Raw genomic sequence first — 113,318 nt, forward strand, 5'->3', positions numbered from 1 at the left:
AATCTGGTCAAGGCCGGGCATGCGGTGAACGGTTTCGACCTCGTTCCGGAAAACCTCACCGTCGCCAAGGAACATGGCGTGACGATTATGGCGAATGCCTTGGCCGCGGTGAAGGATGCCGACGTGGTGATCACCATGCTGCCTGCAGGCAAGCATGTCCTCTCCGTCTACGAAGACATCGCGCCCAAGGCCAAGCAAGGCGCACTCTTTATCGATTCCTCGACCATCGACGTCGAGTCAGCCCGCAAAGCCCACGCCGTCGCCAGGAAGCACGGGCTGTCGTCGATCGATGCACCGGTCTCGGGCGGCACCGGGGGTGCCGCAGCCGGCACGCTGACCTTCATGGCGGGAGGCTCCGATGATGCCTTCGCTGCCGCCGAGCCGATCCTGAAGCCGATGGCCGGCCGCATCGTCCATTGCGGCGGCGACGGCGCCGGCCAGGCAGCAAAGATCTGCAACAACATGATCCTCGGCATTTCGATGATCGGTGTCGCCGAAGCCTTCGTTCTGGCCGAAAAGCTCGGCCTGTCGCATCAGGCGCTGTTCGACGTCGCCTCGACCTCCTCCGGCCAGTGCTGGTCCTTGACCACCTACTGCCCGGTGCCCGGCCCGGTGCCGACTTCGCCCGCAAACAAGGACTACAACCCAGGATTTGCAGCCGCCTTGATGCTGAAAGACCTGAAATTGTCCCAGGAAGCCGCCCAAGGTGCGGGTGCTGTAACGCCGCTTGGTGCCGAAGCGGCTCAGCTTTATGCCTTGTTCAACGCCCAGGGACATGGCGGCGTCGATTTCTCCGGCATAATTAATTTTCTCAGGGGTAACCCGGCGTAACCCACGGATTTGGCGGATTTTTCCGGTTTCCTTCGGTGGAAAAAATGAAAATTTAGATTTGCTTAAGCTCTCGATAACTCCGCGGTAACGATGTCCCTATAAAACGGACTGTGAGGCGGACATCTCATCCGTCCGGCGCTCCGGATCAGGTCTCGCGTACCGGAGCCCGTAAGTTTCGACAAGTGCCATAAGTTTCGCAAAGTGTTTGCGTAGCGAAGCGCCATGCGTATCTGGCAAAACCGCGTTCCCGATGGAGCGCGGTTTTTGCGTTTTACCCTGCAGCACGGTTGAGACATCGATGAACCGGAAACTGTACTCCGGGATACCTCACATGCGCCCGCGGGCGCCTTCCGGATCATAGGGCGAGTCGGCGATCACCTTTGCCGCGCGGCGCTCGCCGAGGATCGAAACCTCGAGCTCGGTACCGGGCGACACAAGTTCCAGGGGCAGCAGCGCAAGTGCGATGTCGTGACCAAAAGTGTAGGAGTAGCCCGCCGAGGTGATGTGGCCGACGAGCTCGCCTTCGCGGTAAACGCCCTCGAAGGCGAATGCGCTCGCACCGTCCGTGTCGATCGACAGTGTGGCGATCCGGCGTGTAACCTGCTGCTGTTTCGCGACCAGTGCCGCCCGGCCGATGAAGTCCCTCTTGTCGAGGCTGATGAAGCGCTCGAGGCCGCTTTCCAAGGCGGACAATTCGGGGTTCATATCGCGGTACATGGCCCGGTAGGATTTATCGAGACGAAGCGATTCCAGCGCTTGAAGTCCGACCAGCCTCAGCCCGTGTGCCTCTCCCGATGCCAGAAGCGCATCCAGCAAATGCCGCTGGTAGCAGAGTGGATGATAGAGCTCCCATCCCAGTTCACCCGAATAGTTGACACGCAGCAGCCGTACGTCGCTGGCCATGCCGACGGTGCCGGACTGTACGCTGAACCATGGGAAGGCCTCGTTGGAGAGGTCGATCTCCGTCAGCGGCTGCAGTATGTCGCGCGCCTTCGGCCCAACCACCGTGAAGCTGCCGCGATCCTCCGTGACGTTGCGCAGATGCACGCTGCCGTCCTTCGGCAACAGCCGGCCGAGATCGTCAAGGTTCCAGCGTTCGGCGCGCGGCGTCGATATGAGATAGAACAGGTCGCTCTGCAGCCGCGCCACCACATACTCGGCCTGCACGCCGCCGGTCGGCGTCAGGTGATGGGCAAGAGCGACACGACCGGGACGCGGCAGTCTGTTGGCCAGGATTCCGTCGAGCCAGCCCTCGGCGCCCGGCCCGCCGACCTCGAACTTGGTCATTGGTGTCATCTCGACCAGACCGGCGGCCTGGCGGACAGCCTGGACCTCTGCGGCGACGTGGTTCCCCTTGGGGGTCCAGCGCCAGCTGTAGACATTGCGCGCCTCGACACCCGCGGGCGCAAACCAGCTCGGCATCTCCCAGCCGTTCAACACGTCCCATACCGCGCCAAGCTGACTTAGGCGGTCATAGGACGGGGCCGTTTTCTGCGGTCGCGCCGCCGGCATGTCCTGGCCCGGATAGTGCTGTACGGCGTGGGTGCCCCAGGCTTCCCGGACCTTGGCCCGGGTCCAGTTCTTGTTGGCATAGCGGCCGAACCTGCGGGGATCCAGCTCCGCCGTGTCGATGCTGTTGCCACCCTCCACGATCCGTTCGGAGAGGTAGTAGCCAATCGCACCACCCCAAAGGATGCCCCCCGGCACCCCTTCGGCGAGCCAGACATTCTCCAGGCCCCACGCCTGCCCCATCAGCGGCAGTTCATCGGCCGTCATCTGGAAAGGTCCTCGCACATTGCGTTTGATGCCGGCGCGCCCGAGCGCGGGAACCAGTTCGGTGGCGCGCTCCCAGTTCCAGGAAACGGCATCGAAATCTTCATCGAGCAGATCGGCGCCGAACCATTCCGGGACGCCGTTTTCGGCGAACAGCTTGAGCTGCTCGGTGCGCTCATAGGGACCGAACATCAGCCCGTCTCCCTCTTCGCGCAGATAGCCCTCGTAACCCTCGTCCCTGAGGATCGGCATCTCCGGAAGACCAAGCCGTTTGCGTTCCACGATTTCGGGAACCGCCTCGGTGATCCAATACTGGTGCAGGATCGGAATCGCGGGAATGTCCAGGCCCAGCATGGCGCCTGTCTGGCGTGCGTAATTGCCTGTTGCAAGGATGACGTGTTCACAGACGATCTCGCCGCGTGAGGTCTTGACCCTCCACTCGCCGCTCGGCATCCGCTCGAAACCCACGACCTCGGTATCAAGATGGATCTTCGCGCCGAGGTCGCGTGCACCCTTGGCCATGGCCTGGGTGACATCGGCGGGTGCAATGTGGCCGTCATCGGGATGGTAGAGGGCACCCAGCATGGTGTTGTTGTCGAGCAGCGGCCAGATCTCTCGCGCCTCCGCGGGCGATACGATCCGGGCCCGCACTCCCTGGACCTCGGCAACGTCCATGTAGCTTCTGTACTCGTCCAGCCTGTCGCGCGTGTTGGCAATGCGCAGTTGCCCGCATTTGTGCCAGCCGACGTTCTGGCCCGTCTCCGCCTCCAGGCCTTCATAGATCGCGATCGATCTGGCGATCATGCGGCCGACATTGCGGCTGCGCGCGTAAGAGGGGATGAGCCCCGCGGCATGCCATGTCGAGCCGGCCGTAAGCTGTGTTCGCTCCAGCAATGCCACATCGGTCCAGCCGCGCTTTGCCAGGCCGTAGAGAATGCCGGCACCCACACAGCCGCCACCGACCACGACCGCACGAAAGGAACTCACCATATGCGCGTGCCCTTGTCTGAAATTGCCACCGGTCCACATGAACGCATGCGCATACTGTCAGACAGCATCCGGCTTTTCAGCATATTTCCTTGTCTGGAACGCTGCAGTGGTCACCCGACTGTTGGGCCACGAAGCCGGCCGAACTGTCAGCTGTCGCGCCCGTATTCAGGCCGCTTTTTTGCGTTTTGCCTAACTATATTCCGATTGCAGCATTCGGGATCGGGACATGATCTTCGTTGATCAGCACGATCGGTGCGTCGGTTCCCTCGACCCTGACGACCAGCAGGCGCAGGCTCCATGTGCCGGCTGTCCGGACAGCGGTCGAATAGGCCGTGCCCTTGCCCCTGGCGCCCTGGACCGGAATGCCGAACTGGGCCTCACCAGCCCCATTCGCATTGACGTTGAGATGGCCGCCGACCCAGAAACTGTCGGTCAAATCATCACCCAACGCCGCCTTGACGCGGTCGTCGGCGCGAAGCCTGTCCATCGTCATGAGATAGGCATCGCTGCCTTTCAGGACGTAGGGAATGCTGCCGACCATCGTCGCGCAGCCGCCAATCCCGACCACCCAGACGGCAAGGCCGGCGATTGCCCAGTTGCGCTGCGTCTTGCGAAACTGCTCCGGGTCGCGCCAGGCGCGGTTCTGCCAGGCCCAGCGGCTGCCGCGTGCGCCCAGCACGATGATCATGATGATGTTGACGACAGGGATCAGCGCCAGCAACGCAATGAAGGTGCTGTTGCCGATGCCCCAGATCCAGTTGAGGAAGAAGGCGCCCCAGTTCCAGCGGTCGAGTTCGGCTGGAATTTCAGCCGGCTGGTTGAGCGGTTGTCCGGCCATCATGTCCCCAATCGGTAACGTACGGACTGATTCTAGCGCATGCGCTCCTCGATGCGCAAAATCAAAGTTTTGCAACCCCGGTCAGGTCTTGTTGGACAGCCGGCGAAAATTCGCTTTCACGGCACGGCTTGCCGGCTTCAGCGCGGCGCTGATCGAGCGCTCCGCCGCAACCCCGTTGAACAGCGACGGCGTGCGGCCGGAAAAGACTTCCGGCCAGAACCGCGATGCCGATTGCAGGAAAGACATTTGTGCCGCAAACGCGCCTTCGGCCATAGCGGCGGTCTTCTCGTTGACCGCACGCGCCGTCTCCGTACTCCATGGCTGGCGGCTCCCGCCATCCATGGCCATCAACGGCAGCCGCATCATCGCCACCAGCGGCGCCAGCATCAGGTCGCCGCTGATGCTGGCCGCTTCTCGCGTCCGTCGGCTCTTGCCGGTTTTTCTCATGGAAACAAACCCCTTGTGGCGGCCGAATCAGCCGCTGCCCCACACACTACGCGCTTGTGATGGAATTCGTTCCCTCGCCGCTTCGGCATGGTCTCAAGGCTGGGCGCGCCCGCCGAAGAGCGCCCAGCCGAGGGGTCGAGTTCTACCGCTTGCGAAGATCGGCTTGCGCCAGATCCAGCGCCTTCGAGATGCGGTCGCAGGCCATATCGATCGTGTCGCGGGTCCAGATCAGCGGCGGCGACAGGATCATCGTGTCGCCGGTGGCGCGCAGCATCATGCCATTCGTGATGGCGTGATCCCGCACGGTTACCGCCGCACTTCCAGCCGGCAGGAACCGCTCCTTGGTCGCCTTGTCCTTGACGATCTCGATCGCGCCCATCAGTCCGATCGAACGGACCTCGCCGACCAGATCATGTCCGGCAATGCGCTCCTGCAACGCCTTGGCGAAGTAAGGGCCGGTGTCGTTCCGGACGCGGTCGACCAGCCCTTCGCGCTCGATGATCTCGAGGTTCTTCAGCGCCACGGCGCAGGCCACCGGGTGCCCGGAATAGGTGTAGCCATGGTTGAACTCGCCGCCCTTCTCGACCAGCGTCGAGGCGATGCGGTCGCCAACCAGCAATGCCGACAGCGGCTGATAGCCCGAGGTCAGCGCCTTGGCCGTGGTGATCGTGTCTGGCTCGATGCCGAGTGTCTGTGCGGCAAACCATTCGCCGGTGCGTCCATAACCGGTGATGACTTCGTCCAGCATCAGCAGGACATCGTATTTACGGCAGATGCGCTGCACTTCCGGCCAATAGCTCGCCGGCGGTATCTTCACGCCGCCGGCTCCCATGATCGGCTCGCCGATAAACGCGGCAACCTTGTCGGCGCCGGCTTCGAGGATCGCCTCCTCGACAGCCCCGGCCGCGCGCAGACCGAAATCATGATCGCTCTCGCCAGGCAGCGCTAGCTCATAGGCATAGGGCATCATCACATGGACGATGTTGGGCACCGCACCGTTGAGCTGCTTGTGCATACCATCCATGCCGCCGAGCGAGGTGCCGGCAACGGTCGAGCCGTGATAGGCCATCTTGCGCGAGATGATGCGGTTCTTCTCCGGCTTGCCCTCCAGCACCCAATAGTGGCGCACGAGGCGCAGCGCGGTGTCGTTGGCTTCCGACCCGGAAGAGCCGTAGAATACCTGGTTGACGTGCTTCGGCGCGATCTCCGCCAGCTTCTTGGACAGCAGCACTGGCGTCGGCGTCGAGCATTTGAAGAAGGAGTTGTAGTAAGGCAGTTCCTTCATCTGGGCATAGGCGGCCTCGGCCAGCTCGTCACGGCCATAGCCGATGTTGACGCACCACAGCCCGGCCATGCCGTCGAGGATTTCAGCCCCCTCGGAATCGTAGATGAAAGGGCCGTTGGCATGGGTGATGATGCGCGACCCGGCCCCGCGCATTTCCTTGTGGTCGGTGAACGGATGCAGATGATGCGCGGCGTCGATCTGCTGAAGCTGCTTCAGCGAATAATTCTGATAGGTCATGTCTGATCTTCCCTCTGGATTCTATCCGGCCAAGCCGGGGCGAATGCTTCAGAGGAAGAGAGGTGGCGAATAGCCGATGCGGGCGCACAGCCGCAAAAGCTCGGCGCGCAGCGTGCGCGGTGACGGCGTCACCGCGACCCGCAATGCGCGAGCCTCAAATGCGTCAATCAACATCCTGACGAGAGCCATGGAAGCCACCTTAGAGCAAAGGCTGCTCGAGGAGAACCACCCTTTGCTTGGCCCATAACTGAATGACTCTAGGCCTTGGCTGTCAGCGCCCTTTGCAGGAAGACATATTTCATCGCCGTCTGCGCCGCCTGCGGCCGGCGGTCGCCACGCCCGCCATGGCCGCCCTCGGTCTCCTCGAAGAACAGCGTCCTGGCATGGCCGGCTTCCTGCAGGCGGGCGGCCATCTTGCGCGCATGGCCGGGATGGACCCGATCGTCAGCGGTCGATGTGGTCAGCAGCACAGGCGGATAGGCGGCAGCGGCGTCGACATGCTGGTAGGGCGAGTAGGCTGAAAGCCACTTCGCGTCTTCGGGTTTCGACGGATCGCCATATTCGGCCATCCACGAGGCGCCAGGCGGCAATTCGGCGTAACGCAGCATGTCGAGCAGCGGCACCTCGATGATGACGGCGCCGAAAAGCTCGGGATGCTGCGTCAAGGAAACGCCGGTCAGCAAGCCGCCATTCGAACCACCCTGGATGCCGAGCGAGCTTGCTGTCGCGATGCCGCGCTTGACGACGTCCTGCGCGACCGCTGCGAAATCGTCGAATCCGTTCTGGCGATTGCCCTTGAGCGCCGCCTGATGCCAGGCTGGGCCGAACTCGCCGCCGCCGCGGATGCATGCCTGCACATAGGCATTGCCTTTCTCCAGCCACAGCTTACCACGCACGCCGGCATAGCCGGGCAGCAGCGGCACTTCGAAGCCGCCATAGCCGTAAAGCAGCGTCGGCACCGGACCTTTCTGGTCGCGCCGCCTGACGACGAAATAGGGGATCATCGTGCCGTCCTTGGAGCGCGCCTCGAACTGTTCCGAGATCAGCGGCGAGGCATCGAAACGCGCCGGCTGCGACTTCACGGTGGCGAGCGTCTCGCCATTGTCGTCGGACCAGATGATCGAACTCGGGGTCAGGAAATCGGTGAAGGAGAAGGACACACTCGAGCCGAACTGCTCGGCATGACTGATGCCGACATTGCCATTTTCGGGCAGCGCCACCGGTTTCAGCGACCAGTTGCCATCCATGCGCTCGCAGACGACGACTTTGCCGCGCACATTGTCCATCAGGCTGACGAACAGCCGGTCCCGCGTGCGGGCAATGCCGGCTATGGAAACGCGATAGGCCGGCTCGAACAAGGTTTCGACAGGCCCGATCGCGCCGGTCTCGACCCAGCGCGCCAGGTCCAGCGAATAAAGACCGTCGGGCTTGCAAACCGTGTCGTCGGGCGCCGTCCATGCACTGCGCACGCCGAACACGAGCTGATCCCTGAATATTGCCGTATCGGTCATGTCGTCCGGTAGCGGCAGCTGTTTGTTTTCGCCGGAAGGCAGCCGAAGGAAGATGTGCGAAGCGAAGAAATTCAGCGTTCGAGCCAGGACCAGATAGCGTCTGTCACCGTCGTGCTCGACAGCGGCACCAACGGCGAGATCCTCTTTCTGCGCCTCGAAGATCGGCGTCGCGTCTTCCAGCTTGGTATCGCGCTTCCACAGCTTTATGACTCGCGGATAGCCGGACTCGGTCTTGTCGGCCTCGTCGAAAGCGGCCGAAACAATCACGGTGTCCTTATCCAGCCAGCTGAAACCCGACTTGGAAGCGGGTGCACGAAACCCTACCTCGACAAACGACTTGGTCGCGATGTCGAATTCGCGCATCTCGCTGGCGTCGCCGCCATCCGGCGACATCGAGACAAGGCAAAGGTTGAAGTCGGGATAGAGCCGGCTGGCGCCGCCAAAAACCCATTTTATCCCTTCCTCCGCCGCAAGCTGGTCGAAGTCGATGATCGTTTCCCAGTCGGGCTTCTCGGTCTTGTAGGAAGCGACGGTCGTGCGGCGCCAGAGGCCGAGCACATTGGTCTTGTCCTGCCAGAAATTGTAGACATGGCCGGCTTTTGCCGCGCCGACAGCGATGTTGTCCTCGGCCGTCATCAGGTCGAGCGCGGTCTGGAACGACGCCTGATAGGACGGATCGCCCTGCAATTCACCAACCGTGATCTCGTTCTGGCGATGTACCCAGTCCAATGACTGCTTGGCCGTCCTGTCCTCCAGCCAGAGAAAGGGATCGTCGGTCGTGGGGGCGGAATTCGGCGTCTGGGTGGCAGGCTTGGTCATGAGGTCTCCGATAAACGCGTTGCTTTGAAAAAGCCAACGCCGACAGGCCGTCGATATTCACCATGTTCAGCGCACAATTGAGGCTTTCCGCCGACCAGCGAGGCTCGCAATGGCCAGCGCCAGGCACAGCAGCCCAAGCGTGATCGGCAGTCCGCCGGCGCCCATAACATCCATGGCGCCCCCCGCCAGCGGCGGCACGGCGATGCCGCCGACGCCCCACATGAAGGAAAAGGCCGCATTGCCGGCGACCAGTGCGGAGCCGGTGAAGCGTTCGCCGAGCTCGATGATCGACATCGTGTAGATGCCGTAGGAAACCGCGCCCCAGACAAAGATCATTGGCCAGATCAGCGGCGACTCGATGAGAAGCGGAAGCAGGACGCAGCCGAGCACCGTGATCGCGACGCAGGCAAGCCGCACCAGGCGCGCGGAAAGCCTTTCCGCCAAAAGGCCGAGCGGCACCTGCATGGCGATGTTGCCGGCGATCATCACCGACAGCAGCGCCGACATGCGGGTTTCGGTGATGCCGTGATGGGTGCCATAGACCGGCAGCAACGCCAACGCACCCTGTTCGAAGCCGGCGGCGACTATGACGGCGAACAAAAGCAGCCACGCCAGCGGCACGAAACCCAGGACGGAAACCTGGTGCCCGGCCTCGTCGACCTTGGGCAAACGCGGCAGCACCGAGGCCAGGCAAATGCCACACAGCACGAAGGCGAAAATGCCGACGAGGAAGGGCGGCCAGCCCTCAGTGCCGACTGCAAGCAGGCACAGTGGCCCGGTCGCGAAACCGGCCGAGATGATCGTCGAATAGACACCCATGACGCGGCCGCGTCGGGCCGGCGGTGCCAGCGCGATCACCCAGATCTCGCTCAGCACATAGAGCGGATTGGTCACGACGCCGATCAGGAAGCGCAGGGGAAACCACAAATAGACATTTTGCGTCCAGCCGATCAGCGCCAGCACGACAGCCGAAAGGGCCGCACAGGTGATGCGGTGCGCCCTGCCCCGAATCGGCGGGCCAGCGCCGGGATCAACGGCGATGACAGAATGAAGCCAATCGGCGTCATGGCCGCCGACAAGCCGATCATCGCTGGCGAAACGCCCTGGCGCTGCAGGATGAAACTCAGCAGCGGATAGGACAACCCTTGCGCGATGGCGAACACCGAGACGGTCGCGATCACACCGGTGATCGCCGCCCATTGCATCGTCTCGTCCTTGTTCGATTCAACCAAATTCATGTACGCACCGCTGTCGGGCTGCAGGATTAGCGATTGAGTTGCGCAGAGGTAAGCCCCTGGCGGGCGAAAACTGCTTGCTCCAGACAGTGCCTGTCAGGAGGCTGGGCCTGTCAGGAGGCTGGGCCTGTCAGGAGGTTGGGCTTATCAGGAAGCTCGGCGCATGGATGAGCGGTACAGCGCGAACATCACCAGCACCGCGTCGAGAGCGGCAATAACCACCGGCAGCCCAAGTGGGCCGATGCCTTGCATGAGCAGGCCCGCACCGGGTGGGCCGACGATGCCACCAACGCCCCACATCAGCGCAAAGGCAGCGTTGCCGGCGACCAGCACAGAGCCCTTGAACCGGCTGCCGAGTTCGACCAATGCCATGGTGTAGACGCCGTAACCGACCGCGCCCATCACCAGCAGCACCACCCAGATCAACGGCGTTGTGATCAGCAGAGACAGCAAAAGCGCGCAAACGGTTGTTGCCAGTGCGCAGACGATGATCATGGCGCGGCCGCCAAAACGCTCCGCCAGAAGGCCGAGTGGTATCTGCAGCAGGATGTTGCCGAGGGAAAGCGCCATCACCAGCGAGGCCAGAACGGCTTCCGCCAGGCCATAGCTGGCGCCGAAGACCGGGACCAGCGCATAGGTGCTCTGCTGGACCGCCGCCGAGACAAGCACGGCAAGCAGCAGCGCCGGCGCCATTTTGGCAAACCCGACAAGGCCGCTGGCAGGCTGGCCGTCATCCTCGAAGCCGGTGAGCTTTGACGAGACGGCGTGCAGGATCACCGCGCAGAGCGCGAAACCGGCGACGCCGACCATGAAAGGCGCCCAGCCCGACGTACCGAGCAGGGTCAGCGCGAATGGTCCGGCGGCATAACCGGCGCCCATCAGCGTGTTGAACACGCCCATCACCCGGCCGCGCCGCGACGGCGGTGCCAGCGACAGCGCCCACACCTCGCCAAGGATATAAAGCGGATTGATGACCACGCCGATGATGAAGCGGATGACGAACCACGCCACCCAGTCCTGTAGATAGCCGATGCCCAGGAAGCAGAGCGCGCCGATCAGTGAGCAGCCGACCGCCAGGTTGCGCCCGCCGACCAGCCGCACCGCCGTCGGCACGAAGGAAGCCGACAGGATCAGCCCGAGCGGCATCATCGCCGCCGACAGGCCGATCAGCGCCGGCGACATGCCTTGCTTCTGCATCAGCAATGTGAACAGCGGCGAGCTCAGCCCTTGCGCGGCGCCAAACATGGCAAGTGCCGCGGTGACGCCGGCAAGCGCTGCCCATTGCGTTCCTGCTTCGCCTTGGCTCGAGCCGGTCGCGACCATGCTGCCATCCAGATGAACTGCTGGCCATCAGGCCGGCAAGCCAAGTAGCTATCGGTTCGATCCCCGGAAGGGAAGGGCCGGCCACCGAAATCCGCTTGCTCCAACGCGGCAACCTGATCAAGCCGATGTCGCGGCCGGGCACCTGCCGTTCCGGCATGTCGCTTCCCTCGCCCTAGTGGTCGTCGCCTCCGCAATGGCCGGACAGCCGCCGGTCCATTATGCCGCCCGCTATCGCATCCCACGAGGACCATCATGACCGCCGCCCTACAACCCTCAGAACCGGCATTGGCCACCGACCGCGCCCGTCGCGGCGGCCGCGCTGGAAAGCGCGCCGGCGGCTCGGCCGCGTTCGAGCAGCCGGCTTTTCGCCAGTTGAAGAACCCGCTGGCGCCAACCAGGCTGGTGTCCGACGACGAGCTGGAATCGATTCACCTCGCTTCCCTGCGCGTGCTGCGGGAAATCGGCGTCGACGTGCTGCATGACGAGGCCCGCAGCATCATGAAGGCGCATGGCGCCGACGTGCGTGACGGCTCAGAGCGGGTGCGCTTCGACAGCGACATGATCCTCGACCTGGTGTCGCACTGCCCGTCGGAATTCACCATCCATGCCCGCAATCCTGCGCACAATGTGCGCTTCGGCGGCAACAATGTGATCATCTCGATGATGGCATCGGCGCCCAATTGCTCCGACATCGATCGCGGCCGCCGGCCCGGCAACCAGCAGGACTACCGCAACTTCCTCAAGCTCGCGCAGATGCACAACATTCTGAACTGCACGGGCGGCTACCCGGTCGAGCCGACCGATATCCATCCATCCGTCCGCCATCTCGAATGCATCCGCGATCTCAGCGTGCTCACCGACAAGGTGTTCCACATCTATTCGCTCGGCAAGGAGCGCAATGTCGACGGCATCGAGATCGCCAGGATCGCGCGCGGCATCAGCCACGAGCAGATGCTCGAAGAGCCGTCCGTCTTCACCATCATCAACACCAATTCGCCGCTGAAACTCGATGTGCCGATGATGGAAGGCATCATCCAGATGTCGAGCAAGGGCCAGGTCGTCGTCGTGACGCCGTTCACCCTGTCGGGTGCGATGGCGCCTGTCACCATCGCCGGCGCACTGGTGCAGCAGAACGCGGAGGCGCTTGCCGGCATCGCCTTCGCCCAGATGGTGCGCAAGGGCGCCCCCGTCGGATATGGCGGCTTCACCTCCAATGTCGACATGAAGTCCGGTTCACCGGCGTTCGGCACGCCGGAATACATGAAGGCGCAGCTCGTCGGCGGCCAGCTTGCCCGCCGCTACAACATCCCCTACCGCACCTCCAACACCTGCGCCGCCAACACGGTCGACGCGCAGGCGGCTTATGAAAGCGTATTCTCGCTGTGGGGCGCCATCCAGGGCGGCGGCAATCTGATGATGCATGCCGCGGGCTGGCTCGAGGGCGGTCTGCGCTGCTCCTACGAGAAGACCATCCTGGACATCGACCTGCTGCAGATGGTGGCCGAATTCCTGACCCCGCTCGACCTTTCCGAAGAGGCACTCGGCTTCGACGCCATCCAGTCGGTCGGCCCGGGCGGCCATTTTTTCGGCACCCAGCACACGCAGGACCGCTACAAGACCGCCTTCTACTCGCCGATCCTCTCCGACTGGCGCAATTACGAGACCTGGGCGGAAGCCGGCTCGCCGACGGCGCTCGAAAAGGCCAACAAGGTCTGGAAGGAGCGGCTGGCGTCCTATGAGGAGCCCTACATGGACCCGGCCGTCCGCGAGGAACTCAACGCCTTCGTCGCCAAGCGCCGGTCCGAAGGCGGCGCGCCGACCGATTTTTGATCGGCAGTATTGTTGATGAACGGTCGACCCCCACTCCGTCGAGCTGCGCTCGACACCTTGTATCTACACGAGAGAGATTTCGTGGGATTAGAGCGATTGAGCCAAGGTCCGGGTGGCCGCCCGGACCTTGGCTTGGCGAAGTCGCCCGTACCACCTGAGGTTACAGCCGCGGGAGAGCTTGGGATCTTCGCCTTCATCACGCACGACCGAACAGTCGCTTGGTTCCAACCGTACGCACAAGGCAGGTTACCGTGAACAGGATTATTTGTGGAGTTGATGTTTCGAAAGATTGGCTGGACGCGCATGTCTGGCCTGGCGGAGCGGCAGCGCGCTTCGCCAACGACGCGGCGGGGATCGCAGCTCTTTGGCTGTTCTGCCGCAGCCATGACGCAGCCCTTGCGGTGATGGAGGCATCGGGCGGCTATGAACGGCTGGGATTCATGCTCTTGTGGGCGCACGGCATGCCGTGCGGCGTGGTCAATGCCAAGAGCGTGCGCCGTTTCGCCGAGGCGATGGGCTATCTTGAGAAGACCGACAGGATCGACGCCGCTGTCATCGCCCACTACGGCGCAGTCAAGAACACTGTGCCGACGCCACCGCCAAGCGCCGCCCAGCAGCGGCTTGCCGCGTTGGTTGGCCGGCTTTGCCAGATTGTCGGCGATGCGACCATCAACAAGCAGCGTAGAAGTGCCGCACGCGACGCCGAGGTATGCGCCAGCATCGAGGCGATGCTGGCCTTCCTCAAGCGCGAGCAACGGCGCCTGGAAGGCGAGATTGCCTCGATGATCGATGACGATCCGCTGTGGGCCAGGCTGGAGCAGGCCTTTCGTTCGCTGAAGGGCGTGGCCGGACGCACCGTCGCCCGCCTGATGGCCGAACTGCCCGAGATCGGCCTCATCTCCAACAAGGCCATCGCCAAGCTGGCAGGCCTCGCTCCCTTCGCCAACGATAGCGGCAAGCGCACCGGCAACAGGCATGTGCGCGGCGGACGCGCCGGGCCGCGTGGCATCCTCTTCATCGTCGCAGCCATCGTGGCCAAATTCGATCCCAATCTCAAAGCTTTCGCTCAACGGTTGCAACAGGCGGGAAAGCCAAAAATGCTCATCCGCATCGCACTCGCCAGAAAACTCCTCGTCATCCTCAATGCAAAAGCACGCGATGCGCGCAACGAGTTCGCGAGTGCAACTTGACACCCCAGATAGTCGCTCTCCCCCGATCGACGGGGGAGAGGAAAGGCGCGAGCTTATGCACGCTGGCACCCTTCCTCTCCCTCCGGAGGGGGGAGAGGTGGCGTCGCGAAGCGGCGACGGAGTGGGGGAAGGCGCTCATGAAACCCGTAGCCGTCGCAAAACGGGCACTACCCAGCGAGCCAGAAAACTCAGGCAAGGTGACAACCAGGCCGAAGCGCTGCTTTGGCTTGAGTTAAAGGCCCGCAAACTTGGCGGCTACAAGTTCACGCGACAGTTCTCTATCAGACCATACTACGCGGACTTCGCTTGCCGCGAAAAATGGCTCGTCGTCGAGATTGACGGACACCAACACGCCGGCAGCTCATATGACCGCCGCCGCGACGATTTCATGCGTGCCCAGGGCTATTCGATCCTGCGTGTTTGGAGCCATGAAGCCCTGAAGCATCGTACTTCGGTTTGTGAAACCATCCTTGCCGCGCTCGATGGCAGGCTGGCCGAGAACCTCACGGCACCCGACCTCCACTTTGTCTTCACGCCCCACTCCCCCGATTCAATCTCTCCAAAAGCGGACCTATCTTGATGAAATCTCACCTAAAAGCGGTTGTCATCGGCGGCGGCGTCGTCGGCTGCTCGGTTCTCTACCACCTGGCCAAGGCCGGCTGGACCGACATCATGCTGATCGAGCGCTCTGAACTCACATCCGGCTCGTCCTGGCACGCAGCGGGCGGCTTCCACACGCTGAACGGCGACCCCAACGTCGCCAAGCTGCAGGCCTATACGGTGCAGCTCTACAAGGAGATCGAGGAGATATCCGGCCAGTCCTGCTCGCTGCATTTGACCGGCGGCGTGATGATGGCCGATACGCCCGAGCGCATGGACTTCCTGCGCCTTGCCCACGCCAAGGGCCGCTATCTCGGCATGGACACAGAGCTGATCACCCCTTCCGAAGCCAAGGCGATGTTCCCGCTGATGGACGAGACCAATTTCGTCGGCGCCATGTGGGATCCGGTCGAAGGCCATCTCGACCCGTCCGGCACCACCATCGCCTATTCAAAGGCGGCGAAAAAACTCGGCGCCGAGATCGTGCTGCGCAACCGCGTCGTGGAATTGACGCAGGAGGTCGACGGCACCTGGAATGTCGTCACCGAACAGGGCACGGTGAAGGCCGAGCATGTCGTCAATTGCGGCGGCCTGTGGGCGCGCGAGATCGGCCGCATGGTCGGCGTCGAGCTGCCGGTTCTTGCCATGGAGCACATGTATCTGCTCACCGAGCCGATGCCGGAGGTCGAGGAGTTCAACAAATCGACCGGCCGCGAAATGATCGGCGTGCTCGACTTCAAGGGCGAGATCTACACCCGCCAGGAGCGCAACGGCATCCTGCTCGGCACCTACGAGAAGGCCTGCAAGCCGTGGTCGCCGGTCAACACGCCATGGGATTTCGGCCACGAATTGCTGCCGCCGGACCTCGACCGCATCGCGCCGTCGCTGGAAATCGGCTTCAAGCATTTCCCCGGCATCGAGAAGGCCGGCATCAAGCAGATCATCAACGGCCCCTTCACCTTCGCGCTGGACGGCAACCCGCTGGTCGGCCCGGTGCAGGGCCTGACCAATTTCTGGTGCGCCTGCGCCGTGATGGCCGGCTTCAGCCAAGGCGGCGGCGTCGGTCTGGCGCTGTCGAACTGGATGGTGCATGGCGATCCTGGCTTCGATGTCTGGGGCATGGATGTTACACGCTTCGGTGAATGGGCCGGCCTGCGCTACACCAACGCCAAGGTGCGGGAAAACTATTCGCGCCGCTTCTCCATCCGCTTCCCCAATGAGGAACTGCCGGCGGCACGTCCGGCGCAGACGACGCCGCTCTACGACACGATGCTGGCCAACAACGCCGTCATGGGCGACAGCTGGGGTCTCGAAACCCCGCTCTGGTTCGCACCTGAAGGCAAGGAACCCAGGGATATCGTCTCCTTCCATCGCTCCAACGATTTTGGGCCGATCGGCGAGGAAGTGCGCGCCACGCGTGAGCGCGTCGGCGTCACCGAGATCGCCAATTTTGCCAAATACGAAGTCTCGGGACCCGCGGCCGAGGATTTCCTCAACCGGCTGATGACCAACCGCATGCCGAAGACCCGCCGCATCGTGCTGACGCCGATGCTCAACGAGTTCGGCAAGCTGATCGGCGACTTCACCATCGCCAAGGCGGCAGAAGACCGCTTCATGATCTGGGGCTCTTCGGCGGCGCAGAAATACCACATGCGCTGGTTCGAGAAGCACCTGCCGAAGGACGGAACGGTGCGCATCCACCGCTTCGACCAGACGCTGGTCGGCCTGTCGATCGCCGGGCCGAAATCACGGGACCTGCTGCAGAAACTGGTCGATGTCGACGTCTCGACAAAAGCCTTCCGTTTCATGGATTTCCGCGAGATGGCTGTTGGCGGGGCGCCCTGCATGGTCAACCGCATCACCTACACCGGCGACCTCGGCTATGAAATCTGGATGGCGCCGGCCTACGAACGCCTGGTTTACAAAGCAATCAAGGACGCCGGCGAGGAATTCGGCCTTGTCGATTTCGGCATGCGCGCTCTGCTCTCCATGCGCCTCGAAAAGAACTTTCCGACCTGGTTCCGCGAGTTGCGGCCGATCTATGGACCGTTCGAAGGCGCGATGGACCGCTTCATCAAGCTCGAGAAGAATGACTTCATCGGCCGCGAGGCCGCCGCCAAGGAACAGGCCGAGGGGCCAAAGCTGCGCCGCGTCTCCTTCATCGTCGATGCCGCCGACGCCGATGTCATGGGCGACGAGCCGATCTGGGCCAAGGTCAGCAAGGACTACGGCACGGTGGAAAAGCCGCATGGCTATGGCGCGCCGCGCTTCGACAAGGGCGGCAAGGAAATACGTGGCTCCAAGGCTGCCGAAGGCGCATCCGCCGTGCGCGGCATCGTCGACGGCGACTGGCGCGTGGTCGGCTGGGTCACGTCGGGCGGCTATGCGCATTATGTGCAGAAGTCGATGGCGCAGGGCTATATCCCCGCCGCGCTTGCCGAGGACGAAAGTGCCGGGCTGTTCGAGATCGAGATCCTCGGTCACCGGCGCCCGGCCCGCATCAATGTCGAAGCGCCCTTCGATCCGAGCGGCGGGAAGATGCGGACCTGAGGTTCGACGATGGACAGCGCGGGGCCGAAGGGCAGCTTTGGCCGCCACCGCAAGATCATGCCGTTCGAGCCGGGCTCGATCGAAGCTTTGCGCGACGCCTCCCGCCAGAAGGCGGGTTCGCTCAACCAGCATGTGCTGGGCTATGGCCCGCAGGCCGAGGCTGAGTGGGCGGCGGCAGGCATTGCCGCGCCCGACCTGGCGGCGATGCGAAAATACCGGCTGGAGCGTATCCGCGCCGAGCTGAAGCGGCGCGGCTATGCCGGCGCCCTGCTCTACGACCCCGTCAACATCCGCTACGCCACCGACAGCACCAACATGCAGCTTTGGGTGGCGCACAATCCGACGCGGCATTGCTTTGTCGCCACTGAAGGCCCGGTGGTGCTGTTCGATTATTTTTCCTGCGAGCACCTGTCCGACCATTCCGGCGTCGTCAACGAGGTGCGGCCGGCGGTGTCGTGGATGTATCTCTATGGCGGTGAGCTGACCGAGCAAAAGGTCCGCCGTTGGGCCGCCGGAATAGCCGATTTGGTCAGGGAACATGGTAGCGGCAACAGCCGCATCGCCGTCGACCACATCAATCCCGAAGGCGTCGAGGAGCTGGCTCGCCTCGGCATTTCCATCGGCAATGGCGAAGCAGTGATGGAGAACGCGCGGCTGATCAAATCGCCGGACGAAATCCTCGCCATGCGCCGGGCGATTGTCGCTTGCGAAGCGGCGATGGGCGAGATGGAACAGGCGCTGAAGCCGGGCATTTCCGAGAACGAGCTATGGGCGGAATTGCATCGTGGCAACATCGCGCGCGGCGGCGAGTGGATCGAGACGCGACTGCTGACGTCAGGCCCGCGCACCAATCCGTGGTTCCAGGAATGCTCTTCGCGAAAGATCGAGGCTGGCGATCTCGTCGCCTTCGACACCGACCTGATCGGCCCCTACGGCTTCTGCGCCGACCTGTCGCGCACCTGGCTGTGCGGTGATGCAAACCCGTCGAATAAACAGCGCGCCCTGTTCCGCATCGCCGCCGACCAGATCGAACACAACACGGCTCTGATGCAGCCAGGCATCTCGTTTCGCGACCTCGTCGAAGCCTCGGCGGTGCCGCCGGGTGACTGCTTCCCGACGCGCTACGGCGTGCTCTATCACGGCGTCGGTCTGGCCGATGAATACCCGACCTTGCCGCATGCCAGCGACTGGACATCGGACACGCCGGACGGCGTGCTGGAACCTGGCATGGTGCTGTGCGTGGAAAGCTATATCGGCCGGCTTGGCGGGCGCGAAGGCGTCAAGCTCGAAGAGCAGATCCTGATCACCGAGACCGGCAACGAACAGCTCTCAACCTACCCGCTGGATACGAGGCTGCTCGGATAGTCCGGCAAGCGCTTCTCGCATTGCCCTGACTGTCTTTTCCGGTGTTGCCCTCGCCGTGATGAACGGCAGGCCTTTGCGCCGTCCGATCCAGCCGACGATCGCGACTTTCCGCGCTGCTGGCTCGAAGCGCTGCGCCAGCGCCCAGCTTTCGCAGTCGATCGCTGCAACATCGGCCCTGCCCTCGGCAATGGCGACGATTGAAGCGCGGTGACCGCCGCTCTCGCTACGCGACGAAAAGATGTCCAAGCCTTCGTCGGCCGCTCGCAGGTCGCGCGTCAGCGCAATGATGCCCGACATGGAATCGAGGCTGTTGAAGGTGAAGCGCTTGCCGCGGATCAGATCGAGCGGGATGAGAGCGCTGCCATCCGCAGGCGATCGAACTTCCGGTCCCTCGCCTATCCGCATCACCAGAGCGCTCGAATAGAGCTCGCCCTGCCCGCCTTCATAGGCGTCATAGCTCGGCTGGCCGACCACCTGCACATGCCTGGACAGGCCAAGTTCCATCGGCCCCCAGCAGGTCTGCGCGAACAGCAGCAAAGGATGCAGCCACAATCTATGGAAATCGAGTTCATCCGGCGGCAATGTCGCGGGATCGGGTGCGATCAATGCACCGGCAGCATCGCGAATTCCGCCCGGCACCGGCGGCAGGTCGCCATTGCGCCGCACGATGGCTTCCGGCGCGTCGATCCCCTTTTGCCGAAACGCATCGCGCAGCAGCACCCATTGCGCGTCGACCTCATCGCGCACTTCGGGCCAATCATACATCGGCAACGCCGCAACCAATTCACTCATGCCGATATCAAATCATCATGTCTGGAAAAAGGATCGCGAAAACGCGGCGTCCAATCAGAATTGGCCGACACGGATTCCGGGTAGGCCGGAATTATTCCTTGGGCGGCTCGGCGGGAACCGGCGCACTGCCGAGCCCGCTGATGCTGCGCGCCCTGATGCGCGGCTTGAAGGCCCTGCCCGGCTCAGGCGCACGCCGCAGCACCGGGTGCACGATCGGCTCTTTCGCCTTGAACGCATAGGCTTTGACCAGCGCGAAATAATTCGGATAGGCATAGCCATTGTTCATCCGCAGCCATTCCTCACGGCGGTCGCGAAACAGCTTGGGCAGCTTGTACCAGGCCACGGTCGGGGTCTTGTGATGGACGAAATGCAGATTGTTGTTGAGGAACAGGAACGACAGCGGCGAGCGCTCGACGATCACCGTACGGCCTTCCGGATGTTCCGACCATTGATGCTCGGCGAACGTACGGATCGAGATCAGCGACTGGCCGAGCCAGACCGGCACCAGAATGTAAAGCCACAGCGGGATGCCGAAGCCGAACTGAACGATCGGCAGCACGACGGCCAGGCCGATCGCATGCAGCAGCCAGGCCTTGCGGATCGGCTTGTCGCCGGCGATCACCTGCTTGGCATCGTCGATGAAGAAGCCGACGCAGGACAGCCACGGGCCGAGCACGAAGCGGCCTGCCATGGTGTTGTTGATCTTGAGCAGGAATTTCATCGTCGGCGGCAGCTCGTCATGCTGCCAGAGCGCCTGATAATAGCTTTCCGGGTCATCGAGCGGGTCGGTCAGCCGCTCGTCGGCGTGGTGACGCAGATGAATGGTCTTGAAGCGGCGGAACGGCCAGACCAGACCGATCGGCAGAAACACGAATGCTTCGTTGATCCGCGCGTTGCGCGTCGGATGCCCGTGCAGCACTTCGTGCATGATCGACGACTGCAATGCGGCGGTGAAGGCGAGGACGGCGAGCGCCAGGACGGGATAGGAAGGCCAGAGCAGGAAACCGGTGGCGAGCCATGTCGCGTAGCAGAAGAAGGCGAGTACCACGGTTGGCCACTCAATGGCCCGTACGCTGTGTCGCCTGATGCTCTTGCTCGTCATGCTATCGACCACTGCCCCTCAGTCGCCGGAATCCCAATTGATTCCTGACAGCATTGTGTCAGGAGAAATGATTCCACTCAACGAGACAAAGTGCACAAACTGTTGCGATTGCGCATTTTTTACCGCACATGTTATACATTGTAAACAGACTTAGGGATTCATTTACGCCTAACGCCACCCTCGGAGCGGTTCCGGCGCAAATTTTTCCTCAATCCAGGTGGAGCACGGACATGGACAAGCGCGACCTGTCGACGATCTTCCGCGAGCGACTGAAAATGCTCTTGACACGCTCCGACCTGAACCAGTCGGCCTTTGCAACCGCGGTCGGCATCGACCGCTCGGCGCTGTCGCAACTGCTGTCGGGCGCCTCGACGCGCCTGCCCCGCGCCGAAACACTGCTTAACATCGCCGCCGAGTTCAAGGTGTCGCTCGATTGGCTCCTCGGCCTCAGCCAGGACGAAGGTCTCACCGGCGAAATCCGCGAAAGCCTGGAGATCGAAGAGGCACCGGATGGTTTCGACCGCACGCTGTTGGCCAAATGGCATGCCGAGGCGGCAGGCACCAAGATCCGCTACGTGCCTGCCGGCATTCCCGATCTTCTGCGCACCGAAGCGCTGGTCGACTACGAAGCCGGCATCGCCAACAAGAGCCGCCTGGCGCAGGCCGGCGAAACGCAATACCGCATCGACTACAACAGGCGGCCTGAGACCGACATGGAAGTCTGCATGCCGCGCCACACGCTGGAGATATTTGCCCGCGGGCTGGGTGTCTGGGACCGTTTCCCCGAAGCCGACCGGCGCGCCCAGCTGCTGCACATGGCGACGCTGCTCGACGACCTCTACCCGACCTTCCGGCTGTTTCTCTATGACGGGCGGATGCGCTATTCGATCCCCTACACCATCTTCGGACCCTATCGCGCCGCCATCTATGTCGGCGACATGTATCTGGTGCTCAACGCCACTCAGCCGATCCAGACGCTGATCCAGCACTTCGACAATCTGATCCGGGCCGCCGACATCAATGCGCACGAGGCGTCCGGCTTCGCGCACAGACTGGCCGGCATGTCATTCTCAACAGGCACTGCCTGATCTTCGGCAACAATGATCCTTTGGACGGAAACCGGCCCCCGCATTGGTGGCCGCGCTGCCGCCATTCCATTGACTACACATAAAGACTTCTTTATATCCTTATTCGACTTCGAAACATGAAAGCCAATCCGATGACGACCACCAACCCGATCGATGCTCTGCTGGCCGAAAAGGGCGTGCTGCTGGCCGATGGCGCCACCGGCACAAACCTGTTCGCCATGGGGCTGGAAGCCGGCGAGGCGCCCGAGCTGCTCAACGAGACGGCGCCCGACACCATCACCAGCCTGCATCAGAATTTCGTCGATGCCGGGGCCGACATCATCCTCACCAACTCGTTCGGCGGCACCCGCCACCGGCTGAAGCTGCATCATGCGCAGGACCGTGTGCATGCGCTGAACAAGCGCGCCGCCGAGATCGCCCGTGCTGTCGCCGACAAGGCCGGCCGCAAGGTGATCGTCGCCGGTTCGGTCGGCCCGACCGGCGAATTGCTGGTGCCGCTCGGCGCCATGACCTATGACGAGGCGGTCGACGCCTTCGCCGAGCAGATCGAGGGTCTCAAGGAAGGCGGCGCCGAAGTCGCCTGGATCGAGACGATGTCTGCTCCCGACGAGATCCGCGCCGCCGCCGAGGCTGCCATCCGCGTCGGCCTGCCCTACACCTATACCGGTTCCTTCGACACCGCCGGCCGCACCATGATGGGCCTGCTACCCAGGGATATCCACGGCGTCACCGACGGGCTGTCGCAGGCGCCGCTTGGCGTTGGCGCCAATTGCGGCGTCGGCGCGTCTGACATCCTGGCCTCGCTGCTCGACATGACCGAGGCGAAGCCGGAGGCAACGGTGATCGTCAAGGGCAATTGCGGCATTCCCGAATTCCGCGGCACCGAAATCCATTATTCCGGCACACCCGAACTGATGGCCGACTATGTCAGGCTCGCCGTCGATGGCGGCGCCAAAATTATCGGCGGCTGCTGCGGCACCTCGTTCCAGCACCTTGCCGCCATGCGCAAGGCGCTCGACGCGCACACCAAGGCGGATCGTCCGACGGTTGCCGCGATCGTCGAGCGCATCGGCCCGATGCGCAACAAGGTGGCGACGGAAAATACCGCCGAGACCAGCGAAGCCCGCCGCGAGCGCCGCCGCAGCCGGGCCTGAGCTTATCGGTTTCGATTATTCGCTGTTGTCGGCGTAGCTCGACTGCGCCGACTTGAAGTCGACCACATTGTCGCTGTGCATCGTCATCAGCGCGCCGGATGAAACCGGATCGGTTATCTGCTCCAGCATGATGCGGAAGCGGTCATTGGTCAGCGCCGACATGGCGGTGTGGCGCGCCTGCGCGACATCGTCACTGATACGCCTGGATTCCGATGATGGGGCCGATGAAACCGCCGAAGCATCTCGTGCCGGCGGTGTCGAGTTGGCGATAGTCCTGATCTGCAATTTCGGCTCCCTCAAGCCCGGTACACCTGTCCTGCGTAACAAGGAGGGGTTGCGATCCGCTACCGGAAATGCCGCGCAATTTAACGACCTGGAGATTCTCCGAAAAAAGGCCGGCAAGGGAATGAACCCCTCGCCGGCATGCCTCACCCGCCCGCGGTCGGTTTCCCCTGTCAGAACGATCCCATCTGAAAGAAACCGGCCGTCATCACCACTACCGATTACCGCCCAGCGCCGAGGCAAGGCGCACAAGCGAGAGGAACTCGGACCTGTACCCAAACGGGTCGGCTCCTCGAGCGGCAGTGGCGATCTCCATGATCTTGTCGTAACCGAACTTCGCGGTCGCATCCTCGTCGCGCAGCTTCTGGCCGAAGGCGGCGACCGCGACGGAGAAGCGCTGGTCGGTGCTGGCCTGGTCGAAAGACGAGATCTCGTTGGCCGAGGTCACCGGCGTGGTGATCAGCTTCGAGACGTCTTCATTCGGCAGCTTGTAGCGGATCTTGACGAAGGCATATTCGTCCGCATTGGCAACGCCGCCATTGTCCACCGACGCCTGGCCATAACGCAGCGCGTCGATCTGTTCGCCGCCGCTGCCCTTTGGCGTGATTTCATAGATCGCGGTGACGGAATGGCCCGAGCCGATATCGCCGGCATCGACGCGGTCATTGTTGAAATCCTCGCGGTTCAAGGCGCGGGTCTCGTAGCCGATCAGGCGATATTCCGAGACCTTGTTCGGATTGAACTCGACCTGGATCTTGACGTCCTTGGCGATGGTGAACAGCGTCGACGATGCATCTTCGACCAGCACCTTCTCGGCTTCGGCCAGCGTGTCGATATAGGCGGCGGTGCCGTTGCCGTTCTGGGCGATGGTCTGCATCATCTGGTCGTTCAGATTGCCGCGGCCGAAGCCGAACACCGACAGGAAGACACCGGTCTTGCGCTCTTTTTCGATCAGCCGCTTCAGATCGTCGTCGTCGCTCTGGCCGACATTGAAGTCGCCGTCGGTGGCGAGCATCACCCGGTTGACGCCGTCCTTCACGAAGGATTTCTGCGCCAGCCTGTAGGCTTCCTTGATGCCGGCCTCGCCGGCCGTGCTGCCGCCGGGCGTCAGATTGTCGATGGCACTGAGGATCTTGTCCTTTTGGGACGCGTTGGTCGGCTCCAGGACCGTGCCGGCGTCACCCGCATAGGTTACGATCGAGATGGTGTCGTCGGCCTTCAGCTTGCTGACCAGCAGCCGAAAAGCCGATTTGAGCAGCGGCAGCTTGTCCGGCTCGTCCATCGAGCCCGAGACATCGATCAGGAAGACCAGATTGGCCTTCGGCTGCTCGGTCGGCTTGACGTCAAAACCCTTGATGGCGACATGCATCAGCCTGGTATGCGTGTTCCACGGCGTCGGCATGACGCTGACGGTCGAGTTGAATGGTGTCGAGGCCGACTCCGGACCCTTCCAGTCATAGGGGAAGTAGTTGATCATCTCCTCGACGCGAACAGTATCGACCTGCGGCAGGGTGCCCTGCTTCAGCGAGCTGCGCACGAAGGAATAGGAGGCTGTGTCGACGTCGATCGAGAAGGTCGAGACCGGATCCTCGAGTGCCGCATGCACCGGATTGGTCTTGAAATCCTCGATGCGGTCGCGGTTTTCCGGTTGCGGCTGCATCTGGTCGGCCGGCAAGGTCGACGGCTGCTGCGGCGCCGTCAGCTTGGACTCGGCCGGCATGCGGGCCCGCGACGTACTGGGCGCACTTACGGCGCCATCCAATGCGAATTCGCCTGTCGGAGCCGGTGGCGCGGGCTCGGCCAGCACACCGCGCTCCAGCGCATTCTGTTGTGCCGCGCCGCCGGCAACGGTCGATTCGGATTTCTGCGGCGAGGCCGGCGCCACAAGCGCATCGGTCGCGTCGCGGCTTTCCACATCGGCGTCGGCTTTCTTGTCCTTCTCCAGCCCGGTCGGAGCCGGCTTCGGCTGAGCGGTCGTCGGCCTCACCGTCGCCGGCTTGTCGGCCAGCGTCTCGGTGATTTTCTCGTCGCCGCCGAATTTCGGCGGCTGTTCCCTCAGCATATGGAAGGTGGCGTATCCGGCGATCGGCAGGGCGACGAGCCCGGCAAGAACCGGCGTGGCAATGAGTTTCTTTTGCATGATCTCGCTCCAGAGCTTTTGTGCTCGCTCTGTGAGACGAAGCCCGCCAACCGATCCTTGGGTAACGGCAGAAATATTTTCCTGATCGTATGCGCGCAGGGCGGCTTCGAAAGCACGTGCCTTGGCATCCTTGGCGGGCGCCGGCGCCGCTATATCGCGCAGTCTGTTGAGTTCGTCGTCGTCAACCATGGTCACACTTCCCCGGCCGCGCGCATCAGCGTCTTCAGCCGTTTCTTCGCTTCATGGATGTGCCAGGAAACCGTCGTCTCCGAGATTGTCATCGCCTCGGCCGCGGCCGCATGGCTCAACCCTTCGCCATAGACCAGCAGCACCGCGTCGCGCTGCTTGTCCGGCAATCGCCGGACGGCCGCCCACAGCGCTTCGGCAGGGTCTTCCGGTTCGACCGACGCCTCGCCCGAGATCAGTGCATGGACGCCATAGGCCTCGGTCTTGACGGTCTCGCGGGCGGACTTTCGCATCACGTCGCGCGCGGCGTTCATCGTCACGGAATAGAGCCATGTGGTGAAGGCGCCGCCGCCGCGATAGTCGCGGATCGCTTTGCCCAGCCTGACGCAGACTTCCTGGGCGATGTCTTCGGCATCGGCCTTCCTGCCGCACCAGCGATAGGCGGCGCGATAGACGAAGTCATAGTGCCTTTCCAGCAATGTGCTGAAGGCCCTCCTGTCTCCGCCCTTCGCCCGCCCGATCAGTTCGGCGTCGGAGGCTTCGCTCTCATCCAGCATCATCGCCATCATTTGCCTGTTGGACGAAGGCTAATGGCTAATCCTTGGGGCAATGGAAAGATTTTTTTGGAAACCGCCGGATCGGGACCGCCAACACCCCCGCTTGACATATCCATATCTCGACAGTTATACGTAAATCAATAGCCACAGGGTTATCGATCCCGGATGACGAACGCTCACGATGTCCTCTTCAGAACGCTCTCCGATCCGACGCGTCGCGCGATCTTCGAGCGCCTGTGCCGGCAAGGCGAGCAGACGGTCGGCGCCCTGACGGCTCAGTCGGGGGTCTCTCAACCTGCGGTGTCGAAGCATCTCGGCGTGCTCAAGCAGGCCGGGCTGGTGCGCGATCGCCATCAAGGACGGCAGACACATTATAGCGCCCAACTGGCAGCACTTTCCCCACTGACCGACTGGACGAACCAGATGAACGCGTTCTGGCAGAGCCGGTTCGACGATCTCGAAAATTTGCTCAAAAGAATGGACCAATGACCAACATTGCGATCGAAACGCGCTCTGTCATCGTCGAACGTGAGATCCCCTATCCGCCGGAGAAAATCTGGCGCGCGCTGACCCAACCGCATCTGATCGAGGAATGGCTGATGAAGAACGACTTCAAGCCAGTCGTGGACCACCGTTTCAAGCTGCGGAAGGAACCGCAACCTGACGTGAGCATCGTTGTGGACTGTCAGGTAACAGCCGTCGAGTTGAACAAGACACTGTCCTACACGTGGCAGGCCTATGGCCTTGAGAGTGTCGTCACCTGGACCCTCGTGCCGACCAGCACAGGCACCCGGTTGCGTATGGAACAGTCCGGCTTCCGGCCGGATCAGGAGCAGGCGTATCGGGGCGCGACGAGCGGGTGGCGGCAGTACTTTGCAAATCTGAGTCAGGTCCTGGCGCGGATAGATTGAAACTCGCAGGTGCGGATCGGTGGTCCGCACCGGTTGTTTTGACAGGAGGAACTATTGGACTGGAACAAGTGGGTTCGGCAAATGCATCGCTGGCTGTCGATCATCTTTGCGCTGACCGTCATCGCCAACTTCGCCACCATGGCATTCAGGCAGCCTCCCGCCTGGGTGGTCTACTCGCCGCTCCTGCCGCTCCTCCTGCTGCTGCTCAGCGGCCTGTACATGTTCGTGCTGCCCTATGCCGCCAAGGGACGCGGCGTGCAGCGTGCCGGCGGATAGGGAGTGGGGCAGAGTGGCCAGGACGCAGGGACAATCGACCGAGGCCAAGGCTGCGCCAGTGCTGCTCTCCGGCGGCAACCCGCAAATCGCCAAGGGCGACGGCGACGCCCCGGTGCAGGCCTATATCGCTGCGATGCCGGACTGGAAGCGCGGCCTGGGCGAGCGCCTCGACGCGCTCATCGTGGGCAACGTGCCTGACGTCCGCAAGGCCGTGCGATGGAACTCACCCTTCTACGGCATCGAAGGCCAGGGCTGGTTCGCGAGTTTCCATGTATTCACCCACTATGTGAAGATGACCTTTTTCAGTGGCATCTCATTGCAACCGATCCCACCAGGCGGCACGGCCAAGAGCAAGGATGTGCGCTGGATCGACATCCGCGAAGACCGGTTCGAGGAGGCGCAAATGGCGGAATGGATCAAGCAGGCCGCCGCCCTGCCCGGCTGGACCCCGTAGCGGCCACAGACGCAAGAATACGACAGAGGAGAAAGAGCGATGAAGATCAAGCTGACCAGCGTGTATGTGGACAACCAGGAAAACGCATTGCGCTTCTACGCCGACGTGCTGGGCTTCACCAAGAAGGCCGATTTCAGCAACGGGCCCTATCGCTGGCTGACAGTGACCTCGGCTGAAGAGCCTGATGGAACCGAACTGCAGCTCGCGCTCAACGACAACCCGGCCGCCAAAGCCTATCAGGAAGCCATCTTCCAGCAGGGTCAGCCTGCGGTCATGTTTTTCACCGACGACGTCAAGGGCGACTACGAGCGCATCAAGGCGAAGGGTGGCGCGTTCACCATGCCGCCGACCGAGGTGACCGGTTCAACCATCGCCCAGCTGAACGACAGCTGCGGCAACCTCGTTCAGATTACCCAACTGGCGCGCTGGTGACAGGCAGCGGTTGAACACGTCGACGCACAGGAGACACCAAATGACCCCCTCGCAACAGATCGACCAGCTGATCGCCGGTCTCTCGGACTGGCGCGGCGAGACGCTCGCCGACATCCGCAAGACCATCCTTGCAGCCGACCCGGACATCATCGAGGAGTGGAAGTGGATGGGCAGCCCGGTATGGTGCCTCGACGGCAACATCGTGGTCGGCAACGCCCACAAGGACAAGGTGAAGCTGACCTTTTCCCATGGCGCCAGCCTGCCGGATCCCGACAGGCTGTTCAACAATGGTTTTGGCGGCAAGGTGTGGCGGGCTATCGATGTGTTCAAGGGCGACACGCTCAATGAGAGCGCTTTGAAAGAGCTCGTCCGTGCCGCCATCGATTACAACAAGGCCAAAAAGAAGAAAAAGGCGCCGGCAGCTACTGGGGCGGAGCCACGGAAGTAAGTCTATGCTGCCTGGCCTGCCACCCAGCCCGACGACCATGCCCACTGGAAATTATAGCCGCCCAGCCAACCCGTGACATCGACGACTTCGCCGATGAAAAACAGGCCCGGCACGGATTTCGCCTGCATCGTCTTCTGGTCCAGCCCGTTGGTGTCGACCCCGCCCAGTGTCACTTCGGCGGTGCGGTAGCCCTCAGAACCGGCAGGCTTGATGCGCCATTCATTGACTGCGGCAGCTATGGTTTTGATCTGGGCGTCCGCAAGATCGGCGAGGTTGCCGTCGATGCCGGTTCGTTCGGCGATCGACTGCGCCAGCCGCTTCGGCAGGTGATTTGCCAGCACGGTCTGCACCGCCTGCCGCCCATTACCGCGCTTGGCACTACGAATGAGGTCCGCCACATCAACTCCCGGCAGCATGGCGATGCGGATTTCGTCGCCCTCGCGCCAATAGGACGAGATCTGCAGGATGGATGGTCCGCTGACGCCGCGATGCGTGAACAGCATCGCTTCGGAGAACTGCGTCTTGCCGCAGGCGACTTCCGCGTCGACGGCGTTGCCGGCCAGCGGCGCGAGCCGTTCGAGCGTGTTTGCGTCGAAGGTCAGCGGCACCAGCGCCGGCCGCGTTTCGACGATGGCAAGCCCAAACCGTTCGGCAAGCTCGTAGCCGAAACCGGTCGCCCCCATCTTGGGGATCGACTTGCCGCCGCAGGCCACGACCAGAGACTGGCAGCTAATCGTGCCCGTGGAGAGAGTGAGCACAAACCCCTCCACGGTTTTGCGGACATCCTCAACGCTGGTCGACAGCACCAGTTCGGCGCCCTTGTCCTGCATTTCCGAGACCAGCATGTCGATGATCTGGCGTGCGGAGCCGTCGCAGAACAACTGCCCAAGCGTCTTTTCGTGATAGGCGATGCGGTGGCGTTCGACGAGGGCGATGAAATCGCGTTGCGTATAGCGGCTGAGCGCCGAAATGCAGAAATGCGGATTGCCCGACAGAAAATTCTTCGGGCTGGCATGGATGTTGGTGAAATTGCACCGGCCCCCGCCGGAGATGCGGATCTTCTCGCCAGGCGCCGCCGCATGATCGAGGATCAGTACAGAACGGCCGCGCTTGGCCGCCTCCACGGCGCACATCATTCCGGCGGCACCCGCGCCGATGATCACGACATCATAGGATTGCATCAGGCTGTTCGTTCCCGCTCGGCCCACTCATCCGGTGCAGCGCATTTGTGCTGCCTGATACCGCGAACGGGGCGGACAGCCAACAGGCAAGAACAGCCAAGCAAAGGCTCAGATCAGCGTCTCTGCGAATAACGTCGTCAAGCGCTTCCAGTGGCGTTCCGCGCCCGCGGCATTGAAAACGCTATGATCGGGCACGCACCAGCCATGCGCCATGCCGGCATAGTTCTCGATGACATGATCTACTTCCGCAACCCTGAGCGCCTCGGCCAGCCGCGCCGACTGTTCCGGCGGGAAACTCCTGTCGACGCCGGATGTGCCGACATAGACGCGCGCCTTGATCGAGGCTGCCTTGCGATGCGGGCTGTCGGCGGCGTCGCTGGCGAGATTGCCGCCATGGAAGCTTGCGGCCGCTTTTATCCGTTCGGGATAGGTTGCAGCCGCATTCAATGATCGACCGCCGCCCATGCAATAGCCGATGGTGCCGATCGGCCCGGTAATGCCCTCGGCAGCAAGCGCATCGAGGAACGCACCGCTGTCGCGGATGGTCATCTCCTGCGTCGTGCCGGTGACCAGCGCCATCAGCGGGATTTTGGTCTTTTCCTCGGCGAAGGCGGTCTTGGCGTCGAACGGCCCGTAAGGTGCATTGCGGTAGAACAGGTCGGGCACCAGCACCGCATAGCCTTCATTCGCCAGCCGCTCGGCCATACTGTCGAGCGCCGGCCGCGGACCAAAGGCGTCCTGATAGAGAATGACGCCGGCCTTGGCAGGAGATGCGTTTGCCGAGTGGAAAAGCCCGGCATTGGCAACACCATCCCTGGTCTTGATCTGAAGGTCGTGTTTCGTCATCGCTCGCTCCGTTCGACAGATGCGCGATACATATCCGCGCAAGCCTATACGGCAAGGCGCTCCCTGAGCATGGCAGTCAAAATTTCGTGCGGGATTGCGTGACGCTATTGCTAGCCTTCTCGCACCGTCCGCGCACCGACATGCAGCGCGCGGCCGGCACCGAGCCCCATAATGGCTACGCCAAGCCCGAGCGCGACGAACAGGAACGCCGTTCCCGAAAAACTGCCGGTCCAGTCGCGGATCAGGCCCACCAGCAGCGGGCCGAATGCCGCCAGCACATAGCCGACGCCTTGCGCCATGCCTGAAAGATGCGCGGCGACATGCGAATCCGGCGAACGCAGCACGATTAGGCTCATGGCAGCCGCGATCAGGCCGCCCTGCCCGATGCCTTGCAGGATCGCCCAGAACAGCACGGTCGAGGTCGGTGCGAACAGAATGCCGAGCAGCGCGATCACCGCCGTGGCGACGAGCGCCACATTGATGCCGCGCTGGTCTTTCAGCCGCATCGCGAAGGACGGCACGGCGAGGCAGGTGATGACCTGCGCCATGACAGACACCGAAACCATGGCGCCGGCGGTGGCCGCATCGAAGCCACGCTCGCGCAGGATCGGCGCCAGCCAACCGAAGATGCAATAGGCAAGTGCCGACTGCAGGCCCATGAACAGCGTCACCTGCCAAGCCAGGCGATCGCGCCAGAGACCAACGACGCGAAAGCCGCGATGACTGACCTGCCGACGGCTGCCCAGCGCCTGCGGAATCCAGATCAAAAGCACGACCAGTGTAGGCACCGCCCAGGCAGCAAGTGCCCCGGACCATGAACCGGTGACAAAATGCTCGATCGGCAGTGTGAAACCGGCGGCGGCCGCCGAGCCGGCACAGAGCGCCATGGTGTAGAGCCCGGTCATGACGGCGGCCTTGTCGGCGAAATCTCGCTTCACCAGGCCCGGCAGCAGCACATTGCCGATGGCAATGGCGCCGCCGGCAAGGAAGGTGGCGACAAACAGCAGGGGAACCGTACCGAACCAGCGCAGGCCGGTTCCCAGCACCAGCAAGGTGAGCGCCCCGAGCAAAGTGCGCTCGGCTCCATAGCGCTGGGCAAATCTTGGCGCGAAGGGCGCGAACAGACCCAGACACAGAACGGGCAGCGTCGTCAGCAGGCTGGCGCCCGTCGTCGAGAGTCCGGTTGCCTGCATCACCTCGGGCAGCAGTACCGACAGGCTGGAAAACAGCGGCCGCAGGCTGAAGGCGATCAGCACAAGGCTCGCGCCAAGCACGATGCGCGCCGCACGGCTGCGCAGTTCAGGCGGCTGCGGCACGGGCAGGCTGTCGGCCTCGGCATCGATGAGTTCCAGACCCTCGATGGCGGCGGATTGCGCCGTCGGGTCAGGCTGACGAAAACTCTGGTTCATTGCGAAAGCAGTCTTTCAAGTTGGGCAAGCACCGGCGCCATGAAGGCGCGAACGGCGGCAACGGCGCGCTCGGGATTGCTCGCGGCAATGGCGTCGACGATTGCCGCATGCGCCTGGTGGTCCGGTTCGGGCAGATCGCCGTCGATGGTGGCATGGATGGTCTCGGTGATGGCGGCGGTGAAGAAGTCGTAGAGCTCCATCATCGCTTTGTTGCCGGACGCCGCGACAACCGATTTGTGGAAAGCGAGATCGCGCCGGATGAAGGCATCGCTTCCGCCGCCCGCGACGGTGCCGCGTTCGGCAAGCAGTTGCCGCATCGTCTCAAGATCGGCTGGCGTGTGGCGCATGGCGGCGAGCCGTGCCGCCTCCAGGTCGAGCGCCGCCCGCGCCTCCCACTGATCGCGCAGGCCGGTGCGCTTGACCCGGTCGAGCGCGGCAGAGGCATCGACGGTAGAGCGCACATATGTGCCCGAGCCCTGGCGCGTATCCAGCAATCCTTGCGAGACCAGCACCCGCACCGCCTCGCGCACCGTGCCGCGGCTGACCGACAGAAGGTCGGTCAGGGCTGCCTCATTGGGAATGCGCTCGCCGACGCCCCAGCGGCCGCTGACGATCTCCGCACGCAGGCTGCTGGTGGCGCTGTCGGTGAGATTGGTTCTGGTGGCGGGTTGCATAGGCCTATTCATAAGTCATCAGATGACTTGATGAATAGGCCTGCTTCTAGCTGCGGTCAAGATGCTCATCGAAGCCAACGAGCACCATGCAATGGGAACGGATCAGCTGGTGGCTCGTGCGAAGCTCGCCATGTGAAAGGCCTGGACCTCCGGCGGATAGCGATACCCCGTGCCATAGGGGCACGCATTGCGATCGAGGCAACCGCCGCTGCGGCAGGGTTCGCCATTCGCTCCCCCCACATGCGCCAGGCAGGATTGATAAGCGAATCCTTGCACGGAATAGGCGTCGACCGGGCAGGATTTCAGGCAGGGTTTCTCGGCGCAGCTATCGCAAAGGTGGGGCGCTGCCTCGGCAACTTGAACTGGAATTTCGTCGTCAAACAGCAGCGCACCGCGGTAGGCATGCCATAGCCCGTAGCGCGGATGCATGAGGATGCCGAGCGGCGACGGTTTCAGCCCCTCCGCCCGCATCGCCCATTGCTGGAACGGCAGATAGGGCTTGTCCGACGGAGAAATCGCCCGTGCGCCAAAATCCTGCGCCACGGCGCCGATCACTTCGCGCGACCATGTGTCGAGCGGATTGGCGATTGCCTGTGGCTGTTGCTCCCACCAACGCAGGAAATGCGGCCAGGATGCCGCGCCCGCCTGCCCCACCAGCAGGACGGCCGCTGCCGGCGCACCCGATGATCCCGTTGGCGGCGCATCGCTTGGCGTAAAATTGAAGCCGCCGCGAAGAACAAGGCCGTTGGCGAGAAGCGCCGCAGCAATGCGGTCAACGCTGCCGGCGGGCGTAATCATCCCTTCTTGTCCGGATCGGAGAACGCGCTCCGCCAGACTTCCTTGTGGATGATGTTGGCGACTTTAGCCCCGCCTGACTCGGGCTCCTTTCAAGTGAAGGCGTCGGGCATCGACCCCTTCTTCTTGGCGATGAAGTCCTTCAACGCTTCGTCGATGCTCGGATCGAGATGCGGCGCCTCATAGCTTTCCAGCCAGCGGCGGGCGAGTTCGTTGGCGCGCTGCGGCGCGGTCTTCTCGCCTTCGGCCAGCCACTGCTCGTAGGAATTGTTGTCGGCGATGTTGGAGCGGTAGAAGGCGGTCTGGAAATTGGCCTGGGTGTGGTCGCAGCCGAGATAGTGGCTGCCCGGCCCGACCTGGCGGATGGCGTCCATCGCCTGGCCGTTTTCCGACAGGTCGACGCCTTCGGAGAATTTCTGCGTCATGCCGAGCTGGTCGATGTCCATCATGAACTTTTCGTAGCAGGAGGCCAGCCCGCCCTCGAGCCAGCCGGCCGAGTGCAGCACGAAATTGGTGCCGGCCAGGATGGTCGAGTTCAGCGTGTTGGCGCTTTCATAAGCCGCTTGTGCATCCGGAACCTTGGACGCGCAGAGCGAGCCGCCGGTGCGGAACGGCAGGCCGAGACGGCGCGCCAGTTGTGCGGCGCCATAAGACACCAGCGACGGCTCCGGCGTGCCGAAGGTCGGCGCCCCCGACTGCATCGAAATCGACGAGGCGAAGGTACCGAACAGCACCGGCGCGCCGGGACGGATGAGCTGCGTGAACGACGCGCCGGCCAGCACTTCGGCCAGAACCTGCGTCAGCGTGCCGGCAACCGTCACCGGGCTCATCGCGCCGGCGAGGATGAACGGCGTGACGATGCAGGCCTGGTTGTGGCGCGCATAGACCTTCAGCGCGCCGAGCATGGTCTCGTCGAACACCATCGGCGAGTTGGCGTTGATCAGGCTGGTCAGCACCGTGTTGTTCTCGACGAAATCGTCGCCGAACACGATCTTGGCCATGGCGACGGTGTCCTCGGCGCGTTCCGGCGCGGTCACCGAGCCCATGAACGGCTTATCGGAATATTTGATGTGGCTGTAGATCATGTCGAGGTGGCGCTTGTTGACCGGCACATCGACCGGCTCGCATACCGTGCCGCCCGAATGGTGGATCGACGGCGCCATATAGGCGAGCTTAACGAAATTCTGGAAATCCTCGATCGTCGCGTAGCGCCTGACGCCGTCGAGGTCACGCACGAAGGGCGGGCCATAGACCGGCGCGAACACGGTGGCATTGCCACCGATCTGCACCGAACGCTCGGAATTGCGGGCGTGCTGGGTGTAGACGGACGGTGCGGTCTTGAGCAGCGAACGGCACAGCCCCTTCGGGAAATGCACGCGCTCGCCCTTGACGTCGGCGCCGGCCTCTTTCCACAGTTGCAGCGCTTCTGCATCGTCGCGAAAGATGATGCCGATCTCCTCGAGAACCGTGTCGGTGTTCTTCTCGATCAGCGCCAGGCCTTCCTCGTCCAGCACCTCGTAAACGTTGATCTTGCGCTTGATGTAGGTGAGCTGCGTGCCCGGGCCTCCGCCCGAACGCGCGGCCCGCCGGGCAGCAGCCCCGCCGCTGGCGCCGCGCCCACGTCGCGCGTTTGACGCTTCCTGATCGACTGCCGCGTGTTCGCTCATGGTGTTCTTCCCTGAATCTGTTCTTGTCTGGAATCCATAGCGGCTGCTCTCGCCGCTTCTTGCCAGATCGTAGCCATGCACCCTATTCGAAACGGCCCGCCAGCGCCAACGCCTGTCGCAAAATCGACAAGAATTCCAAGAGAGTTACGGTCGCTTTCCTTTTGCGGGAAGTCGCAAATCAGCTATGGATACATGCCCTCAGCGGGTTAGGTATGAACGCGAAGATATGTGCCTTGCGACATGGTCGCGATGCCGGCAGGAGCTCGATACAAATGTCCGACGACGAGATCATCCTTTCCGAACTTTCCGACGACGAGTTGGTGCAGCAGATGCACGACGATCTCTATGACGGGCTGAAGGAAGAGATCGAAGAAGGCACCAACATCCTGCTCGAGCGCGGCTGGGCGCCTTACAAGGTGCTGACCGAGGCGCTGGTCGAAGGCATGCGCATCGTCGGCGAGGATTTTCGCGACGGCATCCTGTTCGTGCCGGAAGTGCTGCTTTCCGCCAATGCGATGAAGGCGGGCATGTTCATCCTGCGCCCGCTGCTCGCCGCCACCGGCGCGCCCAAGCAAGGCAAGATGGTCATCGGCACCGTCAAGGGCGACATCCACGATATCGGCAAGAACCTTGTCGGCATGATGATGGAGGGCGCTGGCTTCGACGTCATCGATCTCGGCATCAACAATGCGGTCGAGAAATATCTCGATGCGATCGAACAGCACCAGCCCGACATCATCGGCATGTCGGCCCTGCTGACCACGACCATGCCCTATATGAAGGTCGTCATCGATACGATGAAGGAAAAAGGCATCCGCGACGATTATGTCGTGCTGGTCGGCGGCGCACCGCTGAACGAGGAATTCGGCAAGGCCGTCGGCGCCGATGCCTATTGCCGCGACGCGGCGGTGGCGGTCGAGACCGCCAAGGACTTCATGAAGCGCAAGCACAATGTGCGCGCTTCGGCCTGATTGGCCAATTCGGCCTGGACGACAGGAGAAGCCGCGCCCTTGCAGCGCGGCTTTTTTGTTACCAGATGATGAGGTGGCCGCGTGCGGATCAGGGCTTGGTGACGGTGTCCTCGACCGCCTTGGCCGTCGATTTGACATCCCTGCCGACGCCACGGACGGTGTTCGCGCAGGCCGCAAGGGCCAAGGCGCAGGCCAGGATGGCAATCGGCGTGATGCGCAGCAGTTTCATGGACGGTGTCTCCCTCAACAGATAAATTAGCGCCACAACAACGAAGGCCGCTCGACTGGTTCCATGGCCAAGACGCAAAAAACGAAACCGAATCAAGACGACAGGCTGCTCGTCATCGCCTGCGGGATGATTGCGCGCGAAGTTCTGGCCGTCAAGGAACAGCTCGGGCTGGATCACCTCGACCTGACCTGCCTGCCGGCGGAATTCCATTTCTACCCGGACCGCATCGCACCGGCCATGGACAAGGCGATCGAAAAAGCCAAGACGCAAGGCTACAGCAACATCTTCGTCGGCTATGCCGATTGCGGCACCGGCGGCCTGCTCGACCGCATCTGCGAGAAGCATGGCGTCGAGCGCATGGCCGGCCCGCATTGCTTCGCCTTCTACCAGAGCATGGAGGCCTATGCGAAAGTCGCAGACGACGACATGATGTCGTTCTACATGACCGACTTCCTCTGCCGGCAGTTCGACGCTTTCTTCATGAAACCGCTCGGCCTCGACAAGCACCCGGAGTTGATCAAGGACTATTTCGGCAATTACGAGAAGCTGATCTACCTCGCCCAGACCAACGATCCGGAACTCGACAAGATCGCCGAAAAAGCCGCCAGAATGCTCGGTCTCGTCTATGAACGCCGCGCCACCGGTTATGGCGACCTGACGGCCGGAATGGCGCAGGCGGCTGCACGCGCCTGAAGCAATTCTTGCCCCGCGATGACCCGAGCCTGGATGACAGGCCGCCGTGGACGGGTAAGGTGTGCGCCACAAGCAAACAGACTGCCAGCCATGGAAACGCACTGATGACCCCTCGCCTCTTGACAGCTGCACTCGGCCTCCTCTGTTTGGCCCTGCCCGCCCATGCCGACGGCGAGATACAGAAACTCATCACCCCGGCCGACAAGACGCGGCTCGACAAATATGGCGAGACCCGCAAGGCAGCCCTTGCCGAGGCGAAGACAGGCAACCCGGCCGAGGTCAAGCAACTCGATGCCCTGTTGGCAAAGCCGCTGGTGGCCTTTTCCGACAAGGACCTGACCGGCAACTGGCAGTGCCGCACCATCAAGGCCGGCGGACCTTTGCCGCTCGTCATCTATGGCTGGTTCAAGTGCAAGGTGACCGATGACGGTTCCGGCTGGCGGCTGGAGAAGATCAGCGGCTCGCAGCGCACCAGGGGCCGTTTCTTCGACGATGGCGAGAAACGCGCGATCTATCTCGGCTCCTTCTATGTCAACAGCGATCCGGCAAAGCCCTATGGCAGCGGTCCGCAAACCGACCAGGTCGGCTACGCCTTCCGCAACAGCGCCAAGGAATGGCGCATCGAATTTCCGGCTCCCTACTATGAATCGAAGCTCGATATCATCGAATTCAAGCGCTGACCGTGTATCGAAGAGCTGATCACCAAGGATTAACCCGGACACCCTAGCATCCCGTCTATTGTCGAGAACGGTTGCTTGGAGGGGGCAAGATCCATGGCAGCATCAGAATCCAATACGCCTCCGATCGTGGTCGTCACCGGCGGCGGCCAGCATGTCTGGGCTATGATCAATGCGATCGCCGACCGCGTAGGTCCTGTCAGCGTCGTCCTCGAAACGCCTGAATCCAAAAAGCAATTGCTGCGTGGCCGGGCCCGCCGCCAAGGCTGGATCTCCGCCATCGGCCAGCTTGGCACGATGGTACTGAGTAGGTTGGGCAAGCGATTCCTGGCCGGCCATAGCGCGCGACTGATTGCCGAGGAGAAGCTGGAGGTTGAGCCGCGACCAGGCCAGGAGATCATCCCGGTAGCCTCGGCCAATGGGCTTGAGTGCCTGCAGGCGATCCAGAAGATCCGGCCAGGCGTTGTGCTGCTCAACGGTTGCCGACTAATCTCGGCTGAGATGCTGAGCAAAATGCCCTGCCCGGTGCTCAACTACCATGCGGGCATCACGCCGAAATATCGCGGCATGAATGGCGGCTATTGGGCTCTGGTATCAGGCGATGCGGAGAATTTCGGCACGACTGTCCACCTCGTCGACGCTGGCGTCGACACTGGTGGCGTGCTGAAGCAGGCGCGCGGCAGATCGAAAAAAGGCGACACCATCTCAAGTCACGCGCTACGCCAGACGGCGTTCTCGCGCGACATCTGCGTCGAGGCTGTCAGCGATGCACTGGCTGGAAAACTCACGACGATCGATCCCGGCCTGCCTTCGAAACTCTGGTATCATCCGACGATCTGGTTCTACGTCTGGACGGGCCTCAGAACTGGCATCTGGTAGCGCGTTTTTCGTCCTGGACGGCATACTGCGCGCCAGCGTTTCCGACGCGCTGGACCGGGCGCCGGCACACGCCGCAAACGAATAAACCCACCTTTCATTTTACGACATCGATATGCGTCGCTTTTGAATGCGCGCGCGTCGTCCCATAACAAGCGGCACCACTGCGCTTGCGGCAATGCTCGATAGTTCGAGGAGTGAGAATTCATGGCCGATCTGATCGTCGTCTACTGGCGCGACATCCCTGCCCAGGTGATTGTCAAGAAGGGCCGGCAGAACGCCAAGCGCGAACTGCCGCTGCGCTTTACCGAGGCGATCGACATGTGCGCCATGCGCACCGGCGCCGGCGGTACAGACGACTATCTGGCCGAATGGCGCAAAGCCGATCCCATTCCGGTCGGCGACGACCTCGAAGCCGAAGTCGAGAAGGCATTCAACGACATCGACACGAGATATGACCGCGAGCGGCTGGTCGCTCTGGTCAAGGCGGGCGGCAAAGAAAATGTCTGAAACCATTCCTGCCAAGGAGAGGCCGGCTGTTACCCAGGCCACTCTGGTCAAGAAGGCAGCGCCGAAATCCGACTACAAGCCGGCCGACGTGTCGCCGCAGCGGCGCGTGCAGCGTTCCTTCGCGGTCAGATTATGGTCGGTGCGGCACTCGCGATTACTCGAATGGTTCTACGCCAAATTCGCCGACATGTTCCTGCTCCTCCATCCTTTATGGAAAGGCATAGGCTATGGCCGTGTCGAAGGGCCGATCAAATTTGTCGAGAAGCGCGTCAAGGGCTTCATGTTCGACTGCCGCATGTGCGGCCAGTGCATCTTGTCCTCGACAGGCATGTCTTGCCCGATGAACTGCCCCAAGCAATTGCGCAACGGCCCTTGCGGCGGTGTCCGCGCCAACGGCAATTGCGAGGTCGAGCCCGATATGCCCTGCGTCTGGGTCAAGGCCTGGCAAGGCTCGCAGAACATGGTGCACAGCGACAGGATCCTGACCGTGCAGAAGCCGGTCGACCAGTCGCTGCGTGAAACCTCGGCCTGGCTGCGGGTGACCGCTCAGGCGGCCACCGCGCGCGAAGCCGCCGCTGCCGCCAAGAATGAGGCGGCCAGCACCGGGGCGTCGGCATGATCGGCCGCCAGCGCGACGAAAACCCGGCCGGCATCCACCTGCCGCTCGAACCCCTGCCCGGCCACACCTCGCGCGGTCGGCTGGAGCGCGTACTGCGGCGCGGCGAGTTCGCTGTGACGACGGAGCTCAACCCGCCCGACAGCGCCGATCCGGAAGACGTCTACAACAGGGCGAAAATCTTCGACGGCTGGGTCGACGCCATCAACGCCGTCGATGCATCGGGCGCCAACTGCCACATGTCCTCGGTCGGCATCTGCGCACTTTTGACCCGCATGGGCTATGCGCCGATCATGCAGATCGCCTGCCGCGACAAGAACCGCATCGCCATCCAGGGCGACGTACTGGGCGGGGCTGCGATGGGCGTCGCCAACATGCTGTGCCTGACAGGTGACGGCGTGCAGGCCGGAGACCAGCCCGGCGCCAAGCCGGTGTTCGATCTCGACTGCATGTCGCTCCTGGAAACCTGCCGCATCATGCGCGACAACGGCAAGTTCCTGTCCGGCCGCAAGCTGACGACGCCGCCACAGCTTTTCCTGGGTGCTGCGATCAATCCGTTCGCGCCGCCGATCGACTTCCGCCCGCACCGGCTGGGCAAGAAGATCGCCGCCGGCGCGCAATTCGTACAGAGCCAGTATTGCTTCGACGTGCCCATGTTCCGCACCTACATGCAAAAGGTGCGCGACCTCGGCTATACCGAAAAATGCTTCATCCTGGTTGGCGTCGGGCCGCTCGCCTCGGCCAAGACGGCCAAGTGGATCCGCTCGAACGTGCCGGGCATCCATATTCCCGATTCTGTCATCAAGCGGCTGGAAGGCGCCCAGGACCAGAAAAAGGAAGGCAAGCAGCTCTGCATCGACATCATCAACGAGGTGAAGGAAATATCAGGTGTTTCCGGCGTTCACGTGATGGCCTACCGACAGGAAGAATATGTTGCCGAGATCGTCGATGAATCGGGCGTGCTGAAGGGCCGCCAGCCATGGAAACGTGAGATCCGCCGCGACGATCAGCTTGTCGCCGACCGGCTCGACAGCATCTTGCACGACGACATTACCGAAACGCAGGTGGACATGGTGAAGACCGCGCACTGACGGCGCGGACGGTCACCCATTCGCTTGAACGAAACCAGACAACGATATAAAGAAATCTTTATATCACGGCGGAGAGAATTTATGACCCGTACCATCGTCGCTTCGGCGACACGAGAAATCATCATCGGCTTCGACCAGCCGTTCTGCGTGATCGGCGAACGCATCAACCCGACCGGCCGCAAGAAGCTGGCCGCCGAGATGATCGCGGGCAATTTCGAGACCGTCATCAGGGACGCATTGGAGCAGGCAGCCTGTGGCGCCACCATGCTCGACGTCAACGCCGGCGTCACCTCGGTCAATCCGAACGAGACCGAACCCGGCCTTTTGGTGCAGACGCTGGAGATCGTGCAAGGGCTGGTCGACCTGCCGCTGTCGATCGACAGTTCCGTCACCGCCGCGATCGAAGCCGCACTCAAGGTTGCCAAGGGCCGCCCGCTCGTCAACTCCGTCACCGGCGAGGAAGAAAAGCTCGAAGCCATCCTGCCGCTGGTCAAGAAGTACAACGTGCCGGTCGTCGCCATCTCCAACGACGAAACCGGCATTTCGATGGACCCGGACGTGCGTTTCGCCGTCGCCAAGAAGATCGTCGAGCGCTGCGCCGATTTCGGCATTCCGGCGCATGACGTCGTCGTCGACCCGCTGGTCATGCCGATCGGCGCGCTGGGCGATGCCGGCCGCCAGGTCTTCGCGCTGCTGCGTCGCCTGCGTGAAGAGCTCAAGGTCAACACCACCTGCGGCCTGTCCAACATCTCTTTCGGCCTGCCGCATCGCCACGGCATCAACGCCGCTTTCATCCCGATGGTGATCGGCGCCGGAATGACCTCGGCCATCATGAACCCGGTGCGGCCGCAGGAAATGGAAGCCGTGCGCGGGGCCAATGTGCTGAACGGCACCGACGAGAACTGCACCAACTGGATCCGCACCTACAAGGATTACAAGCCGGCCGAAGGCGGCCAGGCCGTTGCCGCCCCGACGCAAGTCAATGCGCCGGGCGACGGCGCCGGCAATGGCGGTCGCCGCCGTGGCGGCCGTGAAGCCCGGATGGGCCGAGGGTAAGCGCGCAATCGTGAATTCACCTGCAAACATCACCGACCCGCTCGTGCTGTTCATGCCGTCGGGCAAGCGCGGGCGGTTTCCTGTCGGCACCCCGGTGCTCGATGCCGCGCGCCAGCTCGGCGTCTATGTCGAAAGTGTGTGCGGCGGACGCGCCACTTGCGGGCGTTGCCAGATCGAAGTGCAGGAAGGCAATTTCGCCAAGCACAAGATCACCTCCTCCAACGACCACATCACGCCCAAGGGCGCCAAGGAAGAGCGCTATGAGCACGTCCGCGGCCTACCCGAACGGCGTCGCCTCTCCTGCTCGGCACAAATCCTCGGCGATCTCGTCATCGACGTGCCGCAGGACACCGTCATCAACGCGCAGACCATCCGCAAGGATGCCGACACCAGGGTCATCGCCCGCGATGCGGCGATCCGTATGTGCTATGTCGAGATCGAAGAACCCGACATGCACAAGCCGCTTGGTGATCTCGACCGGCTGAAGATCGCGCTGATGCACGATTGGGGTTTGAAAAGCCTCGATTTCGATTTTTATCTGCTGCCGCAGGTGCAAGGCATCCTGCGCAAGGGCAACTGGACCGCGACCGCCGCCATCTACAAGGATGCCGACTCTGAGACAGCGCGCGTCGTAGCACTTTGGCCCGGCCTCAAGAACGAAGCCTATGGGCTGGCCTGCGATATCGGCTCGACCACCATCGCCATGCATCTGGTGTCGCTGCTGTCGGGCCGCGTCGCCGCCTCGTCGGGCACCTCGAACCCGCAGATCCGCTTCGGCGAGGATCTGATGAGCCGCGTCTCCTATGTGATGATGAACCCGGACGGCCGCGAGGGCATGACGGTCGCCGTGCGCGAGGCGATCTCGGGTCTCGTCGACAAGGTCTGCGCCGAAGGCAATGTCCAGCGCAACGACATCCTGGACAGCGTCTTCGTCGGCAATCCGATCATGCACCATCTGTTCCTCGGCATCGATCCGACCGAGCTTGGCGGTGCCCCCTTCGCGCTCGCCGTTTCGGGCGCGGTGCACATCAAGGCATCCGACATCGGCCTCAAGCTCAACCAGGGCGCCAGGCTCTATATGCTGCCTTGCATCGCCGGCCATGTCGGTGCGGATGCGGCGGCGGTGACGCTGTCGGAAGGCCCGCATCGCCAGGACGAGATGATGCTGATCGTCGATGTCGGCACCAATGCCGAGATCGTGCTCGGCAATCGCCAGCGGGTGGTTGCTGCCTCCTCGCCCACCGGCCCTGCCTTCGAGGGCGCCGAAATCTCCGGCGGCCAGCGAGCAGCGCCGGGCGCCATCGAGCGCGTGCGCATCGATCCCGATACGCTTGAACCGAAATACCGCGTCATCGGCTCTGAACTGTGGTCCGACGAGCCGGGCTTCCTGGAAAGCGTCCAGGCGACCGGCGTCACCGGCATCTGCGGCTCCGGCATCATCGAAGTGGTGGCGGAGATGTATCTCGCCGGCATCATTTCCGAGGACGGCGTCATCGACGGCGGGCTTTCGGCGCGCTCGCCACGCGTTACGGCCAACGGCCGCACCTTCTCCTATGTGCTGAAGGACGGCTCCGCCGCATTGACGGAAGATGGGCCGAAGATCACCATCACCCAGACCGATGTGCGCGCCATCCAGCTTGCCAAGGCAGCGCTTTATGCCGGCACCAAGCTGTTGATGGAAAAGCAGAACACCGAGCATGTCGACCGCATCCATTTCGCCGGCGCCTTCGGCTCCTTCATCGATCCGAAATACGCCATGGTGCTGGGCCTGATCCCGGATTGCGACCTCGACAAGGTCTCGGCGGTCGGCAACGCCGCCGGTGCCGGCGCGCGCATGGCGCTGCTCAATCGCGGCTACCGCCGCGAGATCGAGGACACGGTCAGCAAGATCGAGAAGATCGAGACGGCGCTGGAACCGAAATTCCAGGAGCATTTCGTCTACGCCATGGCGCTGCCCAACAAGGTCGATCCGTTCCCGAAACTGTCGGCAGCGGTGAAACTGCCGCCGCGCAAGACGGTCAGCGAGGATGGCGTTGCCGGCGACGCCGCTCCGCGCCGGCGTTCGCGCGAAGGCCACGAGGGGCGGAGGCGTGGACGGGAATAAGCGGCCCGCCCCCGCCAACACCTTTCGAAACTCATTTGCATGCAAATGTTTCCGGATCGTCTGATCCGGAAACCAAAACGCTGTTTTCGTGAAATTCGCCAGATACATGGCAGGCGCATTCAACCGGCATCGAACGGCAGGCAGGAAATATCTTTCAGCCGCTGCAACGCTCCAGGGGAGACAACGATGTCAATGCTCGAAAGCCTGAGCCGCTATGGCACCGCCATCAGACAAGCCCATGACCGCAGCAAGGCGCGGCGCCTGCTGAACAGCCTGCCGCCCGAAATCCAGAAGGACATCGGCTGGCCGGTGTCGCCGCGATCCAGTGAAAGGGCATCCCTCAGCAGCGCTATCTGGAGCGCCGCGCGCTGATGACCTTCGCCGACAAATGCAAATTGCTCGGCATGCGCCGGGGACCTCGCATGTCTCCGGCGACCACCAGCAACCGGCTGCGAGCCGCACTTTTACCGCGTCGCTGACCACTGCGGCGCGGATCAAACCGCCGTGTAGACGCGGGCGCAAATCTTGACATTTTCAGCCACGGCACAATCTTTCGATTTAGGGGGTTCTCTTAGTCGGCTTTGGCCGAAGTTCGTGTATTCGCATGCCAAGTTTGAAAAGCCATGTCGTGTCTTTTGTCTTGCGGCACAGCCGTAAGCAGGCATTTGCCAGTCCGGAAAATCTGCAGCGCTGGATCGCGGCCGCGCGCAAGACCGAGAACCACCGGCCGCCCGCCTCGCTACACCAGCGTCTCGACATCGAGATGCATACGGTCGATGGCTTCCCCGTATACGAAATCCCACCCAAGTCCGGCGAACAGAAGCGGATTCTCTACTTGCACGGCGGCGCCTATGTCTTTGAAATCACGCCCTATCATTGGCACCTGATTGCCGACATGGCGGATCGGTTGGGCTACGCAATCACGGTGCCGATCTATCCAATCGCCCCCGAACATGATTTCCACGCCATGTTCGGAATGGTTGGCGATGTTTACCGGCAGATGCTCGCCGAGACGGAGGCCGAGGACATCGTCTTCATGGGCGATTCCGCCGGCGGCAACATGGCTGTGGTGCTGACCATGATGGCCGCCGAAGAAGGACTGTCCCTGCCGTCACGACATGTGCTCATTTCGCCGGGTCTCGACGTGTCGCTCACCAATCCCGCAGTGTTCGAGGCGGAACGCAACGACCCTTGGCTGGGCATAGCTGGCGGACGAGAGGCGATTCGTCTGTACAGTGCCGGCATCGATCCCAGCGACTGGCATATCAGCCCGGTCTATGGAGACCTGTCAGTGCTGCCAAGAACACTGCTTTTGACTGGCTCGCGCGATCTTTTGACGCCCGACAATCTGATCTTCGCGGAAAAAGCCCGCGCCGCCGGCGTTGAAATCGATCTTGTCTATGAGGAAGGCATGTTCCACGTCTGGCCGCTGATCGACATGCCGGAGGCCCGGCGCGCCCGCGAGCGCATCGTCGAATTTCTCGGGGAGAGCCGGATCGTGCAAGACACGAGACTAAAGCCTGAACAGCGCCCCGCCGAAGCGGCGGAGTAGCTCTATATTGTCGTCCTTACCAGCCGGTCAGAACTTGCCGGTTTCCCGGAACACTTCGAAGGTCGCGCGGATGTGGTCGGCGACGGCCTTGACCGGCGCGCTGGCGTCCGGCGCCACCACCATCGCCAGATTGTAGGTGCCGATGTCGGGCATGCCGTCCTTCGGGCAGAGTTCGACCATGTCGTTGCCGAGAAACGACTTCGGCAGCGGCGCCACGGCGAGATCGGACATGATCGCGGCGCGCTGGCCGGCCGTGTGCGCGCTCATATAGGCGATGCGGTAGTTGCGGCCCTCGCGGCCAAGCGCATCGAGCGCTCCGGCGCGCCAGGCGCAGCCCTCTTCCCAAAGCGACACCGGCAAGGGCTCGCGCAGATGCGCGCAGCCACCCTTGGCGCCGGCCCAGACAATCGGCTCGGTCAGCAGCACCTCGGCGCCGAGCGCGCTGGTCTTGTAGGAATTGGTCAGCAGCGTGATGTCGAGCGCCCGGTCGTCCATGCGCCGGCGCAGATTGCTGCTCTGGTCGATGGTGACGTCGACGGCGATCGACGGATGCGACTGCGCGAAACGCTTCAGCACATGCGGCAGCACGCGCTCGCCGTAATCGTCCGGCGAACCAAGCCGCACGACACCGACAATCTCGGGAATGATGAACTTCGACACCACCTCGCGGTTGATCGACAGCAGCCGGCGGGCATAGCCGAGCAGCATCTCGCCGTCCGTGGTCAGCGACACCGAGCGGGCGTCGCGCGCGAACACGGAGCGGCCGAGAATGTCCTCCAGCTTCTTGATCTGCATGGAGACGGCCGACGGCGTGCGAAAGACGGCATTGGCGGCGGTGGTGAAGCTGCCGGTCTCGGCAATCGCCACGAAAGTGCGCAAAACGTCGAGATCGAGCAGTGGCAGCGGATGATTGAGCGGGGCGTTCATGGCAACCGACCTTCAATTTTTCTGATACAAAACATCATTCCATTTCGTTTGATTGAACATCAGATTGGGAGGATAGTCAACTCCATCGAATGAGGCAGCTGCCACAAGCAGCCATGAAACGACCCCGACACAGACCTGCATTCGACACGAAATGAAGTTGAAACAAACCCGACGTAACCAACGCGCTGTCTGGCACCCGCCAGCCACCAAAGGAGAAAGAAATGTCTATCCTGTCGTCTCTTGGTCGCATCGCGACCGAATTCAGCGCGGCACGCGCCCGCTACCAGACCGAGCGCGCCATCCGTTCCTTGCCGATCGAACTGCAGAAGGATATCGGCTGGCCTGAGGCTTCCGACACCAAGACCGGCACTCGCAATGGCATCGGATCCTGGGCTGGAGCAAAGTAGATCGTGTGTACTATGTGCTGAAGGCCTGCCGCGCGAACCGCCCGGCAGGCCTTCTTTATTTTATTTGTATACAAATGAGTTTTGGAGCCATGTCGCCAACGCATGACGCATATGAGAAAGCCGCATAGCAGCTCCTGTTTTCACTTAATGTCTTGTAAATGATCGTAAATTTTGAGCACCTTGCCCAAATCTGTCGCAATCGATGTCGCATTTCATATCAAGCGGTTCGCTTTTGCGATTTAGTTTCTGCTTACACAAGCCTATATCAGCGCCAGCAAACGAGCTGCCCCACTCCATCAAGCGAAGGCGACCCGTCTGAGCAACCGAATGGAGATGATTATGAAGCTTTTTGCCCGCCTCTTTGCCCGCCGCGAAATGAACCTGACCACCGCTCTCGAGCGTCAGCGTCTCGCCAACACCATGCCCGGCCAGACTGGCGCCATGAATGCGGCGCGCCTCGGCTTCGTCGCCTGAAGATTTTCCAGGCAGCGCATCCCTGCCGCTGCTTTAAAACTGCAACGCCGCCTGGCTCCAGCCAGAGCGGCGTTTTTGTTCTGCGCACAGGCTGTACGCTGCCTGTCCCTTGAACAGTTCGTGCCACTTCCGGGCCCCGCTGCACGCCGATTGCCCATTTGCGACCCATGTCGCAAATTTAATCTTGTCGTAGCGGCGTAGCCGATTGACAGACATGGTTTTTCCTGATGTCGCTATGCTATTCGCGACATCCTGTTCGCGCCATGGCTGTGTGAGGTTCCCTTGAACGCCGTAAAGCATCCGATCAAGCGGTCGTTTGTATTCTTCCTTATTCCCGATTTCACCATGATCGCCTTTGCGACCGCGCTCGACCCGCTGCGCTCGGCCAATCGCATGCTCGGCTACGAGGCCTATCGCTGGCGCCTCGCCAGCATCGACGGCAAGCCGGTGCGCGCCTCGAACGGAGTCGAATGCGCGGTCAACACGTCGCTCGAGGATGAACGCAAGAAGATGGCAGGCCCCGATCGGCCGAACATGGCTATCGTCTGCAGCGGCATCAATGTCGAGCGCTACCAAAACAAGTCCGCCTTCGCCTGGCTGCGCGAGGAATACAATCGCGGCGTCGCCGTTGGCGGCCTGTGCACCGGCGCGCATATCCTCGCCGCCGCCGGCCTGTTGTCCAACAAGCGCTGTGCCATCCACTGGGAGAACCTGCCGGGCTTTTCCGAGGCGTTCCCGAAGGCCAATGTCTTTGCCGACCTCTTCGAGATCGACCAGAACATCTACACCTGCGCCGGTGGCACTGCCGCACTCGACATGATGCTGAAGCTGATCGGCGACGACTTTGACGAGAACCTCGTCAACCGCGTCTGCGAGCAGGTGCTGACCGACCGCGTGCGCAGCCCCACCGACCGCCAGCGCCTGCCGCTGCGCGCCCGCCTCGGCGTCCAGAACTCGAAAGTGCTGACCATCATCGAACTGATGGAGGGCAATCTGTCGGAGCCGCTGTCACTGATCGAGATCGCCGATCATGTCGACCTGTCGCGCCGCCAGATCGAGCGGCTGTTCCGCACCGAGATGGGCCGCTCCCCCGCCCGCTATTATCTCGAAATCCGGCTCGACCGCGCTCGGCACCTGCTGATCCAGTCCTCGATGCCAGTGGTCGAGGTGGCGGTCGCCTGCGGCTTCGTCTCGGCCTCGCATTTCTCCAAATGCTACCGCGAACTCTACGCCCGCTCGCCGCAGCAGGAGCGCGTCGACCGCAAGCAACTGCTGGCCGCCTGAGCAGAGGTGTCACGTGAGTACGAGAACGACTCGACCCGAAAGGCTGGCCGACCGGCGCATCTTTCCTCTCGATGTCGAAAAATGGGTAGCGTTCAAGGCGGCTCTGGACGCCCCGAAACGTGATCTTCCTCGCCTCAAGCGTCTGTTGAGCGAGCCAAGTATCTTTCCAGATGATCAGGCTGTGTCGGTCTGACTACGCCTGCGCCGTGCGCATCGCCTCGACCCGAATATCCTCGGTCAGCCGCGCTTTCAGCGCCGAGAATTCCGGGCTGGTCTTCAGCGTGTAATGGCGCGGATGCGGCAGGTCGATGGCGACATCCGACTTGATGCGGCCAGGCCGCGCCGTCATCACGATGACGCGCGAGGCCATGAAGATCGCCTCCTCGATGTCATGGGTGACGAACAGCACCGTCTTTTGGCGCCGTTCCCAGATGCCGAGCAGCAGTTCCTGCATCAGACCGCGCGTCTGGTTGTCGAGCGCGCCGAACGGCTCATCCAGCAACAGGATCTCCGGATCGTTAGCCAGCGCCCGGGCGATCGCCGTGCGCTGCTGCATGCCGCCGGAGAGCTGCTTCGGCCAATGGTTCTCGAACCCTTTCAGGCCGACGAGATTGACGTAGGAAGCGACGACCCCGTCCCGCTCCTTTTCGGGCATTCCGCGTTCGCGCAAGCCGAAAGCGATGTTCTGCGCCACAGTCAGCCAGGGAAACAGCGTGTAGGACTGAAAGACCATGCCGCGATCCGGCCCCGGCCGGGTCACCGCCTTGCCGTCGAGCAGCACACGGCCCTCGCTCGATGCTTCCAGGCCCGCGACAATCCTGAGCAGTGTCGACTTCCCGCAGCCGGACGGCCCCAGAATAGTGATGAAGTCGTTGGCGGCGACCGCCAGGTCGATCGGCATCAGCGCCTTGACCGGCTGACCGCCGCGCACGCCGGCAAAGGTGCGCGAAACGCCCTCGATGAGAAGCTTGTTCACGCCAGGCTCCACGGAAAGAGCCAGCGGTTGAAGGCCTTGAAGGCGAAGTCGGACAACAGCCCGATCAGTCCGATGACGATGATGCCGAAGATGATCTGACCCGTCGCCAGCCGCGACTGACTGTTGATGATCATGTAGCCGATGCCTGATGACGAGCCGATCAGTTCCGCGACGATGACATAGGTCCAGGCCCAGCCGAGCACCAGCCGCAGCGTCTCGGCGATCTCCGGCGCATTGGCCGGCATGATCACCCGGTTGACGATGCCGCTGTTGGTGGAACCCAGCGTGTAGGCGGCCTCGACCAGATCGCGTCGTGTGCCGCCAACTTTGACCGCGATGATGAGGACGATCTGGAACACCGAGCCGACGAAGATGACCAGCAGTTTTTCCAGCTCGCCGATGCCGGCCCACAAGATGAGCAGTGGGATGAATGCCGACGCAGGCAAGTAGCGGGCGAAGGAGACAAAAGGCTCCAGAAACGCCTCCACCGGCTTCCAGGCGCCCATCGCGATGCCAAGCGGCACCCCGACGACCGAGGCAAGCAGGAAGCCGCCGAAGACGCGCCAGATGGTGATCAGAACGTCGAGCCAGAAACGGTCTTCGACCAAAAGCCGCCAGCCATCCCGCAGCATCGACAGCGGATCGGCGAGGAAGATGCGGTTGACGTGGCCGCCTAGCGTGATCCAAGCCCAGAAGGCCACGAAAAGCACGAAGAAGGAAATGCCGAGCACGGTTCGGATGCCCGGCGAGACGGGATGCAAGGGGCGCATCGTCAAATCGTCGCCATTTTCAAATGGTCCCCATGCTCAAATCGCGCTTTGTCCAAGAGAAGGCGGCAGCGCCAGGCGCCGCCGCTTGATGGTCAAAGGCCGAACGATCAGTTCGAAACCGCGCTGGTGTCAGCCAACGTGGTGACGTCGGGCGCTTCCTTGATCAGTCCCATCTGCAGCAGCAGTTCGCCGGCGGTCTTGGAAAAGTCCTGGAATTCCTTGGTGAAGAACTGTTTGTTCTCCGCCCGGTCGGCCCATTTCAGGTATTTCGCCGAATCCTCGAATTCCTTGGCCGACTGTTTCACGTCGGCACCCATGGTCTCGTAGGATTTCTGCGGATCGCTCTTGATCAGGTCGAGTGCATCAAAATAGCTGTCGGCCAGCGCCTTGGCGGCATCCGGATTGGTTTTCAGGAATTCGGGTGTGCAGCCCACCGTGTCGAGCACCATCGGGTAGTCGAGCGTCGTCGCCAGGATATGGCCCTGGTCCGACTTGTCGCGCACCGCCGAGATGAACGGCTCGTAGGTGACGGCGGCGTCGTTCTGCCCGGCGAGGAAAGCTTGCGCCGCCGCATCAGGCTCCAGATTGACGACGGTGACGTCCTTCGTCGACATGCCGTTCTTGTTCAGCACCCAGGCGAGCATGAAATAGGGCGACGTGCCCGGCGCCGATGACGCGACGTTCTTGCCCTTGAGATCGGCGACGGTCTTGATGTTGTTGCGGGCGACGATGCCGTCGGCGCCGTAGGATTTGTCGAGCTGGAAGATCTGCTTGGTGGTGACGCCGCTGGCGTTCCACACCAGCCAGGTCTCCACCGTGGTGGCCGCGCATTGCAGGTCGCCGCTGGCGATGGCGAGCGGCCGGCTCGCTTGCGGCACCTTTTTCAAGGTCACGTCGAGTCCGTGTTTCTCGAAGATGCCCGCCTGCTTCGCAAGCGTCAGCGGCGCGAAGCCTGTCCAGCCGCTGATGCCGATAGTGACCGAGGTGGCAGCCATCGCCGGTGCGGACAGGCCGGCGGCAAGTGTCAGAGTTGCGGTAAGAACGGCGATCCTGTTCATGTCGGTTCCCCTTTTGTTTTTGCTGGGGAATTGTCTCACAGACGCCAATCGGCTTGTCAATGAACAGCTTGGTGAGGCAACCGGCAGGCCCGGCTCTGCTGTCGGCCAATGGCTACCACCGCCAGAAATCCATCGTGGCTAATCCAAAATGGCCTCAATAATCGTCGCAGGTGCACTCCGCCGACGATATACGGTCATTCCAGTCGCTGCCGCCGAAATCGCGGATCCGGCGCCGGATCTCGATCGAGCGGCCACCCATCCGGGAGTCCTCATAGGCAATGAGTGTGCAACCCCGGCGCACGATCACCGACGACACACGGTCGTTCCAGAACTGGCCGCCGCGAAAGTTCACGGAATCGTCGGGGCCCATACCGATGGACCGACCGCGAAAATTCGCGTGCTCGAACATCATGCAGGCGGGCTCATCATTGTATTGGGCGCTGGCGGCGTCGGCAAAAAGCACGGACGCGACAGCAGTCAGGATGGCTAGACGTTTCATCTGATGTTTCCTCGGTTTTTGCCGCGGCCCCTCCGACTGGATAGCGCGGTCCGGCCAATTTGCCAATGCTTCGGTCGCCTAGCGGCTGTCAAACATCCAGCTGCGGTTGCGCCACATTTTCTCGCCGACCAGGCAGTCGGTGGCGGGCTTGTCCTGCGCCAATACCATCGGCGGATGCGTGGCTTCTTCTGCCGCCCATTGCGGCGAGGCCGGGCCGGCGAGTTCCAGCACCAGCTTGCGACGGATGGCTTCGGGAAACTGCGTCCAGTCGTTGACCGGAATCATGAAGGCTCCGGGTCCGCCGATGACGCAGTCGCTGTAGTAGCGATCGAGATTGCTGACGTCGTAGGCGCCGGAAAAACCGCCTCGCGTCATCAGCGGCAGGCCGTTGATGACGATGCCTTGCTTGATCAGATCGTCGCGGGTCAGGTTGACCGGCGCGCCTTGATTGTTGGGGCCATCGCCCGAAATGTCGATGACCCGCTTCGTGCCCTGGTAGCCGCTTTCGGCGAACAGGTCGTTGCCGAACTCCAGCGCTCCGGAGATCGAGGTGCGCCGCGCGCTGTTGGGCGGCTGAGCGGATAGTTGCGCAACCACCCGCTCGGCGTCGGTGCGGCTGACGATCACCGTCCACGGCACGATGACGCGCTGCCAGTTGGTGCCGGCCCATTCGACATAGGTGACGGCGATCTTGCCATAAGCGCCATCGGCAATGGCCTGCAGCACATTGTCGTGCGTCAGTGCCGCGGCGTAGCCGTGACGCTGGATCTCGAGTTCGTCCGGAGACATCGACAGCGAGACATCGACGGCCAGCACCAGCTCGACATCGACGGGCTCGTCAGCTTGGGCCGCGGGCGTCAACCAGAGCGTCAGTGCGAACGCGGCGCAGCCTGAAAGGAAATGTCTTGCGCAGGCAAAAGCAGACATGCCGCGAAGGTAAGCGAAAACCGTCGGCTTAAAAAGAGAAAAGCCCGGCCGATGGCCAGGCTTTTGCCTTCATGCCCTTTGCGCCGGCTAGCAATCAGCTGCGCGGCTTCAAATTCTCCGGATCGTAGAGCGGCTTGTAGCCGACAGCCGCCACTTCGACCGGATATGTCTCACCGAAATACTCGATCGTGAGCTTGCGGCCTTCCTGGGCGTACGCCCACGGCAGATAGGCAAGACCGATATTCTTGCCGATGGTCGGGCCATAGGCCATCGAGGTGGTGAAGGACCGCCGGCCGAGTTCGTCGACCAGCGTCTCGCCGGTCTTCGGATCCATCACCGGCATGGTGCCGACGGGATAGCGGGCAACGCCTTTGGAATCGACATTCTCGGTCATCACCAGCGTGCACAGCATGGCCGGTTGGTGCTCGCGGGCGCGGTATTCGACGTGCTTCGCCTTGCCGCAGAAATCGTTCTCCTTGACCTTTGGACGAGCGAGATCCGCTTCGAGCAGATTGTACTCGGTCAGAAGGTCGGCGTTCTGCAGGCGCAGGCTCTTTTCCATGCGGCGCGTGTTGGCATAGGTCTCCACGCCGAAAGGCATCACGCCGGTCGAGCGCAGCGCGTCCCACACAGCGAGACCGTCCTCGTAGCGCATATGCAGTTCCCAGCCCTGCTCGCCGACATAGGAGATGCGGAAAGCGGTGACGTCCTTGCCGCCGATCCGGACCGGCTTGATCGCCGCGAATGGGAAGTTCTCAACAGAGAGCCCGTCCGGGTTTTCGACCACCTTCTGCAAGGTCGCCCGGGCGTTCGGTCCCCAGATGCCGATGGTGACGAACTTCTCGGTCACGTCGGTGATGGTGACGTCGAAACCTTTGTCCTGTGCCGTGCGGCGCATGTACTGGAAGTCGCGCGGGCCAGCGTCCGCGCCGTCGATCAAACGACAGCGGTCGGCCATGCGAATGACGGTAAAGTCGGCCCGCACCATGCCTTCCTCGTCGAGGAAGTGGGTGTAGATGCCCTTGCCGATGTTGTTGTCGCCGCCAATCTTGGCTGCGCACAACCATTCCAGCAGCGCGACATGGTCTGGACCTTCGATGTCGTACATGGCGAAATGCGACAGGTTGACGATGCCGCAATCCTCGCTCATGGCGAGATGTTCGGCATTGGAGACGCGCCAGAAATGGCGGTTGTCCCATTCGTTCTCACGCACCGGCACCCGGTTGCCGTATTTCTCCAGGAGATGCTCGTTGGCGGCATAGCCGTGGGCGCGCTCCCAGCCGCCGAGTTCCATGAAATAGCCGCCGAGTTCCTTCTCGCGTTCCCAGAACGGCGAGCGCCTGATGTTGCGGCCTTTGGAGAACGGCTCGCGCGGATGTACCGCCGGATTGTAGACCTTCATCGCCGTCTCGGTGCAGCGGTCCCAGATGAACTGCTCCTTGGTCTGGTGCGGATAGAACCGTGCATAGTCGATGGCATGGTGATCGATTGCGGTGCGGCCGTCGGTCATCCAGTCGGCGATAAGCTTGCCCATGCCGGGACCATCCTTGACCCAGATGGCAACGGCATACCACAGACCCCGCACCTTCTGGCTTTCGCCCATCGACGGGCCGCCATCCGCGGTTACCTGGAGAAGTCCATTGAACGAATGGCTCTCATTATAGCCGAGTTCGCCGAGGATCGGCGTCAGTTCCATGGCGCGTTCGAGCGGCGCCAGGATCTGTTCCATGTCGAGATCGCGTTGCGACGGCGAAAGCCGCGCCTGGTCCTTCTCCAGCAGGTCGCGCGGGTGGCAAAGGCGCGGATTGGTCTCTTCGTAATAACCCCATTCGATCTGCCCGCCCTCGGCGGTCTTGGGATCACCGGTGTCGCGCATATAGGCCGAGTTGCCCTGGTCGCGCAGCAGCGGCCAGCCGATCTCCTTGCCGGTGCCGGCGAACTCGTTGTAGGGGCCGAAGAAGGTCAGCGGATGGTCGATCGGCATGACCGGCAGGTCTTCGCCGACCATTTCCGCTATCAGCCGGCCCCAAATCCCGGCGCAGACGACGACATAGTCGGCCTCGATGGTGCCGCGGTCCGTCACCACGCCTGATATGCGGCCGTCCTTGACGACCAGCGACCGGGCCGATGTGTTGGCGAAGGATTTGAGCTTGCCCGACGCTTCCGCCTGGTCGACCAGCTTGCCGGCGACCGTCTGCGAACGCGGGATGACCAGACCGGCATCGGGATCCCAAAGACCACCTTGGACAATCGCTTCTTCGATGAGCGGAAATTTTTCCTTGATCTCGGCCGGCTCGATCAGGCGGGCGCGCGTGCCAAACGCCTTGGCGGAGGCGATCTTGCGCTTGATTTCTTCCATTCGGCTGTCGTCGCCGACACGCGCGACCTCGAGGCCGCCGATCCGCGCATAATGACCCATCTTCTCGTAGAAATCGATGGAGTAGAGCGTCGTCCAGCACGACAGGAAATCGTGGCTGGTGGTGTAGCAGAAGTCGGAGGCGTGCGCCGTCGAGCCGATATCGGTCGGGATACCTGATTTGTCGATGCCGACAATGTCATCCCAGCCGCGTTCGATCAGGTGATGGGCGATCGATGCGCCGACAATACCGCCCAGGCCGACGATGACGACCCTCGCCTTTTTCGGAAACTCTGCCATTGCCCGCGACTCCAAAGTGATAAAGCGGGCGGACTATAGGGCGGAGCGGCAGGGCGATTGAAGCCTGTTTGCGACATTGGCAAAAAGCCGAGCGACCAGACGGCAGAATGCTTCACATCGGGCGCCTGGGGCGGTTCGCTTTTCGGTGGGCTAACTCAGGCGAAGGCCCAGATGTCTTCGGCCTGGAAGCCGACCTGATAGCCTGATGTCTTCAGCTTGACCACGACCTGGCCGATCTCGGCGGCCGGCAGCGCGCCAACCTCGACCTTGATCATGCCGGGGCGGTAGCGCTTGAGGTCGAGCTGTTCGAAGACGATCCAGTCGGCGCCCTCGCAATCGACGAGGAAGGCATCGATATGGATGATGCCGTTGCGGTCGAGCAGCGTCTGCAAGGTCTCGGATGGCACCTCGATGTCCCTGAGGTGCGGGGCGAACTTGTTGAAGTTGGCGTCGGCCTCGCCCCAGGCATTCTTGCCCGACATCAGATTGGTGTCGGTGACCGACGAACAGCCGATGAATTCGATGGGCAGCGTGCCGGACTCGAGCGCGGCGGCATCGAAGGTGTGGACGGTGATCGTCCCCTTGGCCTTTGTCACCGCCACCGGCTCGATGATGAACCGGCCGGTGTCGGGATAATTGGCGCGCAGCCGTTTCTGATTGTACGGGATCGGCTCGACCAGCATCGCGCGTGCGCCAGCTATGCGGTGCAGCCACGGCGTCACATCGTCGAACAGCGCGCCGTCGCAGGCGCCGACATTGACCATCTGGAACGGCCGCCCTGCCCCACCGAACCGCGCCTTCAGCGCCGCCTTGGCCAGGAACTTCGTGCCGCGCAGCGATGGTCCGCGGTCGAGAACGCCACTGGGAAGACCGAGCGACAGGGCAACGCGCGCCAGGCTGGATAGCGAACTCATGACTTGTCTCCAGGAATGATTTGCATGGCAGCGCGATTCTGACCGCGAGCCGCGGCCGCCCACAACGCCATGAGCGGCGTCGCCAGCAGCAGGAATGGCGGGATCAGATGCGGGAAATAGATGCGCGTGTCGTGGATCGGGAAGACGGTGAACTTCGCCAGCGCGCCGAGCACCAGTGCCGCAAACAGGATGCCGGCGCGGCGGTCGAGGCGGAAGCCGGCGCGGGCGGCGGCAAGCCAGCCGGCCAGTGCCAGCACCGACACCCCGACCCAGCTGTTCAGGCTGACGGCACGCAGCAGCGAGGTGGCAAATGCCCTGAGATAGGCAACGATGGAGAATGGCGGCTCGAACCCGTCCATATTGTAATGCTGCTCTATGCTGGAGAACCACAGATGCGGCCACCAGCCGGGATGATGCGCCCAGTGCGAGATGGCAAAATAGGCAACGAGGGAAGCGGCAAAGCCGGCCAGCGCGCCCCACGATTTCTGCCGAAAGGCGACCAGCAGCACGGCAAAAACAGCAAGGAAAACAATGTTGTCCGGCCGCACCATGAAGGCGAGGAAGAGCAGGATCGCGGTCGCCATCTCGCGCCCGCGGACATAGGCATAGAGCCCGCCGAGCAGCAGCGCTGACGTGAGCAGATCCGGCGTCGAAGCGCGCGCCGCATCGCCGAAATCGGCCATGATCAGCACCGCGCCGACCACAGGCGCCAAGGCCAGTGCCCCCTCGGAGCGCAGCCACATCAGGGCGATCGCGCCGAACAGCAGAACCGAGACCACTGAGACCAGGCGCATCGCCTCGACCGGCGACATCACCGCGCTCATCGTCGACAGGACCTCGGCGTAGAGGAACTTGATCCGGTACATGCCGAGCAGCGAATGGAAATCGGCGGCATTCTCCGCCATGTGGCTGCGGAAGCCGCCACCATCGTCGGTCAGCGCCTTGTAGTCGCCTGCGGACACGCCCGATTTGACAGTGTTGTAGGCATAGTCATGCAGCGCCTGTGCATCGGGATAGGTGCCTTCCTCTGATATAGCGAGATAGGGCAGCATGTCCCAGTTGGCGTCGGGCATCACCCATGCCGTGAACGCTGTAAAAAGGATGTAGAGCGCGAAGGCCGCAGCGCCGATCGGTGCCGCCAGCCGCGCATAAGTCCCCTCGCCCCACGCCAGGCCGGCTCCGGTGAGCCGGTCGAGTGGGTTTTGTGGAGCGGGCGACTTGGTCAGCATCGTTGTACCCAGCGAACTCGCTTAACGAACCTGGCTTTTGACGAAATCCTTCACGATCGACACGATGCCGCGCGACAGCAGGCTGTCGAAGGCATCGACGAAGCGGTCGACATGCTCGCGCTGGCAGATCAACGGCGGCTCCAGCCGGATGACGTTTCGGTTGTACTCGGTGAAGGCGACCAGCACGTCGTAGTCGCGCAGCAGCAGCGCGCCGACGAAGCCCGACAGCGAGCCCTTCAGCTTGTCGTCGAGCACGCTGACGATCGGCCGCAGCACCATCGGCAAGGTCTGCGAGAAGTCGTGGAACTCCAGGCCGACCATAAACCCCTTGCCGCGCACATCCTTGATGATCTTGGGGTACTTTTCCCTGAGCGCCTGCAGGCGCTGCAGCAAATAGTCGCCGGTGACGGCGGCATTGTCGATCAGGCCCTCGTCGTAGAGCACGTTGAGCCCTTCGATCGAGGTGACGCAGGCCTCGCCCATTCCGCCGAAGGTCGCCATGGCATGGATCATCGCCGTTTTCGGCGTGCCATAGGCCTTCATGTAGACCTCGCGCCGCGCAATCATCGCGCCGACCGCCGCCTTGCCGGCGCCGAGCGACTTGGCCAGCGCCGTCACATCGGGAACGACGCCGTAATGTTCGAAGGCGTAGAAGCGGCCCGAACGGCCGTAGCCGCACTGCACTTCGTCGGCGACCCACAGCACGCCATACTGGTCGCACAACGCGCGCAGCTTCTGCCAATATTCGGCAGGCGCCTGGATGATGCCGCCGCCGCCCTGGATGGTTTCCAGCACGATGACGCCGACCTCCGGGTCGGAACGGAACAGGCGCTCGACCGCCTCGATGTCGGCAAACGGGATGCGGACCGTGTTTTCGGCCACCTTGAAGTCGGCGCGGTAGAGCTGGCCGTCGGTGATGCCGAGCACGCCCTTGGTCTTGCCATGGAAGGAATTCTCGGCATAGACGACCTTCGGCCGCTTCGGACCGGCGGCGCGCTCGGCGAGCTTAACCGCCGCTTCCATCGCTTCCGAGCCGGACGAACCCAGAAACACCATGTCGAGATCGCCGGGCGAGCATTTGGCGATGTTGTGCGCAAGTGCCGCCGCATATTGCGACATGAAGGCGATAGCGATTTCCTGGCGCTTCTCCTCCTGGAATTTCTTGCGTGCTTCCAGGATGCGCGGATGGTTGTGGCCAAAGGCCAGCGAACCGAAGCCGCCGAAGAAGTCGAGGATCTTGCGGCCGTTCTGGTCGATGTAGAACATGCCTTCGGCGCGCTCGATCTTGATCTTGTGGAGGCCGAGCAGCTTCATGAAATGCAGCTGGCCGGGGTTGAGATGCGCCTTGAACAGGTCGGTCATTGCCGCGACGTCCATCGCCTTGGCCTGCTCGACGCTGATCAGGTTGGGCTTGGCGATGGTGGCGGGCGACAGCGCCGGCGCACTGACCATGGTGCGCGCATTCGTCTGTTCGGGCTTGGCCATGACGGTCATTTCAATCTCCTGTCTGCACGCACGACCGCAATCGTGCGCAACGAAAGCTGTTTTGCGAGCCGCTATTCGGCGGGCACATGTGTGGTGGCGACCGCGTGCCCGGCTTTCTTGGCGCGGTACTCGCTATAGGCGGCGATCAGCATGTCCTCGTCGCGATATTGCGGCGCCCAGCCGAGCTGACGCCCGGCCTTGGACACGTCGAGCACGCATTCCTCGTCGGCGATCAGATACTGTTCCGGGTCCATGATCGGCATGTTCATCAGGTCGAGCAGGTCCAGCGTGCGCTTGACCGCCCAACCCGGTGTCGGGATCAGGATCGATTTCGAGCCGGCATGCCTGATCAGATCGCCGAGCAGCTTCTTGACCGGCGGTGGATTGAGTGAACCCAGATTATAGGCCTCGTTTGGCACGCCGGCCTTCCAGGCCGCGCGGGCGGCTTCGGCGCAGTCGAACACCGAGATGAACTGATAAGGGTTCCTGCCCGAACCGATCATCGGCACCGGAAAATTCCAGTCGATCAGCTTGAACAGTTTTTCGAGAATGCCGAGCCGGCCGGGACCGATGATCAGGCGCGGGCGAAACAGCGAGATCGACATGCCGCGCTTGCGCCACTCGGCCGCCAGCTCCTCGGTCTTCTGCTTCGACCAGCCATATTCGCCCAGCGGCGCCACCGGGTGCTCCTCGGTCATAGGCTGCGTGACCGTGTGGCCGTAGATCATGTCGGTGGTGTAGTGGACGAGTTTTGACGCACCGGCTCCGTCCATGGCCTGCATGATGTGCTCGGTGCCATGGAAATTTACAGGGAAGAAGAAGTCATGCCGCTTGGCGCGCACCTGGATCGGCGACAGCATCTTGGCCGACAAATTGTAGACCATGTCGTCGGCCTTCAGCCCAATCGCGGCGACCGAGGCCGGATCGGTGACGTCGCATTGGATAAAGCGGACGCTGCGGTAATGCGGCAGGTCGCTCTTGACGATGTCGGCGACGACAACCTCTTCACCATCGGCCACAAGCTTCGGGGCAAGATGGCGGCCGACGAAACCGTCACCGCCGAAAATCATATGTCTCATCGAACGATCTCGTTTGCTTGGATCTTGTCGGGCGTGATGGAAGCGGCCTGGTCCTCATGCCCTCGTCCACTTTGCGCGATCAGCACCGTGCCGACGCAGATGAAGGCGATGCCGGCGACCCGCCAGCCATTGAGGTCCTCGCGGAAGACGAAATAAGCGAAGATGGCGACGGCAACATAGGCGAGGCTGAGGAACGGATAAGCGAAGGAGAGCTCGACCTTGGACAGCACATAGAGGTGCGAGGCCATCGAGATGACGAAGGTACACAGGCCAAGGAACACCCAGGGGCTGAAGACGATCTGCAGCAGCTTGACGAGCGGATTGACGCCCTCGAACGAGATCGGTCCGAGCGACATCATGCCTTGCTTCAGCATCAGCTGCGCCGCGGCATTGGTCATGACTGTAAAGAGAATGAAGACGATGTATTTCATGAGTTCCAAGCCACCCCTTCACGCTTCCTACTACAAACCCGCAAACATTTGGTGAAGTCCCAACATTGTTTTGAGTGAATCGCGCTATTAACCATCTGTTAACCAATAATTATTCGGATTTTATCTATTCTGCTGCCTCGACCGAGCCTCGCCGCACATCCAATTTCTTCGCTGTGCGCGCCCAGAAGTCGGACATGAAGGCGTGGTCGCGGAGCGCTTCCAGCCGCTGCCATTCGGGAAAGGACGAAGCGAAGATTTCGGCCCCCATGCGGGCGTCCTTGTACGGATTGACCGCGCCGCCGGCCTCGACCGTGATGCGGTCGAGCTCCCGCAGCAGTGTCAGCGTCGCGGCGCCCCTGTTGGGGAAATCCAGTGTTAGCGTGTAGCCGGGACGCGGAAACGACAGCAGCGCCGGCGAGCGGATGGAGCCGAAGCGTTTCAGCACCGTGAGGAACGAGCCCTGCCCGGCTTGCCTTGCAGCCGCCAGCAATGCCGGCACGGCCTCGCGCGCCGTCTGTTCCGGCACCACGCTCTGGTGCTGGAACAGCCCTTTCGGCCCATAAAGCCGGTTCCAATCGCGCACGCCGTCGAGCGGGAAGAAGAAGCCCTGGTAGCCGGCCTGGCGCGGCACCGTTGCCCGGCTCTTCCTCCACCTGTAGGCAGCGTTGAAGGCGGTCAGGAACGGCCGGTTGAGCACGTTGAACGGCGGCTGGACCGGCACCGAGAAATTGCCGCCGGCGCGCGAAGCGGCATGCGAGCCGTGCTCGGCGTGATTGCCAGTGAGCAGCAGGCCGCGACCGCTGTTGCGACCGCCGGCAAGCTGGTCGATCCAGGCGACCGCATATTCGTTGGCCTGATCGGCCGCCGCGGCCAGGTCGAAGAATTCGCAGAGGTCACGAAACGGCGTCGCCCTTTCGACGATGTCGAGGGAATGCACCCGCATCAGCCGGATCGAGGCCGACAGAATGAGGCCGGTCAGCCCCATGCCGCCGATCGTCGCCGCAAACAGCCGCGCATTGTCTGTCGCCGAGCAGCGATGGGTCTTTCCATCGGACCTGAGCAGCGTGAAGCTCTCGACATGGCAGCCGAAGGTGCCGCGCCGGTGATGGTTCTTGCCATGCACGTCATTGGCGATGGCCCCGCCGAGCGTGACGAATTGCGTGCCTGGCACAACGGCGGGGAAGAAGCCGTAGGGGGCAGCGTGGGCGATGATGTCGGACAACAGCACGCCGGCATCCGCCTTGAGAACACCGGTTTCGGCGTTGAAGGCGTGGATCCGGTTCAGCGATCGCATATCGACGACCGCTCCGGCCCCGTTCTGGCAGGAATCGCCGTAGGAGCGGCCATTGCCATAGGCAAGCAGCGACGCCGGCCTGGCCTGACCGCCCTTCAGCAGCGCGATCGCCTCGTCGGCACCGATGGCGCGCGGCGCCGGCGGCGTGGCAAGGCCAAAGCTTGGGAAACGTCCGGCGGCCATGCCTACCAGCCCCCGATGACCAGCATCACCGCACCGATCAGCACCACGATCTGGCTGCGCCAGTCGCGGATGATGAAGACGACCGGATCGTCATGCATCTCGTTGCGGCGCGCCAGGATCCAGACGCGCATGGTAAGATAAAGCACGATCGGCGCCAGCGGCCAGATCAGCCATGGATGCGGATAGAGTTCCCGCACCGCGACACTGTCCATGTAGAGCGCCAGCACCAGCGCCGAGGAGAAGGCCGAGGCCATGCCGGCCTGGGCGACGATCTCCTGGTCTTCGGTGCGATAGCCGCGACCGGCAATGCGCTCGCCGGGGGGAATGGCGGTGGTGCGCAGTTCGACGAAGCGCTTCACCAGCGCCAGCGACAGGAAGAAGAAGATGGAGAAGGCCAGCAGCCAAAACGAGACGTCGACGCCGGTCGCCGCCGCGCCGGCCAGGACGCGGATCGTGTAGAGGCCGGCGAGCGTCAGCACATCGACCAGCAGCATGCGCTTGAACGACAGCGAATAGGCAGTGGTGACGACCATGTAGCCGCCGAGCACAGCCATGAATTCGGGCGACAGGAACAGCCCGGTGCCGATGCCGATCGCCAGAAGCACCGCGATCGCGCCAAGTCCGAACGGGATCGACAGGGCGCCGCTGGCGAACGGCCTGTTGCGCTTGGTGAGGTGTTTGCGGTCGAGCGCGAGGTCGAAGAAATCATTGAGGATGTAGATGGCCGATGCCACCGCGCTGAACGAGACGAATGCCAGCAGGCATTCCCAGATCATGTCGGTGTTGAAATATTCATGCGAGAGCACCATCGGCACTGCGATCAGCGAATTCTTCAGCCACTGATGCACGCGCAGCATCTTGACGATGGTCCGCAAAGACGGCTTCGGCGCCGGCACCGTCTCGGCGCCATGTGCCGCCTGCCAGCGCGCGGCATGGCGGTCGGGCGCGACGACGATCGCGTTGCGTGCGGCATCGAAGACCTGGAGGTCATGGCGGCTGTTGCCGGCGTAGTCGAAACCGCCATCGCCATAGGCTGCGATCAGCGAGGCGCGCTTCCTGCCCGAGGTGAGATTGGCGAGACCATCGGTGGCCAGCACCTGGTCGAAAATGCCGAGATGGGCCGCGATGGCGTCGGCGAACTTGCGCGGCGTACCGGTCGCCAGCACGATCTTGCGGCCCTCGGCGTGCTCGGTCCGGAGGCGGCAAAGCAGCACCTCGCGATAGGGCAGCGATGCCGGATCGATGTCGATGCGCTGCGCGATCGCCTGCTTCAGCCGCGCCGGCCCGCCGGCGATCCAGAACGGTACGAGGAAGATATAGAGCGGGTTCTTCTTGAGAAGGATGAACAGCCCTTCCCACAACAGGTCGGTTGCGATCAGCGTGCCGTCGAGATCGACCGCAAGCGGTATTGCGTTCCTGTCCGATCGCGCATCCATGTCCGTCCTGCCCTGCCCGCGTAGAGTTGCGCGCCGCTTTTCGGCGTCTTGAGGCTGGTATAGCGGGCGATGGCGTAGCGAACGTTAAAACGCACGGTTGCAGACGGCTGCCATGGCGGTATTTCCGGTGTCATTGTTAAACAACCGCTACCGGAAACGATAAAAGGCCGGGCAAATGCCCGGCCTCTACAATCGTGACGCCAAGATTACTTGATGCGGGCGACACCGCCCGAGATCTCGACAGTTTCCGAACCGGTCAGGGCTTCGAGATCGCCATTGGGCAAGGTGACGAAGCAGCCGTTCGGGCAGAACTCAACCGTTTCGCCACCGGCCAGCGCAAGGTCGGTCTTGCTGCCGCCCTCCGTTACGACCAGCGTGCGGGTCTCGGCGTCCTTGTTGACCGCGCTCGCGGCATGGACCGAGCCGATGGCGGCGACCAGGGCGACTGCAGCGACGAGAGACTTCCACATGGTGCAATATCGGTGTTCCCACCGCCTCTGTTGCATTTGGCAAGGCATTTTCGCCTTTGCATGGAGCTTATATGAGATGGAAGCTGAACCGCAACTGAATGCCCCATTCATGCCGCAATCGATTCCGGGCAGGATTGAGGTCGACGGAGTCCGAGCCTAGTCCGGGTCCGGCTTCTTGGTTTTGCGAGACTTGACCAGTCGCTTCTTCTCCGCCTCGGCTTCGGCCCTTATCTGCTCCTGTTCGGCGAAGTCGGCCTCGATCTTGTCGTCGTCCGTCGGCCAGGCCTTGGGCTTGTGGGCCTCGACCACGGCGCGCGGCGTCGAGGGGATCTCGATGTGTTCGCTGCTGAATTTTTCGAGGACGGCAAAACGGATGTCGTTCTGCGCGATGTTGCCGTTCATCACGTCGGCCAGGAACACGCGGATTTCGAATTCCAGGGCGGCAGGGCCGAAATTGGAAAACAGCACGAAGGGTTCGGGGTTCTTCAGCACCATCGGGTGGCTGCGGGCGATCTCCAGCAGGACGGCATGAACCTGCTTGACGTCGCTGCCATAGGCGACGCCGACCTTGATGTCGACGCGGCCGAGCTTGTTGCGGTGCGTCCAGTTGCCGACGGCGTTGTTGATCAGGTTCGAATTGGGCAGGATCACCGATTGCCGCTGGAAGGTTTCGATCTCGGTGGCGCGCACGCTGATCTTCTTGACCGTACCGCTGACGTCGCCGGCAACGATCCAGTCGCCCACCTTGAACGGCCGCTCGGCCAGAAGGATCAGGCCGGAAACGAAATTGGACACCACGTTCTGCAGGCCAAAGCCGATACCGAGGGAAAGAGCGCCGGCGACCAGTGCCAGGCTGGACAGGTCGATGCCCGCCGCCGAGATGCCGACCAGTGCCGCCAGCGCGACGCCGGCATAGCCGACCGCCAGCCTGATCGAGTTGCGCACGCCGGTATCGACCTTGCCACGCGCCATGACCGAGCCGTCGAGCCAGCCCTGGAACCACCGCGTCAGGAAATAGCCTATGACGAAGACGACGATGCCGGAGAGGATGCCGGTGACCGAGATCGTCACCGAGCCGATGTTGATCCCGGTTGCGAGCTTGTAGGCCCAAGCCTGGATATCGCCGGGCTGGAAACCCCACATCAGCAGGATCAGCGGCAGGAACACCAGCACGATCATCACATTGATGGCAACGCTGACGACAAGGCCGAGCTGGTCGAGGGCCGTATCCTCGTAGCTGGAATTGGCCGACAGCCAGCGCCCGACGGAGGTGTTGGCGAAAGCACCCTCCTCGCCGATCGCCTGCGCCGACAGGAAGCCGATATAGGCGGTGATCAAGGCTGTGCCGGTGACGACGACCTGCAGCGAAACGAACAGCGCAAGGCCGATATAGCCGAGCAAGGCGGCTATGATGGTGAATAGGCCAAGGCCCAGCGACAGGTAGCGCAGCCATGCCGGCCAGGGCCGCCAGCTTCCGTCGCGCGCCTTGAACGGCCTCAGCATCGCCATCAGGATCAGGATGATGCCGACGATGATGGTGGCGACAAAACTGCGGGCGATGGTCAGCGACAGCGGCGAACCCATCTTGTCGTTGATCACCGACAGGAAGGTGTTGACGCTGATGACCACGGCCATGGCGGTGGCCAGGCGCACCAGCCAGCGCGCCGGCCCGGTTTCGACCGGGATCAGGCGCCAGTTCGGCAGCCGCGGTTCCAGCGCCGCATTGGTCAGCCGGTTGACGCAGAACACCACGCCGATGACGGTCGCCAGCGCGTTGAGGAAGAGCCCAATGTCGCCGCGCAACACATTGTAATAATTGAAAAAGAAAATCGTCGATCCAAGAAAGGCGGCAACCGCCAGCGTCGGCAGCAAGGTCGACCAGAAGGCCACCGAAAGGCGGCTGAGATAGGATGGGTCCTCATTGGTGGGGTCGGCTTCGAACACCCGCCCGAACAGGCGCCTGCCGCCAACCAGCAGCACCAGCGCCAGCCCGAGCGCCACGAAGGTTGCCGCCAGGATCGCCTGGAACTTGAACTTGAAGGCAAAGCTCAACCAGGACGACACCGCCTTGTAGAGATTGCCGAACTCGTCGCGGGCGTCGGAAAACACCTGCGGGCTCAGCGCATCCGACAGCACGTAGCGCTTGGTCAAAAGATTGCGGAACAGCTCGCTGCGCATATTGCCGATCTTGTCGATCAGCCCGCTGATGCGGATCGACAGGTTCTGTGCGCTGGCAACGACCGCGTTGATCTCGGCCTTTTCCGATGCAAGCGCCTGACGCTCGCCCGTCACGATGTCGGGCTCCTGCGGCTGGCCCGCCGCCGGTGGAGGACCCAGCACCTCGATGCGATTGTTGATCTCGGTGAGCCGCGAGCGGAATACCAGCGCACTGGTGAGTGCCGCCCGCGACAGGTCCTCCAGCTGCAGACGGATCTCCACGAGTGAGGCATCGTCCTCACCGTCCTGCTGTATCTTCTTCTCGAGATCGTCCGTCTTGGCCGTTAGATCCTGGATGACCTTTTGCTGATCGGTGACCAAACCGGCCGAGCCCTGGCCGAGCGCTTGCGCCATCGCCTTAAACGAAAGCGGCGCCGAAACGACCAGCGTGAGTACCAGGATGAGACGAAGCAATCGGAAAAGCATGATTTGTTGGCGACTCATCGGCGGCAAAGGCAATTTGAAAGCCTGTCCTTGATAAAGACGGCCCTATCATGGGGCAAGCCGTCGTATCGCGAGCCCATCCGATCATTGGCCCCAACCGATCACTCACGCCGAGTGATCCCATCCCGGGCGTCGGCCAGTCGAAAGGCGATGGCGCAATATTGGCTTTGCGGATGCGGCCTGCTCTATAGTCTGCCGCATCGCCCGAACCGGATGACATCAATGGCAGAGTACTCGGCCTTTTCGCTGCTCGCGAACGCGCTCAAGGGAAACAAGGATTGGAAGCCGGCATGGCGCAAGCCTGACCCGAAGGCGTCCTATGACGTCATCATCATCGGTGGCGGCGGTCATGGGCTGGCGACCGCCTATTATCTTGCCAAGGAACACGGCATCACCAATGTCGCCGTTGTGGAAAAGGGCTGGCTCGGTTCCGGCAATGTCGGCCGCAACACCACGGCCGTGCGCTCGAATTATCTGCTGCCTGCCAACACCCGCTTCTACGAACACTCGATGAAGCTGTGGGAGAACCTGTCGCACGAGCTCAACTACAATGTCATGTTCTCGCAGCGCGGCTGCCTGAACCTGGCGCACACGCCGGCCCAATTCGACGACTATGCAAGGCGCGGCAACGCCATGCGCCATCTCGGCGTCGATGCCGAACTGATGACGAAGACTGAGATCAAACGCCTGATTCCGGCGCTCGATATCTCCGACAACGCGCGTTTCCCGGTGGTCGGCGGCCTGATGCAACGCCGCGCCGGCACCGCCCGCCACGATGCGGTGGCCTGGGGCTATGCGCGCGGCGCCGACAGGCGCGGCGTCGACATCATCGAAAATTGCGAGGTCACCGGTTTCCTGCGCGACGGCGACCGCATATCAGGCGTCACCACTTCGCGCGGCGACATCCGCGCTAGGAAGGTGGCCGTGGCGGTCGCCGGCAGCACAGGACGCGTCATGCAGATGGCCGGCATCGAGACGATGCCGATCGAGAGCCATGTGCTGCAGGCCTTCGTCACGGAATCGCTGAAACCCTTCATCGACACGGTCGTCACCTTCGGCATGGGCCATTTCTACATGTCGCAGTCGGACAAGGGCGGCCTCATCTATGGCGGCGACATCGACGGCTACAACAGCTACGCCCAGCGCGGCAATCTGCCTGTCGTCGACGAGGTGATGAGTGAAATGCTGGCGTTGTTTCCGGGACTCGCGCGCGTGCGCATGCTGCGCTCCTGGGGCGGTGTTTGCGATATGTCGATGGACGGCTCGCCGATCATCACCGCCGGCCCCCTGCCCGGCATGTATCTCAACTGCGGCTGGTGCTATGGCGGCTTCAAGGCGACGCCGGCTTCCGGCTGGTGCTTCGCCTGGACCATCGCCAAGGACCAGCCGCACGACCTCAACGCGCCCTTCACGCTCGACCGCTTCCACCGCGGGCTGCTGATCGACGACAAGGGCCAGGGTGCAAACCCGCGGCTGCATTAGGCAATAGGTAGAGTCCAATGTTGATCACTTGCCCCTATTGCGGCCCGCGCGACGTCATCGAGTTCACCTATCAGGGTGACGGCAATCGTGAGCGTCCCGACCCCGCCTCGCAGAATTTCGAGGCGTGGAACGCCTATGTCTATGACCGGCTGAATCCGGCCGGCGATCACAATGAGATCTGGCAACATTCCGGCGGCTGCCGCGCGCATCTCAAGGTCGTGCGCAACACGCTGACGCATGAGATTTCCAGCGTTGCCTTTGCGCGGGGCGATCATGGGCCGGCCGCGCGCCGTAAGGCGGAGGACAAGGCATGAGCCCGCGCCGTGCCGACACCGGCGGCCGCATCGACCGGCTGAAAACCATCCGCTTCACCTTCGATGGCACGGCCTACACTGGCCATGCCGGCGACACGCTGGCGTCAGCCCTGCTGGCCAAGGGCGTCACGTTGTACGGGCGTTCGTTCAAATACCATCGCCCACGCGGCCTGCTCACCGCAGGCGTCGAGGAACCCAACGCGCTGGTGACGGTGCTGAAGGGCGAGGTTCGCGAGCCCAACATTCCAGCGACCATGGTCGAGATCCATGACGGGCTGGTTGCCATCAGCCAGAACCGCTTTCCCTCGCTTGCCTGGGACATCAACGCCGTCAACCAGCTCGGCGGCAAGATCCTGTCGGCCGGGTTCTACTACAAGACCTTCATGGGACCGGTGTTCGGCCCGCTCAAGGGCACGCGTTTCTGGATGTTCTGCGAACACTTCATCCGCCGCGCAGCCGGTCTCGGCAGTGCCGGATCGGCGAAAGACCCGGCCCGCTACGAACGCATGAACGCCTTTTGCGACGTGCTGGTCGTCGGCTCCGGCCCTGCCGGCCTGATGGCCACCAAGGCCGCCGCCGATCAGGGTGCGCGCGTCATGCTGGCCGATCTCGAGCCGCATTTCGGCGGTTCGGCCAACTGGTCCGAGGAAACGATCGATGGCGCGCCTGCCGCCGATTGGGCGCGGCGCACCGTCGCCCAGCTCGCAGGTCGCGACAATGTCCGGCTTCTGCCGCGCACCACGGTGTGGGGTTACTACGACAACAACACGCTTGCCGCGCTCGAACGGGTCAGCGACCATAAGGAGCACCCCGGCAAGGGCGAGCCGCGCCATCGCTATTGGGCGATCCGCGCCAAATCCGTGGTCCTGGCCACTGGTGCGTTCGAGCGGCCGCTCATCTTCCCCGGCAATGACCGGCCAGGCGTGATGCTGGCGCATGCCGCCGAGCGCTATGCCAACGAATTCGGCGTGCTGCCGGGCGAGCGGATCGCGTTGTTCACCAACAATGACAGCGCCTATAGGGCGGCTGTCGCCTTGAAGAAGGCCGGTGCCGCGGTCGTCGCCATCGCCGATGTCAGGCCGGAACTTTCGCCGGAGATGCGCAAGCTGGCCGCGGAAGCCGAGGCAGAGATCTTTGCCGGCCATGCCGTCGTCGCCACCGAAGGCGGCAAGGCGCTGTCCGGCCTCAAGCTGCAGCGCTTCGACCTGGCCAATGGGGCACTCATCGGTGATGCACGCAGTATCCATGCCGATTGCCTGCTGATGTCCGGCGGCTGGTCGCCGACCATCCATCTGGCCAGCCAGGCTGGCGCCAAAGCGGAATGGAACGCCGCGCGGCAAGCTTTCCTGCCGCCAAAGCCGACACAGAGCTGGATCGGCGCAGGCGCCTTCACCGGAAGCTTCTCGACGGCCGAAGCCATCGCCGAAGGCCGCGCCGCCGGCCTCGCCGCCGCAGGCGGGCAGAGCACACCGTCCATGCTGCCGACCGTCGAAGCAGTGCCTGGCGATCCCGACCCCGCCCCGGTGTTCGAGATCAGGGCCAAGGGCAAGAGCTTTGTCGATTTCCAGCACGACGTCACGGCCGAGGATGTGCGGCTGGCTCACCGGGAAGGCTTTGTCTCGGTCGAGCATCTCAAGCGCTACACCACGCTCGGCATGGCGACCGACCAGGGCAAGAGCTCCAACGTGCCTGGCCTTGCCATCATGGCCGAGGCGCTGGGCAAGCCGATCCCCGAGGTCGGCACGACACGCTTCCGGCCGCCCTTTGCTCCGGTGTCGATCGGCTCGCTGGCTGCCGAGCGTTTTGGCGACCTGAAGCCAGAACGATTGACGCCGATGCATGACTGGCATCTGGCCAATGGCGCGACGATGTATTCCGCCGGCCTCTGGTACCGGCCGATGATCTATGGGCTTTCAGGCGAAACGGTCGAGCAGGCCTATGTGCGCGAAGCCAAGGCGACGCGCGAAAGCGCCGGCATCGTCGATGTCTCGACACTGGGTAAGATCGCGGTGCAAGGCCCTGATGCCGCCGCATTCCTCGACCGCGTCTACACCAACATGTTTTCGACGCTGGCCGTCGGCAAGGCCCGCTACGGGCTGATGCTGCGCGAGGACGGCCTCGCCTTCGACGATGGCACCACCTGGCGGCTCGGCGAGCAGGATTTTCTGATGACCACCACCACGGCCAACGCCGGCAAGGTGATGCAGCATCTGGAATATTTCCTCGACGTGATCTGGCCGGAGCTGAAAGTCCACGTCACCTCGGTGACAGACGAATGGGCAGGTGCCGCGATCGGCGGCCCGAAGGCCAGGCAGATCCTCGCCGCCTGTGTCACCGGCACGTCGGTCGACAACGCCACCTTGCCCTTCATGGGCATCGTGCGCGGCGAAATATCAGGCGTGCCGGTGATGATCTGCCGGCTGTCCTTCTCCGGTGAAATGGCCTTCGAGGTCTATTCCGGCGCCGGCCATGGCACCTATGTCTGGGAAGCGCTTGTCGAAGCCGGCAAGCCGTTCGGGCTGGTCACCTACGGTCTTGAGGCATTGGGCACCATGCGCATCGAAAAGGGCCATGTCACCGGCGCCGAGATCGACGGCCGCACCACGGCGCGCGACCTGCATCTCGACTGGATGCTGTCGAAGAAGAAGCCGTTCATCGGCTCGGCGATGATGGACCGCGAAGGCTTGATCGCATCGGACCGCCTCGAACTGGTCGGCCTGATCGCCCTCGATAACCGGCCGCTCAACGGTGGCGCCCACATCGTCGAGGAGGTTGACGAAGCCAATCCGCACGACTCCATCGGCCATATCACCGCCTGCTGCTATTCGCCGGCGCTCGGCAGACATATCGCGCTGGCGCTGATCGAGGGCGGCAAGGCACGGCACGGCACGCGCGCCCACGTCTCCGATCCCTTGCGCAACCGGTTCGGACCGGTCGAGATCGTCTCCAACCACTTCTTCGATCCGGACGGGAGCCGCATGCATGGTTGAGCACCAATCCCCGCTTGAGCCGGAATTTCACGTCGGCTCGCACGGCAATTTCGAGCATGGCGTCGAGATCATCCTGACCGAGACGAGGCCGGGCTCGATCGTGCAACTCGCCGCCTGGCCGGGCGAGGAGAAGAGGCTGATCGCAGCCATCCGCACCGTCACCGGGCTGGCGCTTCCCGATGGCGCCGGCGGCGGAGTGAGCGACGGGGTCAAGTCAGTGTTCGGCTTCGCGCCGGGGAAGTTCACCGTTGCCGACGAGGCCGAAGGGCTGGCCGCTGCCTTTGCCAAGGTGGTGACCTCGGCCATCGGCACGGTGACCGATCTCTCGCACGGCCGCACCGCCATCCGCATTGCCGGGCCGAAGGCCGAATGGGTGCTGGCGAAATTCTTCGCCATCGACTTTTCGCTGCCGGCCTTTCCCAATGGCGCCGGCCGCTCGACCGCTCATCACGACGTCTTCGCCCAGATCCAGCGCACCGGCGCCGACCAGTTCGACATCTATGTCTTCCGCTCGTTTGCACGCTCGTTCTGGAAGGCGCTCTGCCACGCCAGCGAGGAAGTCGGCTACGAGGTGCAATAGGCGGCGCCGAACGGTCGCATCGCTCCTGCTTCTGGCATCAACGCCAGCCGTTTCTGCCGCTAGAGAATCAGGCCGCAGGCGCCCATGGTGCGAAAACGCGGCCGCCCAACCGGCCCAGGGATATGAAATCCCTTCTTCAAGAGTCGGCACATTCGTTTGGTTCGAACATCTCCATGACCGCAGAACTATCCGCCGGCGCCACGGATCGCGCCGATGTGCCGGCCAGAGCCTTGCTCCTGCTGCCGCTGACGGTCGCCTGCGGCGTGTTCATGACCAGCCTCGACCAGAATGTCGTGGTGACCGCGCTGCCGGGCATCAGCGAAAGCCTCGGCCGTCCGCCCAGCCAGCTCGGCCTGCTGATCACCGTCTATGTCGCCAGCCTGATCATCTCGATGCCGCTTGGCGGCTGGGCTGCCGACCGCTTCGGCCTGCGCAACGTCTACTGCTTTGCCTTGCTGGTGTTCGCCGCCTCGTCGGCGCTTTGCGGGCTGTCCGACAACATCTGGACGCTGGTTGGTGCGCGTGCGTTGCAAGGCTTCGGCGGCGCCTTGATGGGCACACTCGGCCAGGTCGTCATCCTGTCGACTTTTCCGCGCAGCCGAACGCTCAAGATCAACATGTACATCTCGCTGGCCGGCCAGTCCGGCCCGCTGGTCGGTCCGCTCGTCGGCGGTGCGCTGACCACCTACATTTCCTGGCGCTGGATTTTCTTCATCAACGTGCCGTTCGCGCTGGCGGCGGCAATTCTTGCCGCCTCGCTGTTTCCGACGATGACCAAGCCCGTGCGCACGCCGTTCGATTTTCCGGGCTTCCTGCTGGTCGGCAGCGGCATGGTCCTGCTGGTCTTCGGCATGGATTCGCTTGCCGCCAAGGACGCCGCGGGCGGCATCATCGCCGGCGAACTGGCGCTGGCGCTCGTCATCCTGACCATCGCCTCGTTCTACTGCCTGCGCGTGCGCAATCCGCTGCTCGATCTCAAGCTGTTGCGCATCCGTACCTTCCGCATTTCGTTCCTCACCGGCGGCGGGCTGGACACGATCGGCCTTAGCTCGGTCGTCTTCCTGCTGCCGCTGATGTTCCAGCTCGGCTTCGGCATGAGCGCGGTGCAGGCGGGATCGCTGACCTTCGTCGCCGCGGTCGGCTCGGTGGCCATGCGGTTCTTCATGCCGCGTGTCCTCAACCGTTTCGGCTTTCGCCGCGTGCTGGTCTACAACACGCCCATCGTCGCCGCCCTGGTTGCCGGCTTCGCGCTGATGCAGGCGACGACGCCGGTGTGGATCGTGCTCACTTACATCTTCGTCTTCGGCGTCTTCCGCTCCGCGCAATGGGCCTCGACCGGCAACCTCGCCTATTCCGACATCGCGCCCGAGCAGCTCGCCCGTTTCAGCGCGCTCTATTACATATTATGGCAGCTGGCGGTGGCGATCAGCGTCGGCCTGGCCGCCGCGGCATTGTCGTTTCTGGCGGGCGGCGGCCCCGCCGTCGCCGACGATTTCCGCATCCTGTTCGTGATCGAGGGCGTCATCACGCTCTGCGCGCTGCTCGCCTATCTCAAGCTGACGCCCCAGGACGGCGCCCATGTCAGCGGCCACGGCGCACAGATGAACACGGAATGAGGCTGGCTGGCTTATTCGCTGAACGTCACCCACTCTTGCAGCGGCACGCGGTCGGTGCGGAAGGCGTTTTCAGGTTTTGACGTATCTTCATAACCAAGCGCCATGCCGCAGACGACGATCTCTTCGTCGGGAATGTCGAGCACCGGCCTGATCTGCCGGTGATAGGGCGCGAACGCCGCTTGCGGGCAGGTATGCAAACCCCTGCCCCGCGCCGCCACCATGATGTTCTGCAGGAACATGCCGTAGTCGATCCATGAGCCCTGGTTGAGGCGGCGATCGATGGTGAAGATCATGCCGACCGGCGCGTCGAAGAAGACGAAGTTGCGGTCGTGCTGGGCGCGCATCTTGTCGACCTCGCGGCGACCGATGCCGAGCGCGCCATAGAGGCCGAAACCGTTGGCGCGACGTCGCGTCAGGTACGGCTCGAAGAACTGCGTGGGATAATACCGGTACTCGTCCCAATCGGCTTTTTCGGCGCGAATGCCGGAATTGAGAATGGCGTCCGATATCCGCTGCTTGCTCTCGCCCTTGGTGACATAGACCTTCCATGGCTGCATGTTGGTGCCGGATGGGGCGCGCGCCGCAACCGCCAGAATGGCGCGGATGATGTCGTCTTCGACCATGTTGGGCAGGAATGCGCGCACCGAACGGCGCGACAGGATCGCCTCGTCGACAATCTCGGCATCGCCCTCGATTCGGGGGTTATTTTCCAGCATGGGCCGTCCCTTACCCTTTGTCTCGATCGGACGTCCCCACTCGCCGCTCTCGGCGGAGCCTTTGCATGAACCGTCAAAATCGCGCAAGCAAATCTTGTGCATCCGTGAAAATCTGCTTGATTTTTTCATGAGCTTGATTTCTCATGAAATTTGCCGGTAATTTTTCATAAAGAGAGCGTTTTGCCTTCGACTACCGCAAGAACATTGCAGGGACCTGACGAACGCGTGCTGGCCGGCGACATCAGGGCCCTGCGCAAGGCGCGCGGGCTGACGCTCGCCGAGATCGGCCTGAAGCTAGGCCGTTCGGTCGGCTGGGTCAGCCAGGTCGAGCGTGGCCTGTCGACGCCGTCGCTCGGTGACCTCAGGGCCTTCGCCGAACTGTTCGGCGTGCCGATCAGCCTGTTCTTCAGCCATGACGTACCTGTCGAAAGCGAGCGCGGCGTGGTCGTGCGCGCCGGCAGGCGCCGCACGCTTGGCACAAGCGAATCCGGCCTGGTGGAGGAGCTTCTGTCGCCCGATCTCGGCGGTAGCTTCGAGATGGTGCGTTCGGTCTTCGCGCCGGGCGCGGAACTGAAGGCCGAGGCGCAGCGGCCGACCGAGGAAGCCGGATACGTCGCGTCCGGACTGTTCGACATCGAGATCGGAGGTGTCTGGCATCGGCTTGGCGAGGGCGACTCCTTTCGCTTCGAAGGCAAGCCCTACCGCTGGCGCAATCCGGGTGCCGAGCCGGCAATTGTCATCTGGGTGGTTTCACCACCCGTCTATTGAGTTCAAGTTTGGAGAAGAACATGGCGGGTTTGCCGAGCACGGCGCGCGTGGTGATCATCGGAGGCGGCGCCGTCGGCACCTCCGCGCTCTATCATCTCGCCAAGGCGGGCTGGACCGACTGCGTGCTGCTTGAGAAGAACGAGCTGACCTCCGGCTCGACCTGGCATGCCGCCGGCAACGTGCCGACCTTCTCCTCGTCCTGGTCGCTGATGAACATGCAGCGCTATTCGACCGAGCTTTATCGCGGGCTGGCCGACGCGGTCGACTACCCCATGAACTATCACGTCACCGGCTCGCTTCGCCTTGCCCACTCGCTCGAGCGCATGCAGGAATTCCAGCGCGCCAAGGGCATGGGCCTCTACCAGGGTATGGACATAGACATTGTCGGTGTCGACGAGATCCAGCGTCGCTATCCCTTCATCGAGACGCATGAGCTGAAAGGCGCGCTCTACGACCCGAGCGACGGCGACATCGATCCGGCGCAACTCACCCAGGCGCTGGCCAAGGGTGCGCGCGACATGGGCGCGAAGATCATCCGCTTCTGCCCGGTCACAGGCGTGCGCCGCGAGAACGACGAGTGGGTGGTCGAGACGGCACAGGGCGAGATCCGCTGCGAGATCGTCGTCAATGCCGCCGGCTACCGCGCCGCCGAAGTCGGCCGGATGTTCGGCCGCGACTTGCCGATGATGGTGATGAGCCATCAGTACATCCTGTTCGAGGAGATCCCCGAACTCGCGGCATGGTCGAAGGAACAAGGCAAGAAGCTGCCGCTGCTGCGCGACGTCGACACCTCCTACTATCTGCGCCAGGAGAAGAACGGCATGAATCTCGGCCCCTATGAGCGCAATTGCCGCGCGCATTGGGCCACCCACAATGACCCGATGCCGGAGGACTTTTCCTTCCAGCTGTTCCCCGACGATCTCGACCGGCTGGAACATTATCTGGCCGACGCCGTCGCCCGCGTGCCGATCCTTGGCACGGCCGGCCTGTCCAAGGTGATCAACGGGCCGATCCCCTACACGCCGGACGGCAATCCGCTGATCGGTCCGATGCCTGGCGTTCCCAATGCTTTCGAGGCCTGCGTCTTCACCTTCGGCATCGCCCAGGGTGGCGGCGCCGGCAAGGTGCTGGCCGAATGGGTGACCGAGGGCCGGACCGAATGGGACATGTGGTCGTGCGACCCGCGCCGCTTCACTTCCTATGCCGCGGCGCCGGACTATTGCGTCGCCAAGGGCATGGAGATCTACGGCAACGAATACGCCATCCAGTTCCCGCGCCATGCCTGGCCGGAAGGCCGCGACCGCAAGCTGTCGCCGATCCACGATCGCATCAAGGCGCTCGGTGGCCGCTTCGATGCCTATAATGGCTGGGAGCGCGCCACCTGGTACGCGCAGGACGGCGATGACATTTCCGAGGAAGCCACGCTGACCTTCCGCCGCGACGGGCCATGGCAGCATCGTGTGCGCGAGGAATGCCTGGCCGTGCGTGACGCTGCCGGCATTTTGGACCTGCCTGGGTTCTCGCGCTTCAATCTCGATGGTCCCGGTGCCGCCGAATGGCTGAGCCTGCAGGTCACCGGACTGGTGCCGAAGCCAGGCCGCATCGGTCTCGTCTATTTCGCCGACGACAAGGGCCGCATCGTCACCGAAATGTCCGTCGTGCGTCACGACGAGAACCTGATGACGCTGATCACCGCGGCGGTCGCGCAGTGGCATGATTTCGAATGGCTGAAGTCGCGCATGCCCAAGGACGCACCGTTCAAGCTGATCGACCGGACCGAGGAATTCTCGACTCAGATCCTGGCAGGCCCGAACTCGCGAAAAATCCTCGCCGATGTCTGCGAAGCCGACCTCACTCTGCCATGGCTGACGCATCAGGAGACGAAGATCGCCGGCCGCTGGGCCAAACTCGTGCGCGTCTCCTTCGCCGGCGAACTCGGCTGGGAAATCCACACCAGGATCGACGACACCGCCGCCATCTTCGATGCCGTTTGCGCCGCAGGCCAGCAGCACGGGCTGAAGCCTTTCGGCATGTACGCGCTGGATTCGCTCCGGCTTGAGAAAGGCTACCGCACCTGGAAGGGCGACCTGTCGAGCGACTATTCGATCCTGCAGGGCGGGCTCGAACGCTTCGTCAAATGGGACAAGCCCGACTTCCGTGGCAAGGCGGCACTGCTGAACGAAAAGCAGCAAGGCGTGAAGAAGCGCTTCGTCACGCTGGTGGTGGAAAACCCCGGCGATTGCGACGCTCCGTCAGTTTCTACACTCTGGCATGACGGCAAGATCGTCGGCGAGACGACGTCCGGCGGCTGGGGCCATCGCATCGACAAGTCGATCGCGCTCGGCATGCTGCGCGCCGACCTGGCCGAACCAGGTACATCAGTCGAGGTCGAAATCTTCGGTGACCGCTTTCAGGCAATCGTGCAGAAGGATGAACCGCTGTGGGATCCGAAGAACGAAAGGCTGCGCGCATGAAGAAAATCATCCTCACCGATGGCGGCATGGGCCAGGAACTGGTCCGCCGCAGCCAATCCGAGCCGACGCCGCTATGGTCGGCCAGGGTGCTGATCGACGAACCGGATCTGGTGCGCGACCTGCACACGGAATTCATCCGTGCCGGCGCACGTGTCATCACCATCAACACCTATTCTGCGACACCCGAACGCCTGGCGCGCGAAGGTGCGGAAGACCTATTCAAGCCATTGCAGAAGCGCGGCATCGAATTGGCCAGGCAGGCCCGCGACGAGGCCGGCGATGCAGCCATCGCCGGTTGCCTGTCGCCGCTTTTCGGCAGCTATGCACCGGCACTGACCATTTCCTTCGAGGAGACGCTCGAGATTTACCGCCGCATCGTTGCCGAGCAGGCCGATGGCGTCGACCTGTTCCTGTGTGAAACCATGGCGTCGGCGGACGAAGCCCGCGCAGCGGTGACCGCTGCATCGGAAAGCGGCAAGCCGGTGTGGGTATCGTGGACGCTGGCTGACCACGGCAAGCCGCGCCTGCGCAGCGGCGAAGCAATAGCCACTGGGGCAAGCGCGCTCGACGGCCTGGCAGTCGCCGCGCGGCTGGTCAATTGCTGCCGGCCGGAAGCAATCGCCGCGGCTTTGCCTGAACTGATCGGCCTCGGCGGCCCGGTCGGCGCATATGCCAATGGCTTCACGTCAACCGAAGCACTTAAGCACGGCGGCACCGTCGATGTACTGCACGCTCGTCACGACCTTGGCCCGGATGCCTATGCAGACCAGGCGATCGGCTGGGTGGAGGCTGGCGCAAGCATCGTTGGCGGCTGCTGCGAAGTCGGACCACCGCACATCGCCGCCCTGCGCGACCGGCTCGAACAGGCCGGCTACGAAATTTCGGGAGTTTTGCATGCCTAGACCATCATCGCGCATTTCCGGCATCGTGCCTTCGGGCAAGGACGGCTGGGAAGTCCATTTCGCCGCCTGGACGCGCAAGGAGGCCGGCGAAGACATCATCATGCTGTCGGTTGGCGACCATGATTTCGACACGCCTTCGCAGACCATTGAAGCCTGTGTGACCGCGGTTCGCGGCAGCAATCATCATTACACCCCGCTTCCCGGCTTGCCGCGCCTGCGCAAGGCAATGGCCGCAGCCTCGAGCGCCTGCACCGGCGTCGAGACATCGCCGGATCAGGTGATCGCCACGCCGGGCGGCCAGGCCGCACTCTACGCGGCCGTGCAGGGCGTGCTCGACCAGGGCGATCACGCCATCGTCGTGGCGCCCTATTATGCCACCTATCCCAACACGTTCAGCGCCGCTGGCGCTGATTTCACCGTCGTCGAGACACCGGCCGAGGATGGCTTCCAGCCGCGAGCCGACATGATCCGCGCGGCAATCCGGCCGAACACGCGCGCCATCCTGATCAACACGCCGAACAATCCGACCGGTGCGGTCTATTCGCGCGAGCGGCTGGAACAGTTGGCAGAAGTCTGCCGGGAGCACGACCTCTGGCTGCTGTCAGACGAAGTCTACTGGACGCTCGGCGGCGGCGAGCACGTCTCGCCGCGCTCGCTGCCAGGAATGGCCGAGCGCACGCTGGTCATCAATTCGATGTCCAAGAGCCACGGCATGACCGGTTGGCGCATGGGCTGGCTGACGGGACCGGAGCAGATGATCACGCTCATGATCAATCTCAATCTGGTGACGACCTACGGCCTGCCGGCCTTCATCTCGATCGCTTGTTCCGAGGCGCTGGAGAACCGTTACGGCGTCAAGGAGATCGCCGAACGCTACGCGGCACGCCGCACCGTCTTGCTCGACGCCGTGCGGGGCATGAACGATGTCACCGTGCGCGGTTCGGAGGGCGGCATGTATGTCATGCTCGACATCTCGGCCGTCGAGCCGGACGACGAGAAATTCGCCTGGGCCCTGCTCGACAAGGAAAAGGTTGGCGTGATGCCCGGCTCCAGCTTCGGCGAGGCGGCCGCCGGCCACATTCGCATCAGCCTCTGCCAGCCCGAACCCGTGCTGCAGGAAGCTGCACTTCGTCTGCGCCGCTTTGCTTCCAGCTACCGTCGCGAGGCAGCATGACCCCCAAGGCAGTTCCCGCCAAAGCAAGAGCGGTCATCATCGGCGGCGGCGTTTCCGGCTGTTCGGTCGCCTATCACCTGGCCAAGCTTGGCTGGACCGACATCGTGCTTCTCGAACGCAAGCAGCTGACGTCGGGCACAACATGGCATGCTGCCGGCCTGATCGGCCAGCTGCGCGGTTCGCAGAACATGACGCGGCTGGCGAAATATTCCGCCGACCTCTACGTCAAGCTGGAAGCAGAGACCGAAGTCGGCACCGGCATGCGCCAGGTCGGTTCGATCACCGTGGCGCTGACCGAGGAGCGCAAGCACGAGATCTACAGGCAAGCGTCGCTGGCGCGTGCCTTCGATGTCGACGTGCGCGAGATTTCACCAAGGGAAGTCAGCGAGATGTACCCGCATCTCAATGTTTCCGATGTCGTCGGCGCCGTGCATCTGCCGCTCGACGGCCAGTGCGACCCCGCCAACATCGCCATGGCACTGGCCAAGGGCGCGCGCCAGCGCGGTGCGACCATCGTCGAGAACGTCAAGGTCACCAAGGTCCACAGCAAGGCCGGCCGCGTCACGGGCGTGTCCTGGACACAAGGCGAAGAGCAAGGCACGATCGAGGCCGACATCGTCGTCAACTGCGCCGGCATGTGGGCGCGCGAACTGGGAGCGCAGAACGGCGTCACCATCCCGCTGCACGCCTGCGAGCATTTTTACCTCGTCACCGAGCCGATCCCCGGCCTCACCCGCCTGCCGGTGCTGCGTGTGCCCGACGAGTGTGCCTACTACAAGGAGGACGCCGGCAAGATGATGCTGGGCGCTTTCGAGCCAGTGGCAAAGCCCTGGGGCATGGACGGCATCCGTGAAGATTTCTGCTTCGACCAACTGCCGGAGGATATGGAGCATTTCGAGCCGATCCTCGAAATGGGCGTCAACCGCATGCCTATGCTGGCGACCGCCGGCATCCACACCTTCTTCAATGGTCCTGAGAGTTTTACGCCCGACGACCGCTACTATCTCGGCGAGGCGCCGGAACTGTCCGGCTACTGGATGGCGACCGGCTACAATTCGATCGGCATCGTCTCCTCCGGTGGCGCCGGCATGGCGCTGGCGCAGTGGATCAATGACGGCGAAGCCCCCTTCGACCTGTGGGAAGTAGACATCCGCCGCGCCCAGCCGTTCCAGAAGAACCGCCGCTATTTGAAGGAGCGCGTCTCTGAAACGCTTGGCCTGCTCTATGCCGATCATTTCCCCTATCGTCAGATGGCGACGTCGCGCAATGTCAGGCGCTCGCCGCTGCACGAGCATCTGAAGGCGCGCGGCGCTGTCTTCGGCGAAGTCGCCGGCTGGGAGCGCGCCAACTGGTTCGCCCGCGAGGGCCAGGAGCGCGAATACCGCTATTCCTGGAAGCGCCAGAACTGGTTCGACAACCAGCGCGAGGAACACCTTGCGGTCAGGAATGGCGTCGGCCTGTTCGACATGACCTCGTTCGGCAAGATCCGTGTCGAGGGCCGCGACGCCTGTGCTTTCCTGCAAAGACTATGCGCCAACGACATGGATGTCGCGCCGGGCAAGATCGTCTACACCCAGATGCTCAACCAGCGCGGCGGCATCGAGAGCGATCTGACGGTCTCGCGGTTGTCCGAGACGGCGTTCTTTCTCGTCGTCCCAGGCGCCACGCTGCAGCGCGATCTGGCTTGGCTGCGCAAGCACGTCGACGACGAGTTCGTCGTCGTCACCGACGTAACGGCGGCCGAAAGCGTGCTCTGCCTGATGGGCCCGGACGCGAGAAAGCTGATCCAGAAGGTCAGCCCGAACGATTTCTCCAATGAGAAAAATCCGTTCGGCACGTTCCAGGAGATCGAAATCGGCATGGGCCTGGCCCGCGCCCACCGCGTCACCTATGTCGGCGAACTCGGCTGGGAGCTCTATGTCTCGACCGACCAGGCGGCCCATGTCTTCGAGGTGGTCGAGGAGGCAGGTGTGGATGTCGGCCTGAAACTCTGCGGCCTGCACACGCTGGATTCCTGCCGCATCGAAAAAGCGTTCCGGCATTTCGGCCATGACATCACCGACGAGGACAATGTGCTGGAAGCCGGCCTCGGCTTCGCGGTGAAGACCGCCAAGGGCGACTTCATCGGCCGTGATGCGGTGCTGCGCAAGAAGGAAGCCGGCCTGTCACGCCGGCTCGTACAGTTCCGGCTGAAGGATCCAGAACCCCTGCTCTTCCATAACGAGGCGATCCTGCGCGACGGTAAGATCGTTGGTCCGATAACGTCTGGCAATTACGGCCATCACCTCGGCGGCGCAGTCGGGCTGGGCTATGTGCCTTGCGAGGGCGAGAGCGAGGCGGATGTGCTGGCGTCGTCCTATGAGATCGAAATCGCCGGCGAGCGTTTTGCGGCGGAAGCCTCGCTGAAGCCGATGTACGATCCGAAATCGGAGCGGACGAGGATGTAGTGCCTTCTCGCCTCCCCCTTTGTGGGGGAAGGAAGGGAAAGTCGCCCTCTCAAAACCTTTCCAGCTTCCCTCGCACCTTCGCCAGAAACGCCGCCCTTGTCGCCGGCGTCGAGGCATCCATCAAATAGTGCGCCAGGAAAAACGTCCGGCAGCGCGTGGCGCACAGCGCCCGCATGCCGCGCAGCAGGGTCTTGCGTCCCGGCTGGCCGACGACGACGCTCCACCAGGTCGGCGCGCCGCAGGTGGTGATGACGCCGACCTTGGTTACATGCGTCATCAGCGACTTGATCCGTCCCTTGCCGGTCGGCAGCTTGAAGGCGACGTCCGTCGCCCACACCCGGTCGAGCCAGCCCTTCAGCATCGCCGGCAGTCCGTACCACCAGGTCGGATAGACGAACAGGATCGCTTCGGCCCAGTTGAGCAGTTCGAAATGCGGCTTCAGTGCCGGGTCCTGCGGCGCCTGGTCATTGTAGGAGCGCCGCTCGTCGCAGCCCATCACCGGGTCGAATTTCTCCGCATAGAGGTCGAGCAGCCGCACCTCCCAGCCTCGTCGCATCAGCACGTCGATGGCAGTGTCGCGGATGGCGGCGCAAAAGCTCTCGGGTACCGGATGGCAGTAGACCACCAGGGCGCGCATCAGAACTCATCCATGCGGGCCGCGACCTTGGTCGTGAAAGCCTTGCCCGTGCCGTCGGTAGACAGGTTCATCGCGTAGTGCGCGAGGTAGGTCACCGGCGCGCCCGGTTTGACGGTGGCGCGCAGCATCCGCTTGATCAGCCTGCGCGGCGGATCGCCCATCAGCAGGGCGCGGAACCGGCTGCCGCCATAGGTGGTCACCGCCGCAACCTTGCGAATGTTGTGCAGCGACGGCTGCGCCTTGCCGTCGACCAATTTGAACGACACGCCGGGCAAGAACACGCGATCGAAAAAGCCTTTCAGGATCGCTGGAAAGCCATAATTCCAGACGGGATAGGAAAGCACCAGCGCATCGGCGCGCAGCAGGCGCTCGACATAAGGCGCGACAGCGTCGGCGGGGCCACGTGGGTTGTGGTAGTCCAGCCGCTCCTGGCGCGTCAGTCGCGGATCGAAACCCTCGGCATAGAGATCGCAGTCGTCGACCGTATGGCCCGCCGCCGTCAGGCGCTCGACGATCATCCGGTGCAGGCCGGCATTGAAGCTGGTCTCGACCGGATGGGCGTAGAGGACGAGGATGTTCATCATCCTACCTTCTGCAGCCCCCTGAACAAAAAAGTCCGCCCGGAACGGTAGTCGTAGTCCGGGTTCTCCCAGGCGATCATCTTGCCGGGGTTGAGGAGCCCTTGCGGATCCGTCTCGCGCTTGAAGGCGAGTTGCACCGCGTCGGTCTGCTTCATGCCGCCCTCTTCCAGCGTGTAGCGATGCGGGTTGAAGATCGGGCAACCGTTCGCTTCATGCAGGCGCACGATCTCGTCGAGCCGCGCCTCGGTCGTGAACTTGACCAGCGGCAGGCCGAAGCAGGTAATGTTGCCGTCCAGCCGCACGAATTCGAGATGCGAGAAAACCTCGCCCGGAAACATCGCATCCATCTTCTCGACAAGCGCCAGCTGGTTGGGAAAGGGATAGAGCGACTGCAGATAGGTGATCGAAGGGTCGACGCGCAGCGCTCTCAGCGTGGTGTGGTTCCAAGCCAATTCATAGGCCGGCGGCAGGCCTTTTTTCTCATCCGGCGTCGCCGTGGCCGCATTGTAGATCACCTCGCCGCCGGCACGCCGGGTGAAGGCAAGAAAAGCGTCCAGCCCATGCTGCGCCACCATGACGACGCAAATGCTCTGCCCGTCGCTCAGGAATTTCTGGTGCCGCTTGAAATAGAGCTGCGGCACGGGTGCCGCTATCGGCGTGATCAGCTTGGTCAGGATGCCATCCTGACAGGCCAGCGCATTGCCATAGCGGGCCGCATCCATGAAAGCGTCGAAGCCGACAATGACGTCGATCCAGTCATAAGCCGCGGTCAGCGGCATCTCGACTTCCGATATGATGCCGTTGGTGCCGTAGGCATGGGTCACCTTGTGCAGATCCGCGCCGGTGAGCTCGAGCGCTTTCGGCTCGGCCTCCATGGTCACCACGCGCAGCCGAAGCACATTGCCGAAATCGCGCAACCCGCCGAAATTGATCGAGCCGACGCCGCCCGAACCGCCAGCGATGAAGCCGCCAATCGAGGCTGTGTTGTAGGTGGAGGGCGATAGCCGCAGTTCCTGCCCGGAATGCGCCCGCGTTGCCTTGTCGATATCGGCCAGGATCGCCCCCGGCCCGGTCACGACGCGACCCGGAGCGATCGACTTGATCTCGTTCATCTCGGCAAGGTTGAGCACGACGCCGCCGGAGAGCGGCATCGCCTGGCCGTAATTACCGGTGCCGCTGCCGCGCGGTGTCACCGGCACGCCATGACGATGACAGGCGGCAAGCACGCGGATCAGTTCGGCCTCGTTCTTCGGCGTCACGATCAGGTCGCCGGTGACATGGTCGAGCTGCTGCTTCAGCACCGGGCTGTACCAGTAGAAGTCACGGCTCTTCTGCTGGACGATGGCCGGATTGTCGTCGACCTTCAGGCCTTCGAGATCGCGTTTGAGCGCCGAAACATCCATCATTCCACCATCAGTTCGTCGAGTTCGGCATAATCTGGCAATTGGCGGTCGATCGCCTTGCCGCCGCGCACCACGATGCGATCCGATTCGGGCCGCGACAGCAATTCCGTCCAGCTTCGGCCTTTGAACACGATGAAATCGGCATCACCGCCGGCAGCCAGCGTGCCGAAGCCATCAAACCGCATCACCTTGGCCGGCGTCGCGGTGACCGCTTGCGGCCAGTCGGCGACCGGATGATCGAAATGCAGGATGCGCGTCGCCATGCGGTAGACCTCCAGCATGTCGAGATCGCCATAGGCATAGAAGGGATCACGCGTGTTGTCGGAAGCAACCGCCACCGGAATGCCCCTCGCCTTCATCTCGTGCAGCAGCGTCACGCCACGCCAGCGTGGCGTGGTGCCGTCGGCGCGCCGGTCCTGCAGATAGAGATTGCACATCGGCAGCGAGACGACGGCGAGCCCCGCTTTCGCCACCTTGTCCAGCGTGTCGAGCACGTCGAGATCCGGCTGGCGCGCCAGCGAGCAGCAATGGCCGACGAGGATCTTTCCTTCGAAACCGTTCCACAGAGCGGCCTCGGCGATCTTCTTCAGCGATATGGCGGAAATGTCGTTGGTCTCGTCGGCATGGAAATCGAGATCGAGGCCATGCTTGATGGCCTGCGCGAAGACGTGGTCGAGCAGCTCTTCGAGGTCCGGCGCCATATAGGTGACGACACCGAGCACGCCCTTTGCCGCGGCAACCCTCTTTGCCAGCCTGTCGAACCACTTTTTGTCGCGCACGCCTTCGATGCCGAGCAGGCAGGCGCCCTGCAACTCGATGCGGCCGCGCCATTCCTCGCGCATCGCCTCGAACACCGGCCAGGAGATTTCCTCCTGCGGCGCGACGCTGTCGATGTGGGTGCGCAGCGCCCTTGTGCCATGGGCGTAGGCGCAGCGCAGCGAGAAATCCATCCGCCGCGCCAAATCCTCGGCGCTCCAGCGTGCCACACGATCGGCACCGGCGGCATTCAGCGCACCCATGAACGTGCCGTCGGGATTGGGCTTTCGCGGCCAGATATGGCCCTTGTCGATATGCGTGTGGCAGTCGACGAAGCACGGCAGGATTATACGGCCGCCCAGGTCGACCGCATCAGCGGATCGGCCATGCGCGGTGATGCTGGAGATTTTGCCGTCGGCCACAGCGATGTCGGCAAGCCCGAAGCCGTCAGCATCGAAGGGCGCGGAAAGGCCTGGCGTCAGTGAGCGATGAAGGCGAACATTGGCGAGATGGTAAGAGCCGGAGGTTGGTATCAAGCGTTGCCCTCCTCTGCCCTGCCGGGCATCTCCCCCTCAAGGGGGGAGATTGGCAGCGTCCGTGCCGGCTCATTTTTTTCAATGTTGGAGATTGGCGAAGATCGTGACAGCGGCCAATCTCCCCACTTGAGGGGGAGATGTCCGGCAGGACAGAGGGGGGCGCCTCGCACCAACATATCAATCACGTCACACACCCTAGCGCTCCTGCTTCAGCGCGCTTTCATGCCAGCGCCGCAAGATGAGATGCGATATCAGCGACAGCACGAGGAAGATCAAAATGCCGGTCAGCGAGATCAGGAACAGCGCCGCGAACAGCCGCGGCGCGTTGAGCCGGTAGCCGGCCTCGATGATGCGCGAGGCAAGGCCGGACGACTGGCCGGTGGTACCGGCGACGAACTCGGCCACCACGGCGCCGATCAGCGACAGGCCGCCGGCGATCTTCAACCCGCCGAGGAAATAGGGCATCGCCGCCGGCAGCCTGAGATAGCGCAATTGCTGCCATCGCGTCGCGCCGTTGAGCTTGAACATGTCGCGCAGATTGCGGTCGACGGAGTTGAGGCCAAGCGTGGTGTTGGACAGGATCGGAAAGAAGGCGACGATCCAGGCGCACAGCAGAAGCTTGGTCGTCTGGTCGTTCACATAGATGTTGATCAGCGGAAAGATCGCCACGATCGGCGTCACCTGCAGCACGATGGCGAAGGGGAAGAACGACATCTCGACCCATTTCGACTGCGCGAACAGCACCGCCAGCCCGACCCCGCCTATGACCGCCAGAGCCAAGCTGAGAAAGGTGATGCGCAAGGTGACCAGCAGCGAGGAAAACAGCAGGCCGGCATCGTTGTAGAGCGTCCACAGCACCACGCCGGGACGCGGCAGGATGTATTGCGGGATCTCGTTCCACACGCAGATGCGATCCCACAGCCAGATCGCCAGGATCATGATCGCCAGCGGCAGCACCCAGCGGCCGATCCGTTCGAACCGCGCCTGGCGCACGCGGCGTGCTTCCTCGGGATCGAGTTGGAGCATCCGCTCGTCAATGACCGTCATAATGCGCGCCTGCTGTTGAGTTGATGGCCTTGACCAGCACGTCGGAAGCCTGACGGCACAGTGCCGCATAGTCTGGCGAGGTGCGAAACGCCTCGTCGCGCGGATAGGAGGCCTCGATGGCGAGTTCGTCGAACACCCTGCCCGGCCGCGCCGCCATGACGACGACGCGGTTGGACAGGAACACGCTTTCGAAGACACTGTGGGTGACGAAGACGACGGTGAACCGTTCGTCCTGCCACAGTTCCAGGAGATCGTTGTTGAGCTTGAAGCGGGTGATCTCGTCGAGTGCGGCGAACGGTTCGTCCATCAACAGCACGCGCGGTTTGGTCACCATGGCGCGTGCGATCGAGACGCGCATCTTCATGCCGCCGGACAGTTCGCGCGGCACCGCGTCTTCGAAACCGGTCAGATGCACCCGCGCCAGCATTTCCGTGATCGCCGGTGTCGCCTTGGCGCGCGAAATGCCTTTCAGCCGAAGCGGCAGCCAGACATTGTCGAAAACATTGGCCCAGGGCAGCAGCGTCGGCTCCTGGAAGACGAAGCCGATGTTCGAGCGGTCGAGCGAGCCGCCACCGCGCCAATCGAGCACGCCGGAAGTTGGCGTCGACAGGCCGGCGATCAGCCGCAGCGCCGTCGACTTGCCGCAACCCGACGGCCCGAGCAGGCTGACGAAATCGCCTTCCCGGATGGTCAGGGCGACGTCGCTGAGCGCCGTCACGCCGTTGGAGAACACCTTGCCGACGCCCTTCAGCGCCAGGAGCGTCGGGGCCGCACCCGACGCAGCCGGCGCTTGCGCCACTTTTTCCCTTATCATTCCGGGGCGGCCTATTTCTTCAGCTCGAGCCCGACGCCTTTGTTGATGAAGGTCAGCGTGTAGGCCTTCTTGATGTCGATGCCGGCTGGCGTGACCTTGGCCTTGACCATCTTGTCGTAGAAACTCTTGATCCGCGCGTCGGTCATGGCGCCGATGCCGAGCTTTTCGGTGTCGCCGGAATCGGCCAGGCCGAACTTCTTCATCTGCTCGATCGAGAACGCGATCTGCTCGTCGCTCATGTCGGGATTGTCTTTCTTGATCATGTCGTTGGCGGCTTTGTTGTCGCCGTAGAGATATTTGTACCAGCCCTTGGCCGAGCCATCGACGAAGCACTGGACCACCTCCGGCTTCTTGTCGATCGTGTCCTGCATCACCTCGATCGTCGTCGAATAAGTGTCCCAGCCATAGTCGGCGAGCAGGAACTGGTTCGGCACGAAGCCGCCTTCCTTCTGGACCGCGAACGGCTCTGAGGTGACGTAGCCCTGCTGGATCGACTTCTTGTTGGCGAGGAAGGGAGCGGTGTTGTAGGTGTAGGGCGCGCGTTTGGAGGCGTCGAAGCCGAGTTCGATGACCATCCACTGGAAGAAGGTCTGCACGCCCTCGTCGCCCAATATGTACTGGTCGGCGTTCTTCAGGTCCTCCCATTTGTCGAGCCCCTCGCCGGGGTGGGACATGATGACCTGCGGGTCCTTCTGGAAATCCGCCGCCACCACGCGCATCGGTATGCCTTGCTGGACCGCATCGAAGGCCGACAGCAGATTGCCGCCCATGTAGAAATCGATCTTGCCGGCCAGCAGCATCGGCCGGCCGCTGACTTGCGGACCGCCCTGCATGATGGTGACGTCGAGGCCGCAGGCGGCGTAGGTGCCGTCCGCCACGGACTGGTAATATCCGCCATGTTCCGGCTCGGCCAACCAGTTGGTGCCGAAGGTGACTTTCTCATTCGCAGCCGCACCCAGCGTGCTGGCTGTAAGCAGGGCCACAACCGCCACCGAGATCTTCTGTTTTCCGTACATCGACACCACCCTCTGTTTGCTCCGGCGCGCCACGCGCCAGGCTCGACACCAAAGATTCAAGAAGCAAGACACATGCCACCGGCGTCTGGCGCCGGGACCGCCCGCTTGAAAGACGTTGCCATGCCAAGCGCGAACGGGTCATGCTGTACGGAAGGCATCGTGCCTATTTTTTGAACGGCTGTCCACAATCGCCCGGGCAACATGCACCGCCATCTTGAAGGTGTAATGAGTCCGGCTTTAGGTGGCGGCATCCAGGAGATTGCCATGTTCAAATTCCTCACCCCGAAGTCCATCAAGCCGCCCTTTGCCCGCTACAGTCACGGCGTCGAGGTGCCGGCCGGCAAGCGGCTTGTGCTGTGCTCGGGCCAGGTCGCCATCACCGCCGACGACCTGATTCCCGAAGACGCCGGAGCGCAGGCCGAACTCTGCTTTCAAAACATCGCGGCGATTCTCGGCGAAGCCGGCCTGGGTCTCAGGGATATCGTGCGCATCAACGCCTATGTCACCGACCGCGCGCATCTGCGGCCCTATATGGACGTCCGCGACCGGCTGTTTTCGAGCCCCGCGCCAGCGTCGACATTGATGATTGTTTCCGGCTTTGCCCGGCCCGAATTCAAGGTCGAAATCGAGGCCATCGCGGCGGGGTGATCGACAGGCCGCCCGTCCCGCGCTAGGTCTGCCTGACCATTGAAGAGGCATGACATGACCGTACCCAAAAGACGCGTGTGGTGGGGCGACTACCGGACCACCGAATACGCCTCGATCGATCCCGAGGCGACCATCGCCGTGCTGCCAGTGGCGGCGATCGAGCAGCATGGGCCGCATCTGCCTGTTTCGACCGACACGTCGATCATGAACGGCATGCTCGACACGGTCATTTCGCGCCTGCCCGACGATCTCGACATCCGCATCCTGCCGGTGCAGGCCGTGGGCAAGTCCAACGAACACCTGCATGCGCCGGGCACCCTCACTCTGCCGGCAACCACGCTGATCGAAGCCTGGACCGAGCTTGGCCTGTCGATCGCGCGCGCCGGTGTGCGCAAGCTGATCGTGGTCAATTCGCATGGCGGCAACGAGGAGATCATGGGCATCGTCACGCGCGAATTGCGCGTGCGCGAAAAGATGCTGGCGGTGAAGACCAGCTGGCAGCGTTTTGGCCGTCCGGCCGGCATGTATACCGAACTGGAGGACCGTCACGGCATCCATGGCGGCGATGTCGAGACCTCGCTGATGCTGCATTTCCGGCCGGACCTCGTGGACATGGGCAAATCAGACAATTTCGTTTCCAATGTCGCCAAGGCCGAAAAGGAATTTTCGCTGCTGCGCCACACCGGCACCCACGCCTTCGCCTGGATCGCCAGCGATCTCAACCCGAACGGCGTCGTCGGCGACGCCAGCATCGCGACGGCGGAGAAGGGCCGGCTGACGGCAGAATATCAGGCCGACGGCTTCATCAGCCTGCTGCAAGATGTGCGCAAGGCGAAGCTCGCGGAGTGGTTGACGTAGCCTCCAAACCAGTGGCAAGCGCTGTCATCGCTATTCCAGGTCCTCTTGAACAAACGAGGCGATGGAGGAGGCGGATCAGACGAACAACGATATGGGGGCAAAGCTAGCTGTCGATCCTCAGCGCAAAGGGCGTGCCTTCAAAGGCGTCCGCGCCGCGCCCGATCGATTCGATCGCCTCGACCATGCGGCCGTTGCGCTCAAGCAACGCATCGGCCACGGCGATCAGTCGCGGATTGGGCGTTGCCGAAGGCGACAGCGCCCGCAGCGTCCGCGCCAATTCGGCCTCGTCACGCTTCGGCGCCAGTGCTGCCGCGATGATAAAGGCCGAAGCCGTCGAGCGGCTGATGCCGGCATAGCAATGCACGAGCATCGGCCTTGCCCGGTCCCACCGGCGCGCGAAATCGAGCAGATTGCGGACATGGTCTTCGCCCGGCATGGTCATGCCGTCCTGCGCCACCGCGATGTCGTGCATGACCAGATGCAGGTGGTTTTCCCTCGAGATCGAGGCCGGCCGCACCACCTCCGTTCCGGCGGCGAGCAGCGAAAGCATGCGGTCGGCGCCGGTCCTGGCCACCGTTTCCTCGATCTTTGCCAGCGAGCAGACATGGATCATTGTTTGGAACCCTTCGATTGATGCTTGCGCCGCGACGCCCATTCGGCAAGTGCGGATTCGAGCCGCTGCCATTCCTCCTCACTGCCCGGCAGGCCGGCGCGCAGAACGTCAGGCCGGTCGGCAAAATGGCGAAGCAGGATGCCGCGCTCGCCGAGCGCTGCAAACAAATCGGCGGCATTGGTCAGACTGAGGAAACGATACAGTGTGGTTCCGCCCGCAACAGGAACGCCGAAGCGGCCGAAAAGCGCATCGAGACGCGCCGATTCACCGGCCAACGACGCCCGCATCACGTCCTGCCACCCGATGTCGGCAAGCGCGCGGACGCCATATTCCAGCGCCGGGCCGGCAACGGCCCATGGTCCGAATTGCGTTTCCAGCCGGTCGACCGTCGCAGCATCGGAAAGTGCAAAGCCGAGCCGCAGCCCGGCCAGGCCAAAGAACTTGCCGAACGAGCGCAGCACGACGAGGCCGCCCTGACCGACATCGCCCGCGAGGCTGTGCTGACGCGGGCCGACATCCATGAACGCCTCGTCGACGACCAGCAGTCCGCCCTTGGCGCGCAATCCGGCGGCCAGAGCCAGCAACCGGTCGCGCTCTATGACACGTCCATCCGGATTGTTCGGATTGACGATGATGACGAGGTCGGCGTCAGCCAACGCTTCGAAATTATCGACCTCGGTCACCTGATGCCCGGCGATCGCGGCAGCGCGGGCATGTTCGGCGTAGGTCGGACCCAGCACCAGCGCCTTGCCGGGCGCGATGAGCGACGCAACGCGCGGCAACAGGATCTGCGTGCCAGGCGCCGCCACGACGTTGGCTGGCGACGGCGCGCCGTAGGTGCTGGCCGCGATCTCTGTCAGGTCGCGTGTGCGCGCGGCTTCCGGCAACCGCGACAGCGAGGTGGCGGGCAGGTCGAAAAGCGGGTAGGAGTGCGGATTGATACCGGTCGAGAGGTCGACGAAAGGCAGCAGGGCGTTGGGGAAAAGCACCCTCGCGCGGCCAAGACTTCCACCATGGTCCACAACCGCCCCATTAAGAAGCTTCATGTCAGTCCTGATCGCTTTCCTGTCATTGGTCGTCGAATTCGCCCTCGGTTACCCCGACTGGCTGTTTCGCGCCATCGGCCATCCGGTGACGTGGTTCGGCAGGCTGATATCCTTTCTCGACCGCAGGCTCAACCGCGCCACTGATCCCGACGCGCTGCGTCGCAAGCGCGGTGTCCAGGCGCTGCTGGTCATCGTGCTGGTGCCGGCGATAGTCGGCCTGGGCGTACAGATCCTGTTCTGGTTCGTTCCCATGGGCTTGGTCATCACGGCCCTTCTGGCAACGTCGCTGCTGTCGCAGAAGAGCCTCTATGAGCATGTCGAGGCGGTGGCTGACGCCCTCGACACCGGCGGCCTCGCCTTGGCCCGCCTTGCCGTTTCGCGGATCGTCGGTCGCGACCCTGAAACGCTCGACCGGGCCGGTGTCTGCCGCGCGGCGATCGAGAGCCTGGCCGAGAATTTTTCCGACGGCATCGTCGCCCCTGCCTTCTGGACCGGCGTCGGCGGCCTGGCCGGCGGCGCCGCCTACAAGGCCGCCAACACCGCCGATTCGATGATCGGCCACCGCACCCCGCGCCACGAGGCGTTCGGCTGGGCGGCGGCGCGCTTCGACGACTGGATCAACCTGCCGGCGTCGCGGCTGACGGCGCTTCTGATCGTGCTGGCGGCGTTCTTCGTCAAAGGCGCTGATGCGAAAAAAGCCTGGCATGCGGTGCGGCGCGACGCGAAAAAACACCGCTCGCCCAATGCCGGCTGGCCGGAAGCGGCGATGGCCGGTGCGCTCGGCCTGGCGCTCGCCGGCCCGCGCTTCTATGGCGGCGTGCTGGTCGACGACGTCTTCATGGGCGAAGGTGGGCGGCGTGAAGCCGACAGCCTCGACATCAGGCAGGCGCTGAAACTCTATCGCGTCGCCGACTATCTGCTGATCGCTCTGTTCGGGTTGGTTTCGGTCGTTGTCATCGTTGTGACCTAACCTCACCCTCCCCCGTCTGGGGAGGTTGAGGAACACTCAGAACTCGATCCCCTGCTGCGCTTTCACGCCGGCGGAAAAATGATGCTTGGTCACGCCCATTTCGGTGACGAGGTCTGCGGCCTCGACCAGCGCCGGCTTGGCGTTGCGGCCGGTGACAACGACATGCAGGCCCTCGCGCCGCGCTTTTAGCGCGCCAACCACTCTGTCGAGATCGAGATAGTCGTAGCGCAGCGCAATGTTCAATTCGTCGAGCACCAGCAGGCTGATCGACGGATCGGCCATCAGTTCGAGCACCTTGGCCCAGGCGGCTTCGGCGGCAGCGATGTCGCGCTTCAGATCCTGGGTTTCCCAGGTGAACCCCTCGCCCATCGCGTGCCACACGACACGGTCGCCGAAGGCGGCGAAGGCGTCCTTCTCGCCGGTGTGCCACTTGCCCTTGATGAACTGGACGACACCGACGCGCTTGCCGTAGCCGAGCATCCGCAGCGCCAGCCCGAAGGCGGCCGTGGTCTTGCCTTTGCCCGGGCCGGTGTTGACGATCAGCAATCCCTTCTCGACCGTCTTGCTCGCCACCTCGGCATCCTGCACCGCCTTGCGCTTGGCCATCTTGGCGCGGTGGCGCTCTTCATCCTTATTGTCGATATCGGTCATATCATTTCACCTTGAGCGGCAGCCCCGCCACCATCAGCAGCACCGTATCGGCAATCGCCGCGACCTGCTGGTTGAGCCGGCCGGCGGCATCGCGAAACCGGCGCGCCAGTGCATTGTCCGGCACGATGCCTTGTCCGACTTCATTGGACACCACGAACCAGGGGCCGCGCGGCCGCGACAGCACCTGCGCCAATCGCCGGCATTCCAGCTCGAAATCGTGTTCGGCCAGCATATGGTTGGTCAGCCACAGCGTCAGGCAGTCGACAAGCACCGGCCGATCGTCCGGCAAGGCGGCAAGCGCGCCCGCGAGATCGAGCGGTGCGTCGATGGTCGTCCAGCCTTCGCCGCGCCGCGACCGGTGCAACGCGATGCGCTCACGCATCTCGTCATCATAGGCTTGCGCCGTGGCGATATAGGTCCAGGGCGGCGGCAAGGCGGTCGCCAAAATTTCGGCGTGCGCGCTCTTGCCGGAGCGCGCACCGCCGATGAGGAAGGTCAGTGTCTTGCGATCAGGCAAAGCTGTCGCGCAGGCTGGTCGCGGTGCCGGTGAAGCGGCCGCGCACCACGCCGACAACCGCGCCGAGCACCAGCCAGAACACCAGATTGGTCACGGTCACCGCCACCACGAACTGGTGATGCAGCCCTTCCGGAATCGCCGTCTCGTAACTGTCGGGCTGCGGTGCCCCGACAACATGCGGTGCGACGATCAAAAGGACGGCAAGGATCGCCAGCGGCAGCGACTTGCGGAACGCGATCAGGCCGAGACCGGCAGCGGTTGCCGCCACCGTTGCCCACCACCAGATCTGGCGCTGGGTGAGATCGGCGGCCGGCATGGCCGGCAGTTCCGGCGGCAGGCCGAGGCCCGGTGCCAGCGTGAACACGGCAAAGCCGGCCAGGCCCCAGAACACGCCCTGGCGCCAACCACCGATGCCGCCGGCGAATTCGGAAACCGCGACCAGGATCAACCCGAAGCCGATGCCGGTGACGATGTTGGCAAGCACGCTGAAGGCGAAACGCTCGAAACCGTCTGCCGGCGCCCAGCCCTCGTCTTCCGCCGCAGCAGTCGCTTCGGCAGGGGCCGGAGCGGCTGTGCTCATGGCATTGCTATTCGTTGCTGCCGGAGCGGCATGGTCATGGTGATGCCCGCCGCCCACCTGTTCGTAGACTTCCGCCTTCAGGATCAGCGGCACGGTCGCATAGGCCTGCATGCAGGCAAGAACGACGCCGGCCACGAGCCCTGCGATCGCCGCGATGAACACGACGTTGCGAAACAGGTTCATGATGTCAGCCCCTCGTCAGTGGCAGGGAAATGCCATCGAATGGCGATAGTCGTGAGCCGCATTGTGGACCGCATCGATATGCGAGAAGCCGACAAAGCCCATCACGAAAATGCCGAGCAGCGCGGCAAGCGCGAGCTGCATGAAGCGCGACTGCGAGGAGACGGAAGCGCCGAGGGAGACGGAAGCGGTAGTCATGTCTTGTCCTTTCGCCCTCCACCCGAGGGCATCGAAGTCAGTTTCCTGTCGCCGGCAGGTCTCCTGGCTCACGGATCAGCGTCCTTCCCCACCTTCCCGAAGAAAAATCTTCAGTGGCATATGGAGAGGACTACCGCACACAGTTGCGGGGGCAGCCACGGCATTGGGCGAAATCCGCCCTTACCGCATTCCCTCTTGGCTCCAAAATGGAACCGGCGACACCGGCGACTATAGGCAGAATCCTCGCGTCCGGCAAACCAAATTCCGCCGGCGACCGTTGCGAATGCGCCATGAAGGTCAAAGCGATTTCGGCAGATAGCGCCACGTCACGAAGCCGCAGACCGCCGCCAGCAGGCCGAGCGTGACGAACACCGAGCCCAGGCCGAAGAAGGCCAGCACCACCGAATAGACCAGCGGCGGCGTCAGCTCGGAAAAGTCGAGATAGGTGCGATAGACCGCCGCCATCTGCGATCTTTCATAGGAGCGCACCGAGCGCATGAAGGCGGTCGAGCCGAGCGCGTCGAGTGCAATGGTGAAGAAGGCGCCGCAGAGCAGGAAGGCGCCGGTGAGCAGCGGCACGGTTTCGCCGACGAAGCCCGCCGCCAGAAGCGCGACCGACATGGCGAAATAGGCAAATGTCATGGTCCTGCGGCCGCCAAAGCGCTTTCCCGCCTTGCCCCAGAAAATCGCCATGAACAAAAGCGCGTTGCCGGCCGAAACCAGCAGGCCGCCCGCCAGCTTGCCCTCACCCGTAATGACCATGAACAGCGGCCCATAGACGAAGAACGTCGTCCAGAAACAGGAGCGCCCAAACGCGATCAGCCAGGCCAGCCTGAGCCTGGGCTGGGCGATGAAGCGGCCGATATTGGCGAGCGGATTGGCTGGTCGCGTCTTGCCGGGACGGATCGACGGGTTGTCGCCGAGCCGGTAGGTCCAGAACAATGCCAGCAAGGCTAACGCGAACACGGCCACCGCGCCATGCGCGGCATAGACGCCGAAGCGCGTGTAGAGGAAGATGCCGAGCGTCGGCCCACCGGTCCAGGCCAGCATCGACCACGCCATGCGCAGCGATTCGGCCTGCATGAAGTCGGTCTTGCGGATGTGGTCCATGATGTAGAGGTTGAGCGTGATCGACAGCGCGCTGGCGCCCATCACCCGGCACAGCATGCCGGCCAGTTGCCCGGCAAGCGTGTCGGTGACGAAGAACAGCGAGCCGATGGCCAGCAGGCAGGCGCCCGCCGTGTAGACCCAGCGCCGGGCGAAACGGCGGATCAGCATCGGCATGAACAATGTCACCGACAGGCCGAGCATCGCCACGACGGTGTAGAGGATCGAGACGATCTGCTCGTTGTGCAGGATCTCGTAAGCCTGGATCGGGATGACGCTCGACACCGTGGCGCGGGCGAAGGATTCGACCGCATAGAGCGAAGCGAAGGTGCGCGCGTCCGCGGCCTTGAGGGCCGGTAGCCAGATCGGATGGCGCACATGGGTGGACATTGCTTTCCCCGAAGCAGATTCACCGGGTCAAATCTGCCGTGGCGACCTCAGCGCCAATAAGAGGAAACCGACGTGCATCCGGCAAAAGCGAAGCCGGCCAAAGGCTTTCCGGCACTGGCCCAATGCCGCGGCTGATCCGGCGTTATCGGCAGGGTTGCCGGTCTTCTTTTGTCCTGGGCAACCGTGATAGTCCTCCAGCGGGGCTGAATCAGAATGCGAGACCATGAGCATCCAAACGCCGACCGCGCCCGTTCAGGATCGACCAAAGCGCATCGTCGCCATCGACATCGTGCGCGGCATCGCGCTGATCGCCATGGCAAGCTACCATTTCACCTGGGATCTGGAGTTCTTCGGCTACACCGATCCCGGCCTGACCGCCTTCGGCTGGTGGAAGATTTACGCGCGCTGCATCGCCTCGACCTTCCTGTTCCTGGTCGGCGTCAGCCTGTATCTCGCCCACGGCCGACAAATCCGCTGGAACGGCTTTTGGAAGCGGTTCGCCATGGTCGCCGGAGCCGCGATCGCGATTTCGGTCGTCACCCGCATCGCCACTCCGGACGGCTTCATCTTCTTCGGCATCTTGCACGAGATCGCGCTGGCCAGCCTGCTCGGTCTCGCCTTCCTGCGCCTGCCGGCGCTGCTGACGCTTGTCGTCGCCGCGCTCGTTATCGCCGCCCCCGTCTATCTGCGCTTCGAGGCCTTCGATCACCCATGGCTGTGGTGGGTCGGCCTGTCGGCGAACAATCCGCGCTCCAACGACTACGTTCCGCTGTTTCCGTGGTTCGGCGCCGTGCTTGCGGGCATCGCGGTGACGAAACTCGCCGCAGGTGCCGGCCTGCTTGCCAGGCTTGCCAATCTGGCGCCCGGTCGCTTGGCCAACCCGCTGGTCTTCATCGGCCGGCACAGCCTGGCTTTCTATTTGATCCACCAGCCGCTGCTGATCGGCTGCGTCTGGCTGTTCTCGCAGATCATGCCGGCGCAGGTCGAAACCCCGCAGGTGAATTTCCTCAAAACCTGTCAGCTGTCCTGCGAGCAGTCGCGCGACACCGAGTTCTGTACGAGCTACTGTGTCTGCATGCTCGATACGCTCGAGGGCGAGTCCACGCTTGATAGGCTCTACAACAACGATCAGACTGCGGAGTGGAAAGCGCATTTGTCCGATCTCGCCGGCATGTGCACCGCCAAGACCGACAGCAAGTTGATGGAGGGAGGGGCCGAATGACCGAGAACCAGCCGAAGCCGGGGCTCATACCGTGGCCGCCGCTGATCTACATCGCCGCCATCGCCGTCAGCATCGCACTGGGCCTGCTCTATCCCCTGCCCTGGATCGGCGACCTGCTGGGCGATATCCTGTTCGCGGCCGGCTGGGTGGCGCTGTTTGCCGTCGCCGCACTCTGGTTCACCGCGATCCGCACCATGATCCGGGCCAAGACCACGCTCAACCCCAACGCTGTACCCGATCACCTGGTCACCACGGGTCCCTTCGGCGTCACCCGCAATCCGATGTATCTGGCCAACACGCTGCTGTTGATCGGCGTCGCCTTTGTCTCGGGCATCGTGTGGTTCCTGCCGCTGGCGTTCATCGCCGCCTATGCCACGCAGAAGGTGGCGATCGAAGGCGAGGAAAAGGTGCTGGCAGCAAAATTCGGCAAGAAATACCGCGACTACGCCAAACGCGTGCGCCGCTGGATTTGAGCTGGCTTTCAAGCGGCCAATCTCCCCCCTCGTGGGGGAGATGTCCGGCAGGAGAGAGGGGGGCGCTGTCCCTCAAACTCTCTGCCTACGTATTCACGCCAAGCTCCACCAGCCGCTCCACACAAGACTCCTCGGCCTGGTCGAGTTCAGCCAGCGTCTCCTCGAGGTCGCGGCGTTTCTGCCGGAGATCCTCGCGCTTTTCCTCGATGCGCTTGATCATCAGGTTGAGCTGGCCGACTTCGCCGGGCGGCTCCTTGTACATCTGGATGATTTCGCGAATCTCGTTGATCGAGAAGCCAAGCCTTTTGCCGCGCATGATCTGGCGAATGAGCTGCCGGTCGGAGGGGCGAAACAGCCGCGTGCGGCCGCGCCGCACCGGCTGCACCAGTCCTTCGTCCTCGTAAAAGCGCAGCGTCCGCGTCGACACGTCGAACTCGCGGGTCAACTCGGTGATCGAATAATATTCTCGCATTGCCACTCCCACACGCCGAAACACCGGGGCGATCGCCATGCCGGCGTCACCCTTCTGTCCCGAACCAAAACCCATGCCATGCCGGAATCGACATGGCGCCCCGCGCGAGCCTCGCACGGCATTTACGTAAAAGTCAATTGAGCCAAAAGGCGTGCCCTCAGGGCACGCCGAACCACCACGTGGCAATGCCGAGAAATGCAAAGAAACCGACGACGTCGGTAACCGTGGTGACGAAGACCGCCGAAGCGACCGCCGGATCGACCTTGAAACGATCGAGCAGCAGCGGGATCAGGATGCCGGCCAGGGCGGCCACGAACATGTTGATGATCATCGCCGCCGCGATGATCCCGCCCAGATTGGGATCACGGAACCAGGCTGCCGCGACGATGCCGATCAGGATGGCGAAGACGATGCCGTTGATGAAGCCGACACCCATCTCGCGGCGAATGATGCGGCCGGCATTGTAGATGTCGAGATCCCTGGTCGCCAACGCCCGCACGGTGACGGTCATGGTTTGCGAGCCGGCATTGCCGCCCATGCCCGCCACGATCGGCATCAGCACCGCCAGTGCCACGATGTGTTCGATCGTGCGGTCGAACAGGCTGATCACCGACGCCGCCAGGAACGCGGTCAGAAGGTTGATCAGCAGCCACGGAACGCGTGAGCGCGAGGTCGAAAAGATGCTGTCGGAAAGCTCTTCGTCGCCGACGCCGCCCATGCGCATCAGATCTTCCTCGGCCTCCTGCTGGATGACGTCGACGACATCGTCGATGGTCAGAACGCCAACCAGACGTTCGTTCTCGTCGACGACCGCGGCCGACAAAAGATCGTACTGCTCGAATTCCCGCGCCGCCTCTTCCTGGTCCATGGTGGCCGGAATGGCGTGCCGCGTCTCGTGCATCACCTCCTCGACCTTGACCGAACGCTTGGTGCGCAGGATCTGGTCGAGGTCGATGGCGCCGAGCAGCTTGAAGCTCGGATCGATGACGAAGATCTGGCTGAAGCGCTCGGGAAGATTGTTGTCCTCGCGCATGTAGTCGATGGTCTGGCCGATCGTCCAGAACGGCGGAACCGCGACGAACTCGGTCTGCATGCGGCGGCCGGCCGTCTCTTCGGGATAATCGAGCGAGCGGCGCAGCCTGATCCGCTCGGTGAACGGCAGTTGCGACAGGATCTCGTCCTGGTCTTCCTGGTCGAGATCCTCGAGAATGTAGACGGCGTCGTCGGAATCGAGCTCCTGCACCGCCTGCGCGATCTGCGCATTGGGCAGATTGTCGACGATCTCCATACGGATCGCCTCGTCGACCTCCGTCAGCGAGGAGAAGTCGAAATCGGCGCCCAGGAGTTCGACCAGCGCGCGGCGCTGTTCGGGATGCAGCGCCTCGAGCAGGTCGCCGAGCTCCGACTGGTGCAGGTCGTCGACTTCATGCTTGAGGGTCAGCGTGTCGCGGTCGGCGATCGCCGCGCCGATCCGCGCCAGGAAGGACGAAAGCACGGCGCCGTCCTCGCCATAGATGTCGGCGTGGTTGTCCTCGGCGGCCCCGGCGCCGGTCGTCCGTTCGTGCTCGCCTTCCACCAGCGCCTCCCGCCACAAGAATCCCGGAAAAGGTGCAAATCAGGTCTAGAGCATCGGACCCAAAAGGGGAAACCGGTTTTGGAGAATCCGACGCTCAAAAAGAAAGTGGCGTAAAGCGCGGGAATATCAACGAAATGCGTCCGGCCCGCAGCGGGCGAGACCGGCACAAATCGGATTATGGGAAGAGAATGGTGCGGTCGAGAAGACTCGAACTTCCACGGGTTGCCCCACAGCGACCTCAACGCTGCGCGTCTACCAATTCCGCCACGACCGCACGTGGTAGAGCCGGAACCGACCGGCTCGCGGCGTGTAGCAAATCGTTTCCGGTGAAACAAGTGCACGGCAAGCAATAATGTCAGGCGATTGGCATAATGCTCCACAGGGCCCGAACGCAGCGCCGGAACTGGACGTTTGCGCCTGATATCGCCATATGGAAGGCAAGTTGATGTCGCCCAAAGGTGCGAGGCGTTTTTGGGCGCGCCATGGACAAACGAAAAGACGATACGCCATGACCGAACGCAGCCAGATCGCCACGTCGTTCCTGCCGCTTCCCGGCTCGGCACCGGTCGAATGGCTGATCGAGCCCGGCCTTACCGCCTATCCCGAGGCACTTGCCTTCATGGAGGCGCGCGCCGAGGCGATCCGCAGCGGCGCTGCCGGCGAAATGGTCTGGTTGGTCGAACACCCGCCGCTCTACACGGCCGGCACCAGCGCCCGTGGCGAGGATCTGATCGACGCCAGCCGCTTCCCGGTCTTCGCGGCCGGACGCGGCGGCGAATACACCTATCATGGGCCGGGCCAGCGGGTCGCTTACGTCATGCTCGACCTGAAGCGGCGGCGCGAGGATGTCCGCGCCTTCGTCGCGGCGCTCGAACAGTGGATCATCGGCACGCTTGCCGCTTTCAATGTGCGGGGCGAGCGCCGCGAGGACCGGGTCGGCGTCTGGGTCGTGCGGCCGGATCGCCCTGCTCTGCCGGACGGCTCGCCGGCGGAGGACAAGATCGCGGCCATAGGCATCCGGCTGCGGCGCTGGGTGAGTTTTCACGGCATCGCCATCAATGTCGAGCCCGATCTCGACCATTTCAGCGGCATCGTGCCTTGCGGCGTGCAGGACCACGGCGTCACCAGCCTCGTCGACCTAGGCCTTCCCCTGACCATGGCCGATCTTGACCTGGCGTTGAAATCCGCCTTCGAGGATGTGTTCGGTCCCGCCACGGCCTTGCCTGTCGAAGCGGCCCGCAAAGCCGGCTGATCCTTCCGGATCCGGTACGGCTCAAATCAGCTGGGCGGAGGCCCACAACACGCCATAGCCATGGATGGCGAACACCGCCAGCAACGCCGCCGCCATGGCCAGCCGGTCGATGGTGCGGATCGGCTTCAGCTCGTGACGCGGCTTCACCCCGCTGCTCATCGTCAGCAGGCTGAGGAGCGAAAACACCGCTCCCGTCGCGAGCAGGAAGGTGGCGGAAAAGCCGGCCTGCCAACCCACGGCCAGGAAAGCCGAGAGCAGGAAGAAGGAAGCCAGCGCCAGCGCGACCGGCCCCGGACAGATCTGGCGCAGCACCTGGCCGCCGTCGAACTTCCACACCGGCACCAGATTGGCGATGTTGAACAGTGCGGCGAAGCCCGCCAGGGTCGCCAGCAGGGCCGCCGCCAGCCGGTGACCTTCCGCGCCGGCAAAGGTGCTTGCTGCGATGGCGATCGGCACCAGGAAGGCCGAAAAGCCGGCGCCCATCAATGCCACGAAAGCCACTTCGAAACGGCTGTCATAGGGCCGCCCGCCAATGGCGATGCCGCCGAGCAGCGGAATGAAGATCATCCGTGCACGGTTGTGCCCCATCAGCCGGAACGCCGCCATATGGCCAAGCTCATGCAAGGCGACCACCGATGTGAGGATCGCGGCCAGTGCCAGACCGCCGAAGTGAAGGCCGAAGAATGGCCACAGGATCAGCGCCGAAAGCCCGGCAAAGCCGACCTGGCTGAGCGGATGCTCGAACCAGCCGCCCTTGCGATACTTTCCGGTCCGCGCCCAGCGCTGCAGCTTGGAGAGTTCGCGGCGCAGGGCGAAATAGCGGAACACCAGGAAGGCAACGCCACGATAGCGATCGGTCTGGCTGAGCGTCACCCGCGTGCTGTTGCCTTCCGAAACGAGTTCGGCGGTTTCGCGAAAGTCCTTCCAGAACGAAGCGTCGAGTGCCGTATCCTCGATGACCCGCATCGAGAAGCGGCTGCCTTCGACGACGTCTTCGAACCGCGACTTGCGTTCGATCGGCTTGCCGTCGCGACCTTCCCAGGACAGCGTGATGCGGGCCACGCCCTCGCCGTCCGGGGCCTCGGCGGACAGGATCTCACCGGACCAGCCGGCATCGCTGCCGAGCGGCCACAGCGCCTGCCAGAGGCGCTGCCGATCCATCGCCACCAGACGGGTCAGCCGGACCGTGCGCAAACCAAGCGGCACCGTCATCAACAGAAAGATCAGCCCGAGATTGCTGGCCACCAGAATGGCCGTGACGATGGGCGACACCTGGACGTTGCTCCCTGTCTTGCCGGGGCACTCTAACGTCGCTGCGGCAAGAAAAGCTTAACGGCGGAGCGGTCTTCGACCGCATGGGACCCACGGCGGCGAACGCCGCCAAATCACATGGCTCCAATCCAGATCGCCATGGAGACGAGAAAGGTGCTCATGCAAACCAGTGAGATGACATCCTGAACCAGATCGGTCATAACTCTCTCCTGTTGTTGATATGTTCGTATTTTGTTCTAATTTTGTTTCAAAGTCAACGGACACAATCCGGCTACGTCCAGAATTTCCAGGCGACCAGATCGGCAGGGTTAAGAAAAGGTTGACGGGCGAACGACGGTTGCCCAGCGCCGACCAGGGCACGACGAGACTGGGGTCAGGCCGAGCCGAGAATGGTGGATTTCGAGAACCGGAGCGGAGCGTACTTTTGGGTACGTGAGCACCGTTCTACCGCGACGGGGTAGAACGGGAAGCGCAGGAAGCCGCCTTTCGCAGGCCGGCCTCCCCCCAGTATCGCCGTGCCCTAGAGCGGCACCACTTTGCCGTCGGCCAAGGTGACGCGTCGGTCCATGCGCGATGCCAGCTCGTGATTGTGGGTGGCGATCAGCGCCGCGAGGCCCGATTGCTTGACCAGCGCCGCCAGCGCCTCGAACACATAGGACGCGGTGACCGGGTCGAGATTGCCGGTCGGCTCGTCCGCCAGCAGTACCAGCGGCGCATTGGCGACCGCACGCGCAATGGCGACGCGCTGCTGTTCGCCGCCGGAGAGCTCGGACGGCCGGTGCGCCGCGCGTTTGCCGATCTGCATGTAATCGAGCAGCTGCGCCGCGCGCTCGGCCGCGTCCTTGCGGCTGAGCCCCTTGATGAGCTGCGGCATCATTATGTTTTCCAGCGCCGAGAATTCCGGCAGCAGATGATGGAACTGGTAGACGAAGCCGACATCGTTGCGGCGGATCGCCGTGCGCTCGTCGTCGGACAGCCGCCCGCAGGCGCGGCCGGCCAGGATGACGTCGCCGGCGTCGGGACGCTCCAGCAGGCCGGCGGTGTGCAGCAGCGTCGACTTGCCGGTGCCAGACGGCGCCACCAGCGCCACCATCTCGCCGCGCTTCAGCGAGAAGTCCGCACCATTGAGAATGGTGAGCTTTCGCGGTCCCTGGACGTAGTGCCGCTCGACGCTCTTCAGCTCGATAATGACCTCGGCCACTATTCGTACCTCAAGGCTTCGACCGGATCGAGACGCGCGGCGCGCCATGCCGGAAACACCGTTGCCAGGAAGGACAGGCCGAGCGCCATCAGGACGACATAGGTCGTCTCGCGCGGATCCATCTTCGCCGGCAACTGGCTGAGGAAATAGAGTTCAGGATTGAACAGCACCTTACCGGTCATCCACGAGAAGAACTGGCGGATCGATTCGATGTTGGTGCAGATCAGTACGCCGAGCAGCACACCGGCAAGCGTGCCGGTCACGCCGATCGCCGCACCCGTCATCAGGAAGATGCGCAGGATGGCGCCGCGCGACGCCCCCATAGTGCGCAGGATGGCGATGTCGTGGCCCTTGTCCTTCACCAGCATGATCAGGCCGGAGATGATGTTCAGCGCCGCCACCAGCACGATCAGCGTCAGGATCATGAACATGACGTTGCGTTCGACCTGCAACGCGGAGAAGAAGGTCTCGTTGCGCTGGCGCCAATCGACCATGTCGATCGGCCGCTGCGCCGCCGCCTCCACTTTCGGTTTCAGCGCATCGACATCGTCTGGATTGTCGACATAAATCTCGATCGTTTGCGCCCGCCCGTCCATGTTGAAATAAAGCTGCGCTTCGGAAAACGGCATGTAGACGATGGACGTGTCATATTCGGACATGCCGACTTCGAAGATCGCCGCGATCTTGTAGCCCTTCATGCGCGGCGTGGTGCCGATCGGCGTCACGTCGCCGTCGGGCGAAATCAAGGTGATGGTATCGCCAAGCGTCAGGCCGAGATTCTCAGCCATGCGCTTGCCGATGGCAACGCCCTCGCCAGAATCGAAATCGGCGATCGAACCCTGCTTGATGTTGCTGGCAACGATGGCGATCTTGCTTAGATCCTCGCCGCGTATGCCGCGAACCAGCGCTCCGGTTCCGCCGCCGACATTGCCTTGCGCAAGCACCTGGCCATCGATCAGCGGGATGGCGTATTTGACGCCTGCTACACCGTTGATGCGGCTGGCGACCTGCGCATAGTCCTCCAGCGGCGAATCGAGCGGCTGCACGATCAGGTGGCCGTTGACGCCGAGGATGCGCGTCAAAAGCTCCGCCCTGAAACCGTTCATCACCGCCATGACCACGATCAGCGTGGCGACGCCCAGCATGATGCCGAGGAACGAGATCGAGGCGATCACCGAGATCACCGTCTCCTTGCGCCGCGAGCGCAGATAGCGCCAGGCGACCATGCGCTCGAAGATGGAAAAGGGTCCGGCGCCGACCGATCTTGCCGCCACCGCCTCGCTCATGCGGCGACACCGAAGCGCTTCTTCGCATCCGCGATCGGCAGCGTCTCGCGCTCGCCGGTCTTGCGGTTCTTGATCTCGATCTCGCCGGCGGCGACACCGCGCGGTCCGACGATCACTTGCCAGGGAAGGCCTATCAGGTCGGCGGTGGCGAACTTGCCGCCGGGCCGCTGGTCGGTGTCGTCGTAGAGCACGTCCTTGCCGGCGGCGACGAAAGCGGCATGCAGTTCGTCGCAGACGCCGTCGCACTCGGCGTCGCCCGCCTTCATGTTGATCAGTCCGATGTCGAACGGCGCCACCGCCTCCGGCCAGATGATGCCGTTGTCGTCATGGCTGGCTTCGATGATCGCCGCGACCAGCCGCGACGGACCGATGCCGTAGGAGCCGCCGGAGACGAAATGATCCTTGCCGTCGGGTCCGGTCACCTTGGCGCCCATGGGCTTGGAATATTTGTCACCGAAATGGAAGATGTGGCCGACCTCGATGCCGCGCGCCGAAACCTTGTCGCTCTCGCCGATCTTCTCCCACGCCGCCTCGTCATGCATCTCGTCGGTGGCGGCGTAGGGCGTCGTCCATGTCTTGACGATGTCGGCGATCTCGGCGTCGTTGGCAAAATCGGTGTTGGCGCCGGGCACATCGAGCGCAAGATAGTCGCGGTGGCAGTAGACCTGGCTCTCGCCGGTGTCGGCCAGGATGATGAATTCGTGGCTGAGATCGCCGCCGATCGGCCCGGTGTCGGCCCGCATCGGTATTGCCTGCAGCCCCATGCGCGTAAAAGTCCGAAGATAGGACACGAACATCCTGTTGTAGGCCGCCCTGGCGCCTTCGAAGTCGAGATCGAAGGAATAGGCGTCCTTCATCAGGAACTCGCGCGACCGCATGACGCCGAAGCGCGGCCGCACTTCGTCGCGGAACTTCCACTGGATGTGGTAGAGATTGAGCGGCAGGTCCTTGTAGGACTTCACATAGGCGCGGACGATCTCGGTGACCACTTCCTCATTGGTCGGGCCGTAGAGCATGTCGCGGTCCTGCCGGTCCTTGATGCGCAGCATCTCCTTGCCGTAGTCGTCATAGCGGCCGCTTTCGCGCCACAGATCGGCCGACTGGATGGTCGGCATCAGGATTTCCAGCGCACCGGCGCGATCCTGCTCCTCGCGGATGATGCGGCAGACCTTGTCCAGCACCCGCTTGCCGAGCGGCAGCCACGAGAAACTGCCCTGCCCCTGCTGGCGGATCATGCCGGCGCGCAGCATCAGCCGGTGCGAGACGATCTCGGCCTCGCGCGGATTTTCTTTGAGGATCGGCAGGAAATAGCGCGACAAACGCATGGGCAGGTCCGTGAGTGAGGAGGGCCGCGTCAGAATCGGCGCGACTTTGGCTTGCTTGACCCGGCTTCATAGCCATTTCAAGGCGGAATGGGAACCCGGACGCTTCGGCCCGAAAAGCGGAATCGATTTCCAAAAAACATGGGTAGCCGGGATCAGAAGCGTCGCACCGCCGTTCGCCCGTCCAGAAGACCCACGGCGCTGCAAGGCCTCCCGGTCACTGTGCGCGTCTTGGTGATCGTTCGCCAAGCAACGCCTGCCACACTATTGTGCAGTGCAGCACGAGAATGCCCGTTTCAAGGCAAAATTCTTCGTGACATTTTCATTCGCCTTAGGCTAATGTACCTCGATAACCGAGAGGGCAGAAAAAAATCTGCTCTCCTACGCGGTCAAAGTCTTGGGAGGATGCGATCTAGGCGCGGTTACTCGCTGCCGCCGGAAACCGGAAACAGATCGGACGCGTTTAAATTGCAAGGCCTCGTGCCTTGCATTTTTTTTGTGCAATCATCTGCTTAGCGCAACGCGTTGCCAAACCACCTTACCCGGCGTCAGCGCTCGTCAGGCCGCAAAACGGCACGACGTTCCCCGCCGAAACCCGCCCGGTTCCGACATATGAAAACGCCGTCGCTGGACAGTCTATTTAGCCGGCGTCTGGCTGAATTCCGGCACGATGTGCGGGATGTCGTTGAGGCTGTATCCCAGCCCATGCGTCAGGCCATAGAAAATGCCCATCAGGATCGCGGTGGCGATGGTGGTGCGGATCACGGCGCGCAACATGTGAGGCCCACGCGGCGCGCTCGGAACCGTGCCGAGCGTCACGTCGTGATCGTCGTCCTGCGTCCTCACGCTGAACGGCAGCACGGCAAACAGCACCACCCACCAGGTCGCGAAAAACAGGGCTGTGAACGAAACCCAGCTCATGATTGCTCCAGTTCGATCAGCGTGCCGAAGAAATCCTTCGGATGCAGGAACAGCACCGGCTTGCCGTGCGCGCCGATCCTCGGGTTGCCGTCGCCCAGCACGCGGGCGCCGGCGGCCTTGAGCTGATCGCGCGCGGCCAGGATGTCGTCGACCTCATAGCAAAGGTGATGCATGCCGCCGGAGGGATTCTTCTCCAGGAAGGCGGCGATCGGCGATCCCTCGCCCAAAGGCTCCAGAAGTTCGACCTTGGTGTTGCCGACATTGACGAACACCACCGTCACCCCGTGCTCCGGCAGCGCCTGCGGCGCCGTCACCTCCGCGCCGAGCGTGTTGCGGTAGGCCGCTACGGCAGCAGCCAGATCCGGCACGGCAAGCGCGACATGGTTCAGACGTCCGAGCATAGGCTTTCCTCAGGGCAGTATGGCAATAGGGCAGTATGGCAATAGGGGAAAAGCTGACCTGCCTCGTATCGAAATCCCTACTGCCCTACTCCCTTACTGCCCCACTCCCCTCAGCGAGTGACGAACACCGTCACCAACGGCTTCTTGCCCCAGGCTTCGTTGGCGGCGCCGCGCACGGCGCGCCGCACTGCTTCCTGCACCAGGTCGAGGTCTTTTCGGCGCTGACGGGGGATCGAGTCCACCGCGCCGATTGCCGCATCGATCATCAGATCTTCCAGCGACTCGCCACGGCCATCGGCCTCGGCGACGCCGATGGCGACCAAATCGGGGTCGCCGGCAAGCTCATATTTGTCGTCCAACACGACATTGACCGCCACGTGGCCGGCAAAGGACAATTTGCGCCGGTCGCGGATGCCCATCGCCTGATCGGTGCCGATCAGTCTGCCATCCTTGTAGATACGGCCGAACGGCACCTGATCCATGATGGTGGCTGGGCCGGGAGCAAGCCTGAGCATGTCGCCGTCGCGCACCTGCGCCACCTGGCCGATGCCCGATGTCGACATCAGCGAGCCCTGCGCCACCAGATGTGCCGCCTCGCCATGCACGGGAACGCCGATCTGCGGGCGCACCCATTCATACATCTTGCGCAATTCGCTGCGCCGCGGATGGCCGGAGACATGCACCAGCGCATCGCCATCCTCGATGATCTTGACGCCGAGGTCGATGAGACGGTTCTTGATCTCGAGGATCGCCTTCTCGTTGCCGGGAATCGTACGCGAGGAAAACACCACCGTGTCGCCTGCCGTCAGCGATACCGACTTCATCTCTTCGCGCGACAGCTTGGCCAGTGCGGCCAGCGGCTCGCCCTGGCTGCCGGTGCAGATGATGACCAGGTTTTCGCGCGGGATGAAACCAAAATCCTCCTCGGCGATGAACTCCGGCAGACCGTCCATGTAGCCGAGTTCGCCGGCCACATCGATGACCCGCTTCAGCGAACGGCCAAGCACCAGGCACTGGCGTCCGGCATCGCGGGCCGCTTTGGCGATCGAGACGATGCGTCCGACATTGGAGGAGAACGTAGTGACGGCGACGCGGCCCTTGGCAGCCTGGATGACGCCCTTGAGGCCCTCGCCCACAGCCACTTCCGAAGGCGACTCGCCTTCGCGCAGCGCATTGGTCGAATCGCAGATCAGCGCCAGAACGCCCTTGTCGCCATAGGCGCGGAAACGCGCCTCGTCGGTCTTCTGCCCGATCGTCGGCTCCGGATCGATCTTCCAGTCACCGGTATGGATGACGGTGCCTGCCGGCGAGGTGATCGCCAGCGACATCGGCTCGGAAATCGAGTGCGCGACCGGAATGGCTTCGATCTCGAAGGGGCCGACGGTGAATTTCTCGCCCGCCCGGTAGATCGTGACCGGTATTTTCGGTGCGCCCTGCTCGCCTTGCCGCTTGGCTTCCAGCAGGCCGGCGCTGAACGGCGTCATCCAGACCGGCGCCTTCAGCTTCGGCCATGTGTCGAGCAGCGCGCCGTAATGGTCTTCATGCGCATGCGTGATGATGATGCCGCGCAGATTGGCGAGGTTCTCCTCGATGAAGCGTGTGTCGGGCAGCACCAGGTCGACGCCCGGCAGGCTGGCATCGGGGAAGGTCACTCCGACATCGATGACGATCCATTCGCGCGCGCTGGGCGGCCCGTAGCCGTAAAGAGCGAAGTTCATGCCGATCTCGCCGACGCCGCCGAGCGGCACGAAGACGAGTTCGGCGTTTTCCGCTTTCGCCATGATTTTTCCCTTCCTGGCCCTCAGGCCAAGCTCAAAAGCAATTCCGGGAAAAGTGTGTAACGGTTTTCCCACCGGAGTTGCGCAAAAACAAACAGTTAGAACCGTTCATGAACGGCCCTATGCCCTGGCCGAAGCGACCGCGCCGAAATGCACATCGCCGGCGGCGATCGTCCGAACCGAACCTTCATCGTCGCGGATCACGAAACGGCAGTCCTCGTCAATGGTCTCAAACACCCCGCGCACCACATTACCGTCAATTCTGACGGCAACCTCGCCGCCGAGCCCCGCGGCACGATCAAGCCACCGTCGCCTGACGGCGGCAAGTCCGCGCCCCTCATCCCACAATCGGGCATTCTCGCTCCAGGCATCCGACAGCGCCAGGAACAGTGTTTCCGCATCGCATGCCGCGCCCAGCGCGCGCAAGGAAGTTGCGGGATACGGCAAATCCTCAGGGTATGCCACCACATTGACGCCGATGCCGACCGCCACTCCGAAACGGCCGCCCTCGAGGATTGCCGATTCCAGCAGGATGCCGGCCAGCTTGGCGCCGGAGGCAAGCACGTCGTTCGGCCATTTCAGCTCGAAACGGTTTTTTCCTTCGCTGCCACCGTCGAGGCCAATGGCGATCCGGCCCTTCGGCACCACGGCATCGAGTGCATCGGCCAGTGCCAGTCCTGCGACGAAGCCCAATGTCGCGGCAAGGCGAAGCTCTGCCTTGGTGATGACGAGCAGCGTCGCCGCCAGATTGCCTTCCGGGGTCGCCCAGACGCGGCCGCGCCGGCCACGCCCGCTTTCCTGCTTCTTGGAAACGACCCACAATTTGCCGGAGTCGCCTGCCCTTGCGTGGTCCAGTGCCAGCGCATTGGTGGAGCCGACGCTCTCATGCGCCTCGAGCCGGAACCCTTCCGACGCCGAGGTTGGAGCCAGCCGAAATGCCATGCCGTCTAGAAAAACGTCTTGGCGGCGGCTTCGGCATAGGTGCCGATCGGCCCACCGATCAACACGTAGAACAGCACGAAGGCGCCGGAGACGCCGAGCACAACACGCAATTCCGTCGCCATCGGCACGAAGCCGCCGACCGGTTCGTCGAACCACATGATCTTGATGATGCGCAAATAGTAATAGGCGCCCACTACCGAGGCCAGCACGCCGATGATCGCCAGCGCGTAGAGATTGGCGTTGATGGCGGCGAGGAAGACGTACCATTTCCCCCAGAAGCCGGCGAGCGGTGGAATGCCGGCGAGTGAGAACATCAGGATGGTCAGGATCGTCGCCATGACCGGATTGGTCGACGACAGGCCGGCCAGGTCGCTGATCTGCTCGACATTACCTTCCTTGCGCCGCATGGCGAGGATGAAGGCGAAGGTGCCGAGCGTCATCACCAGATAGATCAGCATGTAGATGGCAACGCCGCGCACGCCGGCCTGGCTGTTGGCGGCAAGGCCGACCAGCGCGTAACCCATATGGCCAATCGAGGAATAGGCCATCAGGCGCTTGATGTTGGTCTGCCCGATTGCGGCGAAGGAGCCGAGTGCCATCGAGGCGATCGAGATGAAGACGATGATCTGCTGCCAGTCGGCGGCGATTGGCTTGAACGCGCCCATGGTGACGCGCACGATCAGTGCCATCGCCGCCATTTTCGGCGCCGCCGCCAGGAAGGCCGTCACCGGAGTCGGCGCGCCCTCATAGACGTCAGGCGTCCACATGTGGAACGGCACCGCGGAAATCTTGAAGGCAAGGCCGGCCAGCACGAAGACGAGGCCGAAAACGAGGCCAAGCTGGCGCTCGCCGCTGCCGAGTGCCGTGGCGATTTCCTGGAAGCCGGTGTTGCCGGTGTAGCCGTAGACCAGGCTGATGCCATAGAGCAGCATGCCCGACGACAGCGCACCGAGAACGAAATATTTGAGGCCCGCTTCGGTCGAGCGCAGATTGTCGCGGTTGATCGCGCACAGCACATAGATCGCCAGCGACTGCAGCTCGAGGCCGAGATAGAGGCCGATCATGCTGTTGGCCGAGATCATCAGCATCATGCCGAGCGTGCACAGCAGGATCAGCACCGGATATTCGAACTTGTCGAAGCGTTCAGCCTTGGCGAAGCGCATCGACATCACCAGCGTCACCGCCGAGCCAACCAGTGCCAACACCTTCATGAAGCGGCCGAAGGAATCCTGGATGAAGGCATTGCCATAAGCGCTGCCCTGCCCGGTTCGGAAGATCAGCCAGGCGCCCGCGATCGCCAGCACGGCAACCGCGAGGCCGGTTACCGTGTTGGCCGTGTTGGCGCGCGAATAGGCTCCGACCATCAGCAGCGCCAGCGCGCCGACGGCAAGGATCAGCTCTGGCGTCGAGAGCGACAGGCTGGAGAGAAGGTCCGGCGTCATGGTTCGCAAAACCTCTGGTCAGTTCGCCGCCGCGGTCTGCGCGGCGCCGATGGATGCAGTGACATTGGTGACGAGCGACTTGACCGATTGGGCCGTCGCGTCGAAGACCGGGGCGGGATAGACGCCGAAGAAGATGACCAGCACGACCAGCGGGTAGATGATCACCTTCTCGCGCGGCGACAGGTCGAGCAGTCCCTTAAGGCTCTCCTTGGTCAGTGCGCCGAAGATCACCCGGCGGTAGAGCCAGAGCGCGTAGGCGGCCGACAGGATGACGCCGGTGGCGGCGAAGAACGCCACCCATGTGTTGACCCGGAACACGCCGAGCATGGTCAGGAACTCGCCGACGAAGCCGCTGGTACCGGGCAGGCCGACATTGGCCATGGTGAAGATCAGGAACACCGTGGCGTATTTCGGCATGTTGTTGACCAGCCCGCCATAGGCCGCGATCTCACGAGTGTGCATGCGGTCGTAGATGACGCCGACGCACAGGAACAGCGCGCCGGAGACGAGGCCGTGGCTGAGCATCTGGAAGATCGCGCCCTGCACGCCTTCCTGGTTCATGGCGAAGATGCCCATGGTGACGAAGCCCATATGAGCAACCGACGAATAGGCGATCAGCTTCTTCATGTCCTCCTGCATCAGCGCCACCAGCGAGGTGTAGATGATGGCGACGACGGACAGAGCGAAGACCAGCGGCGCGAACATTTCCGAAGCCAGCGGGAACATCGGCAAGGAGAAGCGCAGGAAGCCGTACCCGCCCATTTTCAACAGGATGCCGGCCAGGATGACGGAGCCCGCCGTCGGCGCCTCGACGTGCGCGTCGGGCAGCCAGGTGTGCACCGGCCACATCGGCATCTTCACCGCGAAGGAGGCGAAGAAGGCAAGCCATAGCCAGGTCTGCATGTTGGCCGGGAAGTTGTGGGTCAGCAGCGTCGGGATGTCGGTTGTTCCGGACTGGAAGAACATCGCCATGATGGCGAGCAGCATCAGCACC

Annotated in this window: 107 protein-coding genes, 1 tRNA gene, 1 pseudogene and 1 riboswitch (2 of these 110 cut by a window edge); of the genes and pseudogenes, 45 read left to right on the plus strand and 64 right to left on the minus strand. The window is 63.0% G+C overall.

The genetic code is table 11. The annotated features are described in order from the left end of the window. A protein-coding gene (gene mmsB, locus A4R29_RS16435; protein WP_063172366.1) for a 3-hydroxyisobutyrate dehydrogenase crosses the window boundary here: on the plus strand, positions 1-831 show its 3' portion. Its footprint begins 54 nt before the window's first position; the window shows 831 of its 885 coding nt (coding positions 55-885); its start codon lies off the left edge, out of view; its stop codon occupies positions 829-831. Positions 832-1,158: 327 nt separating this feature from the next. On the opposite strand, the gene A4R29_RS16440 is transcribed toward mmsB, so the two are convergent. From A4R29_RS16440 to A4R29_RS16475, 8 genes and pseudogenes are all read right to left on the minus strand, one after another. Beyond that, on the minus strand, positions 1,159-3,594 hold the full coding sequence (locus A4R29_RS16440; RefSeq protein WP_063172367.1) for a GcvT family protein: 2,436 nt from the start codon (positions 3,592-3,594) through the stop codon (positions 1,159-1,161). Between the two features lie 193 nt (positions 3,595-3,787). After that, positions 3,788-4,432 carry a cytochrome c oxidase assembly factor Coa1 family protein gene (locus A4R29_RS16445; protein ID WP_063173707.1) on the minus strand — a complete coding sequence of 215 codons (645 nt, stop codon included), beginning with the start codon at positions 4,430-4,432 and terminating at the stop codon, positions 3,788-3,790. An 81-nt stretch (positions 4,433-4,513) separates the two neighbouring features. Next, the gene (locus tag A4R29_RS16450) at positions 4,514-4,879 is read right to left on the minus strand and encodes a hypothetical protein (protein WP_013531203.1); all 366 of its coding nucleotides are present in this window, start codon (positions 4,877-4,879) and stop codon (positions 4,514-4,516) included. Positions 4,880-5,021: 142 nt separating this feature from the next. Further along, positions 5,022-6,401 (minus strand): aspartate aminotransferase family protein, encoded by a 1,380-nt coding sequence (locus A4R29_RS16455; protein WP_013531202.1) that lies wholly within the window; start codon positions 6,399-6,401, stop codon positions 5,022-5,024. A 48-nt stretch (positions 6,402-6,449) separates the two neighbouring features. Next, positions 6,450-6,590: a hypothetical protein gene (locus tag A4R29_RS16460; protein ID WP_063172368.1), complete on the minus strand. Its 141-nt coding sequence runs from the start codon at positions 6,588-6,590 to the stop codon at positions 6,450-6,452. Positions 6,591-6,658: 68 nt separating this feature from the next. Then, positions 6,659-8,731 (minus strand): prolyl oligopeptidase family serine peptidase, encoded by a 2,073-nt coding sequence (locus A4R29_RS16465; RefSeq protein WP_063172369.1) that lies wholly within the window; start codon positions 8,729-8,731, stop codon positions 6,659-6,661. A gap of 66 nt (positions 8,732-8,797) precedes the next feature. Next, a pseudogene (locus tag A4R29_RS16470) lies at positions 8,798-9,969 on the minus strand (MFS transporter). Positions 9,970-10,113: 144 nt separating this feature from the next. Further along, a complete protein-coding gene (locus A4R29_RS16475) occupies positions 10,114-11,289 on the minus strand; it encodes an MFS transporter (RefSeq protein ID WP_063172370.1) in 1,176 nt (391 codons plus the stop codon). Positions 11,290-11,541: 252 nt separating this feature from the next. Here A4R29_RS16475 and A4R29_RS16480 point away from each other — a divergent pair, with 252 nt between their 5' ends. The 5 genes from A4R29_RS16480 (at position 11,542) to A4R29_RS16500 (ending at position 18,824) form a co-directional block, all read left to right on the plus strand. Further along, a complete protein-coding gene (locus A4R29_RS16480; protein ID WP_063172371.1) occupies positions 11,542-13,119 on the plus strand; it encodes a trimethylamine methyltransferase family protein in 1,578 nt (525 codons plus the stop codon). 251 nt (positions 13,120-13,370) lie between these two features. Further along, on the plus strand, positions 13,371-14,309 hold the full coding sequence (locus tag A4R29_RS16485) for an IS110 family RNA-guided transposase (protein WP_063172372.1): 939 nt from the start codon (positions 13,371-13,373) through the stop codon (positions 14,307-14,309). Between the two features lie 97 nt (positions 14,310-14,406). Further along, positions 14,407-14,889: an endonuclease domain-containing protein gene (locus A4R29_RS16490; RefSeq protein WP_063173708.1), complete on the plus strand. Its 483-nt coding sequence runs from the start codon at positions 14,407-14,409 to the stop codon at positions 14,887-14,889. Further along, positions 14,889-17,459: a GcvT family protein gene (locus A4R29_RS16495; protein ID WP_063172373.1), complete on the plus strand. Its 2,571-nt coding sequence runs from the start codon at positions 14,889-14,891 to the stop codon at positions 17,457-17,459. The genes A4R29_RS16490 and A4R29_RS16495 overlap by 1 nt, the downstream gene beginning before the upstream one ends. Before the next feature lie 9 nt (positions 17,460-17,468). Beyond that, positions 17,469-18,824, plus strand: coding sequence for a M24 family metallopeptidase (locus A4R29_RS16500; RefSeq protein WP_063172374.1), 1,356 nt, complete (start codon positions 17,469-17,471; stop codon positions 18,822-18,824). Here the strand turns inward: A4R29_RS16500 and A4R29_RS16505 are convergent. Then, complete coding sequence (locus A4R29_RS16505; protein ID WP_063172375.1) at positions 18,789-19,616, minus strand: phosphate/phosphite/phosphonate ABC transporter substrate-binding protein; 828 nt, start codon at positions 19,614-19,616, stop codon at positions 18,789-18,791. The two genes, A4R29_RS16500 and A4R29_RS16505, sit on opposite strands and share 36 nt — an antisense overlap. A gap of 91 nt (positions 19,617-19,707) precedes the next feature. Next, entirely contained in the window at positions 19,708-20,718 is a 1,011-nt protein-coding gene (locus tag A4R29_RS16510; RefSeq protein WP_027160493.1) for a fatty acid desaturase, read from the minus strand. 230 nt (positions 20,719-20,948) lie between these two features. Here A4R29_RS16510 and A4R29_RS16515 point away from each other — a divergent pair, with 230 nt between their 5' ends. Further along, a complete protein-coding gene (locus tag A4R29_RS16515) occupies positions 20,949-21,806 on the plus strand; it encodes a helix-turn-helix domain-containing protein (protein WP_024501298.1) in 858 nt (285 codons plus the stop codon). Positions 21,807-21,937: 131 nt separating this feature from the next. Further along, positions 21,938-22,960: a betaine--homocysteine S-methyltransferase gene (bmt, locus tag A4R29_RS16520; protein WP_063173709.1), complete on the plus strand. Its 1,023-nt coding sequence runs from the start codon at positions 21,938-21,940 to the stop codon at positions 22,958-22,960. Positions 22,961-22,975: 15 nt separating this feature from the next. Here bmt and A4R29_RS34660 read toward each other — a convergent pair whose 3' ends face one another. From A4R29_RS34660 to A4R29_RS16535, 3 genes are all read right to left on the minus strand, one after another. Beyond that, the gene (locus tag A4R29_RS34660; RefSeq protein ID WP_024501300.1) at positions 22,976-23,245 is read right to left on the minus strand and encodes a hypothetical protein; all 270 of its coding nucleotides are present in this window, start codon (positions 23,243-23,245) and stop codon (positions 22,976-22,978) included. A 211-nt stretch (positions 23,246-23,456) separates the two neighbouring features. After that, positions 23,457-25,571: a VWA domain-containing protein gene (locus A4R29_RS16530; RefSeq protein WP_063172376.1), complete on the minus strand. Its 2,115-nt coding sequence runs from the start codon at positions 25,569-25,571 to the stop codon at positions 23,457-23,459. Positions 25,572-25,573: 2 nt separating this feature from the next. After that, entirely contained in the window at positions 25,574-26,134 is a 561-nt protein-coding gene (locus A4R29_RS16535) for an RNA polymerase sigma factor (protein ID WP_013531188.1), read from the minus strand. 156 nt (positions 26,135-26,290) lie between these two features. Between A4R29_RS16535 and A4R29_RS16540 the strand changes: the two genes are divergently transcribed. Genes A4R29_RS16540 through A4R29_RS16565 form a run of 6 tightly spaced genes read left to right on the plus strand, consistent with a single transcriptional unit; the run spans position 26,291 to position 28,646 of the window. Beyond that, on the plus strand, positions 26,291-26,614 hold the full coding sequence (locus A4R29_RS16540; protein ID WP_013531187.1) for an ArsR/SmtB family transcription factor: 324 nt from the start codon (positions 26,291-26,293) through the stop codon (positions 26,612-26,614). Next, positions 26,611-27,036: an SRPBCC family protein gene (locus A4R29_RS16545; RefSeq protein ID WP_063172377.1), complete on the plus strand. Its 426-nt coding sequence runs from the start codon at positions 26,611-26,613 to the stop codon at positions 27,034-27,036. The genes A4R29_RS16540 and A4R29_RS16545 overlap by 4 nt, the downstream gene beginning before the upstream one ends. A gap of 54 nt (positions 27,037-27,090) precedes the next feature. After that, complete coding sequence (locus A4R29_RS16550) at positions 27,091-27,312, plus strand: hypothetical protein (protein WP_013531185.1); 222 nt, start codon at positions 27,091-27,093, stop codon at positions 27,310-27,312. Further along, a complete protein-coding gene (locus A4R29_RS16555) occupies positions 27,272-27,766 on the plus strand; it encodes a DUF1801 domain-containing protein (RefSeq protein ID WP_395316696.1) in 495 nt (164 codons plus the stop codon). Before A4R29_RS16550 ends, A4R29_RS16555 begins: the two co-directional genes overlap by 41 nt. Before the next feature lie 39 nt (positions 27,767-27,805). Continuing rightward, the gene (locus tag A4R29_RS16560) at positions 27,806-28,198 is read left to right on the plus strand and encodes a VOC family protein (RefSeq protein ID WP_063172379.1); all 393 of its coding nucleotides are present in this window, start codon (positions 27,806-27,808) and stop codon (positions 28,196-28,198) included. Positions 28,199-28,238: 40 nt separating this feature from the next. After that, entirely contained in the window at positions 28,239-28,646 is a 408-nt protein-coding gene (locus A4R29_RS16565; RefSeq protein ID WP_013531182.1) for a DUF1801 domain-containing protein, read from the plus strand. A 2-nt stretch (positions 28,647-28,648) separates the two neighbouring features. Here the strand turns inward: A4R29_RS16565 and A4R29_RS16570 are convergent, their stop codons facing one another. The 6 genes from A4R29_RS16570 to A4R29_RS16595 all read right to left on the minus strand — a co-directional run bounded on the left by A4R29_RS16570 (position 28,649) and on the right by A4R29_RS16595 (position 35,218). Next, positions 28,649-29,827: a BaiN/RdsA family NAD(P)/FAD-dependent oxidoreductase gene (locus A4R29_RS16570; protein ID WP_063172380.1), complete on the minus strand. Its 1,179-nt coding sequence runs from the start codon at positions 29,825-29,827 to the stop codon at positions 28,649-28,651. A gap of 108 nt (positions 29,828-29,935) precedes the next feature. After that, on the minus strand, positions 29,936-30,673 hold the full coding sequence (locus tag A4R29_RS16575) for a dienelactone hydrolase family protein (RefSeq protein WP_063172381.1): 738 nt from the start codon (positions 30,671-30,673) through the stop codon (positions 29,936-29,938). A gap of 110 nt (positions 30,674-30,783) precedes the next feature. Continuing rightward, positions 30,784-32,082 (minus strand): CynX/NimT family MFS transporter, encoded by a 1,299-nt coding sequence (locus A4R29_RS16580; protein ID WP_063172382.1) that lies wholly within the window; start codon positions 32,080-32,082, stop codon positions 30,784-30,786. Then, positions 32,079-32,756 (minus strand): FadR/GntR family transcriptional regulator, encoded by a 678-nt coding sequence (locus A4R29_RS16585; protein ID WP_013531178.1) that lies wholly within the window; start codon positions 32,754-32,756, stop codon positions 32,079-32,081. Before A4R29_RS16585 ends, A4R29_RS16580 begins: the two co-directional genes overlap by 4 nt. Before the next feature lie 102 nt (positions 32,757-32,858). Next, on the minus strand, positions 32,859-33,554 hold the full coding sequence (locus tag A4R29_RS16590; protein WP_013531177.1) for a 4Fe-4S dicluster domain-containing protein: 696 nt from the start codon (positions 33,552-33,554) through the stop codon (positions 32,859-32,861). An 89-nt stretch (positions 33,555-33,643) separates the two neighbouring features. Then, positions 33,644-35,218: a trimethylamine methyltransferase family protein gene (locus tag A4R29_RS16595; protein ID WP_024501311.1), complete on the minus strand. Its 1,575-nt coding sequence runs from the start codon at positions 35,216-35,218 to the stop codon at positions 33,644-33,646. 272 nt (positions 35,219-35,490) lie between these two features. Here A4R29_RS16595 and A4R29_RS16600 point away from each other — a divergent pair, with 272 nt between their 5' ends. Continuing rightward, positions 35,491-36,189 (plus strand): corrinoid protein, encoded by a 699-nt coding sequence (locus tag A4R29_RS16600; RefSeq protein ID WP_013531175.1) that lies wholly within the window; start codon positions 35,491-35,493, stop codon positions 36,187-36,189. 88 nt (positions 36,190-36,277) lie between these two features. Here the strand turns inward: A4R29_RS16600 and A4R29_RS35640 are convergent, their stop codons facing one another. Then, positions 36,278-36,418, minus strand: coding sequence for an entericidin A/B family lipoprotein (locus tag A4R29_RS35640; RefSeq protein WP_013531174.1), 141 nt, complete (start codon positions 36,416-36,418; stop codon positions 36,278-36,280). 63 nt (positions 36,419-36,481) lie between these two features. On the opposite strand from A4R29_RS35640, the gene A4R29_RS16610 reads away from it, so the two are divergent. The 10 genes from A4R29_RS16610 to A4R29_RS16655 all read left to right on the plus strand — a co-directional run bounded on the left by A4R29_RS16610 (position 36,482) and on the right by A4R29_RS16655 (position 45,593). Next, complete coding sequence (locus A4R29_RS16610) at positions 36,482-37,111, plus strand: DUF1638 domain-containing protein (protein ID WP_027160503.1); 630 nt, start codon at positions 36,482-36,484, stop codon at positions 37,109-37,111. A 104-nt stretch (positions 37,112-37,215) separates the two neighbouring features. After that, positions 37,216-37,791: a DUF4893 domain-containing protein gene (locus A4R29_RS16615; RefSeq protein ID WP_063172383.1), complete on the plus strand. Its 576-nt coding sequence runs from the start codon at positions 37,216-37,218 to the stop codon at positions 37,789-37,791. Between the two features lie 93 nt (positions 37,792-37,884). After that, on the plus strand, positions 37,885-38,667 hold the full coding sequence (locus A4R29_RS16620; RefSeq protein WP_063172384.1) for a formyl transferase: 783 nt from the start codon (positions 37,885-37,887) through the stop codon (positions 38,665-38,667). 204 nt (positions 38,668-38,871) lie between these two features. Then, on the plus strand, positions 38,872-39,174 hold the full coding sequence (locus A4R29_RS16625) for a virulence factor (protein ID WP_013531170.1): 303 nt from the start codon (positions 38,872-38,874) through the stop codon (positions 39,172-39,174). Further along, positions 39,167-39,793: a methylenetetrahydrofolate reductase C-terminal domain-containing protein gene (locus A4R29_RS16630; RefSeq protein WP_063172385.1), complete on the plus strand. Its 627-nt coding sequence runs from the start codon at positions 39,167-39,169 to the stop codon at positions 39,791-39,793. The genes A4R29_RS16625 and A4R29_RS16630 overlap by 8 nt, the downstream gene beginning before the upstream one ends. Continuing rightward, the gene (locus tag A4R29_RS16635; protein ID WP_013531168.1) at positions 39,790-40,881 is read left to right on the plus strand and encodes a methylenetetrahydrofolate reductase; all 1,092 of its coding nucleotides are present in this window, start codon (positions 39,790-39,792) and stop codon (positions 40,879-40,881) included. The genes A4R29_RS16630 and A4R29_RS16635 overlap by 4 nt, the downstream gene beginning before the upstream one ends. Positions 40,882-40,962: 81 nt before the next feature. Further along, positions 40,963-41,937, plus strand: a complete 975-nt coding sequence (locus A4R29_RS16640; RefSeq protein WP_013531167.1) for a methyltetrahydrofolate cobalamin methyltransferase — start codon at positions 40,963-40,965, stop codon at positions 41,935-41,937. Beyond that, positions 41,888-44,041 carry an ASKHA domain-containing protein gene (locus tag A4R29_RS16645; RefSeq protein WP_063172386.1) on the plus strand — a complete coding sequence of 718 codons (2,154 nt, stop codon included), beginning with the start codon at positions 41,888-41,890 and terminating at the stop codon, positions 44,039-44,041. Before A4R29_RS16640 ends, A4R29_RS16645 begins: the two co-directional genes overlap by 50 nt. A 186-nt stretch (positions 44,042-44,227) precedes the next feature. Continuing rightward, on the plus strand, positions 44,228-44,413 hold the full coding sequence (locus A4R29_RS16650; protein WP_013531165.1) for a hypothetical protein: 186 nt from the start codon (positions 44,228-44,230) through the stop codon (positions 44,411-44,413). Positions 44,414-44,645: 232 nt separating this feature from the next. Then, positions 44,646-45,593 carry an alpha/beta hydrolase gene (locus A4R29_RS16655; RefSeq protein ID WP_063172387.1) on the plus strand — a complete coding sequence of 316 codons (948 nt, stop codon included), beginning with the start codon at positions 44,646-44,648 and terminating at the stop codon, positions 45,591-45,593. A 27-nt stretch (positions 45,594-45,620) separates the two neighbouring features. On the opposite strand, the gene A4R29_RS16660 is transcribed toward A4R29_RS16655, so the two are convergent. Beyond that, positions 45,621-46,520 carry a LysR substrate-binding domain-containing protein gene (locus tag A4R29_RS16660; protein WP_013531163.1) on the minus strand — a complete coding sequence of 300 codons (900 nt, stop codon included), beginning with the start codon at positions 46,518-46,520 and terminating at the stop codon, positions 45,621-45,623. A gap of 221 nt (positions 46,521-46,741) precedes the next feature. Here A4R29_RS16660 and A4R29_RS16665 point away from each other — a divergent pair, with 221 nt between their 5' ends. The 4 genes from A4R29_RS16665 to A4R29_RS34180 all read left to right on the plus strand — a co-directional run bounded on the left by A4R29_RS16665 (position 46,742) and on the right by A4R29_RS34180 (position 48,878). Further along, positions 46,742-46,927, plus strand: coding sequence for a hypothetical protein (locus tag A4R29_RS16665; protein WP_013531162.1), 186 nt, complete (start codon positions 46,742-46,744; stop codon positions 46,925-46,927). Between the two features lie 339 nt (positions 46,928-47,266). After that, the gene (locus A4R29_RS35365; RefSeq protein WP_013531161.1) at positions 47,267-47,401 is read left to right on the plus strand and encodes a hypothetical protein; all 135 of its coding nucleotides are present in this window, start codon (positions 47,267-47,269) and stop codon (positions 47,399-47,401) included. A gap of 345 nt (positions 47,402-47,746) precedes the next feature. Then, positions 47,747-48,685 carry a GlxA family transcriptional regulator gene (locus tag A4R29_RS16670; protein ID WP_348625597.1) on the plus strand — a complete coding sequence of 313 codons (939 nt, stop codon included), beginning with the start codon at positions 47,747-47,749 and terminating at the stop codon, positions 48,683-48,685. Between the two features lie 13 nt (positions 48,686-48,698). Continuing rightward, positions 48,699-48,878 carry a type II toxin -antitoxin system TacA 1-like antitoxin gene (locus tag A4R29_RS34180; protein ID WP_224674842.1) on the plus strand — a complete coding sequence of 60 codons (180 nt, stop codon included), beginning with the start codon at positions 48,699-48,701 and terminating at the stop codon, positions 48,876-48,878. Here the strand turns inward: A4R29_RS34180 and A4R29_RS16675 are convergent, their stop codons facing one another. From A4R29_RS16675 to A4R29_RS16745, 15 genes are all read right to left on the minus strand, one after another. Beyond that, positions 48,879-49,661 (minus strand): ABC transporter ATP-binding protein, encoded by a 783-nt coding sequence (locus tag A4R29_RS16675; protein ID WP_013531158.1) that lies wholly within the window; start codon positions 49,659-49,661, stop codon positions 48,879-48,881. It lies immediately after the preceding gene. Next, complete coding sequence (locus A4R29_RS16680; RefSeq protein WP_063172388.1) at positions 49,658-50,431, minus strand: ABC transporter permease; 774 nt, start codon at positions 50,429-50,431, stop codon at positions 49,658-49,660. Before A4R29_RS16680 ends, A4R29_RS16675 begins: the two co-directional genes overlap by 4 nt. Positions 50,432-50,538: 107 nt before the next feature. Further along, positions 50,539-51,489, minus strand: a complete 951-nt coding sequence (locus tag A4R29_RS16685) for an ABC transporter substrate-binding protein (protein ID WP_024501319.1) — start codon at positions 51,487-51,489, stop codon at positions 50,539-50,541. Positions 51,490-51,643: 154 nt separating this feature from the next. Continuing rightward, positions 51,644-51,988: a peptidase inhibitor family I36 protein gene (locus A4R29_RS16690; RefSeq protein WP_024501320.1), complete on the minus strand. Its 345-nt coding sequence runs from the start codon at positions 51,986-51,988 to the stop codon at positions 51,644-51,646. A gap of 78 nt (positions 51,989-52,066) precedes the next feature. Beyond that, positions 52,067-52,915, minus strand: coding sequence for a DUF1194 domain-containing protein (locus tag A4R29_RS16695; protein WP_063172389.1), 849 nt, complete (start codon positions 52,913-52,915; stop codon positions 52,067-52,069). Positions 52,916-53,009: 94 nt separating this feature from the next. Further along, entirely contained in the window at positions 53,010-55,571 is a 2,562-nt protein-coding gene (locus A4R29_RS16700; protein WP_063172390.1) for a GcvT family protein, read from the minus strand. 155 nt (positions 55,572-55,726) lie between these two features. Next, positions 55,727-56,485 (minus strand): FkbM family methyltransferase, encoded by a 759-nt coding sequence (locus tag A4R29_RS16705; RefSeq protein ID WP_024501322.1) that lies wholly within the window; start codon positions 56,483-56,485, stop codon positions 55,727-55,729. Next, positions 56,482-57,714, minus strand: a complete 1,233-nt coding sequence (locus tag A4R29_RS16710; RefSeq protein ID WP_063172391.1) for a DUF2029 domain-containing protein — start codon at positions 57,712-57,714, stop codon at positions 56,482-56,484. Before A4R29_RS16710 ends, A4R29_RS16705 begins: the two co-directional genes overlap by 4 nt. A gap of 21 nt (positions 57,715-57,735) precedes the next feature. After that, positions 57,736-59,166, minus strand: coding sequence for an aspartate aminotransferase family protein (locus A4R29_RS16715; protein ID WP_174564976.1), 1,431 nt, complete (start codon positions 59,164-59,166; stop codon positions 57,736-57,738). A gap of 104 nt (positions 59,167-59,270) precedes the next feature. Beyond that, on the minus strand, positions 59,271-60,278 hold the full coding sequence (locus A4R29_RS16720) for an NAD-dependent epimerase/dehydratase family protein (RefSeq protein ID WP_013531149.1): 1,008 nt from the start codon (positions 60,276-60,278) through the stop codon (positions 59,271-59,273). After that, positions 60,275-60,709, minus strand: a complete 435-nt coding sequence (locus A4R29_RS16725; protein WP_063172393.1) for an EamA family transporter — start codon at positions 60,707-60,709, stop codon at positions 60,275-60,277. The genes A4R29_RS16720 and A4R29_RS16725 overlap by 4 nt, the downstream gene beginning before the upstream one ends. Before the next feature lie 124 nt (positions 60,710-60,833). Next, complete coding sequence (locus A4R29_RS16730) at positions 60,834-62,186, minus strand: FAD-binding oxidoreductase (protein WP_063172394.1); 1,353 nt, start codon at positions 62,184-62,186, stop codon at positions 60,834-60,836. A 2-nt stretch (positions 62,187-62,188) separates the two neighbouring features. Next, positions 62,189-63,622: a UbiA family prenyltransferase gene (locus A4R29_RS16735; protein WP_063172395.1), complete on the minus strand. Its 1,434-nt coding sequence runs from the start codon at positions 63,620-63,622 to the stop codon at positions 62,189-62,191. Positions 63,623-63,828: 206 nt separating this feature from the next. Further along, positions 63,829-64,092 (minus strand): hypothetical protein, encoded by a 264-nt coding sequence (locus tag A4R29_RS16740; protein WP_023812335.1) that lies wholly within the window; start codon positions 64,090-64,092, stop codon positions 63,829-63,831. 156 nt (positions 64,093-64,248) lie between these two features. Continuing rightward, positions 64,249-66,735, minus strand: coding sequence for a mechanosensitive ion channel family protein (locus A4R29_RS16745; RefSeq protein ID WP_063172396.1), 2,487 nt, complete (start codon positions 66,733-66,735; stop codon positions 64,249-64,251). A 240-nt stretch (positions 66,736-66,975) separates the two neighbouring features. Between A4R29_RS16745 and A4R29_RS16750 the strand changes: the two genes are divergently transcribed. From A4R29_RS16750 to A4R29_RS16770, 5 genes are all read left to right on the plus strand, one after another. Then, the gene (locus tag A4R29_RS16750; protein WP_063172397.1) at positions 66,976-68,235 is read left to right on the plus strand and encodes a sarcosine oxidase subunit beta; all 1,260 of its coding nucleotides are present in this window, start codon (positions 66,976-66,978) and stop codon (positions 68,233-68,235) included. Positions 68,236-68,252: 17 nt separating this feature from the next. Further along, positions 68,253-68,549, plus strand: a complete 297-nt coding sequence (locus A4R29_RS16755; RefSeq protein ID WP_027160522.1) for a sarcosine oxidase subunit delta — start codon at positions 68,253-68,255, stop codon at positions 68,547-68,549. Next, entirely contained in the window at positions 68,546-71,539 is a 2,994-nt protein-coding gene (locus A4R29_RS16760) for a sarcosine oxidase subunit alpha (protein WP_063172398.1), read from the plus strand. The genes A4R29_RS16755 and A4R29_RS16760 overlap by 4 nt, the downstream gene beginning before the upstream one ends. Next, positions 71,532-72,119, plus strand: a complete 588-nt coding sequence (locus A4R29_RS16765; protein WP_013531140.1) for a sarcosine oxidase subunit gamma — start codon at positions 71,532-71,534, stop codon at positions 72,117-72,119. Before A4R29_RS16760 ends, A4R29_RS16765 begins: the two co-directional genes overlap by 8 nt. Before the next feature lie 173 nt (positions 72,120-72,292). Continuing rightward, entirely contained in the window at positions 72,293-73,735 is a 1,443-nt protein-coding gene (locus A4R29_RS16770; protein WP_027160524.1) for an MFS transporter, read from the plus strand. Positions 73,736-73,746: 11 nt separating this feature from the next. On the opposite strand, the gene A4R29_RS16775 is transcribed toward A4R29_RS16770, so the two are convergent. After that, positions 73,747-74,451: a nitroreductase gene (locus tag A4R29_RS16775; RefSeq protein ID WP_063173710.1), complete on the minus strand. Its 705-nt coding sequence runs from the start codon at positions 74,449-74,451 to the stop codon at positions 73,747-73,749. A gap of 180 nt (positions 74,452-74,631) precedes the next feature. Between A4R29_RS16775 and A4R29_RS16780 the strand changes: the two genes are divergently transcribed. From A4R29_RS16780 to A4R29_RS16800, 5 genes are read left to right on the plus strand one after another with little or no spacing between them, the layout of a single operon-like run. Beyond that, on the plus strand, positions 74,632-75,219 hold the full coding sequence (locus tag A4R29_RS16780; RefSeq protein WP_263485021.1) for a helix-turn-helix domain-containing protein: 588 nt from the start codon (positions 74,632-74,634) through the stop codon (positions 75,217-75,219). Between the two features lie 20 nt (positions 75,220-75,239). Then, positions 75,240-77,693 (plus strand): GcvT family protein, encoded by a 2,454-nt coding sequence (locus A4R29_RS16785; RefSeq protein ID WP_063172399.1) that lies wholly within the window; start codon positions 75,240-75,242, stop codon positions 77,691-77,693. Continuing rightward, positions 77,690-78,595 carry a homocysteine S-methyltransferase family protein gene (locus tag A4R29_RS16790; protein ID WP_063172400.1) on the plus strand — a complete coding sequence of 302 codons (906 nt, stop codon included), beginning with the start codon at positions 77,690-77,692 and terminating at the stop codon, positions 78,593-78,595. The genes A4R29_RS16785 and A4R29_RS16790 overlap by 4 nt, the downstream gene beginning before the upstream one ends. Further along, positions 78,588-79,769 (plus strand): pyridoxal phosphate-dependent aminotransferase, encoded by a 1,182-nt coding sequence (locus A4R29_RS16795; protein WP_063172401.1) that lies wholly within the window; start codon positions 78,588-78,590, stop codon positions 79,767-79,769. Before A4R29_RS16790 ends, A4R29_RS16795 begins: the two co-directional genes overlap by 8 nt. Continuing rightward, positions 79,766-82,216, plus strand: a complete 2,451-nt coding sequence (locus A4R29_RS16800) for a GcvT family protein (protein WP_063172402.1) — start codon at positions 79,766-79,768, stop codon at positions 82,214-82,216. Before A4R29_RS16795 ends, A4R29_RS16800 begins: the two co-directional genes overlap by 4 nt. Before the next feature lie 49 nt (positions 82,217-82,265). On the opposite strand, the gene A4R29_RS16805 is transcribed toward A4R29_RS16800, so the two are convergent. From A4R29_RS16805 to A4R29_RS16835, 7 genes are all read right to left on the minus strand, one after another. Further along, positions 82,266-82,853, minus strand: a complete 588-nt coding sequence (locus A4R29_RS16805) for an NAD(P)H-dependent oxidoreductase (RefSeq protein WP_013531132.1) — start codon at positions 82,851-82,853, stop codon at positions 82,266-82,268. Next, complete coding sequence (locus A4R29_RS16810) at positions 82,853-83,434, minus strand: NAD(P)H-dependent oxidoreductase (protein ID WP_063173711.1); 582 nt, start codon at positions 83,432-83,434, stop codon at positions 82,853-82,855. Before A4R29_RS16810 ends, A4R29_RS16805 begins: the two co-directional genes overlap by 1 nt. Next, positions 83,434-84,837 (minus strand): FAD-binding oxidoreductase, encoded by a 1,404-nt coding sequence (locus A4R29_RS16815; protein WP_063172403.1) that lies wholly within the window; start codon positions 84,835-84,837, stop codon positions 83,434-83,436. Before A4R29_RS16815 ends, A4R29_RS16810 begins: the two co-directional genes overlap by 1 nt. Further along, positions 84,837-86,129 carry a cytosine deaminase gene (locus A4R29_RS16820; protein ID WP_063172404.1) on the minus strand — a complete coding sequence of 431 codons (1,293 nt, stop codon included), beginning with the start codon at positions 86,127-86,129 and terminating at the stop codon, positions 84,837-84,839. Before A4R29_RS16820 ends, A4R29_RS16815 begins: the two co-directional genes overlap by 1 nt. 195 nt (positions 86,130-86,324) lie before the next feature. Next, positions 86,325-87,176 carry an ABC transporter permease gene (locus A4R29_RS16825; protein ID WP_063172405.1) on the minus strand — a complete coding sequence of 284 codons (852 nt, stop codon included), beginning with the start codon at positions 87,174-87,176 and terminating at the stop codon, positions 86,325-86,327. After that, the gene (locus A4R29_RS16830) at positions 87,163-87,990 is read right to left on the minus strand and encodes an ABC transporter ATP-binding protein (RefSeq protein ID WP_063172406.1); all 828 of its coding nucleotides are present in this window, start codon (positions 87,988-87,990) and stop codon (positions 87,163-87,165) included. The genes A4R29_RS16825 and A4R29_RS16830 overlap by 14 nt, the downstream gene beginning before the upstream one ends. 11 nt (positions 87,991-88,001) lie before the next feature. Then, entirely contained in the window at positions 88,002-89,006 is a 1,005-nt protein-coding gene (locus A4R29_RS16835; RefSeq protein WP_063172407.1) for an ABC transporter substrate-binding protein, read from the minus strand. A 264-nt stretch (positions 89,007-89,270) separates the two neighbouring features. On the opposite strand from A4R29_RS16835, the gene A4R29_RS16840 reads away from it, so the two are divergent. Together A4R29_RS16840 and A4R29_RS16845 are read left to right on the plus strand one after the other, a co-directional pair. After that, positions 89,271-89,654 (plus strand): RidA family protein, encoded by a 384-nt coding sequence (locus A4R29_RS16840; protein WP_024501344.1) that lies wholly within the window; start codon positions 89,271-89,273, stop codon positions 89,652-89,654. 54 nt (positions 89,655-89,708) lie between these two features. Then, a complete protein-coding gene (locus tag A4R29_RS16845) occupies positions 89,709-90,512 on the plus strand; it encodes a creatininase family protein (protein ID WP_063168225.1) in 804 nt (267 codons plus the stop codon). A gap of 103 nt (positions 90,513-90,615) precedes the next feature. Here the strand turns inward: A4R29_RS16845 and A4R29_RS16850 are convergent, their stop codons facing one another. Further along, complete coding sequence (locus A4R29_RS16850) at positions 90,616-91,125, minus strand: tyrosine phosphatase family protein (RefSeq protein WP_063172408.1); 510 nt, start codon at positions 91,123-91,125, stop codon at positions 90,616-90,618. Then, the gene (cobD, locus tag A4R29_RS16855; protein ID WP_082827429.1) at positions 91,122-92,171 is read right to left on the minus strand and encodes a threonine-phosphate decarboxylase CobD; all 1,050 of its coding nucleotides are present in this window, start codon (positions 92,169-92,171) and stop codon (positions 91,122-91,124) included. The genes A4R29_RS16850 and cobD overlap by 4 nt, the downstream gene beginning before the upstream one ends. On the opposite strand from cobD, the gene cbiB reads away from it, so the two are divergent. After that, on the plus strand, positions 92,170-93,141 hold the full coding sequence (gene cbiB, locus A4R29_RS16860; RefSeq protein WP_063172409.1) for an adenosylcobinamide-phosphate synthase CbiB: 972 nt from the start codon (positions 92,170-92,172) through the stop codon (positions 93,139-93,141). The genes cobD and cbiB overlap by 2 nt on opposite strands. A 36-nt stretch (positions 93,142-93,177) precedes the next feature. On the opposite strand, the gene cobO is transcribed toward cbiB, so the two are convergent. The 5 genes from cobO to A4R29_RS16885 form a co-directional block, all read right to left on the minus strand. Further along, entirely contained in the window at positions 93,178-93,792 is a 615-nt protein-coding gene (cobO, locus tag A4R29_RS16865; protein ID WP_063172410.1) for a cob(I)yrinic acid a,c-diamide adenosyltransferase, read from the minus strand. Position 93,793: 1 nt separating this feature from the next. After that, entirely contained in the window at positions 93,794-94,309 is a 516-nt protein-coding gene (gene cobU, locus A4R29_RS16870) for a bifunctional adenosylcobinamide kinase/adenosylcobinamide-phosphate guanylyltransferase (RefSeq protein WP_063172411.1), read from the minus strand. Further along, complete coding sequence (locus A4R29_RS16875; RefSeq protein WP_063172412.1) at positions 94,302-95,072, minus strand: CbtA family protein; 771 nt, start codon at positions 95,070-95,072, stop codon at positions 94,302-94,304. The genes cobU and A4R29_RS16875 overlap by 8 nt, the downstream gene beginning before the upstream one ends. A gap of 15 nt (positions 95,073-95,087) precedes the next feature. After that, a complete protein-coding gene (locus A4R29_RS16880; RefSeq protein WP_013531117.1) occupies positions 95,088-95,267 on the minus strand; it encodes a CbtB domain-containing protein in 180 nt (59 codons plus the stop codon). Positions 95,268-95,303: 36 nt separating this feature from the next. Next, a riboswitch (cobalamin riboswitch) is annotated at positions 95,304-95,508 on the minus strand. Between the two features lie 56 nt (positions 95,509-95,564). Continuing rightward, a complete protein-coding gene (locus A4R29_RS16885; protein ID WP_013531116.1) occupies positions 95,565-96,764 on the minus strand; it encodes an MFS transporter in 1,200 nt (399 codons plus the stop codon). A gap of 223 nt (positions 96,765-96,987) precedes the next feature. Between A4R29_RS16885 and A4R29_RS16890 the strand changes: the two genes are divergently transcribed. Together A4R29_RS16890 and A4R29_RS16895 are read left to right on the plus strand one after the other, a co-directional pair. After that, on the plus strand, positions 96,988-97,986 hold the full coding sequence (locus tag A4R29_RS16890) for a heparan-alpha-glucosaminide N-acetyltransferase (protein WP_063172413.1): 999 nt from the start codon (positions 96,988-96,990) through the stop codon (positions 97,984-97,986). Then, positions 97,983-98,459: a methyltransferase family protein gene (locus A4R29_RS16895; protein WP_024501351.1), complete on the plus strand. Its 477-nt coding sequence runs from the start codon at positions 97,983-97,985 to the stop codon at positions 98,457-98,459. The genes A4R29_RS16890 and A4R29_RS16895 overlap by 4 nt, the downstream gene beginning before the upstream one ends. Positions 98,460-98,544: 85 nt before the next feature. Here A4R29_RS16895 and A4R29_RS16900 read toward each other — a convergent pair whose 3' ends face one another. The 3 genes from A4R29_RS16900 to A4R29_RS16910 form a co-directional block, all read right to left on the minus strand. Continuing rightward, positions 98,545-98,931: a MerR family transcriptional regulator gene (locus tag A4R29_RS16900; RefSeq protein WP_013531113.1), complete on the minus strand. Its 387-nt coding sequence runs from the start codon at positions 98,929-98,931 to the stop codon at positions 98,545-98,547. 157 nt (positions 98,932-99,088) lie between these two features. After that, on the minus strand, positions 99,089-100,507 hold the full coding sequence (gene mgtE, locus A4R29_RS16905) for a magnesium transporter (protein WP_013531112.1): 1,419 nt from the start codon (positions 100,505-100,507) through the stop codon (positions 99,089-99,091). 189 nt (positions 100,508-100,696) lie between these two features. Beyond that, positions 100,697-100,781 (minus strand) — tRNA-Leu (locus A4R29_RS16910). 234 nt (positions 100,782-101,015) lie between these two features. On the opposite strand from A4R29_RS16910, the gene lipB reads away from it, so the two are divergent. Beyond that, on the plus strand, positions 101,016-101,759 hold the full coding sequence (lipB, locus tag A4R29_RS16915) for a lipoyl(octanoyl) transferase LipB (RefSeq protein ID WP_013531111.1): 744 nt from the start codon (positions 101,016-101,018) through the stop codon (positions 101,757-101,759). 21 nt (positions 101,760-101,780) lie between these two features. Here lipB and A4R29_RS16920 read toward each other — a convergent pair whose 3' ends face one another. From A4R29_RS16920 to A4R29_RS16965, 10 genes are all read right to left on the minus strand, one after another. Then, positions 101,781-103,031 (minus strand): peptidase M50, encoded by a 1,251-nt coding sequence (locus A4R29_RS16920; protein ID WP_024501354.1) that lies wholly within the window; start codon positions 103,029-103,031, stop codon positions 101,781-101,783. 520 nt (positions 103,032-103,551) lie between these two features. Next, entirely contained in the window at positions 103,552-104,235 is a 684-nt protein-coding gene (locus A4R29_RS16925; RefSeq protein WP_027160544.1) for an ABC transporter ATP-binding protein, read from the minus strand. Beyond that, positions 104,232-105,518 carry a lipoprotein-releasing ABC transporter permease subunit gene (locus A4R29_RS16930; RefSeq protein WP_013531108.1) on the minus strand — a complete coding sequence of 429 codons (1,287 nt, stop codon included), beginning with the start codon at positions 105,516-105,518 and terminating at the stop codon, positions 104,232-104,234. Before A4R29_RS16930 ends, A4R29_RS16925 begins: the two co-directional genes overlap by 4 nt. Next, positions 105,515-106,843: a proline--tRNA ligase gene (gene proS / locus A4R29_RS16935; RefSeq protein WP_013531107.1), complete on the minus strand. Its 1,329-nt coding sequence runs from the start codon at positions 106,841-106,843 to the stop codon at positions 105,515-105,517. Before proS ends, A4R29_RS16930 begins: the two co-directional genes overlap by 4 nt. Positions 106,844-107,476: 633 nt before the next feature. Then, positions 107,477-107,761, minus strand: coding sequence for a DUF1467 family protein (locus A4R29_RS16940; RefSeq protein ID WP_013531106.1), 285 nt, complete (start codon positions 107,759-107,761; stop codon positions 107,477-107,479). Beyond that, the gene (mce, locus tag A4R29_RS16945; RefSeq protein ID WP_013531105.1) at positions 107,758-108,162 is read right to left on the minus strand and encodes a methylmalonyl-CoA epimerase; all 405 of its coding nucleotides are present in this window, start codon (positions 108,160-108,162) and stop codon (positions 107,758-107,760) included. The genes A4R29_RS16940 and mce overlap by 4 nt, the downstream gene beginning before the upstream one ends. A 110-nt stretch (positions 108,163-108,272) precedes the next feature. Next, positions 108,273-109,943, minus strand: coding sequence for a ribonuclease J (locus A4R29_RS16950; RefSeq protein ID WP_063172414.1), 1,671 nt, complete (start codon positions 109,941-109,943; stop codon positions 108,273-108,275). Between the two features lie 117 nt (positions 109,944-110,060). Next, on the minus strand, positions 110,061-110,882 hold the full coding sequence (locus A4R29_RS16955) for a biotin--[acetyl-CoA-carboxylase] ligase (protein WP_024501356.1): 822 nt from the start codon (positions 110,880-110,882) through the stop codon (positions 110,061-110,063). A gap of 5 nt (positions 110,883-110,887) precedes the next feature. Further along, a complete protein-coding gene (gene nuoN / locus A4R29_RS16960) occupies positions 110,888-112,324 on the minus strand; it encodes an NADH-quinone oxidoreductase subunit NuoN (protein ID WP_013531102.1) in 1,437 nt (478 codons plus the stop codon). An 18-nt stretch (positions 112,325-112,342) separates the two neighbouring features. Continuing rightward, a protein-coding gene (locus A4R29_RS16965; protein WP_024501357.1) for an NADH-quinone oxidoreductase subunit M crosses the window boundary here: on the minus strand, positions 112,343-113,318 show its 3' portion. Its footprint extends 530 nt past the window's final position; 976 of the gene's 1,506 nt are visible here — the last part of the coding sequence; its start codon lies off the right edge, out of view — the gene reads right to left on this strand; it ends in the stop codon at positions 112,343-112,345.

The organism is Mesorhizobium ciceri biovar biserrulae (assembly GCF_001618845.1).
GTDB lineage: Bacteria > Pseudomonadota > Alphaproteobacteria > Rhizobiales > Rhizobiaceae > Mesorhizobium > Mesorhizobium ciceri.

What these genes read in the sequence shown, in the direction of transcription:
- A4R29_RS16790 (WP_063172400.1), top strand. Translation starts at nt 77,690, where the DNA reads ATGAAGAAAATCATCCTCACCGATGGCGGCATGGGCCAGGAACTGGTC.
- A4R29_RS16445 (WP_063173707.1), bottom strand. Translation starts at nt 4,432, where the DNA reads ATGGCCGGACAACCGCTCAACCAGCCGGCTGAAATTCCAGCCGAACTC.
- A4R29_RS16710 (WP_063172391.1), bottom strand. Translation starts at nt 57,714, where the DNA reads ATGCTGACCAAGTCGCCCGCTCCACAAAACCCACTCGACCGGCTCACC.
- A4R29_RS16625 (WP_013531170.1), top strand. Translation starts at nt 38,872, where the DNA reads ATGGCCGATCTGATCGTCGTCTACTGGCGCGACATCCCTGCCCAGGTG.
- A4R29_RS16650 (WP_013531165.1), top strand. Translation starts at nt 44,228, where the DNA reads ATGTCAATGCTCGAAAGCCTGAGCCGCTATGGCACCGCCATCAGACAA.
- A4R29_RS16725 (WP_063172393.1), bottom strand. Translation starts at nt 60,709, where the DNA reads ATGAAATACATCGTCTTCATTCTCTTTACAGTCATGACCAATGCCGCG.
- A4R29_RS35365 (WP_013531161.1), top strand. Translation starts at nt 47,267, where the DNA reads ATGAAGCTTTTTGCCCGCCTCTTTGCCCGCCGCGAAATGAACCTGACC.
- A4R29_RS16475 (WP_063172370.1), bottom strand. Translation starts at nt 11,289, where the DNA reads ATGGTCGCGACCGGCTCGAGCCAAGGCGAAGCAGGAACGCAATGGGCA.
- mce (WP_013531105.1), bottom strand. Translation starts at nt 108,162, where the DNA reads ATGCTCGGACGTCTGAACCATGTCGCGCTTGCCGTGCCGGATCTGGCT.
- A4R29_RS35640 (WP_013531174.1), bottom strand. Translation starts at nt 36,418, where the DNA reads ATGAAACTGCTGCGCATCACGCCGATTGCCATCCTGGCCTGCGCCTTG.
- A4R29_RS16670 (WP_348625597.1), top strand. Translation starts at nt 47,747, where the DNA reads ATGATCGCCTTTGCGACCGCGCTCGACCCGCTGCGCTCGGCCAATCGC.
- A4R29_RS16765 (WP_013531140.1), top strand. Translation starts at nt 71,532, where the DNA reads ATGGTTGAGCACCAATCCCCGCTTGAGCCGGAATTTCACGTCGGCTCG.
- A4R29_RS16900 (WP_013531113.1), bottom strand. Translation starts at nt 98,931, where the DNA reads ATGCGAGAATATTATTCGATCACCGAGTTGACCCGCGAGTTCGACGTG.
- cbiB (WP_063172409.1), top strand. Translation starts at nt 92,170, where the DNA reads ATGTCAGTCCTGATCGCTTTCCTGTCATTGGTCGTCGAATTCGCCCTC.
- A4R29_RS16660 (WP_013531163.1), bottom strand. Translation starts at nt 46,520, where the DNA reads ATGAACGCCCCGCTCAATCATCCGCTGCCACTGCTCGATCTCGACGTT.
- A4R29_RS16880 (WP_013531117.1), bottom strand. Translation starts at nt 95,267, where the DNA reads ATGACTACCGCTTCCGTCTCCCTCGGCGCTTCCGTCTCCTCGCAGTCG.
- A4R29_RS16540 (WP_013531187.1), top strand. Translation starts at nt 26,291, where the DNA reads ATGACGAACGCTCACGATGTCCTCTTCAGAACGCTCTCCGATCCGACG.
- A4R29_RS16800 (WP_063172402.1), top strand. Translation starts at nt 79,766, where the DNA reads ATGACCCCCAAGGCAGTTCCCGCCAAAGCAAGAGCGGTCATCATCGGC.
- A4R29_RS16795 (WP_063172401.1), top strand. Translation starts at nt 78,588, where the DNA reads ATGCCTAGACCATCATCGCGCATTTCCGGCATCGTGCCTTCGGGCAAG.
- A4R29_RS16535 (WP_013531188.1), bottom strand. Translation starts at nt 26,134, where the DNA reads ATGGCGATGATGCTGGATGAGAGCGAAGCCTCCGACGCCGAACTGATC.
- A4R29_RS16750 (WP_063172397.1), top strand. Translation starts at nt 66,976, where the DNA reads ATGGCAGAGTACTCGGCCTTTTCGCTGCTCGCGAACGCGCTCAAGGGA.
- A4R29_RS16480 (WP_063172371.1), top strand. Translation starts at nt 11,542, where the DNA reads ATGACCGCCGCCCTACAACCCTCAGAACCGGCATTGGCCACCGACCGC.
- A4R29_RS16560 (WP_063172379.1), top strand. Translation starts at nt 27,806, where the DNA reads ATGAAGATCAAGCTGACCAGCGTGTATGTGGACAACCAGGAAAACGCA.
- A4R29_RS16600 (WP_013531175.1), top strand. Translation starts at nt 35,491, where the DNA reads ATGTCCGACGACGAGATCATCCTTTCCGAACTTTCCGACGACGAGTTG.
- A4R29_RS16805 (WP_013531132.1), bottom strand. Translation starts at nt 82,853, where the DNA reads ATGCGCGCCCTGGTGGTCTACTGCCATCCGGTACCCGAGAGCTTTTGC.
- A4R29_RS16575 (WP_063172381.1), bottom strand. Translation starts at nt 30,673, where the DNA reads ATGACGAAACACGACCTTCAGATCAAGACCAGGGATGGTGTTGCCAAT.
- A4R29_RS16590 (WP_013531177.1), bottom strand. Translation starts at nt 33,554, where the DNA reads ATGATTACGCCCGCCGGCAGCGTTGACCGCATTGCTGCGGCGCTTCTC.
- A4R29_RS16845 (WP_063168225.1), top strand. Translation starts at nt 89,709, where the DNA reads ATGACCGTACCCAAAAGACGCGTGTGGTGGGGCGACTACCGGACCACC.
- A4R29_RS16810 (WP_063173711.1), bottom strand. Translation starts at nt 83,434, where the DNA reads ATGAACATCCTCGTCCTCTACGCCCATCCGGTCGAGACCAGCTTCAAT.
- A4R29_RS16840 (WP_024501344.1), top strand. Translation starts at nt 89,271, where the DNA reads ATGTTCAAATTCCTCACCCCGAAGTCCATCAAGCCGCCCTTTGCCCGC.
- A4R29_RS16950 (WP_063172414.1), bottom strand. Translation starts at nt 109,943, where the DNA reads ATGGCGAAAGCGGAAAACGCCGAACTCGTCTTCGTGCCGCTCGGCGGC.
- A4R29_RS16930 (WP_013531108.1), bottom strand. Translation starts at nt 105,518, where the DNA reads ATGAGCGAGGCGGTGGCGGCAAGATCGGTCGGCGCCGGACCCTTTTCC.
- A4R29_RS16700 (WP_063172390.1), bottom strand. Translation starts at nt 55,571, where the DNA reads ATGGCAGAGTTTCCGAAAAAGGCGAGGGTCGTCATCGTCGGCCTGGGC.
- A4R29_RS16545 (WP_063172377.1), top strand. Translation starts at nt 26,611, where the DNA reads ATGACCAACATTGCGATCGAAACGCGCTCTGTCATCGTCGAACGTGAG.
- nuoN (WP_013531102.1), bottom strand. Translation starts at nt 112,324, where the DNA reads ATGACGCCGGACCTTCTCTCCAGCCTGTCGCTCTCGACGCCAGAGCTG.
- A4R29_RS16690 (WP_024501320.1), bottom strand. Translation starts at nt 51,988, where the DNA reads ATGAAACGTCTAGCCATCCTGACTGCTGTCGCGTCCGTGCTTTTTGCC.
- A4R29_RS16875 (WP_063172412.1), bottom strand. Translation starts at nt 95,072, where the DNA reads ATGAACCTGTTTCGCAACGTCGTGTTCATCGCGGCGATCGCAGGGCTC.
- A4R29_RS16580 (WP_063172382.1), bottom strand. Translation starts at nt 32,082, where the DNA reads ATGAACCAGAGTTTTCGTCAGCCTGACCCGACGGCGCAATCCGCCGCC.
- A4R29_RS16785 (WP_063172399.1), top strand. Translation starts at nt 75,240, where the DNA reads ATGGCGGGTTTGCCGAGCACGGCGCGCGTGGTGATCATCGGAGGCGGC.
- A4R29_RS16645 (WP_063172386.1), top strand. Translation starts at nt 41,888, where the DNA reads ATGGCGGTCGCCGCCGTGGCGGCCGTGAAGCCCGGATGGGCCGAGGGT.
- A4R29_RS16440 (WP_063172367.1), bottom strand. Translation starts at nt 3,594, where the DNA reads ATGGTGAGTTCCTTTCGTGCGGTCGTGGTCGGTGGCGGCTGTGTGGGT.
- A4R29_RS16570 (WP_063172380.1), bottom strand. Translation starts at nt 29,827, where the DNA reads ATGCAATCCTATGATGTCGTGATCATCGGCGCGGGTGCCGCCGGAATG.
- A4R29_RS16940 (WP_013531106.1), bottom strand. Translation starts at nt 107,761, where the DNA reads ATGAGCTGGGTTTCGTTCACAGCCCTGTTTTTCGCGACCTGGTGGGTG.
- A4R29_RS16515 (WP_024501298.1), top strand. Translation starts at nt 20,949, where the DNA reads ATGGACAAGCGCGACCTGTCGACGATCTTCCGCGAGCGACTGAAAATG.
- A4R29_RS16695 (WP_063172389.1), bottom strand. Translation starts at nt 52,915, where the DNA reads ATGTCTGCTTTTGCCTGCGCAAGACATTTCCTTTCAGGCTGCGCCGCG.
- A4R29_RS16585 (WP_013531178.1), bottom strand. Translation starts at nt 32,756, where the DNA reads ATGCAACCCGCCACCAGAACCAATCTCACCGACAGCGCCACCAGCAGC.
- A4R29_RS16775 (WP_063173710.1), bottom strand. Translation starts at nt 74,451, where the DNA reads ATGCTGGAAAATAACCCCCGAATCGAGGGCGATGCCGAGATTGTCGAC.
- A4R29_RS16740 (WP_023812335.1), bottom strand. Translation starts at nt 64,092, where the DNA reads ATGTGGAAGTCTCTCGTCGCTGCAGTCGCCCTGGTCGCCGCCATCGGC.
- A4R29_RS16630 (WP_063172385.1), top strand. Translation starts at nt 39,167, where the DNA reads ATGTCTGAAACCATTCCTGCCAAGGAGAGGCCGGCTGTTACCCAGGCC.
- cobD (WP_082827429.1), bottom strand. Translation starts at nt 92,171, where the DNA reads ATGAAGCTTCTTAATGGGGCGGTTGTGGACCATGGTGGAAGTCTTGGC.
- A4R29_RS16665 (WP_013531162.1), top strand. Translation starts at nt 46,742, where the DNA reads ATGTCTATCCTGTCGTCTCTTGGTCGCATCGCGACCGAATTCAGCGCG.
- A4R29_RS16720 (WP_013531149.1), bottom strand. Translation starts at nt 60,278, where the DNA reads ATGAGACATATGATTTTCGGCGGTGACGGTTTCGTCGGCCGCCATCTT.
- A4R29_RS16640 (WP_013531167.1), top strand. Translation starts at nt 40,963, where the DNA reads ATGACCCGTACCATCGTCGCTTCGGCGACACGAGAAATCATCATCGGC.
- A4R29_RS16895 (WP_024501351.1), top strand. Translation starts at nt 97,983, where the DNA reads ATGACCGAGAACCAGCCGAAGCCGGGGCTCATACCGTGGCCGCCGCTG.
- A4R29_RS16635 (WP_013531168.1), top strand. Translation starts at nt 39,790, where the DNA reads ATGATCGGCCGCCAGCGCGACGAAAACCCGGCCGGCATCCACCTGCCG.
- A4R29_RS16825 (WP_063172405.1), bottom strand. Translation starts at nt 87,176, where the DNA reads ATGACGGTCATTGACGAGCGGATGCTCCAACTCGATCCCGAGGAAGCA.
- A4R29_RS16465 (WP_063172369.1), bottom strand. Translation starts at nt 8,731, where the DNA reads ATGACCAAGCCTGCCACCCAGACGCCGAATTCCGCCCCCACGACCGAC.
- A4R29_RS16455 (WP_013531202.1), bottom strand. Translation starts at nt 6,401, where the DNA reads ATGACCTATCAGAATTATTCGCTGAAGCAGCTTCAGCAGATCGACGCC.
- A4R29_RS16760 (WP_063172398.1), top strand. Translation starts at nt 68,546, where the DNA reads ATGAGCCCGCGCCGTGCCGACACCGGCGGCCGCATCGACCGGCTGAAA.
- A4R29_RS16755 (WP_027160522.1), top strand. Translation starts at nt 68,253, where the DNA reads ATGTTGATCACTTGCCCCTATTGCGGCCCGCGCGACGTCATCGAGTTC.
- A4R29_RS16610 (WP_027160503.1), top strand. Translation starts at nt 36,482, where the DNA reads ATGGCCAAGACGCAAAAAACGAAACCGAATCAAGACGACAGGCTGCTC.
- A4R29_RS16500 (WP_063172374.1), top strand. Translation starts at nt 17,469, where the DNA reads ATGGACAGCGCGGGGCCGAAGGGCAGCTTTGGCCGCCACCGCAAGATC.
- A4R29_RS16510 (WP_027160493.1), bottom strand. Translation starts at nt 20,718, where the DNA reads ATGACGAGCAAGAGCATCAGGCGACACAGCGTACGGGCCATTGAGTGG.
- A4R29_RS16655 (WP_063172387.1), top strand. Translation starts at nt 44,646, where the DNA reads ATGCCAAGTTTGAAAAGCCATGTCGTGTCTTTTGTCTTGCGGCACAGC.
- A4R29_RS16495 (WP_063172373.1), top strand. Translation starts at nt 14,889, where the DNA reads ATGAAATCTCACCTAAAAGCGGTTGTCATCGGCGGCGGCGTCGTCGGC.
- A4R29_RS16770 (WP_027160524.1), top strand. Translation starts at nt 72,293, where the DNA reads ATGACCGCAGAACTATCCGCCGGCGCCACGGATCGCGCCGATGTGCCG.
- bmt (WP_063173709.1), top strand. Translation starts at nt 21,938, where the DNA reads ATGACGACCACCAACCCGATCGATGCTCTGCTGGCCGAAAAGGGCGTG.
- A4R29_RS16885 (WP_013531116.1), bottom strand. Translation starts at nt 96,764, where the DNA reads ATGTCCACCCATGTGCGCCATCCGATCTGGCTACCGGCCCTCAAGGCC.
- proS (WP_013531107.1), bottom strand. Translation starts at nt 106,843, where the DNA reads ATGCGTTTGTCGCGCTATTTCCTGCCGATCCTCAAAGAAAATCCGCGC.
- A4R29_RS16595 (WP_024501311.1), bottom strand. Translation starts at nt 35,218, where the DNA reads ATGAGCGAACACGCGGCAGTCGATCAGGAAGCGTCAAACGCGCGACGT.
- A4R29_RS16715 (WP_174564976.1), bottom strand. Translation starts at nt 59,166, where the DNA reads ATGGTCAGTGCGCCGGCGCTGTCGCCCGCCACCATCGCCAAGCCCAAC.
- A4R29_RS16565 (WP_013531182.1), top strand. Translation starts at nt 28,239, where the DNA reads ATGACCCCCTCGCAACAGATCGACCAGCTGATCGCCGGTCTCTCGGAC.
- A4R29_RS16460 (WP_063172368.1), bottom strand. Translation starts at nt 6,590, where the DNA reads ATGGCTCTCGTCAGGATGTTGATTGACGCATTTGAGGCTCGCGCATTG.
- A4R29_RS16955 (WP_024501356.1), bottom strand. Translation starts at nt 110,882, where the DNA reads ATGGCATTTCGGCTGGCTCCAACCTCGGCGTCGGAAGGGTTCCGGCTC.
- A4R29_RS16530 (WP_063172376.1), bottom strand. Translation starts at nt 25,571, where the DNA reads ATGGTTGACGACGACGAACTCAACAGACTGCGCGATATAGCGGCGCCG.
- A4R29_RS16615 (WP_063172383.1), top strand. Translation starts at nt 37,216, where the DNA reads ATGACCCCTCGCCTCTTGACAGCTGCACTCGGCCTCCTCTGTTTGGCC.
- A4R29_RS16680 (WP_063172388.1), bottom strand. Translation starts at nt 50,431, where the DNA reads ATGCGCCCCTTGCATCCCGTCTCGCCGGGCATCCGAACCGTGCTCGGC.
- A4R29_RS16685 (WP_024501319.1), bottom strand. Translation starts at nt 51,489, where the DNA reads ATGAACAGGATCGCCGTTCTTACCGCAACTCTGACACTTGCCGCCGGC.
- A4R29_RS16890 (WP_063172413.1), top strand. Translation starts at nt 96,988, where the DNA reads ATGAGCATCCAAACGCCGACCGCGCCCGTTCAGGATCGACCAAAGCGC.
- A4R29_RS16830 (WP_063172406.1), bottom strand. Translation starts at nt 87,990, where the DNA reads ATGATAAGGGAAAAAGTGGCGCAAGCGCCGGCTGCGTCGGGTGCGGCC.
- A4R29_RS16835 (WP_063172407.1), bottom strand. Translation starts at nt 89,006, where the DNA reads ATGTACGGAAAACAGAAGATCTCGGTGGCGGTTGTGGCCCTGCTTACA.
- lipB (WP_013531111.1), top strand. Translation starts at nt 101,016, where the DNA reads ATGACCGAACGCAGCCAGATCGCCACGTCGTTCCTGCCGCTTCCCGGC.
- A4R29_RS16745 (WP_063172396.1), bottom strand. Translation starts at nt 66,735, where the DNA reads ATGCTTTTCCGATTGCTTCGTCTCATCCTGGTACTCACGCTGGTCGTT.
- A4R29_RS16620 (WP_063172384.1), top strand. Translation starts at nt 37,885, where the DNA reads ATGGCAGCATCAGAATCCAATACGCCTCCGATCGTGGTCGTCACCGGC.
- A4R29_RS16850 (WP_063172408.1), bottom strand. Translation starts at nt 91,125, where the DNA reads ATGATCCATGTCTGCTCGCTGGCAAAGATCGAGGAAACGGTGGCCAGG.
- A4R29_RS16730 (WP_063172394.1), bottom strand. Translation starts at nt 62,186, where the DNA reads ATGGCCGCCGGACGTTTCCCAAGCTTTGGCCTTGCCACGCCGCCGGCG.
- cobO (WP_063172410.1), bottom strand. Translation starts at nt 93,792, where the DNA reads ATGACCGATATCGACAATAAGGATGAAGAGCGCCACCGCGCCAAGATG.
- A4R29_RS16815 (WP_063172403.1), bottom strand. Translation starts at nt 84,837, where the DNA reads ATGGATGTTTCGGCGCTCAAACGCGATCTCGAAGGCCTGAAGGTCGAC.
- A4R29_RS16705 (WP_024501322.1), bottom strand. Translation starts at nt 56,485, where the DNA reads ATGAGTTCGCTATCCAGCCTGGCGCGCGTTGCCCTGTCGCTCGGTCTT.
- A4R29_RS16735 (WP_063172395.1), bottom strand. Translation starts at nt 63,622, where the DNA reads ATGGATGCGCGATCGGACAGGAACGCAATACCGCTTGCGGTCGATCTC.
- A4R29_RS16450 (WP_013531203.1), bottom strand. Translation starts at nt 4,879, where the DNA reads ATGAGAAAAACCGGCAAGAGCCGACGGACGCGAGAAGCGGCCAGCATC.
- A4R29_RS16555 (WP_395316696.1), top strand. Translation starts at nt 27,272, where the DNA reads ATGCCGCCAAGGGACGCGGCGTGCAGCGTGCCGGCGGATAGGGAGTGG.
- A4R29_RS16505 (WP_063172375.1), bottom strand. Translation starts at nt 19,616, where the DNA reads ATGAGTGAATTGGTTGCGGCGTTGCCGATGTATGATTGGCCCGAAGTG.